The sequence below is a fragment of the Rhodoplanes tepidamans genome (genome assembly GCF_030813915.1).
GTDB lineage: Bacteria > Pseudomonadota > Alphaproteobacteria > Rhizobiales > Xanthobacteraceae > Rhodoplanes > Rhodoplanes tepidamans.
Genome location: NZ_JAUSUJ010000001.1, coordinates 510,713 through 616,660, shown reverse-complemented (window position 1 = coordinate 616,660; position 105,948 = coordinate 510,713). Strand labels below are relative to the sequence as shown.

Genomic DNA, 105,948 nt, shown 5'->3' with positions numbered 1-105,948 from the left:
GCTCGGCTGCGCCCGGCTGACGCCGGTCTTGAACGGGCGATTCGTCATAAGACGAATCTTACATCAGCTCGACCCGCCGATTCTTGCCCAGTCTCAGCGCCAGATCCTCCTCGCTGTCCTGGTCGGCGACGACGCGCTCGGTGGCCGAGAGCAGGCGGTGCAGCTCGACGAGCGGCGGGATCCGGTATCGGCCGGGCACGGCGAGGAACGGGCCCCCCTCCGTTTCGGCGAAGCGAAGCGCGCCCGCCCGCACATCGTCGTCCACCAGCAGCAGGAAGTCCATCTCGAACAGCGTGCGCGGCGCCCGCTTCTCGCGTTCCGCCGCCTTGCGCTCGGCCCGGCGCATCAGGACGCGGCCCCAGCGATCCGGGGCCGAGTCGCCGATGGCCCCGAACATCGGTCGCTCGCCCCCGGTGTGATAGGGGCCGGGGGCCAGGACGAGGGCCGGCTCCAGCGCGAACCGGTCGGGGCGCGACAGCCATCCCGTGTCGTACTCGAAGCTCGCGCTCTCGCGCCCCTTGCGGACGCGCGACCACAGGCGGCCGACGAGAACGGGGCCGCCGGCGAAATCCAGATGGACGAGCGCTTCGCGATCCATCGTCACGGCGTCTCGTCAGGGATGCGCCGTCGCGCGCCCGACAGCCGGATCCGCTGCGGGAGGCGCTCGTCCGCCAGGTCCAGCCCGGTCTGGTCGTGGCGCACATCCGCGAGCTCGGCGAGCCGATGGTTCAGGCCCAGCACGAACAGCACGGTCGCGTAGATGCCGAGCTGGACGCCGGGATCGCCCGTCTCGACCTTGGCCAGTGTCGTGCGGCTGATGGACGCGCGCTCCGCCATGGTGGTCGTCGGAATGCGGCGGCGGCGGCGGGCATCGCGGATGTCCTCGCCCAGCTTGCGCAGGGCGCGCACCACCGGAAGTGGCAGGGCAGGAGCGGATCTGGCCGGCATAAGGTCCACCGGAGTGGTCACTAACGAAGTTAGTGTCCGCTTTAATGGACGTTAGGTCAAGTTTCGCCGATCCGACCGGGAGGCCGGATACGGCCCCTTTCCCCGTCTCCCGGAGCACGACCATCGGGAGGCTGCCGGCGCGGCGCCGCTGCTGTCGCAGCGGCCCGCTCACGCCGCCTCGGTGTGGGGAGTCGGGGCGACCAGCGGGGCGCCGGCCAGGACGATGAGGTCGTCGCCGTAGCCGGCGGCGGCGAGGCGGGCGCGGGCGACGCCGGCGATCGGGTCGGTCGGATCGGGCACCACCAGCACGCCGCCGGGGGCGAGCTCGGCCATCTGGTCGGCGGCCACCGCGTCGAAGGCGCCGGCGTCGACGATCACGTGGTCGTAGGTGCGGGCGAGCGCGTCGATCATGGTGACGAAGCGCAGCGAGGCGAGCAGCGCCACCGTGTCGGCCTCGCCGCGGCCGCGCGGCACGATGTGGGCGCGCGAGACCTTGTCGCGGGCGATGATCTCGCCGAACGTCGCCTCGCCCCGCACCATGTCGGTGACGCCGGGGCCGTCGCCGCCGGTCGCGGTGCCGCCGGCCGGCTCGGCGCCGAGCCGCACCAGCACGACGAGCTCGTCGCGGGCGAGCAGCCGCGCCACCGCCATGGCGGCCTGGGTGGTGCGGCCGTCCGGCGCCGTGCCGAACACCGCCACCTGGCGGCCGATCGTGCCCTCGCGCAGCCGCCCGGCCAGCTCGTCGATCGACGACAGCGTGATGCCCTGCTCGTCGTCGCGGGCCGCGGTCGCGGCGGCGGCCGCCGCCGGAACCGTCGCCGGCGCTTCGGCGACCGGCGGCACGGGCGGCACGGGCGACGCGCCCGGATACGGGCCGGCCTGCAGGCCGCCCTGCTCCGCGTCGCCGCGCGCGTCGTGGTCGCGCGTGTCGTGGTCGTGCTCCGGCCCGTCGCGGCCCGGCGCGTCCGGCCCGGCCGCGTCGTCGGCCTCGTCGCGCGGCGCCTCGGGCGGCAGGGACGGGATGGCGGGCGGCGCCCGCTCGGCCCACAGGGTGCGGCCGAACAGCCGCCGGCCCGGCCGGATCGGCTCCTCGATCTGCGGCGGCATCGGCGTGACCACGGCGGTCTCGCGATAGGACGGCGCCGGCTCCGGCCGCGGCAGGCCGGCGGCGGCCGGCACGGGCGCCGCCGCCCGCATCAGCTCGCCCGCCGTGACGATGCCGGCGAAGACGAAGAAGGTGGCGAAGGTCGCGACCAGGACGATCGGCATCTTCTTCGGGAAGAACGGCGTGTTGGAGACGATGGCGCGGGAGATCACCCGGGCGTCGGCCGGGGCCGAGCCGATGCTCTCGCGGGCGGACGCCTCGCGGAACTTGCCGAGATAGGATTCGAGCAGGTCGCGCTTCGACTTGGCGTCGCGCTCGAAGGCGCGCAGGCGGACGTCGTCCTCGTTGCTGGTCGCCGCCTGGCGCTTGAGTGCGTCGAGCTCGGCGGAGAGCTTCTTGACCCGCTCGTCCGCCTCCTTGGCGTCGTTCTCGAGCGTGCGCACCAGCTTCTCGGCCTCGGAGCGGATCTGCCGGTCGTAGTCGGAGATCTGCGCCTTCAGCTCCTTGATGCGCGGATGGTTGTCGAGCAGGGTCGAGTACTGCTCGGCGAGCTGGGCCCGCAGGGTGACGCGCTGCTCGGACAGCCGCCGGATGAACTCGGAATTGGCGATCTCCGACGCCTCGATGGCGTCGCCGCGCCGGATCATGTCGCGCAGCAGCCGCGCCCGGGTCTCCAGATCCGCCTTGCGGGCACGCGCCGCGCCGAGCTGGGTGTTGAACTCGCCCAGCTGCTGGTTCGACAGGGTGGTGTTGTTGGTGCCGACGAACAGGTTGCTGCGCGCGCGGAAGTCCTCGACCCGCGCCTCCGCCTCGGCGACCTCGCGGCGCAGCCGCTCGATCTCGCCGGAGAGCCAGCGGCTGGCCGCCTGCATCTCCTCCTGCTTGGTGCCCTGCTGCAGCTTGAGATAGCCCTGGGCGACCGCGTTGGCGACGCGCGCGGCGAGCACCGGATCGAACGACTGGAACTCGATGGTGATGACCCGCGACTTGTCGACCGCGTAGGCGGTCAGCCGCTCGTAATAGGCGTCGAGCACCCGCTCCTCCGGCGACATCCGGTAGGGATCGCGGGAGATGCCGAGCGCCACGGTGACGCGCTTGACCGGCGACAGGCCCTCGATCAGCGGGTCGAACTCGGGCTTCTTGGCGAGGTCGAGCTCGGCGATCACCTGGCTCGCCAGCTCGCGCGACAGCACCAGCTGGACCTGGCTCGCCATCGCCTCCTGGTCGGCGGCGGAGCGGTCGATGGTATTGCGGTCCGCCTCCGGCCGCAGGAAGACGTTCTCGCGCCCCTCGTAGAGGACGCGGGCCTCCGACTTGAAGCGCGGGGTGAGGACGTTGACGACCGCGGTCGCGGCCAGCGCCGCGAGCAGCGTCGGGATCAGGATCAGCCACTTGCGCCGCCACAGGGCGCGTCCGATCGACCGCATGTCGAGCTCGCCGACACGCGTGCCCACGGGGTCACGCTCCGATCCGAACGACATCCTGCAACTCCACACCACAGAGGATACGCACGCCGCCCGATTACACTCTATTATGGTTGCTGGCGGGTTAATCGTCACGTCCCCGTCCGGCTCCGCGGCAAGACCGGCTTAACCTTGACAGACGGTTGCCCTTGCCCTGAATTCCCTGCGGGTTCCGTTCCGCCGCCCGGTCCGCTACCGATCTGCGGCTCCCGACCACAAGCCCGAGCCCGCGGAGGATGCGGTTCATGGACGTGCCGGTTCGGCTGAGAATCGTGCACGTCGTGCGCGCCCCGATCGGCGGCATCTTCCGGCACGTCTGCGACCTCGCCACCGCCCAGAGCGCCGCCGGCCACACGGTCGGCATCGTCTGCGATTCGCGCACCGGCGGGGCGTTCGAGGCGGCCGCCGTCGCGGCGGTCGCCGGCAAGCTGGCGCTCGGCGCCACCCGCCTGCCGATGCGGCGCGACGTCTCGCCCGCCGACCTCGCCGCCCTGATGCGGCTGACCCGCCACATCGCCGGCCTCGCCCCCGACGTGATCCACTGCCACGGCGCCAAGGGCGGCGTCTACGGCCGCCTGATCGGCGCCCGGATCGGCCGGACGCGGCCGCTCGCCGTGCTCTACGCGCCGCACGGCGGCAGCCTGCACTACGCCGCGAACTCCCTGGAGGGGCGCTTCTATTTCGCCATCGAGCGGGGCCTGGAGCGGCTCACCGACGCGCTCGTCCACGTCTCCGCCTACGAGGCCGAGACCTACCGGCAGAAGATCGGCCCGCCGCGCTGCCGCGCCGTCGTCATCCACAACGGCCTGCGCGAGGAGGAGTTCGACCCGGTGATCCCGCACGAGGACGCCCGCGACCTCCTGTTCCTCGGCATGTATCGCGACCTCAAGGGCACCGACGTGTTCCTGGAGGCGATCGCCCGGCTGGAGAGCCGCTTCGGCCGCCGCGCCTCGGCCCACCTGTTCGGCCAGTCCGAGGACGAGGGCCGGGCCCGCTACCAGGCACTCGCCGAGCGGCTCGGCATCGCCGCGCGGGTGACGTTCCACGACCCCGCTCCGATCCGCGAGGCCTTCGCCTTCGGCCGCGCCGTGGTGGTGCCGTCGCGGGCCGAGTCGATGCCCTACATCGTGCTGGAGACGATCGCGGCCGGGCTGCCGATCGTCGCCACCCGGGTCGGCGGCATCCCGGAGATCTTCGGCCCGCGCGCCGGCGAGCTGGTGCCGCCCGGCGACCCCGATGCGCTGGCCCTCGCCCTCGACGCCCTGCTCGCCGACCCGGTGCGGGCCCAGCTCGACGCCGCCGCCCGGCTCGACTGGCTGCGGCCGCGCTTTCACATTGACGCGATGCAGCGCCGGGTGGACGAGCTTTACCGCGAGATTCTTGCTAGCAAGACGGCGGCGCACCGGTCGCCGCTCCGCCAGGCGCGGGCGACCGAGAGCCGGGTCGGCGAGCCGACGGCACGCAGCGTGCTCGGCCTCGTGCCGGCCCGCGCGCCGGGACCGGCTCCGGCAGCCTAGCCAGCATTTACCAGTTTACGCGAATGCCGGCGCGGATCCCTCGGAGTTTACGCGTCCGTGGCCATTTTTGAGTAAGGCTGTCGGGAGGTCGTTCCGGAGCGGCGGCACACGCGCCCGGAGTGCCTCCCGCTCCGCAGCCCCCCGGAGAGACCGACATGGCGACTGCCGTTCCGCCGATCAGCAGCCCGCTGCCGGGCCGTCCCGGCAGCCACTCCGCCACCCCGCGCGAGCTCAGCCCGCTCGCCCGCAAGATCGCCGAGGAGCCGATCGCCAAGGCGGTCTCGCCCGTGGTGCTGACCGGCGCCGCGCGCTTCGTCGAATTCGTGCTGATCGTCCTCACCGGCGCCGCCGTGCACGCCGTGTGGATCTCGCCGACCCAGGGCTTCGAGCCGATCTACCTGATGGTCGAGCTCGCCGTCGCGGCGGCGGCGATCATCGCCTTCCAGATGGTCGACATCTACAACGTCCAGGCGTTCCGCTCGCACGTCTACCAGCTCGGCCGGCTCGGCCTCGCCTGGACGGCGGTGTTCCTGCTGGCGCTCGCGGTGTCGTTCTTCGCCAAGTACGAGTACTCCTTCTCGCGCGCCTGGACGGCCGGCTGGTACGTCACCGGCATGGCGGTGCTGTTCGCCTGGCGGCTCGGTCTCGCCTGGCTGGTGCGGCACTGGGCCGACCAGGGCCGGCTGATCCGCCGCGTCGTGGTGGTCGGCGGCGGCCGCGAGGGCGAGGCGCTGGTGCGGGCCATCGGGGCGGAGGCGCATTCCGACCTGCGCATCTGCGGCGTGTTCGACGACCGCAGCGACGACCGCTCGCCCTCCGTGGTGGCCGGCGTGCCCAAGCTCGGCACCGTCGACGACCTCGTCGAGTTCACGCGGCGGACCCGCGTCGACCTGATCCTCGTCTCGCTGCCGCTCACCGCCGAGGAGCGGGTGCTGCAGATGGCGCGAAAACTGTGGGTGCTGCCGGTCGACGTGCGGCTCGCCGCCCACATGAACCGGCTGCGCTTCCGGCCGCGCGCCTACTCCTACATCGGCAACATCCCGGTCCTCGACATCTTCGACAAGCCGATCGCCGACTGGAACCTGGTGATCAAGTCGGTGTTCGACCGCGTCGCGGCGTTCCTGATCCTGCTGGCGATCTCGCCCGTGATGATCGCCACCGCGCTGGCCATCAAGCTCGACAGCCGCGGGCCGGTGTTCTTCAGGCAGCGCCGCCTCGGCTTCAACAACGAGGTGATCGAGGTCTTCAAGTTCCGCTCGCTCTATCACGAGCACTCCGACCCGGACGCCAAGCGGGTGGTGACCAAGGGCGACAACCGCGTCACCAAGGTCGGCCGCTTCATCCGCAAGACCTCGATCGACGAGCTGCCGCAGCTCCTCAACGTGCTGCGCGGCGACCTCTCGCTGGTCGGCCCGCGGCCGCACGCCATCCACGCGCCGCTCGCCTCCAAGCTGTGGGACGACGCCGTGGACGGCTACTTCGCCCGCCACCGGGTGAAGCCCGGCATCACCGGCTGGGCCCAGATCAACGGCTGGCGCGGCGAGCTCGACACGCCCGAGAAGCTGCAGCAGCGCGTCGAGCACGACCTCTACTACATCGAGAACTGGTCGCTGCTGTTCGACCTCTACATCCTGCTGCGCACGCCCTTCGCGCTCTTGAAGACCGAGAACGCCTATTGAGCGCGGCCGACCCGTCGCTGACCGCCCCGCCGGGCTTCGCGGCCCGGCCGCCGGCCCCGGCCGGCGCCGCCCGCGCCGCCGGTCCCGCCGCACCGGTCGCCCCGGCGGTGGCGCGGCTGCAGCGGCGGCTCCTCTGGCTGGTCGGCTTCTCGGGCGGCTTCGTGATGATCGAGCCCGCCCCCTACGAGCTCGTCGTGCTGCTCGCCATGGTGACGTTCGGCCTCACCGGGCTGACGCTGCGGCCGGCGCACCTGCCGCTGGTCGCCCTGATGGTGCTGTTCAACATCGGCATCGCGATCGGCGCCACCCAGGTGATCGGCGAGCCCGGCATCGCGGTCTGGACCTTCGTCTCCTACTTCCTCGGCCTGACCACGCTGTTCGTCGCCGCGGCGCTCGCCGACGACCCGCTGCGCCGCTTCGACGCGCTGATGTCGGGCTGGGTGCTGTGCGCCGTGGTGGTGAGCCTGATCGGCATCCTGGCCTATTTCGGCAAGATGCCGAGCGCCGACTCCTTCCTGCTGTACGGCCGCGCCAAGGCGACCTTCAAGGACCCCAACGTGTTCGGGCCGTTCCTGGTGCTGCCGGCCCTCGTGGCGCTCGGCCGCCTCACCTTCGGCCGGCTGCGCAGCCAGATCGTGGCCGCCGCCGTGCTGCTGATCCTGGCCGGCGGCTTCCTGCTCAGCTTCTCGCGCGGCGCGTGGGGGCATTTCGCCTTCTCGGCGGTGCTGTTCCTCGGCCTCTGCTACGTCACCCGCCCGGCGCTCGGCGACCGGGTGCGCATCCTGGTGTTCGCCGGCCTCGGCGTCGCCGCGGTGGCGCTGCTGGTGGTGGCGCTGCTGTCGATCCCGCAGGTCGCCGACCTGTTCGCCCAGCGCGCCGCCCTGGTGCAGGACTACGACGCCGGCCACACCGGCCGCTTCGGCCGCCACGTGCTCGGCGCCATGCTGATGCTGGAGAACCCGTTCGGCATCGGCCCGCTGCAGTTCGCCAAGTACTTCCCGGAGGACCCGCACAACTCCTTCCTGGCCGCCTTCGCCTCGGGCGGCTGGCTCGGCGGCGTCACCTTCGTCGGCCTGGTGCTGACCACGCTGGCGGTCGGCCTGCGCGGCGTGTTCATCCCCTCCCCGGTCCAGGGCCGGCTGATCGCCGTCTACGCCACCTTCGTCGGCGTGGTCGGCGAGAGCTACATCATCGACGTCCTCCACTGGCGCCACTATTTCCTGCTGATGGGCCTGGTCTGGGGCCTCACCATCGCGGCCCGGAGCTTTGCGCCCGGCCCGGCCCCGGCCGGCGCGGCCGGGGCGTAGCCGACCGGACCGCCGGGGCGACGGCGCGGCGCCGCGGACCAAGCGACCGCCGCAGGCCACCGTTCGGACCGCCGGCCCCGTCCCCCGGATCTCTTCCCCGCCGCCGCGCAGACCGGCCCTGCCGGGGGAAAACCGCCCTCCGGCCCGGTTGCGCGGCCCCGGCCGCCTCTCTATAGTCCCGGCCGCTCGGAGCGTAGCGCAGCCCGGTTAGCGCACCAGTCTGGGGGACTGGGGGTCGCGAGTTCAAATCTCGCCGCTCCGACCATACAAGCTTTTGAAAAAACGGTTTTTTTGAAGTCGGATACCGAGCCGCCCCTTTCCTTGCCGACCGCTAGTAAGCAAATAGTAAGCGGCAGCGGCGAATCGAATCATTCGCGAATGAGCCCCGGCACGGAGGGTGCCGCCGCGACAGACTGGGGCGGCCTCTGGGGCCTCACCGTGCCGCTGTTCGTGTTCGCGTCCTCGACCGGCCCCGTCGTCGCCAACTCCATCGCCGGCGCCCTCAGCGACTTTCCCAGGCAGGCCGGGGCCGCACCGCCTGCTGGACGGCGGCAAGCGCCTTGGCCGCCGGGGTGGCCGGCGCGCTGCCGCCCTGAGCCGGGTTCGGCGCCTGAGCAGCGACCCCGGTGGACGCCGTCACGACGACGGCGGCGACGAACAGCTACTCTTTCCGTGGTCGATAGGGGTCATGGTGCTGTCTTCTGCGATCGGATTCGGCCGGAAAACGCCTGCAGCTTGTCCTGCAGTTCGACCCGCTTGAAGCCGATCAGCGGCTCGTCGGCGAGAACGACGTCGCTGCAGTGGACGTCGTCGTTCCGGTAGGCGACGAGCTTCGCGGTCCCGGGCCCCTGCCCGATCGCACCTGCACGCGCACGAAGCCGAAGGGAGCGCCGTTGTCCACGCCGACGACCAGTCCGTCGCGGCGGTCGCGCCCGCCGTAGATCGCGGCATTCGGCTGCGCCGCCGCTATCCTGATCCACGCCGTCCAGGTGAACGGTGCGCCTTCGGCGAGCACCAGCGACGGCGCCGCCGGGATCGTCAGCGGCGTCCGTCCGTCGAGCCGCAGGCCGGTACCGATGATGGCGCCGTCCGCCCGCTGGCCGGAACTCCGAGCGTGGTTGGTCCACGGCGCGGAATCCCGCGCCGGCGCTCCGCGTTTCGGTGAAATGGCAACGCATCGCCCTGACTGCTTCAGCGACCGATCCGCTGACGCTCGTCCTCGGCGATCAGGCGCCGCAGGGCAGCGTCGCGATCGAGGACGCCGGCCGCCGCGCCGGAGCGGCGGTTCGCCACCAGGGCGGTCTCGTAGAGAATCTGGACACCTGTGACGGTACCGAACGCATCGAGCGCCCGGTCGAGATCCTGCGCGGGAATGTCGAAGGAAAGCTCGGGTCTGGTGCGCGATCCCGTGTCGCTCGCCCCGGCAGGCGTCAGCCCGAGCGACAGCGCCACGATCGCCACGACCGCCGGCCGCCCTGGACCACCGACCACGCGTCCCATCCCGGAGGAGCCGCCCATATCCCCGTCCGACGACTCGTGACAGCTGCCGCCGGGCTCGGGCGTCGTCGCGGCCCCTTATCCACGGGAACGGGGCGCCACGCCAGACCGGACGGTGCCGGCCTGCCCCTCGTCGGCGTTCTGTCGAGATAGACGCCGAACGTCACAGGTTCACGACAGATGGGCCGCGTCCCCCCCCCCTCGCCCGTCCACGCTACCGCGCGACGAACCGCGAGAGCGCCTTTCGCTCCTCGTCCGTCAGGGCCATGAGCTGTTCGTCGGTGAACCGGCCGTGTCCCAAAACCCGGAGCATTCCGTTCGGATCGTAGCTCTGCCGCTCCGGCGGGCGGCGGCGGCGCTCCTCGTCCGCCGGCGTGCTGCCGCCCTCCCCGCCCCCGTAGCCAAGGATCTCGACGATGATCACGGAGGCCCGCTCGCTCGCCGTCGCCTGCTGGGAGGCCGCCGCGACGGCGTCGGCCGCGGCCTTGTCCTTGGTCTCGACCGTCAGGGGGATCGTCGCCGGCGCCTCCACCTGGAGGCCCGTGACGGCGCCGCCGACCTGGATGTTGTCGGCGTTGCGCACCTCGAGCGCGACGACCGAGAGATTGCCGGCGACCCGCAGGCCGGCGTCGCCCGCATCCACGGTCCCGCGGGGGGCGAGCAGATAGACGTCCGGCGCCTCTTCGTCGACCGACGGCTGGAACGCGGCGATGCCGGCGCCCGTCACGCCCGCCTGCTTGTCGACCTCGCCGAACAGGTTCCAGTCGAAGCTCACGACGATCGGCGGGAAGTTGGCCGAGGTCTTGGGCCCCTGCCCGGCATTGAGGTCGCCGTTCGACGACCAGGCGACGATGTCGCCGCCGCCCTGGGTGAACAGGCGGCTCTGGTTGAGCACCAGGCTGCCGTCGGTGAAGCTCCTCACGCTGCCGCCACGCAGCGTGAGGATGCCTTCGAGCCCGGTCGGGATCGAGTCGATCGCGGTCCCGCCCGAGGTGCTGCCCGAGACCACGCTCTCCCAGACAGTCGAGTTGGTCAGGCCCGAATAGACCGGGGCATAGTAATTCCGCCGCGCCGCTTGCGTCGAGGTGCGCACCACCGAGCCGGCGATGATGTCGCCGCCCGGGCCGATGAGATTGATGTCGCCGCCGCGCGTGGTCTGCAGCGTGGCGAGACGCAGGTCGAGGTCGCCGGTGGCGACCAGCGCGGTGTCGACGGCGCCGCCCTCCAGGCTGTTCGCCGTGTAGCCGTTGGCCGCCGGGAACAGCGTGTTCACGGCCTCGTAGCCGCGGCTGTACTTCTGGTAGGAGGCGCTGGTGGTCACCGCCACCTGCTCGAGCTCGTTGTAGTAGACCTCCGACAGCAGGAAGATGCGCTGCTCCAGCATCGGCAGGCTCGTGAAGGCGGCATAGGCCTGCGCCTCGGTGACGGCCGTGGTGCCGTAAGCCGACAGCAGCAGGTCGGGATGGCGCGCCTGCATCCAGGCCACCAGCTCGTCGGCATAGCCCTCCCAGGTCAGGAACGAGACATTGGCCGGGTTGACGTATTTTTCGCGCAGCGCCGCGTAGTCGGGGCCGATCGCGCCGAGCCCGAACATCACGTAGAGGTCGGCGCCACCGCCGGCCTCGGTCACGATGCTCTTCAGCCACGGGTTCCAATCGTACCCGACCGACAGCACGCCGCCGGCGTAGTCGCTGGTCGTGTAGATCGTGCAGGCGCAGTTCTCGCTCCAGACTCCGGTCGTGATCGTCGCCGAGTTGAGGAACGGCCCGATGTCGCCGCCGGCCTCCAGGAACAAGGCGCCGGGGCCGCCGATCACGAAGGTGTTGCCGCCGAGCGTCGCCAGCGCCGTGCCGGCCGCGTTCTTGAGCAGCTTGGTGGTGGCGGTGATGTCGCCCGCCGCGGCGATGCGGGTGATGTCGGTCGCCGAAAGGTTCTGGCCGAAGAACATCATGTTCACGATGTCGCCGCCGGCGACGACGCGGGCCTGCTTGGGCACCGACAGGACGAGGCCGGTGATGTCGCCGCCGGCCGCGACGAACACCGGCTCGGCGTCGTCGAGATGGGTGATGTCCTGGTTGTGATAGAGCCGGAGCTGCGCCTCGGTGGTCGACGAGGTCACGGTGGGGAAGGTCAGGCCGCGCGACGCCGAGGTTCCGGTGTTGCGGAACGGCCCGGGCAGATAGGCCGGATCGGCGTCGTCCATCACGATGGTGGCGGCGCCGATGCCGCCGCCCGCCGTGATCACGAGCTGGCCGTCGGTGTCCGGCACCATGAACAGGTATGGCTGGACGCCGATGGAGGAGCCGTTCCTCAGGAAGGTCAAGTCGCCGGTCAGTGCGGACAGCGTGATCGTTCCGGGCACCACGACACCGTCATAGGAACCGACGCTGGAGTTGACGAAGAGGTCGAGGCCGACGTCGCCACCGGCCGTGACCGTGAGACTGGAGGCCGACGACACCCAGAAGGCCTCGTTGTTGAGCCCGAACGGCAGCGCCCCCGCCCAGGTGACCGTCAGGTCGCGTCCGGCCGACACCGTCGCGACCGCATTGGTGAGCCGCAGCCGGGTGGTGCGAGCGGTCGAGGTGGGACTGCTGATCAAACGGCCGGCCGAGACGATGTCGCGCTCAGCCGACAGGGTCGCGCTGCCGGAGGTGACGTAGACGAGCCCGCCGGCGATGTCGCGGCCGGCGCGCAGCACGACGTCGCTGTCGCCGAGGAACTGGATGCCTTTGCCGGTCGAGCCGTCGGCGAAGGTCAGGCCCACGGTGCGGATGGCGGGCGTGGCGAACGCGGCGACATCGTCGATGTCGCGCCCGGCCGTCACCGTGATGTCGCCGCCGGCGAGCGCGCCGACGCCGGTGTCGAACTCGCCGAGCAGGAGATGCTGGTCGGCCTGGCTGATGGTCGCGCCGCTGGTCGACGTGTTGGCCATCCAGTCGAGACTGGCATTGTTCGATGCCGCATAGCTCGAGACGATGCTGGTGGTGACCCCGATCACGTCCTCGCCGGCCGCGATGGTGATGTCGCCGCCGTTCACCAGATAGAGCCCGCCCGAAACCTGGTTGGCGGTCAGGTCGACCGTCACGGTCTGGCCGGTGGCGACGTCGGTCGCCGTCGCCGTGGTCGTCGTGGCACGCTGGCCGGCCGTGTAGACCGCGACCGCGTCGGCCGTGCTGGAGGCGGACAGGCCGGCGGTGAGGTCGACGCTCCGCGCCGCCGCGATCGCGATGTCGCCGGTGCCGGTGCGGATCATGCCCGACACCGAATGCGTGGTCGATGCGGTCGATGTGGGGAACAGCGGGGTGACGTAATTCTCCAGAATATAGGCCGCCGTCTTCACGCTCACGAGCAGGGCAATGTTGTTGTTGTTCGTCGTCATGTAGGGATTGCTGCTCGTTCCCCCGCTCGTCCCGACGACGGTGAAGAAGTCATCCCCGGTCATGGTGTAGCTGTAGCTCTGACCATTCAGCGTGTAGGTCACGACCTGGCCGGCTGTGGTGACCGTGGTGCTGTCGCTGTAATAGAGCGCGGCAAGGTAGGGATCGGCGCCGCTCTTGACGTAATCGCGAAGACTGAGCGTCGACAGGCTTCCGCTGAGTGTGACGCCCGTCGAGCTGCTGTCCAGATACAGTTTCATATAGACGAGGTCGGACATCGAATCGATGATGTACCCGCTCGAGCTCGTCGTCGGCGCAGTGGCGAACGTCACCCTTCCTGCAGTGGTTCCGTAATGCTCCGCCTGTGTGCCCCAATAGACCGCTGTTCCGGTGAATGTTCTGCCGCTTGTATTCGCCGAGACGAGGTTCAGCCACTCCTCGACCGAGCTTGCACAATAGGCGGAGATGGCGGAACAGTTGTTTCCTGTAAGGCTGGGGGCGAATCCATAATACACCGTGACAGTCGTTCCGCTCGCGGTCGTGTAGGTGTAGCTGCCGTCGACGATCGCCGAGCCGAGCGACAGGGGATTGATGGCGGTGGGATTGGCGGAGGCCGTGATCTGTCCGGCGCTGGTCCGGTCGACCGCCGCGCCGGCGACCAATCGGTAGGACGCGGAGGTCATCTGCCGGCCGTCGGAGGTGGCGAGCGTCGGGAACAGCTCCATGGTGCCGAACAGATCGCTCGACCGCCCCGGAGCGGCGCTGTTCGCTTCGACCGAGTAAGGCACGTAGTCGAGGGGATCGGCGGCGCTCGTCGTCGTCACTTTGTTGGCATTGGACCCAAAGAAGTTCATCAGGATGCCGACGCCGGCCGATGTCGTAACCGCCCCGCTCGGTTTATAATAGGTTCCGAACCCGATCGAATAGACCGAGGTGCCCGAGGCGGCAGCGAGGTAGGTGGCGTCTTCCGAATTCTGGAACGAGAAGAAGCCGTCGTTGACGATTCCATTGATGACGAGGTCGCCGCCGGCCCGCAAGGTGAGGATGGGCGCCTCGCCGGTGACGCTGGCGCCGGTGCGGTAGAGCATCGCCGTGTAGTCGGCGAGCACGGCCGCCTCGCTGCCGGGCACGATGTAGTCGACTGTGGTGCCGTTATAGCTTTCGCTGCCCATCAGCCCCGCGGCCGTGGCGCCGGCGATATCGACCGTGCCGGCGGCGAGATTCCAGTTGCTCGACAGGGTGATGCTGCCTGTGCTGACCAGGTCGACGCCCGGCTGGACGTGGAAGATCGAGGCGCCCGACGAATCCGTCAGCGCCGCGAGGCCGCCGAGCTTCGAATACATCGCCGAAAGGTCGAGATCCTGGATGAAGCTCACGATCGTCTCGTGAGTCCCGGTCGGATCGCGGTCGCCGAGGAAGTTGAGGCCGCGGCCGGCGTCCGTGATGCTCACGGTCTTGGTGGCCGCATCGTAGGCGAGGGTGTCCAGCCCGGCGGACACGTCGAGGGTGATGTCACCGTTGCTCGCCGTGACGCCGGTGTAGCTGCCGCTGGCGGCGACGACGGCGAGGTCCCAGCGGCGGAAGCCTTCGAGGACGACGCTCGCCGCGCCGACCACCGAGGAGGCCGAGGCGACATTGACGTCGACCGTCTGCTTGCCGCTCGCGTCGGTGTAGACGGGCGCGCGCAGGGTCAGCGTGCCGGCGGTGTCGGCCGCCACGTAATAGTAACCGAGCCCGCTGTCGAGGGCGATCACCCGGGCGGTGGTGTTCTTGACCGAGAGGTCGAGCGTCGCCCCCGCCGCGATCGTGATCGTGCCGCTCGTCCCCGACACCACGCCGTCCGGGCTGGTCGCCGTCGTGCGGGTGACGAAGTCGGTGCCGAGCGTGATGTCGCCGGCCGAGGCCTGGTAGGGCTCGCTGTCGGCATAGCCGTCCGCGTGGGCGTCGAGCTTCGCGGTCGACGTCAGCGTGACGCCCTTGTTGCCCCACAGCGCGATGTCGCCGCCGTTGGTCCCCGAGGTGTCGATGGTGCCGGAGATGGTCACGAACCCGCCGTCGGCGGTCAGCACCACCGAGCCGGATTTCAGCGTCTGCCCGGCGGCGAGCACGAGGTCGCCGGCGCGGCTCCTCACCTCGAAGCCGCCGGTGAAGCCCTGGCCACCGACCAGGGTGTTCAGCGCGACGAGATCGACGCTGCCGCCGGTCTCCAGCGCGAACTCGCCGCCCGTGCCGTCGGTTCCCGCGGTGCCGTCGATGGTGCCGCCGAACGTCACGCTGCCGGCGATCGCCGAGAGCTCCAGCCGGCCGGCGTCGCCTTCGTCGCCGGCGACCGAGACGAGCGTCCCGGCGCCGAGCGTGATGTCGCCGGCCGTCGCGGTGAGCCGCACCGTGCCGCCGGCCGACGACGCGGTCGTGGAGTCGGTCGTGTCGCCATAGGTGCCGGTCCAGCCCGGCGCCGCGACCACGCCGCCGTCGGCGAGCGTGATGCCGGTCGCCGACACCACCTCGACCAGGCCGCCGCTGGCCTGCACGGTGGTGCCGCTGATCACCACCGAACCGCCGGTGAGCGCCACCGACGTGCCCGGGATGCCGCCGAGCGAGGCGATGTCGAGCGCCGCCGCGCCGGCATTGTCGATCACGAGCGCGCCCGTGGTGGCGAGCGTCAGGTCCGGCACCACCACGGTGGCGGCGCGCGACCCGCGATCGCCGACATAGGGCGTGTGGACCGTCAGGGCCGCCGCACCGGCATCGAGCCCGGCGCCCTGCCCGGTGACGTAGACGCCGTTCGCCGCCGTCAGCGTCACGCCGCCGGCGAAAAAGTCGGTGCCGGTGAGCGCCACGTCGGCGGCGAGATCGAGCGTCGCGCCGGTCGGGATCGTCACGGTCGGCGTCCGGGTGAAGCTGAGGACCGTACCGGCCGCGACCGTGCTGTTCGGCTGATCGCTCGAATAATAGACCCTCGTCGCCTCGGCCAGAACGTAGCTGCCGGTCGCCATGGTGAAGGCGACGCCCGAGACCGTCACCTCGGTGCCGCTCGCCAGCGTCCCGCTCGACGCGACCGGCGTGATCACCCCGGTACCGACGTCGAGCGTCACCACGGTTCCGGCCGGCAGCAGGACCTTGGTGTCCTCGAGGACGTAGTAGGTCGAGCTGAAATACGTCCCGGCCGGGATGGTGACGGCCGTGTCGGTGGCGAGCGTGGTGGTGACGGTGCTCGCCGTGGTGGTCGCCTTGGTGGCGATGATGCCGCCGGAGAACACCACGGTGTCGGCGACGATCGCGAGGCTGCCGGCATTCGCGGCGCAGGATCCGCAGACGGCGCCCTCGGCGCCGGAGTTGCCGAGCGTCACCGTGCCGGCCGTGACCGTGACGGCGCCGCCCTGCGTGCCGGCGAGCGTCGCGGCGTCGAGCTTGAGCGTGCCGAACGCATAGGTGCCGTCGGCGAAGTCGATCGCGCTCTGCGAGCGCAGCGTCAGCTGCGCGCCGGTCTGGGTCAGCAGCGCCTGCATGGCCGCTGTCAGCACCACGCCGGCGTAGCCCGGATCGGAGATTCCGAGACCGATGCGGCCGGCGCCGAGCGCCACCGTCTCGGCGTTCTGCAGCACCAGCGCGTCGGAGAGCGTCACCGTGCCGGAGGAGTCGACCATGACGGCGGTGCCCGACAGCGTCGCGGCGCCGACCGTGAGCGTCGCGGTGCTCTCGAAGTTGCTCCGGCTGGTGAGGCGCTCGGGCCCGTTGGCGACGCGCAGCAGCGCGCCGGTGCCGGCGGTGGCGCCGTCGCCGATGACGTAGACGCCGTCGCGGGTGTCGGCCATCTCGCCGGTGGCGAGGATCACGGACCCGTCCGCGATGGTGATCGAGCCGGTCGCGGCCAGCACGATCTCGGCCGCCGAGATCGGGTGCGCGGCGTCGTTGGCGACCGTGATGGAGCCGGCCGTGACGGCGAGCGTCGTGGTGCCGTCGTCCTCGTCGGTGCGGGTGGCGCCGATCAGCAGGCTCTCGGCGCCGAGATTGGTCAGGCTCGCCGCCGTGATGGTCAGCGTGTCGGCCGCCGGCGTCGCCGGCAGCGCCGAGACGATCGCGATGGTCGAGCCGCCGATGTCGACCTTGGCGCCGCGGCCGCCCTCGGCCGCCGCCGATCTCACGATGGCGTCGATCACCAGCGTCGTGGTGGCGTCGAGCACCAGCCGGCCGGCGTCGATCGGCAGCGCCGGCACGGTGGTGCCGGCGTCGTCTGCGAGATCGGTGAAATAGGTGTTGCCCGAGGTCAGCGTGATCGAGGAATACTTCTCGTAGACATCCTGGCTCTGCACCGCGAACAGATAGGTCGAGGACTGCGCCGAGCCCGACAGGGCGTTGCCGTAGGAGCCCACCGTCAGCACCGTGCCGTCGGCGCGGGTGACGGAGCTGCCGAGCGTCAGCGACGTCGAGGCGGTCTGCTGCACCACCAGCACGCCGCCCGCGAGCGTCGCGTACTGGGCCGGCAGCAGCGTGTACCACTTCAGCCCGTAGCCGATGTCGATCAGCACCCGCGTGCCGACCCCGGTCACCGACGACAGCGAGGCGTAGTTCGAGGAGTAGATCGGATCGTAGGCCGCGACCGCGTTGTCCGACAGGCCGGGCACGATCGCATAGGCCTGGGCGCAGCCCGCATAGGTGCAGCCGGTGGTGCTGGTATAGGCGTCGTCATTGTAGCTGTTGAGCACGTCGCGCGCGCCGCCGGTGCCGGCCGCAAACTCGTAGGCGGTGACGTCGCCGCCGCCGGCGACGTTGACCACGGCGCCGGACTCGACCTCGATGTTGGCCCCTTTCAGCGTCAGCACCTTCTCGGGGGGCGCCGAGAGCGCGTCGCTGCCGATCGGGGTGAAGTACCACTCGACGCCGTCCGTGGTGGTGCCGTAGGGGATGATCAGGCCGTTGGCCGAGACCTCCGTGTACGAGCCGTCGGTCAGCGTCAGGTCGCCGGTGGCGGCGAGCGTCAGGCTGCCGAGCGGCACCCGGATCACGCCGCCCTGGACGATGGTGGCGGCCGACACCGTGAGGCTGCCGCCGGCCGAGTACGGGGCGTCCGGCAACGTCGCCGTCGAGCGGGCGAAAGTGATGATGCCGTCGGTCTTGGTGGTCGAGATCGTCGCCGTCGTGCCGGTGGTCGGATAGACCTGGGCGGCCGTGATCGCGAGGTCGCCGTTGACGGCGAGCAGCGCCGTCAGGGCGTCGTTCACGACCGTCGAGTTCTGGTAGGTGATTTTGTAGTCCTGGACGCCGGTCAGCCGGACGTCGCCGCCGCTGACCAGATTCGTGGCCGCGATCGACCGGTCGAACAGCACCGCCCCGGCGATGTCGAACGCCGCGGTGGCGGTCAGCGTGACGGTGTGGGACGCCGCCGTTCCGGTGGCGGTGCTCGACAGCACGTCCATGCTGCTGAGGAGCCCGATATAGGGCGCCGTGATCGAGAGGTCGCCGCCGGCGCTGATCGTCACCGCATAAGGGTTGCCGGCGGTCGTCGTGGCACTGCCGTAGGGGCGCGAGGCGACGAACAGGGCGCGCCCGAGCGTCAGGGTCACGTCGCCCTGCGAGCTCAGGGTGCCGAGCGCGGCGAGCGTGCCGAAGCCCGCCGCCATGATCTGGTCCGCGGCGAGCTCGCCCTTGGCGTCGGCGACGCTCTGGGTCAGGATCACGTCGGCGAGCTCGAGCGTGCCGCCCTCGGCCGAGGCGGACCCGCCCTTGGCGCTGATCTCGGCCTCCGACGAGATGGTGAAGCCGCTCGGGGCCGAGATCGCGCCGGCGTCGCTCCACACCTCCGTGATGACGAGCCCGCCCGCCCGCAGGCCGGCGCCGCTCGCCGAGGTCGAGGTCAGCGCCTGCACATAGATGTCGGAGGCGCCGTCGAGGGCGACCGTGGCGCCCGCCCCGATGGTCAGCGTCGCGCCCGAGTTGCCGGCCGTCGTCTCCAGCAGCAACGTGCTCAGCCGCGTCTCGCGATAGAGCGCCGTCGTCGTCGTGCTGGCGCTTGCCAGGACGATCGAGCCGGCATCGTAGACCGTGCCGGTGCGGACGCCGGCCGTGACCGTCCCGCGCGCGCCGGCGGCATAGGGGTCGACCACGCTGACGCCGGACAGATCCGTGACGCTGCCCGCGGCCAGCACGATGCCGTCGGCGGCCCCCAGCTCGCCGAGCAGGTAGACCTCGTAGAGCATCGCGACGTCGGCGTTGGTCTTGCCCGAGATCTTCGAGGCCTTGGTCGCGACGATGGTGCCGTCGGCCTCGATCGTGAAGACCTCGGAGAGCGCGTCGACGCCGTACACCTTGGTGGCCGAGAGGTAGCTCGCCGGCAGCGTCTGGGACTGGACGATGCTGCCGCCGGGCAGCCGGATCGTGCCCTCGTTCAGGAGCTTGGCGACGGTGAGCACGGCCCCCGGCGCCGACACGATGCTGCCGCCCGCCTCCACCTTAAGCTCGATCGCTCCGTCGAGCGTGAGATTCACGGCCTTCTGATCCCACGCCTCCGTCGGCACCGACGCCGTGAGGATGGTGCCGACGTCGCCGCCGGTGGCGAGCGCGCGCAGCGCCGCGGCCTGATCCTCGGTGAGAATGCTCGGCAGCAGCGCCTGCGACAGCGTCAGGGTCTCGCCGGCCTTGATCGTGAAGGTCTGGGTCTCGAGGATCGCGTTGGTGCCGCCGTAGCCGGTGCCGCTCGCGGTGACGAAAGTGTTGTCGAGCAGCGCCGTCTTGTAGGAGGTGATCACGTAGTCGGCGAAGCCGGCCTGGAAGAACGACAGCGGGACCGCGGTGGCCGCGGCGGTGTCGTCCGACGCGCCGCTGCCGAACTTCACGTCCGGCGCCCACAGCGTGAAGGTGCCGCCGCCCGAGAAGCCCGCCGCCTTGATGACGGCGGGATCGAACTGGACCGTCGAGGTGATCTCGGCCGGGTTGATCTGCAGCGCGACCACGACACCCTGCGAATCGAGATAGTAGGTGCGGAAGCCGCTCAATTCGCCGAACAGCGTGCGCGTCTCGCCGAGCCCGTAGTTGGCGAACTCGGTCTGGAAGAACGCCGTCTGGTTGATCAGCGCGAGGTCGCCCCCCTGCCCGGACAGGTCGAGGGTGCCGTCGTAGGTCACCCGGCCGCCGCCCGACAGGTCGATCAGCGTGGCGTTCGCGATCAGGATGCTGCCCGAGACGTCGGTCGCGCTGGCGATCGTGTTGGTGTTGGTCGACACGACCTGGTCGGTCACCGCGGCGGCCGACACCATGACGATGCTGCCGCCGTCCAGATAGGCCGGCCCGGCGATGTCGGTGCCGGTCTTGCCCCAGTCGTTGACCCAGCGCCCGGCGACCGACAGGCTGCCGGTCACCACGATGTCGAACGAGCCGACCGCGAGGATGTCGTCGGCGGTGGTGAAAGCCGAGCCCGACAGGCCGAAATTGGCCGTCTCGAGCTGGATCGTGCCCGACGGCACCGTCACCGAGCCGGCGATGGTGATCGCACGGCCCGCATAGGCGTCGAACACGCCGCCCGCCTCCAGGCTCACGCCGGCGGTCTCGGCCACCGTGATCGTCCCCGAGGTCCACAGCGACACCTGCGCCAGCCCCGAGCCGGACAGCAGCGCGTCCGACAGCACGGTGGTGCCGGCGACCGGGGCGTAATCAGCGGCAGCCACCACCAGGATGTCACCGCCGCCGCCCATGACCGTCCCGCTGCCGTCGGGATCGCCCACCTGCTGGATGAACAGCAGGCCGCCCGCCGGCAGCTGCGAGGTCGCCTCCTGCACGTTGCGCAGGTCGCCGTAGACCGACGACGTCCCGGTGCCGACCTCGCCTTCGGCGAGCTGGCGCTCGCCCGCGTAAGCGTCGGCCGTCAGCGTGCCTTCGTACGAGACCTGCGCCGACTTGATGGTCAGGGTGCCGGCGTCGCGACCCTCGGTGTAGGAGGTCTGGTGATAGGAGCTGGAGCGCAGCTTGTTGGTGTAGACCTCGGTGACGCCCCAGTGCTCGTGACCCACTGACGTGCCGTCCGGCACCACCGCCACATAGGTGTCGGACAGGCTGGCGCTGCCGATGTCGACGATCCGCCCGTCGCTGGTCAGGAGCTTCGTCGTCGTCACCGTGCCGGCCGCGTAGGTCACGAAGCCGCCCGAGACGTCGATCACGGCGCCCGACTTGACGGTCACGCTCGCCGAGCCTCCGACCGTGGCCGAGGAGACGCCGCCATTGGTGCCGAGCGTGACGTTGCCGCCCGTGGTCATCAGCTGCGCCGCGGTGACGCCGACCGCCTCGTAATAGGCCGCCGCCGAGATCAGGGGCGAGCCGATCCAGGCGACGCCGTCCTCGCGCACCCCGGACAGGCGCGCGTCGATCATCACCGTCTCGCCGTTCAGGAAGCTGTCCTGATAGCCGCCGGAATCCGCGAGCTCGTTGCTCTTGAGCAGAATCGACAGGTTGTAGGCCGAGACGTCGACCTGCACGTCCTTCAGGCCGGCGACGTCGATCGTCGCGCCGTCTTCGACGACGATGTGGCCGGCGTTGTAGACCCATTTGCCGGTCGCCGTGTCGTAGATTTTGCTTTGCGACGCGTCGGTCAACGCCGCGCCGGAGGCCGCGCCGATCGTCACGTCGCCGGATGGCGCCCAGATGGTCGCCCCCGACTGCAACGTCACGTCGGAGTTGTAGCTGCCGATGCGCACCTGCGAACTTTTGACCGCGGCCAGCGAATCGGCGTCCTGCGGGATCGTCTCGCCGTTCTCGTCGGCCGCGATCATCAGGATGCTGCCCGGCGCCAGCGTGATGGTCTGGCCATGAAGATCGATGGTGCCGTTGGCCGAAACGCTGGTGGTCGACCGCAGGATGCCGGAATTGGTCACCGTCGTGGCCGCGAGGTCGATGTATCCGCGCTCCGCCTCGATCAGGCCGCTGTTGACCACCGTTCCTTCGTAGTTCGTGATCAAATAGCCGCGCACATAGGGATCCTCGGCCGTGTCGCTGCCGTCCGACGCCGTCAGATACACCGAGCCGGTGAGCGCCTTGGCACCCACCAGGCTCACCTGCCCGTCCGCCGCCGACAGCCAGCCGGCATTGGTCACAGTCGGCGCGATCAGCAGGATCATGCCGCCGCTGTCGCTGGTGACGATCGCGCCCTCTTCCACCGTGACGGCCGCGCTGCTCGGCGCCGTCGCCGAATCGGTGACGCCCGAGAAGGCCGCATAGGTCGACCCGGTGCTGGCATTGGTCTCGGCGTAGCCGGTCAGGCCGTAGTCGAGGAACTCGGTGTTGCGCTGCGCGATGGTGCGCGCCACGCTGTTCTCGGTGCTGCGCCCGATCTCCAGCGTCGAGGCGATCAGCGAATGCACGTTGATCTGCGATCCGGCGCCGAAGATGATGCCGTTCTGGTTGATCACCAGCACGGTGCCGTCGGCCTTGATGGTGCCGAGAATCTGGCTCGGGCTGGTCGACGCCCCGACCACCCGGTTGAGCGCCACCCAGTCCGTATTGCCCTGCTGGTCGAAGGTCAGCGTCGTCGCCGACCCGATGTTGAAGCTCTCCCAGGAGAGGATCGCGCGCGACTGGGTCTGCTCGATCGTCACGCTGTACTTGCCGTCCGACACCGTCTGGGTCGGCAGGTCCGCACCCGTCCAGGTGGTGAGTCCGTCGGTCGTCGAGTTTGGATTGCCCACCGGCTGCAGCGCGCCGGCGCCGAGGCCGTTGAAGCTCGACGTCGCGGCCGCCGCCGAAGCCTTCGCGGCCGCCTGCGCGGCGTTCTGCACCGCCCGCATCGACTTCAAGGAGCTGGTCAGGTTCGAGATCGACGACGCCTGGGCGGCAGCCGCCGCCTGCGCCGCGCTGGTCGCCGCCGCGGTCGCGGTCGCCACGGCGGAGGCCGAGGCGCCGGACCGCATCCCACGCAGGCTGCCGGCGTGAGCCGGAAGCGTCGTCGCGAGCGCCAGCGCCAGCGCGCTCACGCTTCCGAACAGCACCCGGCGCGTGGCGGCGCGATGCCGGTCCGCGACCCGACGAGGGCCAATGGGCGATACTGACGACCGGGCGACCATGAGAAATCCTTCGCGCATCGGCATGCGGCTGGAACGGGACGGCCTCGCGCCTTCCCGGTGACACCGGGAGGTCACGCCCCTAAGACGGATGCTCGCATGAAAACGCGCACGGCGATCGCGCCCGGACCGACACGATCGACCGGCGTTCGCCGTCAGCTCAGCAGCGCGAGCCCGCCGGGCAGCGTCTGGAGGTGCGCCCCGAAGGCCAGCTCCAGGCGGGTCAGGATCTCGTCGAGCCGATCGGTCCGGAAACGGCCGCTGACCAGCCGGCGTCCGAGCTCCGGGTTGACCAGCACGATGCGGCCGGGCCGATACCGGTTGATCTCGTCGACGACATCGACCAGCGGTGTCGCGCGAAACACGACGATCCCGCGCTGCCAAGCGGACGCGACCTCCAGATCGACGGCCTCGACCGACTGAAAGCCGGATTCGTCGTAGCGCACCCGTTGGCCGGCCCGAAGCGTCACCCCGGCGTCGCGCTGGTCGAGGTCGACGACTCCATCGAGGCAGGTGACGCAGACGGAGCGCCCGGCGGAGCCGCCGAGATGACGGACGTCGAACTGCGCGCCGGACCCGATCGTGCTGCCGCCGAGCGCGAGGACCGTCAGGCGCCGGGGCGCCGCGGCCGCCGTGAAGGCCGCCTCCCCGGTGATCAGCTCGATGCGTGCCGTGTCACCGCCCGGCGGTCGCAGGACGATGCTCGTCCGCGTGTTCAGCCGCACCGAGATGTCTTCGCCGAGCGTGAGCTGCCGTTGCTCGCCGACGGCCGTGCGGTGGTCCGCCATGAGCTCGCCCAGCGACGGCCAGAGCTCGAGCGGGGGGTGACGCACGACGCCGGCGGCGACGGCGGTCGCCGCGAGGCCGCCGGCGAGGAACGTCCGCCGTCGGATCGCCTGGTGCCGGCGCACCCCGGCGACGAGCGCGTCGATCGCGTCCGGCCCGGCCACCTGCCGGGCGGCGCCGAGAGCGGTCCAGGCGCCGCGCGCCTCCGCGAAGGCCGCCGCACGAGCGGCATCGCCCGCCAGCCAGTCCCGCAGCGCATCGCCGTCGGCCGCCGTGGCCTGCCCCGACAGCAGGCGCTGAACCCACGTCACCGCGTCACGGCGCAATCGATCGGATACGTCTGGGCGCTCGCTCATCCTGTCCTTCTCGTGCCGCCGGCCGTCGCACCCAGACGCGGAACGACGATCCAGCCTTCTGAAGACATGACGTTCACACGACCGCAGATCCGCACGATGAGGATTGGCATGGCCGTGCTCATGTCTTCGGCGGGCCGGGCCAGCGGGCGGCGCAGTGCGCATGCGCGAGCCGCAGCTCCTTCGACACCAGGCGCAGCGAAACCCCGAGACGGCGGGCGATCTCCTCCCGCGGCAGGGCCTCGACGCGAGCCATCAGCAGCACGGCACGCCGTCGCGGCGGCAGCTCGTCGAGGATGGTCTTCAGGAGGGCGAGATCGGACCGCGCCTCGGCGATCCGCGCCGGGCCCGGAGCGTCGTCGGCGACGTGGAGCAGCGCGTCGACTTCCGCTGCCGACAGGAGCCGTCGATCAGACCGCCTGCGATCCTCGACCGCATTGAGCAAGATTCGGAACAGATAGTTGTCCGGGCTGCGGACCGGACCCACGGCTTCGGCCCGCGCCAACCGGAGCCACGTTTCATGCAGGGCCTCGCCGGCGAGGTCGGCCGACCCGAGCCGCGACGTCAGCCGCGCCTTCAGGTCGTCATAACGATCGAGAAACAGCCGGCGGAGCGCCGCGAGCGTGTCCGTCACGGCGCCCTGCCTCCAGCGCGGGCCGGCGGATCGCAAACCATGGTCATGCCGGGCGCCCGTGGCAGCGCCATGACCAGGACCGGCTGGGCAAATCCGGGCGGCGGCCCGGTTCCGACATCGAGGGTGCGGAGGACCCGATCGACGCTGCGGTCGAGTGCCGGACTGCCGAGGGAGGAGAGCCGCTCGTGGCGCTGCACGGCGCCGGACGGCCCGACCCACAAGAGCGCTGCGATCCGGTGCCAGCCCGGCTCGGTGTCGGCCGCCGCGCACAGCGCCTTGTGCAGGCGATCTTGCAGGCGCCCGTAATATTGTCGCTCGGCGGGGGAGCTTCCCGACCAGGCGGCCGGTGATTGAGGCGCCTCGGGCACGAGCACGAAGGAGCCGTCGGGCAGGAACCGTGCCGTGAGCCCGGTGCCGTCCAACAAGCGGCGTAACGCCTGCTCGGCGGACATGACGCCATGCACGCCGAGCGAGCGGCGTCCCTCCGCCAGTGCGGCGGCATAGAGCACTTCTCGGCCGGAGATGTCACCATAGCGGTCGAGGGCCGTCCCGAGTGGCTGGTCCGCAATCTCGAAGGCGATGGCGGGGGCACCGGTCTCGTCGGCCGGACGCAGCCCGCGCCCCTGCTCCGCCGCCCGTTCTCCGGGCTCCGCCGCCGTTCCCGAGCATATGACCGACACCAAGCCCACCGAGAGCCACGGCAAGACGATGCGCCGTAGCTTCGAAGAAAGTCGAGACCGCACGGACGCGCTCCACCGTACGACGTCGTCGATGGACCTTATGACGGATCGACGAAGGTTTCGTGTCGGCCGATGGGGTGAAATGGACCCCGAGCCGAGGACCACTGGCAAGCAAATGGCAAGCGGCAGCGGCGACTCGAGTGATTTGTGGGCGATCGTCGGCGAGGACGGCGGTCGAGGTCGCCCTGAGAACAAAGTAACCGAGCGGATGCGTCGCGTGGGCGAGCGATGTCGCGATCGGAGACCCCAACGCGGTGCGAGGCATCCGCGCCTGCCGCGCCGCAGCCTCGGTTTTGCTTTCCTCCCGCCCTGCCCGCACCCGGAATCCCAGTGCCGCGCGAAGGCGTGCAGCCGCGGATGCGGCACCACCGTCCGGCTCGCCGCGTCGTGATGCAATAACAGGCCCCGGGCGTCGTCGAGCTGTACCTCTCGGGCCGCCCGCCGAACGCCCGGAACGCGCTCTCCAGCCCGTCGAACCAGTTCTCCTGCCGCTCGTTCCGATAGGCCCGAACGTGCAGCCGCCGCGAAAAGCCGAGCGCCGCCAGGAACAGGGACACCTGCACGGGCGCGCCGCCGGTCGCGACACGCCGCTCGCCGATCGACCTGAGCTCGGCGTGCCCGAGCTGCACCCCGACTTCACCACGACGAGCGTGCGGACGACGAGCTATACCCCCTGTCGTTCGGCTTGCAGCACCTCGAACGGTGGCTTCCCCTCGGCGCCGCGCGAGCCTCTTGGCCGCGCCTGCCGGACGGGATTGCCTCTCGTCGACCCGTCACGCTTCGGCTCGGTCGGCGACGCCGGACTCGGGGGTGGCCGTTTGACCCCACCTGCAAACCGCGCACAGCGCGACGTCCGCCCGTGCGGACAGGGCTGCCGCGCAGCCCGGCACGTCGCCGTCGGCCGCCGCCTCGACACGCCGCGCGGCCTCGGCTGCCGACACGGCGCCGAACTGACCGAACAGCCCGGCCAGGGTGTGAGCCGATCTGCGGATCGCCGTGATGTCGCCCTCGGCCAGACCGCTGTTGATCGTCGTCAGTGATTGCCGCGCATCGTCGGCGAACTGCCGGCACAGGCGCTGGAACCTCTCGTCGCCGACGGCGCCGCGCAGCTCCGCCAGGACGTCGGCCTCGATCTCGGGGCGGCCCTCGGCGTCGGTGTCCGGCTGCGCCGGGGCATCCGGCCGGCCCGCCATCACCCGCTCGATCGCGGCGGCGAGCTCGGCGAACCGGAACGGCTTCGCCAGGTAGTCGTTCATCCCGGTGGCGAGCGCCTTGTCGCGATCGAGGAGCTGCGCGAACGCGGTCAGCGCGACGATCGGAAGCTGCGCCGCGGCGCCGCCGGCCGCCCGCAGCCGACGGGTCGCCTCGTACCCGTCCACGTTCGGCATCTGCACGTCCATCAGCACGAGATCGAACGATCCGGTCGTGGCCGCGGTCACCGCCTCCTCGCCGTCGGCGACGACCTGGACGCGGTGCCCCATCTTCTCGAGCATCGATCGCGCCACGAGCTGGTTGGCCGGCGTGTCCTCGGCGACGAGCACCCGCAGCCGCCGCTGGAGCGGTGGCGGCGGCGCGGCCGCGGCGGCCGGGCGTGCCGTCGCCGCGGCCGGACGGAACGGCAGCTCGAACCAGAAGGTGGAGCCCTTCCCGGGCGTGCTGACGAACCCGATGGTGCCGCCCATCAGATCGACGATGCGCTTGCAGATCGCCAGGCCGAGGCCGCTTCCGCCGGAGCGCCGCGCGAGCTGCTGCGCGCCGCGCTCGAACGGCTCGAACAGGCGGTCCTGGTCCTCCGACGCGACACCGGCCCCGGTGTCGGCGACCTCGAAGCGGATCCGGACATGGTCGGTCGCCCGCTCGGCGACAGCCACGGCCAGCGACACGGTGCCGCGCTCGGTGAACTTCACGGCGTTGCCGAGCAGGTTCAGGAGCACCTGATTGACCCGTCCGGCGTCGCCGACGAGATGCCGCGGGACGTCGTCGGCGACGGCGAACGCCACCTGCTGCCCGGCCGCCGCCGGCTGGCCGCGGGCGATCTCGACCGCGCCGCTCACCAGATCGTGCAGGTCGAACACGCCGCCCTCCACGTTGATCCGACCGGCGTCGAGGCGGGAGAAGTCGAGAATCTCGTTGATGACGCCGAGCAGATGATCGGCGGCGCTGGCGATGATGCCGACCTGCTGGCGCTGCCCCGGGTCCAGCCTGCTGTCGGCCAGCAGGCCGGTCATGCCGATCACCGCGTTCATCGGCGTGCGGATCTCGTGGCTCATCAGCGCCAGGAACTCGGCCTTGACCTGCGCCGCGTGCTCGGCGGCGAGCCGGGCGGAGCGCAGCTCGACCACGTCCGTCTCCTGCCGCATCAGCAGCCGCACGATCCACACCGTCAATCCCAGGAACATCACCGCGAGGACGCCGATCCCCCCGGCCGTGGTCCAGGCGGCCTCGCGCCAGTGCCGGAGCACGATGTCTTCGGTCGCCGTGATGTTGACGACCAGCGGGTAGTCCGGGACGGTTCGCGGCGCCACGATGCGCGGCACGGCGCGACCGCCGTCGGCCAGCCGCGGCCCCGTCGAGATCATCGCGCCGGCCTCGCTGCCGCGGCTGATGATGTCCCGGAACACCGGCTGGTCGTGGAACGACACGCCCATCAGGGCCTCGCGCTCGGGAAAGCGAGCCAGCAGCGGCCCGTCGCGGCGAAACAGCGAGATCGAGCTGCCTTCGCTGACCGTGATGGCCTTGTAGAAGTCCTGGAAGAAGCTGCTCTCCAGGCCGGTCAGGGTCAGGCCGATCATCTTGCCGGACGGGCTGCGGATCTTGCGGGCGAGATAGAACGTCCAGGTGCCGGTGCCGCGGTTGCGGACCGGGACGCTGAGGAAGACCTGGAGATCGGGGTCGGCGACATGGGCCTTGTAGTAGTCGCGGTCCGCCAGATTGATCGGCGGCGCCGGCCAGCTCCGCGTGAAGTTGATCACGTCGCCGTTGGCGCCGACGATGGTCGCGACCGACACCTGCGGAACGCTGCTCGCACGATTGCGGAGGAGATCGAAGACGTGCGCCGTTCCCATCGCCCGCCGGAGGTCGGCGTCGTTGTCGATGCCGGAATCGTTCACATGGTCGGTGATGCTCTTCAGGACGAGGTCCGCCGCCTTCATGCTCTGGCGTGCATGCTCGGCCAGCGTCAGCGCGGTGTTGGAGAGCTCGGCCTTCCGGTGCTCGATCTCGGCGTTGCGCTCCTGCCACAGGCGCAGGACCGCCGTGCCGACGAACAGGACCATGAACAGCATCCCGCCGACCAGGACCGCCAGGGCGCGACCGCTCGGAAGCCGTGACATTCCCGAAAGCGGCGAGGTCGTCGGCATTGTGGATGCTGCAACCCTGGAGGATCGTGGATCCGGCACGCCGTCGCGAGTGAACAGGGAACAGCCGTGGTGAGTCAATGGTCATGCCGGACCGCGGCGACCCGGCGCGCCGCTGGTCGGGCCGGCTCGGCCGGCTCCCGCACGGCGCCGCCGGCCGGGCGCTCCCGTCGGTCACGATCCGATTCTCATTGTTCGGAAGAATCGCCGGCGAGCGGGCCGCAGCGATGCGGCCGGCCATCGCTCTCCGTGCTGGCGGAGCCCTCGGCCATAAACTAGGATTCCGATTGGAGCCGGCCGCCCGGGCCGATGAAATCACGATCGGACACGGCCCTGTCCGGCTGCAGGAGACGCGAGCGATGGCGCCGGAGGTGCCGACGATCTTCGTCGTCGAGGACGTGCCGACCCTCGCCGAGCAGTACAAGCTGTTCGTGCAGAAGGACATCACCTGCACGGTCCGGACCTTCGCGACCGGCGCGACGGCACTGGCCGCGGCGGAGAAGGCCGCGCCGAGCGTCGTCCTGCTCGACGTGCAGCTCCCGGACATGAACGGGCTCGACATCCTCCGGCAGCTCAAGGCGCGCGACATCCCGGTCGAGGTCATCGTCGTCACCGGTCAGGCCTCGATCAGCCTCGCGATCGAGGCGATGCGCGAGAGGGCGTTCGACTTCATCGTGAAGCCGGTCTCGCCGGCGCGTCTGTCGGTCACGGTCCGCAACGCGCTCGAGCGGCACCGGCTGGTCAACCAGGTGGCCGCGCTGGAGGAGGAGTACCTGTGCGACCGGTTCGCCGGGTTCATCGGACGATCGCTCGCGATGCAGGGGGTCTACCGCATCGTCCAGAGCTCCGCCGCATCCAACGCCACCGTGTTCATCACCGGCGAGAGCGGCACCGGCAAGGAGCTGTGCGCGCGTGCGCTGCACACGCTGGGCAAGCGCGCCAAGGGGCCGTTCGTCACGGTCAACTGCGCCGCCATCCCCCGGGATCTCCTGGAGAGCGAGCTGTTCGGCCACGTCAAGGGCGCGTTCACGGGCGCGATCGGCGATCGCAGGGGTGCCGCGCTGCTGGCCGACGGTGGCACCCTGTTCCTCGACGAGATCTGCGAGATCGAGCCGATGCTGCAGGTGAAGCTGCTGCGCTTCCTGCAGGAGCGGACCGTCCAGCGGGTCGGCGAGGAGACGGCGAGGCCGGTCGACATCCGGGTGGTGTGCGCCACCAACCGCGATCCGCGCGCCGAGGTGGCCGCCGGCCGCTTCCGCGAAGACCTGTTCTACCGGCTCTATGTCGTTCCCGTCGAGCTGCCGCCGCTGCGCCAGCGCGACGACGACCTGCTGCTGATCGCCCGGCACCTCCTCAAGCGGTTCGCCAAGGAGGAGGGAAAGCGCTTCACGCGGATGTCGGCCGAGGCCGAGCAGGCCATGCTGTCCTACGCCTGGCCCGGCAACGTGCGCCAGCTCGAGAACGTCGTGCGCGGCGTCGTCGCGTTGAACGACGCCGAGGTGGTGGAGCTCGACATGCTGCCGCCGGAGATGTCGCGGACGGGGGCGCAGCCGCCCGCCGCCGGTCGGGTCGCGGCGAACGGCGACGGACCGCCCGGCCGCCCGGCCGGCGAGCCCGGAGCATCGGCCGGGCGGCCGGCCGGCCGCCCCGTCAGGCCGCTCGACGAGGTGATCCGCACGACGATCGAGGACGCGATCGCCGCCTGCGACGGCAGCATTCCGCGCGCCGCCGCGGCGCTTGAGGTCAGTCCGTCGACGCTCTATCGCCGGATCCAGGCGTGGAACGGGTAGCGGCCCCGACCGGCGCGAGGTCGGCGCGCTCGCGCCGCGGCGTCGCCGCGAAGCAGGTCGTGTTGCCGCCGCTGATCTCGTCGATCAGCGGACGGACGGCTTCGAGCCGCGGCCGCAGCAGGCCGGCCAGCGCGGCACCGTTGGGATGGCTGGGAAACCGCGCCCGGTAGGTCTCGATCCACGCCATGTAGTGCCGGCCGTGGCCGCGCGGGCCCAGGAACCCGAGGTCCTGCACGTCCGGGCGCGAGCCGGGACGCGAGCCCGCCTCGGCGCTCGCATAGCCGGCGACCCGGGCCGGGCTCTCGACCGCCTCGATCAGGAACCGCACGGCGTCGTGCAGCGAGCGGCCGTCGGCGCGGGGCGCCCAGACGTCGTGGCCGAACCTCGCCACGTGCTCGCCGATGTGGACGATCGAGGCGATCGCGTGACGCTGGTACCAGAGGGCACGTGCACCGCGCCTGGTCTCCAGCGGCAGGCTGCCGTCGGCGCGCATGTCGCGCAGCGTCGCCGCCACCATGTCGGCCGCCGCCTGCGCCCGGTCGGCGGCGCCGGTCCGCGCCGCCGTGAGGGCGTCGACCGTGGCGCGCAGGAGAGCGTGGTTGTTGCGGTTGCTGACCGCCTCGCCGTCGGCGCGGCTCCTCGCGGCTCCCGTCGGTGTGTCCTGGATGGCGGCCAGGCGGTCGAGCCAGCCATCGATCGTCGCGCGATCGTGCTCGGCCGCGGCGCTCCGCAGCACGAGCCAGGATCCGAGAAGCCCGATCAGGGCGCGCCGCAGGGAATAGATCGAGTTCGTGTTGCTCTGCTGCGGCCCGGCGTCCTCGACCATCTCCAGGGCGGCGGCGTCGGCCCACCGCCGCAGGGCGCCGACGGCACGCTCGGCGGCCGCACGGTCGCGCAGCCCGTGCCATGCGGCGGCCGACCGCATGACGAGCAGCACGAACGGCTCGGCGCTGCGGTCGGATCCCGGCGACGCCGGCCCGCGCAGGACGCGGACCGGCGGATGCTCCTCGGTCCAGCCGGCCGCCGCGCACCAGTGTGCCGGGTCGGCAACGGCCGTGCTCGCGAGCGAGCAGAGCAGGAGGATCGCGGCGGCGCGCGCTAGAACCACGGGACACCCGTCAGGCTCGCGAAGGTGTAGGCCGAGGGCAGATGGATCACCCCGGAATAGGCGACGATGACGAGCACCAGGGCGGACATTGCGACGACCGTGAGGTAGGCCGCCGCGGCGGTGCGGAGGGTGTCCACAGCCCCGTTGCTGAACCCGGCCTTCTGGTCGCCGCGGTTGGTCCAGCGCTGCTTCGACAGGCGGAACAGGCAGTAGACCTTCACGGCCGCGTTGACGAACTGGTTCACGTAGAGAAGCAGCGGATAGGAGAGGTGCACCTCCCGCGAATGGCACCACAGGACCATGGCCTGCGCCAGCCGGGTGATCAGAATCCAGACCACGTAGGTGACGGCGAAGGCCGGGGTGACGAACACGGCCGCGAGGACCGCCAGGATCGGGCTGACCAGCATGGTCCAGATGGCGATCCGCTGGTCGACGACGCACCACCAGATGAAGAACCCGACCCGGCGCGGGCCGAGTGCGATCGCGCGCGAGCCGTTGCGCAGCATGTTGCCCGACCAGCGGCGCAGGTTCTGCACCATGCGCTCGTACCCCGTGCCCTCGATGTGCTCGATGGTGAGGCTGAGCGCGTCCGGCACGTAGGTCATCTTCGCCCCGTGCCGGAGCATGTAGTACCAGGTGCTCTTGTCGTCGCCCGACAGGAAGCGGAACCGCCCCCACAGCCAGTGCTCGAGATGGTCCTCTTCCAGGATCGTGATGAACTCGGACCGGGTGACGTGGTTGCCGCGGAACATCGACAGCCGGCCCGTCAGGGTCAGCACCTTGCCGGCCAGGGCGTGGCTCTGCATCGCCATACGCCGCTGCGCGAACCGCATGGTGAGCCACAGCGCGACCCAGCGCGGGCCGTGGACGACGACCTCCTCGTCGGTCGTCAGCGCCTGAAGGTCCGGATCCGCCATGAACAGCGGCACGCATTTGGCGAGCATGCCGGGCGCGATGATCGCGTCGCCGTCCATGAACACCACGACGTCGTCGGCGGGGACCCGGGCGCGTCGCATGGCGCGCAGCGCGATGCCGATGGCGTAGCGCTTCCCCGGCCGGTCCTGGCGCGCGATCACCAGGTCGAGATCGAGGTCGGCGGCCTCCCGCGTCACCAGGGCGGCGACGAGATCCTCGTCGGAGGCGTCGCCCGAGCCCAGCCAGATCGTCGCCGGAAGCGCCGTGGCGCGGACCTCGGCGACGATCGAGCGGACCACGTCGGTGGTGATCTCCGGCCGCTCGCGGAAGGTCGTCATCATGAAGTGGACGCGGTTCGGCCGCACGCCGGACGCCCAGACGCGATCGGCCGTGGCCCGCATCATCGGGTAGACGAAGCGGCCGAAGATCCAGGCGCGGACCGCATGGGTGGTCCACCAGCCGAACCGCCACAGGCCGAGACCGCCGATGACGATGACGACGTGGCGGTACACCTCGTCCCAGAGCTGGTTGGGCAGCGACAGCAGCCCGACGACGGCGACGGCACAGTAGACGGCGATGCCGAAGACGGCCTTCGGGTTCCACTTCTCCAGGAACGGGGGCTTGCGGTTCGCTATCGGGGTCATCGGAGGCTCGCGGCTGCGCGTCGGGTCTGCGGGTCAGGGCTGCTTGTCGGGTGGCCTGGACTGGAGCGCCGCGAACGTGGTCGCCTCGCCGCGGCCCCAGCGTCGATCGAACGAGACGATCGCCGGCGTGCCCGCGGTGACGTGACGGCGCGCCGCCGCCTGGTCCGCCTCGGAGAACTCCAGCGTGACGCGGGCCGTGCGGTCGCGGTCGGTGTGGCGCACGCCGGTGTCCCTGGCGAGTTGCCACGTGTAGCGGCTCTCGACGTCGTCGAGATAGCCGCCGTTCCGCTCGACCGCGACGACGGTGGCGCGTGCGCTGATCCGGTGGCCGGGAATGTAGATCTCGGCTTCGTCGCCGATCCCGACGCGGCTGGCCTCGCCCTGCGTCAGGAAGGCGTAGACGATGCCGCGCTCCTGGCGCTCGAGCACCGCGATGGTGTCGCCGGCCTGGACGTTGGCCCCGTCGCGGCGCAGCACGCGCAGCGTCCGGCCGGACGTGTTCGCCAGGACGGTCAGCTCGGCGCGGCGCTGCATCAGCACCCGCAACTCCTCGACGGACAGGGCGATCTCGGTCTCGGCGCGGGTCACGGCGGCATCGGCTTCGGCCAGGCGGCTGATCACCTCGATACCACCGGCCCCGCGTCCGCTCAGCGCCGCGGCCAGGAGCTCGGACTTCTCGCGGCGGATCGTCCTGGACCGGGCCAGCGCGGCCGAGGCCTGCGCCAGGCGATCGGTCGCGTCCTCCAGCCGCGGCCGTGTCGTGTGTCCCTGGGCGAACAGCCCCGAGACCGTCTGCACGCGGTCCTTCGCCGTCTTCTCCAGGTGCTCGAGCGATTCGATCTCGGTGTCGATCCGCTCCAGCTCCGCCCGGGCGGCCAGGACGTGGTCGTCACGGCGCGCCTTCTCGGCGTCGCGCGCCGCCAGCCTGACCCGCAGGTCGTCGCGCGCCCGCTCGACCTTGATCGAGGCGAGGCCGATCATCTGCTCCAGCGCGGGGTCGTGGATCGAGAAGAGCTTCTCGTCCTTCTCGACCGACATGTTCGCCCGCAGCCGCATCCCGGAGAGGACGCCGGTCGCCGGTGACTGCAGCGGCTCGATCTGGCCGCCGACCACGGCGGAATCGACCTCGATCCGCACGACGTTGGCCCACAGCAGGCCGCCGCCGTAGGCGAGGATGCCGGCGCCGGCCAGCAGCCAGAGGGTGGCCGGCATCGCCACCCTGAGCGCCCGTCCGAGCGATCGCGGCGCCGGAGCGGGCGACGCGGCGGGCGGCGGGTCCTGCCGCAACACCGCGGTGTCTTCGCGTCGGACGATCATGTTCGCGACCCCCGGTCCGGGCTGCTGTCACCAGCACACGCCCGCGTAGGCCGCGCGGGAGCGGACCTGGTCGGGCAGGCGCACGAGATCGACGATGGTCTTGCCGGCGGCGGCGTGCTCGACCGCCTCGACGAACTCGCCGGTGCGGTGGCAGACGACGATCACGTCGGCCCAGGCGACCAGCTCCTCGGCGGACCCCTCGAGCACATAGGGCAGGAGGCGAAGCCCGTTGCGCATGTCCGGCTTGGCCGCCTTGGCGTGCGCCGTGGCGAGCGCGAGTCCCTCCGTCGTGACGTTGCTGTCGTAGGCCCGGACCGCGAAGCCACGCACGCTCAGCCGGCCGACCAAGTCGATCTGCGGGCTTTCGCGCAGGTCGTCGGTGCCGTCCTTGAAGGTGAGACCGAGAATCCCGACCCGGCGTGCGCCGCTCTTCTCGATCAGCTCGGCGGCGTGACCGATCTGGCAATCGTTGCTGCTCAGGAGGCTCTCGATCAGCGGGACGCGCACGGCGCGACTCTCGGCGAGGCCCTGCATGGCGCGAACGTCCTTCGGCAGGCACGAGCCACCGAAGGCGAAGCCCGGCTTCATGTAGTAGGCGGACAGGTTGAGCTTCCGGTCCTGCACGAAGATGTTCATCACGTCGTGGCTGTCGACGCCGACGGTCCGGCAGATCCGGCCGACCTCGTTGGCGAACGAGACCTTGACGGCGTGCCAGGTGTTGTCGACGTACTTCACCAGCTCGGCGCTCTCGATGCTGGTGCAGACGAGCGGTGCCTGGATGGCGCCGTAGAGCGCCGCCAGCATCTGGGCGCTGCGGTCGTCGTAGCCGCCGATCACGGTCTTCGGCGGCGCGAAGAAGTCGGCGATCGCCACGCCCTCGCGGAGGAACTCGGGGTGGAAGCAGAGACCGAAGTCCTCGCCGCAGCGCTTGCGCGACTCGGCCTCGAGGATCGGCAGCACGACGTTGCGGGTCGTTCCGATCGGAATGGTGCTGCGGATCACCACGAGATGATAGTCGTTCTTGGCCGCGAGTGCGCGGCCGAGCCCGGCCGCCACGGCCTCGAGCGCCGTGAGATCGACCGAACCGTCCTCGTCGCTCGGCGTGCCGACGCAGACGAAGGTGATGGAGGTCCGCGCCACCGCCTCGGCGATGTCGGTCGTCGCCGTCAGCCGGCCCTCCCGGACGCTCGTCCCGATCAGCGAGTCGAGATCGGTCTCGAGCAGCGGAGCGCGTCCGTCGCGGAGGCTGGACGTCTTGCGGCTGTCGATGTCGACGCCGACGACCTGATGGCGCAGCTCGGCGAAGCAGGCGGCCGACACGGCGCCGACATAGCCGAGGCCGACGACTGACAGCGGCGGATGCGACAGCACGGCGTTCTGCTGACTTGCGGAAAGGCCGACGTTAAAGTCTGACATTGGAAGCTCCTCTTCGCCCGACCATCGGGGACGTTGCGGAGCCGTACTCAAGAGCCGTGCCAGCATGCCCGGACTCGGAATCTCAATGGCTTGGGGGCGGCGCCGGCCGCCGGCCCGGCGCGTCGGAGCGGCGCCGTTGCATCCTGCAACGGAAAGCTTCGCGTTCTGCGAATTCCGTCTCGCCGAATGCGACGAGACTCAGGAGCGCGGGCTGCACAGGGGTCGCCTGTCTCGGCACCGGCCGTGATCGTCTCGTCCGCCCGCGCGCCTGCGCAGCAACGACAAGAGACGTGCGCCGTGACAGTTCGTGAGACGGCGCGCCGGAGGCCGCCGTGCGCGGTCGGATCCGCATGGCGCGGCCGGTCGGCGGCCGGGACGACGCGCGCGTCCGGCCGCTGGCATGCTCCTTGCGCTCGACCTGATCAGGTGAACCCCTCGACGATCAGGAGCCGATTCGATGTCCGACGATCTCACCCACGTGATTCCCGTGATCCTGTGCGGCGGCAACGGGTCCCGCCTGTGGCCGGTCTCGACCGCCGCGCGCCCCAAGCAGTTCCAGACGATGGTCGGGGAGCGCAGCCTGCTCGAGGAGACCGTCGAGCGCATTCGGCGCATCGGAATCGGTCGCGCACCGGTGCTGATAGGAAGCGAGCGGCACGCCGCCGAGCTCGACGCGGTCGCCCGGCGCTACGGCGGCACGGCGCTGTTGGAGCCGGTCGCCCGCAACACCGGACCGGCCGTGGCGCTTGCGACCCATCTCGCCCTGCGCGAGGGCGGCAGCGAGGTCGTCCTGATCCTGCCGGCCGATCACTTCGTGAAGGACGAGGTCGCCTTCGCCGAGGCGCTGCGCAGGGCGGTCGGAGCCGCGGCGGGCGGGCGGATCGTCACCCTCGGCATCGTGCCGGACCGCGCGGCCACCGAATACGGCTGGATCACGCCGGCTGGTCCGCTCGGCGACGGTGCGGCCCAGATCGCCGCCTTCGTCGAGAAGCCCGACGCGGAGACGGCCCGCCGGCTGCTGAGCGACGGGCGGCACTTCTGGAACGCCGGCATGTTCGTGGCCAAGGTCGACACCCTCGCGGCGGAGTTCCTTCGTCACGAGCTCGCGATGTTCAATCTCGCCGGCGACGCCGTGCGTACCGCACGCCGGCGCGGCGCGAGCGTGCGTCTTTCCACCCGATTGTGCTCGCGCTTCCACTCTGTTCCCTTCGACGTGGCGATCATGGAGCGGTCGCGGCGCGGCGCGGTCGTGCCCGCGCCGATCGGCTGGTCGGACATCGGCTCCTGGGACGCGGTGTGGGCGTGCCTCGGCAAGGACGACGGCGGCAATGCCACCGCCGGCGACGTCGTCCTGGTCGACACGCGGGGCGCGCTCGTGCGGTCGCAGTCCAAGCCGATCGCGGTGATCGGCCTGGAGGACGTCGTGGTGGTCGAGAGCGAGGACGGCATCCTGGTCGGCGCTCGCGACGCGGCCCAGACCGTGAAGAGGATCCCGGACCTGGTCGGCGCGTCGCCGCAGGCGGAGCCGGTGACCGGAGCGGCGGTCCGCGACCCGGAGGCTCTCCGCCCGTGGGGCGCCTACCGGGCGCTGGACCGCGGCCGGACCTTCCAGGTCAAGCACATCACGGTCGTGCCCGGCGGCCGGCTGTCGCTCCAGTATCATCATCATCGGGCCGAGCACTGGGTCGTGGTCGCAGGCACGGCGCTGGTGGAGATCGACGGCGTCGAGCGGATCCTCGCGGCGAACGAATCGATCTATATTCCGCAGGGCGCCACGCACCGGCTCACCAATTCCACCGACGCGCCGCTGCACCTGATCGAAGTCCAGTACGGCAGCTACTGCGGCGAGGACGACATCGTGCGGCTGGAGGACGTCTACGGCCGGGCCGAATCGCCCGCCGGCGTATTCCGCCAGGTGACGGAGTCCGCACCCGCGGCGGCCTGACGGTCGCGATTGGACAGACCGCGGTCCGGGCCGCTCCGCAACTGATTCCGACGATTCTCGCATCGTCGGATCGGCACGAGCATGGATCGGCGGCTCGGTGATCGGTTCGAGGTTTCGGCCGTGATCCGGGCCGTTGCGGCATCGAGGTCAGGCCGCCGCGAGGTGGCGAGCAGATCGCGGAAATCGAACTGACGACGCCTGAACCCGTCAGCCATGTCTCCGAACAGCCGTCAGCCATGTCCTCGGACTGACCCACTCGGCCAGGTCGAGCCGCTCGCGGTCCCGCTCCCGACCGACATCCGCAGGTCGATCAGCCCGGCGTCGTCGGCGTGCCGCCGGATTGCGGTGTCGCGGCGAGTCCAGCGGTCCGCGCCGACGTCGCGGTCGAGCGATGCGCACAGGTCCCGCACGGTCTTGGGGCCGAGCTCGATCGTGACGAGGCGCTCGGCGCGCTCCCGCATGCCGCGGGTGATGTAGTCCCGGCTGACGACGACGTCGCGGCCGTCCTCGGCCCGACCTCGCACCAGCAGATGGACGTGGGGGTTGTCGGTGTTCCAGTGCTCGACCGCGACCCGGTCGAGCCTCGTGCCGAGATCGCGCTCCATGTCGGTGAGGAGATCGCGCGTGAACGCCTTCAGGTCGGTCAGGTCGGAGGCCTCTTCCGGACTGACGACGAAGCGGAAGTGGTGGCGGTCGCCGGCGCACCGCTCGACGAAGCTCTTCTCGTCCGCCTCGCCGCCGGCGTCGAACATCCGCGCTTTCGCCGTCCCGGCCGACACCCTCGCGCCGGAGGTCCGCGACATGGGCGGAGAGCGGCGCCGCCCGGACCGCAGCCGCTTCGATCGCCCTGCTCGCCTCGCCCGGGTGCAGCGTCGCGCGTGCGCGGCCGGCGCCGACCGGCGGCCCCGCCGCGGTTCCGCCCTCTCGGCCATGGTCGGCGGCGGGCATTGCATTCCGCCACGCCAAGCGCGCGCCGGTTTCGCAAAACGCAATGCGGTGCGATCGGTCTCCCGCCTGATCTCCTGTGTTTTCAGCGGCCAGTCGGCGTCCGGTCGCTGGCATGTCGGTTGCTGTCACTGCTCCGGGCAACCGGCCGAAGGCGAGACGCCGCGCGACGACCGACCGACACGCCGGCTGCGGCCCCGATCGGGCCGGCGGCGTGTCGGCGACCGGACGTCGCGCGGCTCGGCACCCCTGTCCGGATGGGCCCGATCCCGCCGTGGACTCTCGCTCCACCGTCTCGCCGCGACGCGGTCCGACGGACCGACGAACTGCGGCAACCAGCGCAACGAGGATGATGATGTCTGAGGTGATGCAGAGCCCGGTCGTCGGGACGAGCAAGGACGACACGCTGAAGGGAGGGGCGATCGACGAGCTCTTCCTCGCCCGGCAAGGCGCCGACGTCGTCCAGGCCGCCGCCGGCAACGACCGCGCCTTCGGGGGCCGCGGCAACGACACCCTGTTCGGCCAGGCCGGTAACGACGTGATGTACGGCGGCGGCTCCGGGCCGTCGCTCGCCGAGCTCGATCGGCTGGTCATCGATCAGGACCACCAGGGCTCGGTCGCCTTCCTCGGCGAGACCGCCGGCTACGCCAACTCGCTCGGCTGGTACAAGGTGGTCGACGGCGAGATCGTCGACGTTCAGGTGCTGTGGAGCAACGCCAGCCTGAAGGGCAGCGGCGGCAGCCTCTCGGCCGGCGACAGCAAGACGCTCGACCTGCGGGCGGGCGACCAGATCGGCTTCTTCATCGTGTCCAACGGTGCGGCGCTGAACGACTTCTCGAAGTTCACCGACGGCCGCTACGAGTTCCGCGACGCCGACGGGAAGCCGGCCACGCTGGACACGGCGAACCCGAAGCTGTGGTTCGTCGGCGGCGACGGCAAGGCCGTCCAGGTCAAGGGCGACGGTTACCACACCGCCGCCTACGGCGAGACCCTGCCGCTCAACAACGACGGCATCCTGCACACCGTCGGCCTGGTCGACGCCAGCAAGGGCATCGTGCGCATCGGCTTCGAGGACCTGAAGGGCGGCGGCGACCGCGATTTCGACGACGCGGTGTTCTCGGTCGACATCGGCACGGCGAACGTGAAGGTGCTGAGTGCGCACGGCACCACCGGGGCGGACGCCGGCGACGGCAGGCCGGCGGGCTCCGGCCCGGCGAAGCCCTATGTCGAGGGCACCGAGAACGACACGCTGTACGGCGGCGAAGGCAGCGACAAGCTGTACGGCCGTGCCGGCCACGACAAGCTCTTCGGCGAATCCGGCAGCGACGAGCTCGACGGCGGATCGGGCGACGATGTGCTCGACGGTGGCTCCGGCGACGACGTCCTGCGAGGCGGCGCCGGCAACGACACGCTGGCCGGCGGCGCCGGCAAGGACACGCTGTCCGGCGGCTCCGGCGAGGACCGGCTCGACGGCGGCGACGGCGACGACACGCTCGACGGCGGCTCCGGCGACGACCACCTGCAGGGCGGCACCGGTGCCGACAAGCTGGCAGGCGGGGCCGGCAGGGACACCCTGCTGGGCGGCACCGGCGACGATCGTCTCGACGGCGGAGCGGACGACGATTCGCTCGACGGCGGCACCGGCGACGACGTCCTGATGGGCGGCTCCGGCAACGACAAGCTGGCGGGTGGGTCGGGTCGCGACTCGCTCGACGGCGGCGCCGGTGACGACCATCTCGACGGCGGTGACGGCAACGACACGCTGGCCGGCGGGGCCGGCGGCGACGTCCTCATCGGCGGAAGCGGCACCGACCGTCTCATGGGCGGCAGAGGCGACGACGTCCTGATCGGCGGCCAGGGCAAGGACACGCTGAGCGGCGGCGAGGGCAGCGACACGTTCGTCTTCCGCCCCGCCGACGGCGGTTCCGGCGTCGACGTGATCACCGATTTCGAGATCGGCGCCGATCACATCGACGTCTCGGCCTTCGGTCTCGTGAACGGCGTCGAGGACGTCTCGTTCGCGATGACCGCCGGCGGGCTGGACATCCTGCTCGACACCCACGCCGGCGCGCCGCTCTGCGTGGCGACCGTGAAGGGCCCGCAGGAGATGCTCGCGCGAATGGGGCACGACAGCTTCATCGTCTGATGCGGCAGGCCCGGCGCCGGCGGCGGCTGCCGCCGCCGCCGGGCGCCTTCTCCACCACCCGCGATGGGCACGTCCGGCTGGCGGACGGCGTGTCCCCGCCGCCGGCCGGGAGCCGGCCCTCGACGACCGGTGAACGACCATGTCCAGCTGCTCGCCCGAGACCACGTCCCTCCCGGCCGCCATGATCGGCTGGTGTCGCGGCACCCTGGTCGGCCTGGGAATCATCACCGCCGTCGTCAACCTGCTCGCGCTGACCGGCTCGCTCTACATGCTTCAGGTCTACGACCGGGTGCTGGGCTCGCACTCCACCGCGACTTTGCTGGCGCTCACCCTGCTGATGGCGGGACTGTACGGCTTGTACGGCGTTCTCGACGTGATGCGCAGTCGCGTGCTGGTGCGGCTCGGCGGGCGCGCCGACCGCGGGCTGCGCAAAGGCGTCTTCGACATCGTCCTGGCCTCGCCGCTGCAGGGCCGGCCGATGCTCGGCCTGCAGGCGGTGCGCGACCTCGACCAGGTTCGCGCCGCCGCCACCGGGCCGGGACTGGTCGCCGTTTTCGACGCGCCGTGGCTGCCGGTGTTCCTGGCGATGCTTTTTGTCCTGCATCCGTGGCTCGGATGGCTCGCCGTCGCCGGCGCCGCCGTGATGGTGGCGACCGCCGTGACCGCCGAGCGGCGGGCGTCCGCACCCGCCGAGGCGCTCGAGGCCAGCGCCACCCGACGCATGGCGCTGCTCGACCTCGCGCGGCGCAATGCCGAGGTGGTGCGCGCCCTCGGGCTCGCCCCGGCCCTGCGACGCCGCTGGGAGGCCGCCAGCGAGGACCATCTGGCAGACACCGTGCGGGCCGTCGAGGCGCCGGGCTCGCTCGCCACCTTCGCGCGGGTGTTCCGGATGGCGCTGCAGTCGCTGATGCTGGGTCTGGGCGCCTGGGTGGTGCTTCGCGGTGAGGCCACGGGCGGCATCATGATCGCCGCCTCGGTCATGACCGGCCGCGCCCTGGCGCCGATCGAGACCGTGACGGCGCAGTGGCGCAGCCTGGTCGCCGCCCGCCAGGCCTGGCGGCGGCTCGGCGCCGCGATCGCGCCCACCGCCGCGGCGCCGCGGACCGACCTGCCGGCGCCGCGCGCGACGCTCACGGTCGAGTCCCTCGTCGTCGTGCCGCCGGGCGCCGAGAAGCCGACCCTGCACGGGATCACGTTCGGCCTGAAGGCCGGCGACGGGCTCGGGATCATCGGTCCTTCGGCGTCGGGCAAGTCGACTCTCGCCCGCGCCCTGGTCGGCGTGTTCGCGGCCCGCCAAGGAACGGTGCGCCTCGACGGAGCCACGCTCGACCAGTGGCGGCCGGAGACCATCGGGTCGCACATCGGCTACCTGCCGCAGGACGTCGAGATCTTCGAGGGCACCGTCGCCGAGAACATCGCCCGGCTCGACGACCGGCCGGATTCGGCGGCCGTGATCGCTGCGGCGCGCGCGGCGGGGTGTCACGACATGATCGTGGCGCTGCCGCGCGGCTACGACACACCCGTCGGCCCGGCCGGTGCCGTCCTGTCGGCCGGTCAGCGCCAGCGGCTGGCGCTCGCCCGCGCGCTCTATCGCGACCCGTTCCTGATCGTGCTCGACGAGCCGAACGCCAATCTCGACGCGTCCGGCGAGGCGGCGCTGAGCGCGGCGATCGCCGCCAGCCGCCGCCGCGGCGCCGTCGTCGTCGTCGTCGCCCATCGGCCGGCCGCCATCGCCGAACTGGATCAGCTCCTGGTGCTGAACGAGGGCCGCCTGCGCTCCTTCGGGCCGCGCGACAAGGTGCTGGCCCAGACCACCCACTCCGCATCGCCGACGCTCGCCGTCGTCGGCGGCTCCAGCCGCGACGGATGACCGACATGCGCCTCCCCCTTCGTCCCGCCGACGATGTCGACGGCGTCTTCAGGCCGCTGCGGATCGGCCTGCTCACCTGTGCCGTGGCCGTGGTCGGCCTCGGCGGCGCGGCGACCGTCGTCGAGATCGCCGGTGCCGTGCTGGCCCGGGGCACCGTCGTGGTCGAGGGCTCTCCGAAGAAGGTGCAGCACCCGACCGGCGGGGTCGTCGGGCGGATCCACGTCGCGGAGGGCGCGGCGGTACGCGAGGGCGACGTGGTCCTCACCCTCGACGACACCATGACGCGGGCCAACCTGATGGTGCTGGTGCGCCAGATCGACCAGATGGAGATCCGCCAGGCGCGGCTGACCGCCGAACGCAACGCGCACGCCTCCTTCGACCTGCCCCCGGCCCTCGTTCCGCGCGCCGCCGACAACGAGCTCGACGACCAGTTCGCGGCGGAGCGGCGGCTGTTTGAATCGAGGCGCGAGGCGAGGGCCGGTCAGAAGGCGCAGCTCGGCGAGCGCGTCGCCCAGCTCGAGCAGGAGGTCACCGGGCTGATGCAGCAGAAGGACGCCAAGGACCGCGAGATCGAGTTCGTCGGCCGCGAGCTCGAGGGCGCCCGCGTCCTCTGGGAGAAGAGCCTGCTTCCCGTCACCAAGTTCACAGCGATCCAGCGGGATGCGGCGCGCCTCTCCGGCGAGGCGGGCCTGCTCGTCTCCCAGGCCGCGCAGGCCCGGGGCCGGATCGCCGAGATTCGGCTGCAGATCGAGCAGATCGATCAGGACCTGCGGGCCGAGACCATGCGCGAGCTGAGCGAGCTCCAGGCCAAGCTGGCCGAACTCGCCGAGAAGCGCATCGCGGCCGAGGACCAGCTTCGCCGCGTCGAGCTGCGGGCGCCGCAGGCCGGCATCGTGCATCAGCTCGCGGCGCACACGGTCGGCGGCGTCGTGGCGGCCGGCGAGACCCTGATGGAGATCGTGCCGCAGGACGATGCCCTGGTGGTGGAGGCCCGGCTCGCCGCCGCCGACATCGATTCGGTGCGGCCCGGTCAGCGCGCTTGGGTGCGGTTTCCCGCCTTCAGCCAGGACACCACGCCGGAGATCGAGGGCGTCGTCCAGCGCGTCTCGGCCGATGTCGTCCGCGATCGCGGCGGCGCGCGAAACTCGGCGCCGGCCGCAGCGCCCGGCCAGGATCACTACATCGTCCGCGTCCTACTGCCGGCCGAGATCCGGACTCCAGCGCACCGGGTCGCCCTGCTGCCGGGAATGCCGGCCGACGTCCATCTCGGCACCGGGGACCGGACCATCCTGTCCTATCTGGTGAAGCCCTTGCGGGACCAGCTCGCGACCACGTTCCGGGAACGATGAGCCCGACGGCAGGGCTGTCATGACCGGGACCGACAACCGCTGGGCCCGCGAGCACTGGCAGAAGGTGCAGCTACGGAACCTGCTGACCCACGCGGTGCAGCGCTCGCAGTTCCGCGCGTCCGCATTGCCGCCAAGCCGGGCGAGGCATGGCTCGCCGCCCTGCCCGTGCTGTCGCGCGCCTGCGTGCCGCATCAACTCGTGACCGAGGGCGCACTGCTCGGCCGGCGCGACAGGATCGCGGTGCAGCCTGACCAGTGGCCGAGCTCGTGCCGTGCGGTCCGAGGCGCGGCATCGCCCGCCTGGTCGCCGGGCTCGGCACCGAGCGGCGGCTCGCCGCCATCGACGACATCGAGGACGACGACGTGGCCAAGCCGGTCGTGCGGCGGCCCGGCCTCCCGCGCGCGCAGTCTCGGCGGCCCGCTACCGGTCGAACCGCACCGGGACGGCGAGCGAGATGGTCCGGCCGGCGATCTCGGCCGGCGGCGGCGGCACCGGGCTGACGCGGCGGGCGAGCGCCACCGCCTCCTGGTCGAGCGCCGGATCGCCGGCGCTGCGCACCAGGCGGGCCGAGAGGACCCGGCCCGCGCGGTCGATCGTGAACGCCACCATGGCGGTGCCGTGGCCGCCGCCGGGCGGAAAGCGCTTGTGGCGGTTGAGCAGCGCCGTCAGCAGGCCGCGCCAGGTGGACGGCGCGACCGAGGACGACGTGCCGGCGGTCGGCGCCGCATTGGTGCTCGCGCGCCGCAGGTTCGCGGCCTGCGGCGCCGCGGTGGTGGGCGCGGCGAGCGCGGCGCGGGTGCGGGGCCTGTCGCGCGTCTTTCTCTTCCTTTTCGGCTCGGGCTTCTCGCGGAGGTCCTTCGGCGGATCCGGGTCCGCCTCCCGCTTCGCCTCCGCGGGCAGCACGGCGGCCGCGTTCGGCTTCTCCGGCACGGGCGGCAGCTCGACCTCGGTCTTCACGATCGGGACGGGCTCGGGCTCCGGCTCCGGCTCCTCCGTCTCGACCGGGTCGTCCTCGCGCTGCGACGGCGCGGCGGCCTGCGACGCCACCATGGTGGGCCCCAGCGCGACCTCCTGCTGCGGCGCGTCCGGCGCGACCGCCAGCGGCGAGAGCTCGATCATCACGGCGGCGGGCGGCTCGGCCGCCGCCACGGTCTCGCGCGGCCACTGCAGCGCGGTGCCCACGGCGGCGCCGTGCAGGCCGGCGACGCACGCGGTCGCGAGCGCCCAGCGCCGCAGCAGGCGTCCCGGCGGCTCGCGGTCCGCGTGGTGGATCGGCGCCCTCACGGCGCGGGGACCGGCGGCGGCGCGGCGGCGGGCGCCGCCTCGAGACCGACCAGTCCGATCTTCAGATAGCCGGCGTCGCGCAGGAGGTTCATCACCGCCATCAGGTCGCCGTAGTCGACCGTCTTGTCGGCCCGGACGAACACCCGCTCCTCGACGTCGCCGTCGGTCTTCCCGTCCAGCGCCGCCTTCAGGTTCTCGCGCGGCACCGTGTCGTTGCCGAGTGCCAGCGAGAGATCGCCCTTCACGGTGAGGAACACCGGCTCGCGCGGCCGCGGCTGCGGCGCCGCGTTCGAGGCCGGCAGATCGACCGCCACATCGACGGTGGAGAGCGGCGCCGCCACCATGAAGATGATCAGCAGCACCAGCATCACGTCGATGAACGGCGTGACGTTGATCTCGTGGGTCTCGACGAGGTGGCCGTCGTCGGGCGCGGGTCGCAGGCTGCCGGCCATGGCTCACTCCGCCGCCCGCGGCAGCCGCGAGGCCCTGGGTCGCGGCGGGCAGCGGCGGACGTCGAGCGCGCGGCTGACCAGGCGCTCGATCGCCGCCGACGCGTCGCCGAGCAGGAGACGGTAGCCGGCCGTGGAGCGGGCGAACATGTTGTAGACGATCACGGCCGGGATCGCGGCGACGAGGCCGAGCGCGGTGGCGAGCAGCGCCTCGGCGATGCCGGGCGCCACCACGGCGAGGTTGGTGGTCTGCGACCGGCTGATGCCGATGAAGGCGTTCATGATCCCCCACACGGTGCCGAACAGCCCGACGAACGGCGCCGTCGCCCCGATCGTCGCGAGCAGGCCGGTGCCGATGGTGATGCGCCGGCCGGCCGCCGCCTCGACCCGCGACAGCCGCGACGCGACACGCTCCTTCACGCCGTCGCCGTCGATGTGGTCGAGCAGCGGCTCGGAGACCCGCATCTCGTCGGCCGCCTCGCGCACCAGCACGGCGACGGTGCCGTCGTCGCTCTCGAACGCCGCCGCCGCCGCGGCGAGATCGCCGGCGGACAGCACCCGTGACAGCCCGCGGCGCACGCGGCGTCGCGCCCGGAACAGCTCGATCGTCTTGGCGAGCCAGACGGTCCAGGTGGCGAAGGAGGCGAGCGCGAGGCCGGTCATCACGGCCTGGACGATGCGGTCCGCCGCCTGGAACATCCCCCACGGCGACAGGTCGTGCGGCAGCGTCCCGGTGCGTCCCGGCGCCGGAGCCGGGGGCGCGGGTGCCGCCGGCGCCGGAGCCGCGCCGGTGGCGGGAGACGCCGGTTCCGCGGCCGCCGGCGGGCCGGCCGCGTCCGCCGCGGGCCGGTCCGCCGGTGCGGGCTCGGTGACGACCGTCGGCGGCGGCGACGGCGCCGGGACCACCCCGCCGCCGTCCGGCGTCTGCGCCGTCACGGGCCCCGTCAACGTCGCCACCAGAACCGCCACCCCGACGGCCCGCCCGGCACGCCGGGCGAATGCCGGCCTCGCGCCGCGTGACTGCATCGCTCGTCTCCTTCCACGGCGGCCCGCCGGCCGCAGCCGGCGCCCGGCCGTCATGCGGTCAGAACCGGTAGTTGACGCCGAGCTTGGCGGTGGCGATGTCCACCTCGCTGAGGAGACGCCGGCCGTCCGTCTGCGAATAGGTCACCGGATAGCCCCAGTTGTTCGTCGTCATCACGCCGGCGCGGGCGTTCGGGAACGTCATCTCGGTCTCGCCGAAATGCGCGAGCAGAACCTCGGCATTCACCGACCAGTGGCCGCCGACCTTGTAGTCCAGGCCGGCGCCGAGCACCCAGCCGACGCGGGTCGCCGCGGCCGACTCGGTGAACGCGGCCGCGGTCTGGGTCGCCGAAGTGGAGGTCACGGCGTACTGGGTGCGCTCCTCGGTGTGCCGCATGAACGCCGCGCCGCCGGTGGCGTAGGCCATCAGCCGGTCGTTGACGGCGTATCCCAGCCGGGCCCGGACCGTGGACAGCCAGTCGATCTCGCTCACCCGCACCGCCTCGAACTGTCGCGTCCGGTAGAGATTCTGCGAGTAGGGTCCGGTCGCGCCTTCGCGGGCGTAATCGACCTCCGAGGCGCCGATCTCCGGCTTGGCGAGATCGACCTCGAGGCCGGCGACGATGCGGTTGGCGAACTGATGATCCCAGCCGGCCTGGATGCCGAACAGCGCCCCCTTCGGGCTCGAATCCGGCGTCTCGGCGGCCGTGTGGCCGGTCGTCGTGCCGGCCAGCGTCGTCATGCTCCCGCCCAGGCTGGCGAAGGCGTAGCCGCCGTGCACGCCGACATGGAGGCCGCTCCAGGACCCGGGCGCCTCGGCGATCCGGAACGGCTGCAGGAACGCCGCCGACGTCGGGGCCTCGGTGCCGCCGAACTTGCCGGTCAGGCCGACCCGCACCGTGCGGCCGGGGCCGGGCTGCTGCACCAGGCTCAGCGGATCGACGTAATAACGATCGAGGACGTTCTCGGCGCTGGCCCAGGCGGTGATCTCGGGCGTCAGCTTGTACTCGGCGAAGACGTCGACCAGCCAGTACGGATCCCAGTCGATCAGCGCGATGAGGGTCGAGAGGCCCGACACCGGCGTGCCGTGCCCGGCCGCGCGCGGCCCCGTGTAGGAGGCCCGGCCGCCGACCGTCAGGGTGTCGTCCAGGAACTTCTGCGAGACCGTCAGGCTCGCCGAGTATTCCGGCGGAACCTGGTTGGTGGCGTAATCGGCCGACAGCGTGCTGTTGCCGCAGGTGTTCGCGGTGGGGCAGAACTCCACGTCGAGATAGTAGTTCGCCGCCAGCTCGGCCGTGAAGCCGCGATACTCGTAGCGGCCCTGGAGCTCCAGGCCGGAGAACTTCGCGCGGTCGATGTTGAAGATCTGCAGCGCCGTCGAGGTGCCGCCCCAGGAATTGGTGTAGGTGCCGTACTGGCGCGCGACGTAGTTCTTGATGTCCCAGTCGAACCAGCCGAGCTTGGCCATCGCCTTGTCGCCGGCCGCGAGCACGTCCTGTCGGAGGACGTTGACTCCCGCCTCCCAGTTGCTGGCGCGCTCTGGCTCGATGTTGGCGTTCACCAGCAGCGTGTAGGCCGACACGGTCTCGATCAGGCTCGGCATTCGCAACGCGTTGGAGTAGTTCACGTAGAGCTGCGTGCCCTTCCACGGCTCCACCGTGACGCCGACCGACGGGCTGTAGCCGCCGGCGTCGCGCGACGGCTCCGGGTTCTTCTGATACGAGCTGGTCGGGTTGCCGAGATCGTTCGACCAGAAGTGCGTGTAGCGCAGGCCGCCGTTGAGGGTCAGCCAGTCGAGCGGCTTGTAGGCGAGCTTGCCGAAGCCGGCGACCTCGGTGCGGTTGCCGTTGCGCGACGGAATGTTGTTGAGCTGGTCGCTGGCGACCGTCGGGCTGGTCGACTCGCGCAGATAGGTGGTGCCGGCGGTGACGTCGAGGGAGCCGAACCGGTCGAGGTCCAGGTGCGATCTGTTGGTGACGTCGCCGCCCCACATGCGGGTGTCGTTGCCGGTGCGGTACCCGTAGGGAAGCCCGAGGTCCTCCGGCTTCGTGTTGATCGTCGCCCGCGGCGAGTTCCGCAGCTGCAGCTTGGTCGTCCACAGATTGGCCCGGAGATCGACGAGGCCGTTCTCGTACGGGGTCCAGCGGTAGCGCACCGTGCCGGTGTCGACCGTCGTGCCGGAGGTCTGCACCTGCTGCACGACCTGGCTGCGATCGGTGGCGAACAGCGAGGCGAGAAGGTCGCCGGCCTCGCTGCGGAAGCCGTTGTAGCCGACCTGCACGCTGTGGCCACCGTCGAATCGCGCCGTCGCCTTGGCGATCAGGGACTGCGTCTCGAGCTGGGTGTTCAGCACCTCCTCGCCGGCCCGGTAGCTCGACAGGCCGCCGTTCTTGTACACATGGGCGTAGGAGATGGGGCTGCCGATCGGGTAGCAGAAGCCGCTCGAATAGCAGAGCGGCTGCGGCCCGGTGTCGATCACCTGCGCGCCGGGTCCGTTCTTGCCGGCGAAATAGTTGCCCTGCTTGCGCACCGCGTAACCCCACAGCACGTCGTAGTCGGCCTGCTTGATCGCCGCGACGGTGCTGAAGGAGCCGCTGGTCGGAACCAGCGCTCCCGGCCGGTCGAGGCCGGAGGCCGAGGCGGTCGGCACCGGATAGGGCTGCGGATCGCTGACATAGGGCTGCGGCCACGAATAGCCGCCGAGATCGCCGGGCGTCGGCGTCGTGGTGTTGGTGCCGAAGCCGCTCTTCACCCACACGCCCCAGGTGTCGCCCGGCTTGACGACGTCGGCGGCGCTCAGCGTCCGCATCGCCACGGTGCCGGCGATGCCGCGCGAGCCGGCGTCGGAGCCCTTGGTGATCTCGACGCCGGCGAGCAGATCGGGATCCACGAAGGTGCGGTTGGAGATGCCCTGGTACCCCTGATAGACGGTCAGGCCGTTCTCGGCGCCGTCGATCGTCACGGCGACGCGGCCCATGCCCTGCATGCCGCGGACGTTCACGTCGATCGAGCCGGCGCCGTTCCTCGCCTCGCCCGACATCACGCCGGGCGTGCCGCGGAAGATGTCGGCCGGGCTGGAGCCGCGGAAGCGGTCGATGGTCTCCTGCGAGATGTAGGCGACCGGCGCCGCGGTCTGATACGGCGCCTCCGCCGGTGCGACGCGTCCGCCCGAGACCGTGACGGTATCGAGCTCGATGGCGTCCTCCGGCATCGATCCGACCGCCACGGACGGCCCGCCGATCGTGACGGCGTTCGGACCGGTGAACCGCGCCGAAAGGCCGGTGCCGGCCAGCACGGCCGACAGCGCCGCGCCGGACGTCATGGTGCCGCGCGCGCCGGCCGTCGTCTTGCCGCGGGCGAGCCCGGCGTCGAACAGGATCTGCAGGCCGGTCTGGGTGGCGAGGCGGTTCAGGGCCGGCGTCAGCGCGCCGGCCGGCACGGAGACGGTGCGCGTCGCGGACTGCGTCGCCGGAGCGGTCTGGGCCGCCGCCTGCAGCACCGGTTGCGCGGCGAGCATGGTGGTCGCCATCAGCAGAAGACGAACGCGGATCGCTCGCGGTCCCGTGCTCCTCGCCTCGCCGTTCGTCATCATGCCACCCCTCACCCGTTCGGCGGCTGCGGTGCCGCTCTGCCGCGGCACGTTCGGCCGCTCGATGAGGTGACGAACGGAATTTCCGGTTTGGGACTCGGCCGGCGAAAAATCACGACGATGCGTCGCCGCGTGTCCCGATCGGCGCGGTCGACCAGCCGTGCGGGCCGGTCAGCCGCGCAGGACGACGAGCAGGCCGATCCGGGTGACGATCAGGCCGAGGGAGTCGCGCAGCAGCGCGAGCGCGGCGTCGGTGTCGGTGACCGTGAAGGTGCCGCTGACCCGCCGCGACGCGAGGCCCGCGCCGGCGATCACGATGCGGCCCGGGAAGTGGCGGCCGATCTCGGCGACCACCTCGGAAAGCACCGCATTGTCGACGACGAGCTGGCCGCGTCGCCAGGCCAGCACCGCCTCGGGGTCGGCCGCCCGCACGTCGCGCACCGCGCCGTCGGGGCCGTAGACGGCCTGCTGGCCCTCGCCGAGCCGCACGGCCGCGGCGCCGGCGGGCGCGGTACCGGCGGGCGCGCCCTCGCCCGGGGTGATCGAGACCGCGTGCTCGACCACCGTGACATCGGTCGTCTCCTCGCCCAGCCTCACGTCGAAGGCGGTGCCGAGCGCCGTGGTGCGGCCGCCCTGCGCCTCGACCACGAAGGGACGTGCCGGATCCGCCACGACCCGGAAGAACGCCTGGCCGCGCAGCAGCACCACGGTCCGGGTGTCGCCCGTGAACCGAAAGGCGACCGCCGAGGAGGCGTTGAGCTGGACGGTCGAGCCGTCCGCGAGCGTCGTCTCGGGCATCTCGCCGCTGCCCGACAGGACGTCGGCCCGCAGCCGCATCGGCCCGTCGAGCAGCACGAAGGCGCCGCCTCCGACCGCCGCGGCGAGCAGCAGCGCCGACACGGTCCGGCCGACCGGCCGCCGCGGCGCCACCGAGAAGTCCCGCAGGGTGGAGTCGCCGAGGATCGCCTGCCGCGCCTCGCCCATCAGCCGCTCGGCCGTCTCGTAGGCGACGCGGTTCTGCGGATCGCGCGCCAGCCACGTCTCGAAGCGCCGCCGATCCTCCGCCGTCTGCGCCTCGTCGCGGTTCTTCAGCACCCAGCCGGCCGCCTCGTCGTGGCGCCGTCGCCGCGCGCGGGCGGATTGCTTCGCCGTCATCGCCATTCCTGTCGCTCGTCGTCCTACCTTGGAGACGATCGAAGCTGCCGGTTCGGGACTCTCACTCTGTCCGGAGCAGGCGATCGAGGCAATGCGCCAGCGCGCGGCGCAGGTGGCGGTCGACCATGTTGCGGGAGATGTTCAGCTTTCTCGCGATCGCGTCGGGCTCCAGCCGGTGCAGGCGATGCAGGATGAAGACGGCGCGGCGCCGCGCCGGGAGCTCGGCGATGGCCTCGCGCAGGACCGCGAGCCGCGCCTCGACGTCGAGCGCGTGATCGGGCGCGAAAGCCTCGGAGGGCGCCGCCAGCGCCTCGGCCTCGGTCCCGGAGAACAGCCGCTCCTCGAAGCGGGCGCGCCGCAGCCGATCGATCCCGAGATTGACGGCGGCGCGGCACAGGAAGGCGCACAGCGAGCGCTTGCCGCGCAGCACCTCTGGCTGCTCGGCGAGCTTCAGGTAGAGATCGTGGACGATGTCGGAGGCGGTGCCGTGCGAATGGCCGCGCCGCTGCACCGCGGCCCGAATCTCCGCGTAGTGCTGCGCGATCGCGCGGTTCAGCAGGTCTTCGCTGTCCAGGGACAGATATTGCGTCACGTCTTTGCCCAGCATCGCCGGCGCGCATTTAATTGTCGGGAAGCCCGGAGTGCAACACCGGTGGTCTTGATCGAGGCCGAAGACGAGCTTGTATCTGTTCGAAACCATCTTCGTATACGAGCCGAATCAGGATCCTGCCTCTCGCGCTTCGACGCGTTCTAATTTTTCGGCCGAACGCCGATCGCGCGGTCGCGGCCCGTCGGTTCCGATCGGGACCATGACGGCCGACCCGTAGCTTCGACGACGCCGCAGCTCCCCATGACGGGCGGGCCCAGAGCCCCTCTGTCTCTCGGCCTCCAATCCCGTCACGGCAAACCCGCCGCGCTCCTGCTCCGATGGATCGAGCCGCAGCCCGCGCGCCCCGAGCGGCATCGTCCTGCCGGCGCGGACGCCGCTCTCCTCTTCGGCAGCGAGCACCGGCGACGTCCCGGCGCGATGCGTGGCCGCGCGATGGAATACGTCTATGGAGGCGCTCGGCCGGTGTCGGTCGCCCGCCTCGCCTGCTAGCCTCCTCGCGCGCCGGCGACCGCCGGACGTGCCCGAGAGATCCGGAGCCAGATGGTGCCGCGGCCCGCGCCACATCCGCATCGTCCGATCGCATCCGCGCCGGCGGACGACGCGGTGCGGGTCGATCGTGCGGTGCTGGACCGGTGCCTGCCCCAGCAGGGCGGCTGGCGCGACAACACGCTGGCGCTGGCGACGGGGCGGATCGGATTCCGGACCGGACGCATCGGCCACGGCATCGTGGCGACGGCGAGCGAGATGCACAGCCGCGCCGGCTACCGGTCGCGGATCGAGCACGACGCGGACGTCGCCATCCTGACCTTCGGGCTCGCCGGCACGACGCGCTTCGGCTTCGGCGCCGCGCCCACGCACGACGTCCAGCCGGGCGACGTCTGGCTGTTTCGTGCCCGCACCGCCGAGGTGGAGCGCTGGACGCCCGGGCAGCCGCGCGCCGCCATGGTGGCGATCAAGTTCGACGCGGCCCGCCTCGGCGACACGCTCGACGACACGCCGCACGACGTCCGCGCGGGGACGGCCCGTGCCGGGACCGGGGCGGTCCGGCTCGGCCGCATCGCCGGCGATCCGGCGCTGCACGCGGTGCTCGCCAATCCGCTGCGCTCGGGGCTCGACCGGCTGATGGCGGAGAGCGCGTCCCTCGCGCTGCTGGCCGAGTGGCTCGCCGCGCCGGCGGGCGCGACCGCGCCGTCCCGGCTGGCGCCGGAGGAGCGGCGCGGCCTCGCCCGCGTCGTCGATCTGCTGATGGCCGACCTCTGCCACCCGCCGTCGCTCGACCGGCTCGCCGTCGAGGCGGGCATGAGCCATCCGCGGCTCAACCGCTGCTTCCGCAAGGCCTACGGCACCACGGTGTTCGACTGGCTGCGCGAGCGTCGCCTCGACCAGGCGAGCCGGCTGCTCCGGGCGGACGACCGCAGCGTCACCGAGATCGCCTATGCCTGCGGCTTCAGCAGCCCGAGCCACTTCGCCGCGGCGTTCCGCCAGCGCCACGGCGTCAGCCCGGTGGCGTTCCGCCGCCGGCCCGGCTGAGCGTTCGTCCGCTGCTCGCATGCGTTCGCGGGATGACGGCGCGCCGCGGCCACCGCCCTAGCCTTCCCGATCCCTCGCCCTGCCCGGATCCGGACCGTCCGATGCCCCCTTCGATCGTCTCCCCTGCGCCCCCGCACGACCCCGTGGCCGCCGCGCCCACGGCCGTTCGCCTTCTGCTCGCCGGCCTCGTCGCCAACGCGATGGGGCACGCCTTCGTGCTGATCGTGCTGCCGGTGCTCGGCCGCGAGATGGGGTTCGGCGACATCCGCACCGGGCTCCTGCTCAGCCTCGCGGCCGTGGTGCTCACCGTCGCCGGGCCGGTGTGGGGCCAGGCCAGCGAGCGTCTGGGACGGCGGCGGGTGCTGCTGCTCGGGCTGTCGGCGGCCGCCGCCTTTCCCGCGGCCCTCGCGGCGGTCGTCGAGGCGCGGCTCGACGGGATGCTCGACGCGGTGACGGCGTTCGCCCTGCTGCTCGCGGCACGGCTCGCGCTGTCCGCCGTGGCCGGCGGCGTGATGCCGGCCGCCCAGGCCTTCCTGGCCGACGCGACGACGGCGGAACGGCGCGCCGGCGGCATGGGGCTGATGGGCGCCGCCTTCGGGGTCGGCACCATCGCCGGGGCGGCGCTCGCCTTCGGGGCGGGCGGCGCCCGTCCGGCCATGGCGCTGTGGCTGCTCGCCGGCCTGGTCGCCGCCGCGGCCCTGCTGGTCGGCCGCGGACTGCGGGACATCCGCCCCGCCGGAGCGGCGGTCGGTCGCGGAACGGCGGCCCTTCGGTGGCGGGCGATCGCGCCGTTCCTGCTGATCACGACCTGCGGCCTCTCGGTGTACAGCCTGCTGCAGCAGGTGACGGCGCTGCGCCTGCAGGACGCGTTCGGGATGTCGCCGGCGGAGTCGATCCGCACCAGCGGTGCCGCCATGATGATCACGATGGCGGCGATGATCGTCGTGCAGGGCCTGATCGTGCGCCGGCTCGGCTGGCCGCCCGCCCGCCTGCTCCGCCTCGGCGCCGTCGTCGCCGCGCTCGCCATGCTGGTCGCGGCGCTCGCCCCCGCCGTCCCGGTCCTGATCGCCGGCATGGTCGGGCTCGGCGCCGGCTTCGGGCTGCTGCTGCCCGGCAACCTGGCCGCGCTGAGCCTGCGGGCCGGCCCGGCCGCGCAGGGCAAGGCCGCCGGCGTCAACGCGGTCGCCCAGGGGATCGGCATGGCGATCGGTCCGCTCGCCGGCGCGGCCCTGCATCAGGCGGCGCCGGCGGCGCCGTGGTGGGCGAGCCTCGCGGTGCTGCTGATCGCGGTCGGGCTGGCCTTCCGCCGCCGCACGTTCGCCGATTGACGATTCCCGTTCGCGGTTTTGGCGCCGGCTCCGGCCGGCGCCGCTATCCCGGGACGTCTCCGCCGAGGATCGCTCCGAGGATCGTCCGATGTCCCACCGCCCGATCAGATCCGCCCTCCTGCTCACCCCCTCGCTGCTCGCCCTCGCCGGCGCGGCCCACGCCCAGACCGCCGACGAGGCCGCGTCGGCCACCGCCGGCGTGGTCACGCTGGAGGCGATCGAGGTCGAGGCGCGCCAGTGGCGCGAGGATCTCGCCAAGGTGCCGGGCAGCGTCGAGGTGCTGTCGCGCGAGACGCTCGCCGATCCGCTGTGGAGCACGCTCGGGGCGATCCCGAAGGTCTCGCCCAACGTCCAGGTCGAGCAGTCGTCGGTGCAGTCGCGGGTGGTGATCCGCGGCATCACCAGCGCCAACACGGCCCTGCAGGACCCGGTCGGCTACCTCGTCAACGACGTGGTCCTGCCCTACGGCGCCTCGCAGGCGCCGCAGATCTTCGACCTCGAGCAGATGGAGATCGCCAAGGGTCCGCAGGGCAGCCTCTACGGCCGCAACACCGAGGCCGGCGCCATCAAGGTGACGACCACGGATCCGGACTGGGTGCCGACCGCCTGGACCCGGCTCGACGGCAGCGTGCGCAACGGCGGCACCCACTGGTCCCCCGCCCTGGTCGCGGCGGCGCGGGCCTCCGGGCCGGTGTGGGACCAGATCGCCGCCGGCTCGGTGGCGGTGCGGGCCGAGACCACCGACGGCGTCTACCGCAATCTCTACGACGGCGCCGACACGGGCGGCGAGGTGCGGCGCTGGACCGTGTCCTCCGGCGTCGTCGTCCGCGCCGGCCCCGATACCGACATCACGCTGAAGAGCGTGGTCGAGCGCAACGACCAGGGCAAGCAGCGGATGCGCTATCTCACCGGCCGCTGGGCGACGCCGGCCTTCACCACCAACTACGACACGCCCGCCTGGGACGACGCCACAACGGCCGTGCAGTCGCTGCGCATCGACCACCGCTTCGGCGGCGTCGATCTGGTCAGCGTCACGGGATGGACGCATTACGACCGCGACTTCCAGATGGACCTCGACACCGGCCCGCTGGCGACGCTGCCGACCCTGCTGTCGCACACCGACGACGCCTGGTCGCAGGAGATCCGCCTCGCCTCCGCCGACAAGACCGCGACGGTGCGGTGGCTCGCCGGGCTGCACGGCTTCCGCGACCTCGCCGAGATCGACTATCGGGCCGGCACGCCACGGGTGCGGCGCCTGACCGAGATCGACCAGACCGGCTTCGCCGGCTTCGGCCAGGTCGAGGTGGCGCTGACCGACCGGCTGCGGGCCGGCGCCGGGAGCCGGGTGGAATGGATCCGGCAGGACGGCGACCAGCAGTTCGGCTCGACGACCACGAGCCTGGTCTACGGCGCGCGCCTCGAGCAGACGACGCTGCTGCCGCGCTTCACCCTCGCCTACGACGTCACGCCCGAGGCCATGCTGTACGGCTCCTATGCGCGCGGCTACCTGCCGGGCGGCTTCAACTACGCCATGGCCACCAGCGCCGCCACCTTCGCCTACGACCCCGAATACTCCTGGACGGCCGAGGCCGGCGTGAAGGCGAGGCTGCTCGACGGCCGGCTCGCCGCCCGGCTGGCGCTGTTCCACACCACCACGAAGGACAAGCAGATCATCGATCTGGTCCCGGGCGGCGCCCAGACCATCGCCAACGCCGCGCGGGCCGAGATCCAGGGCGTCGAGCTGAGCCTCGACGGCCGTCTGAGCGAGCGCTGGCGCGCCTATGCGACGCTCGGCCTGCAGCACGCCGAGGCGACCGACTACGTGGCGAACGTGCTCCGCAACGGCGTTCTGGTGACCGTGGATCTGTCCGGCAATCGCCTGCCGATGGCGGCGGACGTCACCTGGTCGGCCGGGCTGCGCTACGACGAGGGCCAGGGCTGGTTCGGCCAGCTCGGGCTGCGCGGATCCGGACCGTTCTGGTTCGACAGCCAGAACACCATCGAGCAGTCGGCCTTCACGCTCGTCGATGCCGAGATCGGCCGCCGCGTCGGCAGCGTCGAGGTCTCGCTGTTCGCCGCCAACATCCTCGGCGAGAGCGTCTACAGCCGCGCGGTGTCCACCACGGCCGGCATCGTCGTCGAGGACGGCAATCCGCGCGAGATCGGCCTGCGGGTCAAGGCGACGTGGTGAGGGAGGCGAGCGTGCACACCATCGTGGACGATCCGGAGGGCCGCGCCGTGGCGGCCGCCCTGTTCGACCTCGTCCAGGCGCCGATCCGCTGGCAGATCGTGTCCGCCGGGCTCGCGCTCGGCCTGTTCGACCGGCTCGGCGGCGACGCGACGCCGGCCGAGCCCGTCGCCGAGGCGCTGGGGCTCGCGCCCCGCGCCACCCGGCTCGTGCTCGACGCGCTCTGCGCCATGCGGCTGGTGGAGAAGCACCAGGATCGCTACCGGCTCGCCGCTGCCGCGGCGCCCTATCTGCGCAGCGACGGGCCCCGGTCCCTCGGGCCGCTGCTGACCAGTCTCGCGGCGCTGCGCCACGGCGACGTCGCCGCGCTGCTGCGCGGCGACGCGCCGGGGCCGGCGCTCGACATGGCCGATCCGGCGTTCTGGGATCGCTCGGCCGCGAGCCTGCGGTCGTTCCACCGGGCGATGGGCGCGGACGCGACCGTCGCGATGCTGGAGGACCTGCCGGAGTGGCCGGCGGTGCGCCGCCTGCTCGATCTCGGCGCCGGGTCCGAGGTCCTGGCGACGACGATCGCGGCGCGCCGGCCGGACGTGTCCGTCGCGGTGCTCGACCTGCCGCAGCCGGCCGCCCGGATCGCGGCCGCCGTGGCGGCGACACCGCAGCGCGACCGCGTCGACGTGATTCCCGGCGACTTCAACACCGTCGACCTCGGCGGCGGCTACGACCTGATCGTCGCCTCGATGACGCTCTACTACGCGGCCGACCTCGTCGCGGTGTTGGCCCGCGCCCGCGCCGCGCTGCGCCCGGGCGGCGTTCTCGTCAGCGTCCACGAGGGGCTGACCGACGCGCGGACGGCGCCGGAGGAGCACGTCGTCGGCCGGCTCGTCCCGGTGCTGCGCGGCCGCGACCTGTCGTTCGACGCCGGCGCCATCGCGGACGCGATGCGCGACGCCGGCTTCGCCCGCGTCGCGCGCGCCGTCGTCGCCACGCCGTTCGGGACCATGGAGAAGACGATCGGCCGATCCGCCTGATCGCGGCGACGAGACGGTGAGCGGAACCGGATCGCCTCGCCGAACGCGCCCAGGATCGCCGTGGTCCCGACCGCGCCGGTCGGACTCTCCGGCTATTCCAGACTCCGGCAAGACGGCTGCCGGGCCATGGAGTTACGCCGAACGCCCGCGGCCGTCGCGGTCGGGCCATCTTGATGCGTCCGGGGCGCCTCTGCATAGTCGCCCCGCCCTTCGACGAACACAGATCAGCATGACCTCAGCCATCGAGACGCCCCCCACGCTCACCGTGGAGGGAGAGGAAGATCTCGTCGCGATCCGCTTCGACGCGGTCGCCGCGTATCACGGCCAGGCCGCGCTCGCCATGCTGGCGGTGACGTTCCAGGCGCTGCGCGTGATGCTGCCGGCGCTCTCGCCGCAGCGTCCGCCGCGACGCGCCGATCTGTCGGTGCTCAGCGGCCATCCCGGCCCCGGCGTGCGCGACGCCTTCGAGTTCGTCACCCGGGCGGTGACGCGCGGCGCCTACACGGTCGACCGCACGCTCCCCGAGGCGCGGCTCTGCCCCGGCCTCGACGTCTCCTACTCCTGGCGCGTGTCGATGGACGGCCGCACGGTCGGCGCGGCGCTGCGGGCCGGCGTGCTGCCGGACCGGTTCTTCGACCTGGTCGCGCGCGGCGCCGGCAAGAACGATGCGGAGCGGTCCGAGTTCTCGGCCCTGAAGCGGCGCATCGCCGGCGACGTGCTGGCGGCCGCGCCCGACACGCTGTTCGAGCGGCTGTGATCCGGCGCCACGCGATGAAGACCATCCTTCGCTTCTCCTGCGGCCACCGGGTCTCGTCGGCCGCCTGGGCCGGGCGCCTCGCCGGGCTCGACTGCACGGTCCGCGACGTCGATCTCTACGCGCTCGACGCCGCGCTGCGCGACGACGCGGCGGCGCTGCTGATCGGCATGCACATGGACCAGCGCTTCCTGCAGGCGAACGCAGCCCTGCTGAACGACTACGTCGCGGCGGGCGGCCGCGTCGCGATCAGCGGCCATGTCGCCCACCCGTTTCTGGACGGACTGACGCCGGTGCGGCCGCTCGACGGCGGCGGCATCGCCGATCTCACGGTCGCCCGCGCCGTGGCGCATCCGATCTGGGAGGGGGTCGCGCTCGAGGATCTCACCTTCCGGCGCGGCGTCGCCGGCTTCTACGGGCACGCCTGGCACGCGCCGCCGGAGGGCGCCACCGTGATCCACACGCTCGGGCCGGCGCGGCGGCCGCTCGATTTCATCTGGCGGCTCGGCCGCGGCGCGGTGCTGTTCCACGGCGGCAACGATCTGTGGAGCTTCGGCGGCGACGACACCACGCGGCGCCTGCTGCCGCAGCTCGTCGCCTGGCTCACGGAGGACCGATCATGACCGTGGCGGTGCTCGACGGCGGCACCTTCTATCATCACGAGACGATCTTCGGGGACCGGTTCCGCGACCGCTTCGACCGCGTGATCTACGCCCCCGCCCTCACGGCGAGCGATCTCACGGACGTGACGCTGCTGATCGTGCCGGACCGGCTGAACCCCGACCTGCTGCGCCGTCACCGGCCGCTGCTGACCGACGTTCTCGCCCGCGGCCGGACCCTGGTGGTGCTCGGCGAATGCGAGGCGGAGACCTGGGCGCCGGGCGTGCGAAGCGCGCCGCGGCCGACCAATTTCTGGTGGTGGCTCGATCCCGCCGAGACGCCGCCGCACCGGTTCGTCGCGCCGGAGCACGAGATGTTCCGCCACGTCGCGCCGGAGTCGACGGTGTGGCACATCCACGGCGTGCTGTTCCCGCCGGACGGCGCGGTGCCGCTCGTCACCGTGCCGGAGGACCGCGACGGCCGCGATCCCGGTGGCGCCCTCCTCTACGACGACCGCGTCACCACGCCGGGCCGGCTGATCGTCTCGACCCTCGACCCGTTCTATCACCACGGCAGCCGCTTCATGCCGGCGACGACGCGCTTCCTCGACGGTTTCCTGACCTGGACCCGCGCGCTCGCGCGATCCTGACGGCCGGAGCTCCGCCGTCGTCGCCGGGCTCGACCCGGCGACCCATCTCTCTGCGAGAGAACGCTTCTGACGAAGGTGATGGATGCGCGGGTCGAGCCCGCGCATGACGCTCCTGTGCGTGGCACGCGATGCATGCATGCCCTGGCGCGGAAGCGCGGATGAGGAGTGCGCGTCGAATTCACCGAAAAGCAGGCAAGGCCGCTCCGTCCCCGCCGAGGCGATGCACCGGCACGGTCGCCTCGATCGTCTCGCCGTCGGCCGCGACCGTGACGCGGCGGACCGGCACGCCGTAGAGCCGGGCGAGATTCGCCTCGTCGAGCGTCGCCGACGCCGGGCCGAACACCGGCGCGCCGGCCATCATCAGCACCGTGTCGGCGACGGCGAGCGCGTGGTCCGGATGATGAGTCGTGAACACGATCGTCATGCCGTCGCGGGCGAGGCGGCGGATCAGCCGCAGCACGACGCCCTGGTTGGCGAGATCGAGCGCCGAGGCGGGCTCGTCGAGCAGCAGCACCCGGCAGTCGCCGGCGAGCGCGCGGGCGAACAGCACGAGCTGGCGCTGCCCGCCGCTCAGCCGGTCGTAGCGGCGCTCGGCGAGGTCGGCGAGGCCGACCGCGGCGAGGCAGTCCTCGGCGCGGGCGAGATCGCCCCGCCCCGGCGCGCCGAAGCGGCCGAGATACCGGCTGCGGCCGAGCAGCACCATGTCGATCACCCGGTAGGCGACGTCGGCGCGCAGCGCCTGCGGCACCACCCCGACGGCGCCGTCGGTCTCGATCCGCCCTTCCTTCAAGGCCAGCGTCGCCCCCATCGCGCGCAGGAGCGTGGTCTTGCCGCAGCCGTTCGGCCCGAGGATCGCCGTCACCTCGCCTTCGCCGACCGCGAAGGAGAGATCGCGGAACAGCCAGTGCTCCGGCCGGAAGCCGTGGCCGGCGCGCTCGATCCGGATCATGCCCCCTGCCCCTTCGCGTGGCGGCGCAGCAGCCAGGCGAACACCGGCGTGCCGACGATCGCCGTGACGATGCCGACCGGGATCTCGGCCGCCGTGAGATCGCGCGCGAGCGTGTCGGCCGCCATCAGGAAGGCAGCGCCCGTCACGGCCGAGACCGGCAGCAGCCGGCGGTGATCGGCGCCGACCACCATGCGGGCGAGATTGGGGATGACGAGGCCGACCCAGCCGATCGCGCCGGAGACCGCCACCTGGGCCGAGATCGCGAGGCAGGCGGCGGCGAGCAGGATCACCCGGTCGCGGCCCGGATCGACGCCGAGCGAGCGCGCCTCCTCGTCGCCGAGCGACAGCACGTTGACGCGCCAGCGCATCGCCAGCATCAGGCCGCCGCCGAACGCCGTGCAGGCGGCGAGCAGCGCGAGATTGGGCCAGCTCGCCGCTGCGAAGCTGCCGAGCAGCCAGAACACGATGCCGGGCAGCTTCACCTCGGGATCGGCGATGAAGGTGACGAAGCCGACCAGCGCGCCGCAGAAGGCGCCGACCACGACGCCGGCGAGCACCAGGGTGAGCACCGGCGAGACGCCGTCGCCGCGATGGACGGCGAGCACCGCGGCGAGCGCCAGCGCGGCCCCCGCGAAGGCGCCGACATGGACCGGCAGGCCGAAGCCGAACAGCAGGATGGCGACGACGCCGCCGAGCGAGGCGCCGGAGGCCGCGCCGATGGTCTGCGGGCCGACCAGCGGGTTGCGGAACATGCCCTGCAGCACGGCGCCGGAGAGTGCCAGCCCCGCCCCGGCGACGCCGGCCGTCAGCACCCGCGGCAGCCGCACCGTGGTGATCACGATCCGCTCGGTCGGGGTCCAGCCGACGGTGCTCCAGCCGGCCGGGATCCAGTCGCCCGGCACCAGCCCGAGACGCCCGACGAGATCGTGCAGCAGGATGCCGAACACATGCGCGGTCGAAACCTGATAACGTCCGGCCGACAGGCACAGCAGCGCCGTCGCGACCGGCAGCAGCGCGAGCGCGGCGACCGCGAGGGTCGCGGCCGCGGGACGGCCGCTGCGGCCCGGGCGGGCGCCGGCGGTGTCGAGCGCGCTCATCGGGCGGTCACGAGGCGGGCATAGCCGGCCGAGCCGCCGTTCTGCCCGGCATACAGGATGCCGTCGATCTCGGCGTCGGCGAGCGCGTGGCCGTAGAGGAAGGCGTACCAGTCGCGCATGTCGGCGCGCAGGTCGATGCCGACGCGGCCGGGATGCAGGAGGCCGGCGAGCCAGGTCCAGGCGAGCGCCGATTCGTGGCTCGGCGGGTCCCAGCGATAGCCGCCGAGCGGCACCCGGTAGACGCGCCGCGTCTTGACGGCGGCGACGTCCTGCAGGCGCGGATCGCCATAGAGATCGGCCGGCATCGCGGTGTCGAAATTGCCGAGCAGGATCACGTCCGGGTTCCACACCAGCACCTGCTCCAGCGTCACGGTGCGGCTGCCGCCGACCTCGGCGGCGGCGTTGCGGCCGCCCGCCGTCCTGATCACGAACTCCGAATAGGAGTCGCGCCCGGCGACGGCGAACGAATCGGACGCGCGCGTCAGATGGAGGACGCGCGGGCGCTCCGATTCGGCGAGACCGGCGAGCGCGGCGGCGAGCGCCTCCCGGCGCTCACGCTGACGATCGACGATGGCGGCGGCGCGCGCCTCCTGGCCGGCGAGCCGCCCCATCATCAGGATGGCGCCGGCGACCTCGTCCTGGCCGCCGTAGCGCAGCCCCAGCACGGTGAGGCCGGCGCGGTCCAGCATGGCGATCGGCTCGTCGCCGGAGGTCGCCCACTGCAGCACGGCGTCGGGATGCAGCGCCATCACGGCCTCGACATTGGGGATCACGCCGGCGCCGCGGGTGATGCCGGTCGGGATGCGCGCGAAGGCCGGGAAGATGCGGCCGAGGATGCCGGACCGCATGGCGCTCGCCGAGGCGGGGTTCATGCCGGCCACATGCGCGGCCGAGCGGTCGATCGCCATGTAGGTGGACGGCGCCGGCATCGGCAGGAAGACGACGCGCTGCGCCGGCGTGGCGACCGCGACGGTGCGGCCGCGCTGGTCGGTGATGTCCGCCGCGGCGCTCGGCCCGGCCGCGGCGACGAGCGCGGCGGCGACGATCGCGGCGGCGCCCGCGCGCCGGCCGTCCGCTCCGAATGCTGTCCCGATCACGCTGTCGTCCCGATCACGGCTTCGTCCTGATCACGTCGTCGCTCCGCGCGTCGGCGGCGGCCGCCGAGGGCGCGGCCGCGACGCTCGCCCACCTTTAGGTCCGCCGGCGCTCCGCATCAAGCGACACTTCTTTGGATCTGGAACAGTTATACTCTGATGCTCTGCCAGACTTCGAACGATTCAAATGTAACGACTCTATAATCATTCCGAACGGAAGCATCGATTGTTGACATTTATTTACCGCGGCGCTGAATCCGCGTCCGTGTTCGTATCGAATACATAAGAAATACAATCAACGGTAACAGAGGCTGGACGATGACCATTCGCGCTTGCGCACCCCTGGCGCACCCCCGTGCTCCGCATTCGCCGACGGTCGCCCGCCTGATGGCCGGTCTGTCGGCCTCGGCGCTGGCGATCGGATGGCTGTCGGGCGGCAGCGCGCTCGCCCAGACCGCGGTCCAGCAGCTGCCCACCGTCGAGGTGGAGGGCGAGGGTCAGTCCCCGGCGGTCGGGCCGATCGGCGGCAAGATGCCGGCGCCGAAGACGCTGCACCAGCCGACCCAGAGCATCACGGTGATCGACCGCAAGGAGATCGAGACCACCAACCCGACCAGCCTGCTCGACATCCTGCAGGACGTGCCCGGCGTGTCGATCGCACGCGCCGGCGGCATCGGCGGCCAGATCTATCTGCGCGGCTTCTCGTCCAACAACTGGCGCTCGCCCATGTATGTGGACGGCGACCGCTTCCGCGGGCGCAACACGCTGCAGCTCAACTATTTCGCGCCGGAGGAGCTGGAGCGCGTCGAGGTGATTCGCGGGCCCGCCTCGGTGATCTACGGCTCGGAGGCGATGACCGGCCTCGTCAACGTGATCACGCGGCGTCCGCCGGTCGATCCGTTCGGACCGTGGCGCATCACCCATGGCGGCTTCTCGGCCGGCTTCTCCTCGGTCGACAAGGGCTTCAGCACCTACGAGTGGGCGCAGGCGGCCGGCCAGGGCTTCGACGTGCTCGGCGGCGTGAGCTATCGCAAGGGCGGCAACTACGACACGCCGTCGGGCCCGGCGCTGAACAGCGACTACGAGAGCGTCGGCGGCAATCTGCGGGTCGGCTGGTCGCCCACCCGCAACCAGCGCTTCGAGCTGGCGCTGCGGTCCTACTGGGAGGAGGACGGCCGCGCCGGCGGCGTCGGCGGCGCCCCCGGCTGGCCCACCCGGACCGTGCGCCAGCAGCCCAACCAGGTGCAGATGGCGAAGCTCTCCTATGCGGGCGACTTCACCGACCAGCTCGTCCAGCACGTCGAGGCGTCGTTCTACGCCAACTATTACGACACCAAGCTCGCCACCGTGAGCACGTCGTCGACCACCATCACCCAGCAGGTCAGCCACGTCTCGGGGCCGCTGGTGATCGGCGGCCGCGCCCAGGGCGTGATCCCGTGGGAGCCCGGCCCGTGGGGCCTGCTGAAGACCACGTTCGGGGTCGACGGCTTCCAGGAGTGGCGGCCGGGCAGCACGGCGTGGTCGTCGACGACGCGCCTCTCCACCGGCGTGGTGACCTACTCGCCGGAGACCCAGTCCGGCCCCGACTCCACCCAGGCCAATGCCGGCGCCTTCATGCTGCACGAGTGGACGCCGCTGAACCTGCTCACGCTGTCGGCCGGCGGCCGCTTCGACTGGTTCAACACGACCTCCGAGCTGTATCCGTTGTCGAGCACCATCAAGCCCGCGGCCGTCGCCGCGCTGCGGGCCAACAGCGACGTCACCGAGACGGCCCCCACCGGGAGCATCGGGGCCACCATCCACGTGACGCCGATCCTCGACCTGCTCGCCACGGTCGGCACCTCGTACCGCTATCCGACCAATTCCGAGCTGTTCGCGATCTCGTCGACCTCGATCCCCAATCCCGAGCTGAAGCCCGAGGAAGGCGTCACCTGGGAGGGCGGGTTCCGGCTGAACTTCGCCAATGCCACGTTCAAGGCCACGGCGTTCGAAAGCCGCTACCGGAACTTCCTGCAGAGCGTCTACGTCACCTACGACGGCTCGACCTTCACCCAGACCCAGAACGTCGCCAACGCCACCGTGCAGGGTGTCGAGGCGGAGTGGCGCTGGCAGGTGACGCCGGCGTTCAATCTCTCCGGCAACGTCGCGCAGCTGCGGGCGACCAACACCGACACCGACGCGCCGCTGCCCTACATCGCGCCGTGGAAGGGCCGCGTCGCCGTGCAGTACGCCCCGCCCGGCGCCGGCTACTCGGTGATGGCGGCGGTGGACTGGGCGGCGGCGAAGACCCGCATCGACGCGTCGCAGGAGTATCCGACCGGGGCCTACGCGGTGCCGAGCCTCTACGCCTCGTTCGACCTCGGCCGGCTGATCTCGCGCGACCTCGGCGACACCAAGCTGCATCTCGGCCTGCAGAACATCTTCGACACCTCGTATGTCAGCGCCTCGACCTATGCGACGCGCAGCTACGCCGAGTCGATGTACAACCCGCTGCTCGAGCCCGGCCGCAACTTCACGGCCCGGCTCGTGCACTCGTTCTGACGTCCGGCCCGACGCCGTTCTCGCCCCGCTGTCGCCCCCCGGCGGGGCGAGGCGGCGTCGGTGCCGTCGCGAGGATCGCGAATGAAGAAGATCGCCATCTACGGCAAGGGCGGCATCGGCAAGTCGACCACCGTCTCCAATCTCTCGGCCGCGCTCGCCCGGCGCGGCCTCAGGGTCGTGCAGATCGGCTGCGACCCGAAGGCCGATTCGACCAAGGGCCTCACCGGCGGCCGGCAGATCACCTCGGTGCTGGAGGTGCTGCGGGCGAAGAAGACCGGCTCGACGCTGGACGACCTCGTCGTCGAAGGCGACCTCGGCGTGCTGTGCGTCGAGGCGGGCGGGCCGACGCCCGGCATCGGCTGCGCCGGCCGCGGCATCATCGCGGCGTTCGACCGGCTGGAGGAGCTCGACGCCTGGGGCCGGCTCGCCCCCGACGTGGTGCTGTTCGACGTACTGGGCGACGTCGTCTGCGGCGGCTTCGCCATGCCGATGCGCAAGGGCTACGCCGACGAGGTGGCGATCGTCTCGTCCGGCGAGATGATGGCGCTCTACGCCGCCCACAACATCGCGAGCGCGCTCGCCAATTTCGCCACCCGCGGCTATGCGCGGCTCGCCGGCATCATCCAGAACTCGCGCAACGTCCCGGACGAGGACGACCTCGTCCGCCGCGCCGCCGCCGAGCTGAACACCGCGGTGATCGGCATCATCCCGCGCTGCGAGCTGGTGCAGAAGGCCGAGGACCAGGGCCGCACCGTGGTGGCCTGCTTTCCCGACTCGGCGCAGGCCGGCGTCTATCTCGCACTCTCCCGCCTGCTGGTGCCCGACGCCGCGACCGAGGTCGCGCATGCCGGCGCGGCACCGGCGACGCCGCCCCTGGCGGCCGCGTCATGAGCGGCGCGGAGAGGCTCGGCGCCGCGCACGGCCGCGTGCGCATCGGCGATATCGGCCCCGACGCCGGACAGCTGTTCGACGAGGGCGCCGGCTGCCTGCACTACTGCGCGCCGACCCATGGCGGCTGGGGCGTGCTGCGCACCGCGCTGCTGGTGCCGGAGCTGTACGTGCTGTTCGTCTGCCCGGCGGCGTGCGGCCGGCACGGCGCCATCGCGGCCTTCGAGCAGGGCCTCAAGCACCGCGTCGGCTATCTGTGCATCGAGGACGAGGAGATCGTCCTCGGCAGCTACGAGGACGAGATCCGCAGGACCGTGCCGCTGCTGATGGAGCGCCTCGCGCCGCGGCCGAAGGCGGTGATGATCGTGGTGTCGTGCATCGACGACCTGCTCGGCACCGACTACGCCCCGATGGTCGCCGACTTCGAGGCGGAGCACGGCATCCCGTTCCGCATCGGCCGGATGAACCCGATCACCATGGGCAGCGGCCTGCCGCCGCAGCGGCGCGTGCAGCGCGACATGTACGACCTCCTCGCGCCGGCCCCGGCGCGCGACGGCAGCATCGGCCTGATCGGGCCGTTCCGCCCGCTCGCCCCGGAGAGCGAGCTGCACGGCATGCTGGCGCGCGCCGGGCTCGGCCCGATCCGCCACGTCGCCGACTGTGCCACCTTCGCGGACTTCCAGGCCATGGCGGCGGCGCGCCTGAACCTGGTGACGCGCCCCGAGGGGCTCGCCGCGGCGGAGCACCTCGAGAAGACGCTCGGCACGCCCTTCGTGGTGGCGCCGGTGGCGTTCAGCGCGGAGACGATCGCGGCCCGCTGGGACGCGATCGCCGCCGCGCTCGGCGTGCCGCTCGACGCCGCGCCGGGCCGCGACGCCGCGGACCGGGCGGCGGCCCGGGCCCATGCGGCCGTCGGCGCACGCACCCTCGCGATCGACGGCACCGCCACCTGCAGCCCGTTCGACCTCGCCCGCGCCCTGATCGAGCGCGGCTTCGCCGTGGTCGAGGTCGTCGCCCATCAGCTCCCCGCCCACGAGCGGCCGGCCTTCGCGTGGCTGGCGGCGCACGCGCCCGATCTCGTCGTCTCCTCGCCGATCCATCCGGCGCGCAGCTGGTCGCGGCCCGACCGGCCCACCGCCGACATCGCGATCGGCTTCTCGGCCGGCTATCTCACGGCCGCGCCCGTGACGGTGCCGATCAGCTTCGACGAGGGCCTGTACGGGTGTCACGGCCTCGCCACCGTGCTGGACGCGCTCGCCGCGTCGGCCTCGGCGGCGCGGCCCGACACGCTGGAGGACATGGTCCGGGCCTACGGCCTGGTGGTGTGAGGGCGCGATGAGCTTTTTGCTGACCCGGCTGCCGCCCTTCGCGGCCGACTATTCGGGCGTCGCCTCGGCCCTGCACGATCTCGGCGGCCTCGTCGTGATCCACGACGCCTCCGGCTGCACCGGCAGCTACACGGGCTACGACGAGCCGCGCTGGTTCGCCGGCCGGGCGAGCGTGTTCTGCTCCGGCCTGCGCGAGCTCGACGCCATCATGGGCAACGACCAGAAGCTGCTCGACAACATCCTCCGCACCACGCGGGAGCGCGACTACGGCTTCGTCGCCGTGGTGGCGAGCCCGGTGCCGATGCTGGTCGGCTTCGACGTCGACGGCTTCGCCAGCCTGGTCGAGCACGAGACCGGCCTGCCGGCGCTCGGCTTCGCCACCACGGGCTTCGGGCTCTACGACAGGGGACTCTCGGCGGCGTTCCTGGCGGTGGCGAAGCGCTTCGTCGCCGAACCCGAGGCGCCGCCCGCCGGCGCCAGCCTTCTCGGCGCCTCGCCGCTCGACGACATCGGCCCGCCGACGCTCGAAACGCTTCGCCGCGTGCTCGACCGCGCCGGCCTGCCGCTCGTCTCGGTGTGGGGACAGGAGTCCGGGCTCGCCGCCATCGAAGGCGCCGCCGGCGCCGCCGTCAACCTGGTGGTCGCCGCCTCCGCGCTGCCGCTCGCCCGCTTCATGAAGCGCCGCTGGGGCATCCCGTTCGTGACCGGCCTGCCGCTCGACGCGGACGGCGAGGCCGGGCTCGCGGCGGCGCTCGCGGCCGCGGCGTCCGGCGATCGATCGCCGGCGGAGCGCACGCCGGCGCGCGGTACCGGACCGGCCGGCGGCGCCGATCACCGGACCGTCGTGCTGATCGGCGAGCAGATCCGCATGACCGCGCTGCGCGCCGCGCTTCGCCGGCGGCAGGACGGGTCGACGATCCGGGTCGCCTCGTTCTTCGCCTGGGACGAAAGTCTGGCGGAGCCCGGCGACTGCCGCCTCGCCGACGAGGATCGTGCGGCGGGCTGGCTCGCCTCCGCGGACGCCGACCTCGTCGCCGGCGACCCTCTGCTCGCCGCCCTCCTGCCCGACCCGGCGCGCGCACGCTTCGTCGCGCTGCCGCACCGGGCCGTGTCGGCGCGGCTCGACCACCCGGCCGGCGGCCGGTGCATGGCCGATCCCGTCGGCGCGGTCCGCGCGGCCCTGGACGACATGCCGGGCCGGACCGGCCGTTGACGTCTCGTCCGTGCCGGCCGCCGCCTGCTCCGGGCCGTGGCCCATAGTGCCGGACCCGCGTCACGACGCATCCTCCGATCGCCGCCGCGCCGGCCGGCGTGCGGCGTGCGGGCGTGCCGGCGTGCCCGCATGCGCCCCTCTCCACGGCCGTGCCTTGACCTGCTCCGGTCGTTAGGCTAGCTTTATGACCTAATTAATCGGGAGGAGCCGGCGGCGCGACCCGATCCCGTCTCGCGCCGGAGAGCGGCCCTCGCACGGGAGCATGGCAGACATGGCGAACGACACCGGGGGCCCGCGCAGGGCCGCAATTCGTGACGGCTTGCTGACCGAGCCGCTGGACGATCTCAGCAAGGTCCGGCTGCAGGGATCGCGCTGCCGCCAGTGCGGCGAGGTCACGCTCGGCCGCAACAGCCTCTGCCCGAACTGCGGCGGCAGCGAGCTGGAGGTCGTCCCGCTCTCCGACCGCGGCGAGCTGTGGACCTACACGGTGGTGCGCCACAAGCCGCCGGGAGACTATCGCGGACCGGAGCCGTTCCGGCCGTTCGGCCTCGGCCTCGTCGAGCTGCCGGACGGGCTGCGGGTGATGTCGCCGATCGAGGGCGACGTCGACAGCCTGACCGTCGGCATGCCGCTGACCCTGAAGGTCGCGGTCCATCACACCGGACCGTCGGGCGAGGACGTCGTCGCCTTCGCGTTCGCACCGGCGCGCTGAGGGGGATCGATCATGTCAGACGTCGTGATTCTGGGAGCCGGCATCCATCCGTTCGGCCGCTTCGACACGAGCTACGAGGAGATCGGTGCCACCGCGGCGGCAGCCGCCCTCGCCGACGCCGGGGTCGCCTGGAAGGACATCCAGGCCGCCTATCTGGCCCGCATGTACCTGCCCGCCACGTCCGGGGCGCGCATCCTGCGCCGCCTGGGCTCGACCGACATCCCGATCGTCGACGTCGAGGCGGCGTGCGCCTCCGGCGGCGTCGCGCTGCGGCAGGCGATCCTGGCGATCCGCTCCGGCGAGGCCGATCTCGTGATGGTGCTCGGCACCGAGAAGATGCCGCGCGGCTTCATGGACCCGCGGATGATCTACGCGCCGTGGCAGATCGAGATGGGCATGTCGCTCAACCCGAGCTACTGGTCGATGCGGGCGCGCCGCCACATGCACGAGTTCGGCACCACCGACCTGCACATCGCCAAGGTCGCCTACAAGAACCACCGGAACAGCGTGCACAATCCGAACGCCATGTACCGGAAGGAGTTCAGCCTGGAGGAGATCGCCAACTCTCCGCTGGTCTGCGACCCGATCCGCCGGCTGGAGATCTGCGCGCCCAACGACGGCGCCGCGGCCGTGATCGTCGCCTCGAAGGAGCGGGCCGCGAAGCTCGGCGGCAATCCGATCACCATCGCGGCCTGCTGCCACAGCATCGCGCGGTTCTCGGCCGACTTCCGCTGCCCGGCCGACAGCATGAGCGCCACCGCGAACAATCCCGGCCCGACCGAGGTGACCGGACACATGGCCTACGAGCGGGCGGGCCTCGGTCCGGACGACATCGACTGCTTCGAGGTGCAGGACACCGACGCGTTCTGCGAGGTCGAGATCTACGAGGAGCTCGGCCTGTGCGGGCTCGGCGAGGCCGGCCGGCTGATCGACGAGGGCACGACCGAGATCGGCGGCGCCAAGCCGGTGAACATGAGCGGCGGCCTGATCAGCAAGGGCGAGCCGGTCGGCGCGTCGCATCTCGGCCAGGTGGTGGAGATCGTGTCCCAGCTCCGCGGCCAGTCCGGCAAGCGCCAGGTCGAAGGCGCCAAGGTCGGGCTCGCGCACGTGCTCGGCGCCGGCGGCAACTGCGCCGTGACGATCCTGAAGCGCTGACGTCGCACGCTTCGAGGAGACGGACCGGCGGGCGCGAGCCCGCCGGTCCTTTGCATATCGACCGCCCGCGAAGGGCGGCGGCCGGTCAGCCGTCGCGCGGCTCGGTCGCGACGGCCGACGGGCGTCGCGAAAAGTCGGCCAGCCAGGCCGCGGTCTTCGGATGGCTCGGACGCCACTGCAGGTCGGGGAAGCGGAAGTCCGTGTAGGAGAGCGCGCAGCCGATCGCGATGTGCCCGATGCCGAACGGCGCCGCCGTCAGCGCGTCGGCCTCGTTCTCCAGCGTGGCGAGGCTCGCCTCGAACTTCGCCTCGAAGGCGGACAGATAGTCCGGATCGGGGTTCTTGCGCTCACGCTCGTTGCGCCACAGGATCAGAAGATCGAGCAGCCCGTCGCCGAGCGCGCAGCGGCGCATCGCCGTGAAATACGCCTTCTGCTCCTCCGGGAACAGCTTCGGGCCGCCATGCAGGCCGTCGAGATACTCGCAGATCACGACCGAATCGTAGAGCGGCGCGCCGTCGTCGAGGATCAGGGTCGGGATCTTGTTCAGCGGATTGTCGGGAAGCAGATCCGGATTCGGCTTCGTCATGGCGACGACGGTCCGCCGCAGCTCCAGCCTGTCCACGAGGCCGGCCTCGTGGGCGAACAGCATCACCTTGCGGACGAACGGAGATCGGGGAGACCAGTGAAGTTTCATCGGGAGCCTCTTTTCTCGATCGTGGGCGTGTGCGTGGAGCCGGGGTGCCGACGGCCTCCCGTCGGGTCGAATCCGTCGGCGGTGGCCCGCTCTTCGACGCCGCGCGACCGGCCGGCAACCGCGCCGCCGGGGCCGTCGTGGAGGAGCGTGCCGGGGACGCTACATCCCGCCGTTCCGGCGCCCCATCCGTATCGACCACGTGTTGACACATATCTGCCGTTGGGCTAGAAATATGTCCTAATAAAGTCACGTATGTGACCTATAACACCGATCCCGTCCACCGCCTCCGCGGTGCGACGTTCCCCCGAGAGACCGCCCCCGACCGACCGCCCCCGACAGAGAGCCGTACCCCCGAAAGAGAACCAGCAGCGTCTTGCATCAGGAGGTAGGCATGGCTGTCACAGCCGCCGGTCCCGTTCCCCATGTCGTCAGCGACGCCGACGTCGCCTATCGGAAGATCTTCCTCCGAATCCTTCCCTTCCTGATGTTCTGCTATCTGCTGGCGTTCGTCGACCGGTCGAACATCGGCTTCGCCAAGCTGCACTTCATGCGGGACCTCGGCTTCTCCGAGGCCGTGTACGGCTTCGCCGCGGGCGTCTTCTATCTCGGCTACATCCTGTGCGAGGTGCCAAGCAACCTGATCCTCGAGCGGATCGGCGTGCGCAAGACCCTGATGCGCATCATGGTGGTCTGGGGCCTGTGCGCCGCCGCGACCGCCGCCATCACGGCGGACTGGCATCTCTACGTCCTGCGCTTCCTGCTCGGCGCCGGCGAGGCGGGCTTCTTTCCCGGCATGCTGTTCTACCTCACCCTGTGGACCCCGGCCAAACGGCGGGCCCGCCTCACCGCGGTGTTCATGGCGTCGATCGGCGTGTCCGGCATCATCGGCGGCCCGCTCTCCGGCTGGATCATGACCTCCATGGCCGGCGTGCACGGCCTGGCCGGATGGCAGTGGCTGTTCATCGTCGAAGGGCTGCCGACGGTCGCCTGCGGCATCGTCGCCTTCTTCTATCTCCAGGACTCGCCGCGCGACGCGACCTGGCTGACCGATCGCGAGAAGGCCCTGGTGCTGGCCGATCTCGAGGCGGAGAGCGCGGCCCAGAAGGAGCGGTCGCATCACTCCTTCGGCGCGGCGCTGCGCGCCCCGAAGTTCTACGTTCTGGTCGGCCTCGCGCTCGGCCTGCTCGCCGGCACCGGCGGCATCTTCTTCTGGCTGCCGACCATCATCCGCAACGCCGGCGTCAAGGACGTGCTCACCGTCGGGCTCCTGTCGGCGATCCCGTTCATCGTCGGCGTCGCGGTGCAGCAGATCGTCGCCTGGCACTCCGACAAGACGCTGGAGCGGCGCTGGCACGCCGCCGGTCCCGCCCTGATCGCGGGCCTCGGCTGGGTGGTGCTGCCCGCCGTGTCGAGCAGCCCGGCGCTGTCGCTCGCCGCGCTGACGCTGACGACCGCCGGCACGCTCGGCGCCATGGGCCCGTTCTGGACGCTGCCGGCATCGTTCCTCACCGGCCCGGCCCGAGCCGGCGGCATCGCCCTGATCACGACGCTCGGCGGCGTCGGCAGCTTCTTCAGCCCGTGGCTGGTCGGCTGGATCACCAGCCACACGGGCACGCTGACCGCCGGCCAGTACTATTACGGCGCCCTGATGGTGGTCGGCGCGGTCGTGCTGCTCCTCGGCATCGAGGACACGCGCCAGCCGGCCGGCATCGGGCGGGGCATCGGAACCAGCCGGCCGTAGAGCGCCGGACCGCGGCCGGCCGCCGGCCGGTCGACACGCCTTGCGAGACACCTGCCCCGGGCCTCCGCCCGGGGCCCCCGCGCCCGGGGATCCGGGCGCGAAGAGGACAGTGCCCGAAGAGGACAGTGCCCGTGCCAGTCACCTACGAGCAGGTCAAGGCGGTCGCCGCGCAGCTCTACGGCAGCGCCCTGAAGAAGGTGCCCGAGGACACCAAGGCGGCGCTGGTCCGCGCCCATGCGGCGGAGACCAGCCCGGTCGCCCGGAGCGTGCTGTCGATGATGATCGCCAGCGCCCGCCGGGCCGAGGAGGCCGATCGCCATCTCTGCTCCGACGCCGGCATTCCGACCTACTTCGTCAAGATCGGCACCGCCGTCACGTTGCAGGGCAACATCCGCCAGGCCATCTCCGACGGCTTCGACCATCTGGTCGCGACGATCCAGCCGCCCATCCTCAAGCACGTCACCAATCCACTGACGCTGGAGCGCGGCCACAAGGGCCGGAGCATGCCGCTGGTGAGCTTCGATCTCGTCGACGGCGCCGACTATCTGGAGATCGTCTGCTCGCCGAAGGGTCTCGGCGCCGGCCGGTGGGCGGCGCTCGAGATCTTCAGCTTCCCGACGCTCGACGTGATCGAGCGCTACGTGATGGACTGCGTCCTCAAGGCGGGATCGCAGCACTGCCCGCCCGTGGTGATCGGCGTCGGCATCGGCGGCACCTTCGACGTCTGCGCCAAGCTCGCCAAGCAGGCGTCGTTGCGGCCGTTCGGCCTGATCAATCCGGAGCCGATCCTCGCCGACATGGAGGCGCGGCTGCTCGACGCCGTCAACAAGACCGGCTTCGGCCCGATGGGGACCGGCGGCGACACCACCGCCCTCGCCGTCCATGTCGACTACGCCGCGTCGCACGGCTTCGTCCCGGTCGCCGTGTGCTTCAACTGCTGGATCAACCGCCGGGCCGGCGCGCGCCTCTACGACGACGGCCGCATCGAGACGTTCGAATAGGGGCACGCCATGCCGGACATCAAGCCTCTCGTGCTGCCGTTGACGGAAGCGAGCGTCCGGACCCTGCGGGCCGGCGACCTGGTGACGCTGAACGGCGACATCACCATCACGGCGGGCCTGCCGACCCATCGCCGCATCGTCGAATACATGGAGGCCGGGCGGCCGCTCCCGATCGACATCACCGGGGACACCCTCTTCCACCTCGGCAGCTACAGCCGGGAGACGGAGGGCCGCTTCGAGGTCCTCTACATGAACCCGACCACCAGCACCCGCTTCGACAGCCTGATGCCGGGACTCATCCGCCACTATCGGCTGCGGATGGTCGGCGGCAAGGGCGGCCTCGCCATGGCGTCGACCGAGGCGATGAAGGAGGTCGGCTGCGTGTACCTGTCCTTCCTGGGCGGCGGCTGCGCCCTGCTGAGCGACGCGATCGTGTCCGTGGTCGCCGTCGCCTGGGACGACCTCATCTCGCATTACCGGCTGGTCAGGCTGCGGGTCGCGGATCTCGGGCCGCTCGTCGTCGGCATCGACAGTCACGGCGACAGCATCTTCGAGCAGTGCTCGCGCACCGCCGAGGCCCGCCTGCCCGAGATCGCGAGAGCGCTCGACGCGGAACGGGGGCGCCGGATGGGCTGACCCGGCCCGCGCCCGACCGGCGGCCCCTCGCCGCCGGTCCGCGATCGACCGACCGAACCGTCAACGAGGGCTCGCGCCATGCAGGCGAGCCCGACAAGGAGAGGAGCCCGACCGATGAAGCACCTGGTTCTGACTTTGGGGACGCTGACCGTCGCCCTGGCCGTGCTGGTCACGGCCGCGACGGCCGCCGACCGCCGCCGCGAGATCGTCCGCCACGGCGACGTCGAGATCGACGTGATCGTCGACGGCAACGGCCCCGCCGTGGTGCTGCTGCCGTCGCTCGCCCGCGACTCGGAGGATTACGACGCCGTGGCCGAGGGGCTCGCCGCGAAGGGCTTCCGGGTGCTGCGGCCGCAGCCGCGCGGCATCGGCCGCAGCAAGGGGCCGATGACCGGCGTCTCGCTGCACGACTTCGCCCGCGACGTCGCGACCGTGATCGAGACGCTGGGCGGCGGCCGTGCCGTCGTGGTCGGTCACGCCTACGGCAACTGGGTCGCGCGGATGACCGCCGTCGACCACCCTGCCCTGGTCCGCGGTGTCGTCATCGCCGCGGCGGCCGCCAAGCAGTACGCGCCGGAGCTCTCGGTCGCGGTGACCAAGGCGGGCAATCCGTCGCTGCCGGAGGAGGAGCGGCTCGCCGCGCTGCGGTTCGGCTTCTTCGCCCCCGGCAACGACCCGCGCGTCTGGCTCGACGGCTGGCACCCGCAGGTGCGCGACGCCCAGCGCGCCGCCGCCGCCGCGGTCAAGCAGAGCGAGTGGTGGTCGGGCGGCACGGCGCCGCTGCTCGACCTGCAGGCCGAGCAGGACCCGTTCAAGCCGGCGGCCAAGCGCAACGAGATGAAGGACGAGTTCGGGGCCCGCGTCACCGTCGCCGTGATCCCGAACGCCAGTCACGCGCTCATTCCCGAGCAGCCGCAGGCGGTGGTCGACGCGCTCGCGGCCTGGATCGCCACGCTGCCGTGATCCGGGCGGCCGCGCGCCCCGCGGCCGCGTCCGCCGTGCGCCGCCCGGGCCGACGCCACGCGTCGGTCCGGCGGGGCGCCGATCCTCACAGGAGCTGATCATGCGAACAGGATGGAACAGCCTGGCTCTCGCCGCCGTGGCGGCGTGCGTCCTCGGCACGGCATGGCCCGGCGGCGCCGCGGCGGCGGCGTGGCCGGAGTCGCCGGTGCGCATCGTGGTTCCCTACGCGGCGGGCGGATCGACCGACGTGGTCGCCCGCCTGGTCGCGGCACGCCTCCAGGTCCGGCTCGGCCAGCCGGTGGTCGTCGAGAACACGGCCGGCAGCGCCGGCAATCTCGGCGCCGCGGCGGTCGCCCGCGCCCAGCCCGACGGCTACACGCTGCTGATGGCGACCCCCGGCCCCGCGGTGATGAACCAGTTCATGTACCGCAAGATGCCGTTCGACACCGCGAAGGCGTTCACGCCGGTGGTCTCGATCGCCTACTTCCCGAGCGTGCTGGTGGTGGGCCCGAAGGTGAAGGCGACGACCGTGAAGGCGTTCGTCGCCGAGATGAAGGCGGCGCCGCACGGCGCCACCTTCGGCAGCGCGGGCGTCGGCTCGACCGGTCATCTCGGCGGCACCGTCTTCGTGTCGAGCACCGGCATCGCCGGGACGCACGTGCCGTATCGCGGCAGTGCGCCGATGCTCCAGGATCTGCTCGCCGGCAACCTCGACTTCACCATCGACACGGTGCCGGGCCTGATGAGCTTCATCACCTCGGGAACCGTGCGGGCGCTCGCCGTCACCGGCAGGGGCCGGGCGGCGTCGATCCCGAACGTCCCCGACAACGCCGAGGCCGGCATTCCCGACATCGAGATGGGGAGCTGGCTCGCCTTCCTGGCACCGGCCGGCACGCCGCGGGCGATCGTCGCCCGCATCAATGCCGAGGTCGACGCCGCCCTGAAGGAGCCGGAGCTGGCGCAGCGCATCCGCGACCTCGGCGCGGTGCCGACCGGCGGCACGCCGGAGAGCCTCGCCGCCTTCATGGCCGGCGAGACCGCCAAGTGGAAGGCCGTGATCGAGACGGCCGGCATCCGGATCGAGTGAGTCCGCCATGGGCGGAGGCGCACGCCGAGCGACGAAGCGGCGCCCCCGTCCCTCGGCCACGTGCCCCGGACGAGGCGCAGCAGGTCGGAGACCCGATGCGCCGCAGAGCCGGGGCCCAGGGGCGGCACGGCGAGGCATCCTCGACCGCCTCGCCGGCCGCCCTGGGTCCCGGGTCGCGGCACGCCGCGCCCGGGACACGAGGCCCGTCCCGGGGCGCGGCAGCGATGCCGACACCGTCCTGAACAGGATTCGAAGATCGACCACCCGAAGGGCAGACGCCCTCTCAACCACAACGAGACCAAGGGAGAACACCATGACGAGGACCGGGCTGCTCGCCGGGCTGCTCACCGCCGCGACCCTGATCGGCACGGCGCAGGCACAGGAGTTTCCGCGGACCACCATCCAGCTGATCAATCCCTACGCGGCCGGCGGCTCGGCCGATCTGCTCGCCCGGACGGTCGCCGCCGCGATGGCCGAGCGGCTCGGCAAGGAGGTCATCGTCGTCAACAAGCCGGGGGCCGGCACGACCATCGGGGCGAGCTTCGTCGCCCATGCGGAGCCGGACGGCCACACGCTCTATCTCTCGACCGCGACCGCCCACGCGATCATGCCGCGCCTCTCCAAGACGGCGTATGACGGCCTCGCCGACTTCGCGCCGATCGCCATGCTGGCCAACGTGCCGAACGTGCTGGTGGTGCGGTCCTCGCTGCCGGTGAAGAGCGTGCCGGAGCTGATCGCCTGGGCCAAGGCGCACCCGAACGCGCTGAACTTCGCCTCGGTGGGCATCGGCAGCCAGCCGCATCTCGCCGCGGAGCTGTTCATGCAGACGACCGGGACCCGCATGGTCCACGTCCCCTACACGGGCGTCGCGCCGGCGACCACGGATCTGGTCTCCGGCCAGATGGATCTCGGCTTCCTCAACGCACCGCCGCTGCTCCAGCACATCCAGTCCGGCGCCCTGCGGGCGCTGGCGGTGACGATCCCGAAGCGGGCCGACCTGCTGCCGAACGTGCCGACCCTGGACGAGCTCGGCCTCGCCGGCTTCGACATCGGCACCTGGTACGGCCTCTCGGCGCCGGCGAAGACGCCCGGGCCGGTGCTCGACAAGCTCCGCCGCACGCTCGCCGCCGTCATGGCCGACCCGGCGGTGCGCGGCAGGATCGTCAGCCAGGGGAGCGAGGTGTTCTACCTGGACGGCGACGCCTTCGCGGCCTACCTGAGGCGCGACGCCGAGCGGATGGCCCGCCTGATCGACACGGCCGGCATCAAGACGCGCTGACCCGAACCCCCTGATTCGCGACACCCCGACCCGACACACGCCGACCCGACACACGCCGGCCAACGCCGCCGGCCGGAGCACCCGACATGTCCGACGACTTCGTCACCATCGACAGCCAGAGCCTCGACACCGAGGCGGCGTACCGGCTCATCGTCGGCTGCGTCGTGCCCCGGCCGGTCGCCTGGATCACCAGCGTGGATCGGAACGGCCTCGTCAACGCGGCGCCGTTCAGCTCCTACAACTACGTCGCCACCACGCCGCCGATGCTCGCCGTGAACATCGCGCTGCGTCCCGGCACGCCGGTCGGGACGATCAAGGACACGGCCCGCAACATCACGGAGAGCCGCGAGTTCGTCGTCAACGTCGCGACCGAGGCGACCATGGAGCTGATGCATCGCACCGGGCAGAACTTCCCGCCCGAGATCAGCGAGGTGGAGGCGCTCGGCATCCCGCTGCTGCCGAGCAGCAAGGTCGCGCCGCCGCGCATCGCGCTGTCGCCCGTGCAGATGGAATGCCGGCTCGACCAGGTGGTGGTGCTCGGGCGCGGCATCAACACGCTCTACATCGGCGAGGTGGTCGCCTTCCACCTGTCGCCGGACATCTACGACGGGCGGCGGGTGGACGGCGTCGCGATGCGGCCGATCGCGCGGCTCGGCGGACCGTTCTACGCGGCGCTCGGCGAGATCTTCGAGCGCCCGATGCTGCAGCGTCCCCCGGGCGGCGAAGGCTGGGCCGGAGGGGAGAAGGAGCCCCGCAAGGACGGGTGACGACAACCGCCGCTGACCTTGCCTCTCGCCGTCACCCTGAGGTGGGGGGGGGGGGGGGGGGCCCCCCCCGGCGGGGGGGGGGGGGGCGGCGCCCGCGCCCCCGCAGACACCCCCCCCCCGCCCCGCGAAGGGGCCCCCCCCGCGCGGCGGGGGGCGGGGGGGGGGGGGGGGGGGCGCCGCCCCCCCCCCCGGCGGGGCCCCCCCCCCCGCCGCGCCCGCCCCCCCCCCCCCCCCCCGGGCGGGCCCGGCCCCCCCCGCCCACCTCAGGATGACGGGTCGAGCACCAGGGCGCCAGTATCATCCCTCCGCCCGAGCCGCGTCGAAGAACGGGCGCCCCGTCCGGTAGGCGTCGATGTCGTGGATCACGCGGGCGATGATCGCGGCGCGCGTCTCGCGGGTGATCGAGGCCGAGTGCGGCGACAGGACGACGTTGTCGAGCGCGAGGAAGCGCGGGTCGATCGCCGGCTCGGTCGCGAAGACGTCGAGCGCCGCGCCGTAGATGCGGCCGGCGTCCAGCGCCTCCAGCAGCGCCGGCTCGTCGACGACGGAGCCACGCGCGACGTTGACCAGCACGCCGTCCGGCCCCAGCGCGTCGAGCACGGCCGCGTCGACCAGATGCCGGGTCTCCTCGCCGCCCGGGCAGGCGAGAACGAGCACGTCGCTGCGCGCCGCCAGCGTGACGACGTCCGCCACGTGCTCGTACGGCGCGTCCTTGCGGCTGCGCGCGTGATAGAGCACGCGCATGCCGATCGCCTGCGCCCGGTCGGCGACGTGGCGTCCGATGCGGCCGAGGCCGACGACGCCGACCGTCCGGCCGGCGACGCGGCGCGTCGCGGCGATGCGCTCCCCACCCCAGCGGCCCTGGCGCACGAAGGCGTCGGCGCGCAGCGTGCCGCGCAGCACGGCGTAGATCATCGCGATGGCGGCGTCGCCGACGTCCTCGGCGATCTCGTCCGGCGTGTGGGCGACCGCGATGCCGCGCCGCCGCGCCTCGGCGAGATCGATGGTCTCCAGCCCGATGCCCTGGCTGACCACGAGCCGCAGATCCGGGCAGGCGTCGAACTCGCGCGCACCGGCGCCGACGATTCCGGTGGTGACGGCGATGTCGAACCCGGTCCACGGCTCCGCCCGCGAGCGGTCGAGCTCGACCAGCGCGAACCGCTCCGTCAGCGCGGCCCGCAGGTCGGGCGGAATGTAACCGAGAACCAGGAGCTGGTGATCAGGCAAGGCAACCTCCGATGGCGCTCCGCGGGCGGACGGCCGGCGGGCCGCGCCGCGGACTCATCGCCCGCGGATTCACCGGCCCTGGTACACCGGCTTGCGCTTCTCCAGGAAGGCCGTCATGCCTTCGGTCTGGTCTGCGCTGTCGAACAGCATCACGAAAGCCTTGCGCTCCAGCGCCAGCGCCGTCTCCAGCGGCACGTCCTGGCCGAGCCCGACGACCTCCTTGACGGCGCGCACGGCGAGCGGCGGCATCGTGGTGACGGTCCGGGCGAGCGCGAGCGCGCGGTCGAGCGCCCCGCCCTTCGCCACCACCTCGGTGATCATGCCCATGGCGAGCGCCTCTGGCGCCTTCACGGCCTCGCCGGTCAGCATCAGCTTCATGGCCCGGTACTTCCCGATGGCGCGGATCAGCCGCTGCGAGCCGCCGGCGCCCGGCATGATGCCGACCCGGATCTCCGGCTGGCCGAACGCCGCATCCTCGCCGGCGACGATCATGTCGCAGCACAGCGCGAGCTCGCAGCCGCCGCCGAGCGCATAGCCCTCGACCGCGGCGATCAGGATCTTCGGGCAGTGGCGCAGCACGTCGAACACGTGCCCGGTCCGCTGCGCGACATGCGTCTGCGGCGTCATCGCGACCATCTCGGCGATGTCGGTCCCGGCGACGAAGCAGCCGCCCGCTCCGGTGAGCACGATCACCTGCACCGAGTCGTCGGCCGCGAGCGTCTCGATCGCGCCGGCGATCAGCCCCTTCACCTCGAGGTTGAGGGCGTTGCGGCGCTCGGGCCGGTCGATGGTGACGATCGCGACGCGGTCTTCGCGCCGCGTGATCGTCACCGGCGGCTTGGCGGCCGAGGAGTTCGTCATGGCATCGTGTCCGGATCAGTTCGACGGATGGAAGGGACGCCCGGTGAGGGCGTGGCGGCGCAGCAGCGGCGCCGTGCGATAGCGGTCCTCGCCGTAGGCCGCGGCGAGCGCGTCGATGACGGCGGTGATCCGGGCGGCGCCGAGCGTGTCGCACCAGGCGAGCGGCCCGCGCGGATAATTGACGCCCTTGAGCATGGACAGGTCGATGTCGGCGACGCTGCCGACCCGCTGATGCGCGGCGTCGGCCGCCTCGTTGACCAGCATGGCGACGGTGCGCATCACGGCGAGGCCGGGCGCGTCGTCGAGCACCGACACGGTCTTGCCGAGCGCCTGGAAGAAGCCCGCCGCCGTGGCGCACGCGCCGGCCGGCGCCTGGTCGGCCGCGGCGATCGCGATGCGCCCGGCCGTCGCGTAGTCGAGCGCGAGGTCGAACAGGATCTCCGGGCCGCCGTCGGCGGCGAAGCGCGCCGTGGCGCTGCGCCCGTCGGTGAGCGCGAGCGCGACGCCGTCGATGCGAAGCAGGCCCGGCCCGTCGCGCCGCGTCACCGTCAGCCCGGCCGCCTCGGCGAGGGCCGGGAGCGCCGCGGCCGGACCGAGGTCGCCCTCGATCACGACGCTGGTCGGCCGCGGCCCCGCCGGCGCGTCGTCCGGCGCGGGCGGCGGCGCGCCCTTGGCGTAGTCGTAGAAGCCGCGGCCGGTCTTGCGGCCGAGCTGGCCGGCCTCGACCAGCTCCTTCTGGACCAGCGACGGCTTGTAGCGCGGATCCTGGAACAGCAGCTCCCACACGGTGCGGGTCACGGCGTAGTTCACGTCGTGGCCGATCAGGTCCATCAGCTCGCACGGTCCCATGCGGAAGCCGCCGGCCTCGCGCAGGATGGCGTCGAGCGTCGCCGGCGTCGCGGCCCCTTCGGCGATCAGCCGCAGCGTCTCGCCGTAGAACGGCCGCGCCACGCGGTTGACGATGAAGCCGGGCGTCGAGCGGCAATGCACCGGCGTCTTGCCCCAGGCCCGGCAGGTCGCGAAGGCGGTGGCGGCGACGGCCGGCGCCGTGACGTGCCCGCTGACGATCTCGACCAGCGGCAGGATCGGGGCCGGGTTGAAGAAGTGCACGCCGAGAAAGCGCTCCGGCCGGTCGAGCACGGCGGCGAGCGCCGTCACCGACAGCGACGAGGTGTTGGTCGAGAGGATCGCGTCGGGCGCCACCGCGGCCTCGACGCGCCGGAACAGGTCGCGCTTGACCGAGAAGTCCTCGACGATCGCCTCGATGACGAGGCCGGCCGGGCCGATGTCGTCGAGGCGCGGCATCGCCGTGATGCGGCCGAGCTGGGCGTCGCGCTCGGCGGCCGCGAGCCTGCCCTTGTCGACGAGGCGGTCGAGGTCGCGGCGCAGACCGTCGAGGCCGCGCTGGATCGCGCCGGGCGCGGCGTCGTGGAGCAGCACCGGATGCCCGGCCCGGGCGGCGACGAGCGCGATGCCGCTGCCCATGGTCCCGGCGCCGATCACGGCGACCGGGACGGTGGCCGGCAGGGCCGGTGCGGCGTCAGTCATTGCGTTTCTCCGAAAAGCAGGGCTCAGGCCGGGATGCCATTGCCGAACCCGTAGAGCTCGGCCGGGTTGTCGGCGAGAATCTGGCGGCGCAGGTCGTCGTCGCCGAGCCAGGTGGTGAACAGATCGAGCAGCCGGCCGGCGTCCGGGGCGGGGTCGAGCCGGACATAGGGCCAGTCGGATCCCCAGACGAGCCGGTCCGGCGCGACGGCGACGAGGGCGTCGTGCAGCGGGCGGACGTCGGGATAGCCGGGCGCGGTGCGCGACACGCGGCACACCGAGAGCTTCACCCACACATGGCCGGTCTTCATCGCGTCCAGGATCGCCCGGAAGCCGGGGTCGTGCGGGCCGCGGGCCGGGTCCGGGCAGCCCATGTGGTCGAGGACGAGCGGCACGCCGAGCGTCAGCAGATCGGGCAGCAGCGCGGCGTAGTCGCCCGCCTTGGCCCACAGCTGCGCGTGCAGGCCGAGCGCCCGCATGCGCGGCGCCAGCGCGGCGAGGTGCTCGACGCCGACGCTGCCCGGATAGCGGCCGCCGCCCGGCGCCCGCATCTCGACGAAGCGCAGGCCGCAGATGCCGCCGGCGCGCCACGCCGCGAGCGTCGCGTCGTCGATCGCGCTGTCGGTGGCCGCCACGCCCTTCAGGGCGCCGCCGGACCCGCGGATCGCGGCCAGCATGGCGGCCGGGTCGTCGGCATAGGGGGCCGGCTGGGTGAGCACGCCGTAGCGGACCCCGAGCGTTTGGCGGGCGGCGGCGTGAACCCGGGGCGAGGCGTCGGGCAGCGCGTAGACGGAGGCCTGCTTCGGCGGGAACGCGTCGAACGGCCCGAAGACATGGCTGTGCGCGTCGCACGCGTCCGGCGGCAGCGCGATCGCCGGCTCCGACACCGGCGGAGCGGGAACGACGTCGAGGTCGGGCATGATGATCCTCGTCAGATGCGACGGGCCGGCGGCAGCGGGGTGATCAGCCCGTCCGACTGCGGCAGCGGGGCGATCGGCTCGTCGACGCCGTCCGGCAGCGGGACGGCGTGGACGTTGAGGGTCATCGACACCATCGTGTAGTAGCCCACGACGCCGGCGAGCTCGACGGCGCCGCGCGCGCCGAAGCGCGCCACGACCGCCGCGTAGACGGCGTCCTCCACCTGTCCGGCCTGCACGAGCTGGCGGGCGAACTCGTAGACGTCCGCCTCGTCCGGATCGGCGAAGACCGGCGCCTCGCCGCGGCGGATCGCCTCGATGATCGCGGCGGCGAGCCCGGCCTTGGCGGCGGCGGCGGAATGCGCCCACCATTCGACCTGGCTGGTGTAGCGCCGGCCGACCACGATGATGGCGAGCTCGCTGAGGCGCGGCGGCAGGCAGGTGTCGTAGCGCAGGAACTCGCCGAAGGCGGACCAGCGGCGGGCGAGCTCGGGGCTGTGGATGACGGCGCGCAGCGGGCCGATCATCTTGCCGCGCTTGCCGGTCACCACGCTCGCGTGGACGGCGCGCTGCGCGTCCGTCATCTCGTCCGGCTCGGGAAGCGGAATGCGGGCCATGGCGGTCTCTCGTGTCGCTCAGGTCACGCCGCGGGCGGCGATGTCGCTCAGCGCCGCGTCGTCCAGCCCGAGCTCGGCGAGGACCTCGCGGGTGTGCTGGCCCAGCACCGGCGGGGCGCGGTCGAAGCGCAGCGGCGCCTCGGCGAAGCGCAGCGGGCTCACCACCTGGGGCACCGTCCCGGCGACCGGGTGCGGCAGGTCCCGCTTCATCTGCCGGTGGCGGATCTGCGGGTCGTCGAACACCTGCGGGATCGTGTTGATCGGCGCGCAGGGCACGCCGACGGCGTCGAGCGCGGCGATCAGCGCGTCGCGCTCGAAGCTGCGGAACCGTTCGGTCAGCCGCGCGGTCAGGACCGCGTTGTTGCGGACCCGCCCCGCATTGGTGGCGAAGCGCTCGTCGCTCGCCCATTCGGCGCGGTCGAGAACCTGGCACAGCCGGGCGAACTGCCCGTCGTTGCCGACCGCCAGCACGAGATGGCCGTCGGCGCACGGGAACACGTCCTGCGGCTGGATGTTGGGATGCCGGTTGCCGCCGCGCTGCGGCACCCGGCCGGAGAGCATCCAGTTCATCGCCTGGTTGGCCAGCACGGCGGCCTGGACGTCCAGCATGGCGAGGTCGATCGTCTCGCCCTGCCCGGTCTCGGCGCGCCGCGCCAGCGCCGCCAGCACGGCGACGGCCGCGTACATGCCGGTCATCAGGTCGACGATCGGCAGCCCGACCTTCTGCGGGCCGCCGCCCGGCAGGTCGTCGCGCTCGCCCGTCACGCTCATCAGCCCGCCCATCGCCTGTATGGCGAAGTCGTAGGCCGCCTGGTCCTTGCGCGGGCCGTCCTGGCCGAAGCCGGTGACCGAGCAGTAGATCAGCCGGGGATTGACGGCGCGCAGCGAGGCGGCGTCGAGCCGGTAGCGCTCCAGCGTGCCGGCCTTGAAGTTCTCGATCGCGACGTCGGCCGTGGCGGCGAGGCGGTGGAGGATCTCCTGCCCTTCCGGCTTGGTGATGTCGATCGTCACCGAGCGCTTGCCGCGGTTGACGGCCAGGAAGTAGCCGGCGTCGCGGGTCGGCTCGCCGCCGGCGCTCTTCAGGAACGGCGGCCCCCAGCCGCGCGTGTCGTCGCCGGCGCCGGGGCGCTCGATCTTGATGACGTCGGCGCCGAGATCGGCGAAGATCTGGGTCGCCCAGGGGGCGGCCAGGATGCGCCCCATGTCGAGCACCCGGACATGGGCCAGCGGGCCGACCCGCGGCGGCTGCGATCCGGTCGCGGTGTCGTCGGTCGCCGCTTCGGCGGGCCGGGTCGCCCGTTCGGCGGGACGAGGTGATGGCGGTACGGGCATGGCGGCTCCGGCTGTTCGTGCGTCCGGCGTGGTCGCGTCTCGATCGTCCGGCCCGTCGATGCTCGCTCGAGCCGGGCCGGTACCGGCGTCGACCCGGGCTGCCGGGCCGGCCTGCCGGCCGGCCTGCGGGCCGGGCGCCGGCCCGGCCAGGAGTCGACGCGAAGCACCTCCGGGGGAGGAGCAAAGTGCCGTTGAGCTAGTTATATGACCTTTTCGGCCTTGCTTGTCCAGCGCATTTTCCCTGACCCGTCTGTACGATCCACCGGCGGACATCCCGTCACGGCGCGCCACTCGACGCCTGTCTCCGCCCCGCCCCGGGAGCGCTCGACCGTTCGTTCGCGCCGTTCCGGGCACCGTCCGCCGGCCGGGGCCGGCCGCATGCCGCGGTCGGCGAGCTCCGGCGCAACTCGCGCGCGGCGCGAGAGTTGCGCCGCAGCAAATCCGGCTTAGTTGCATTGACTAGGAGAATGGGTTATGGAGTCGTCGACACCGCGACGCACGGGTGACTCGTGCCCTCCTCGGCAGCCCGGCCGACACGTTTCGCGGCCCTCGCGACGGTCCGTCGTCGTGCCTGTCCGGGGCCTGCCGCCGCGTCGGCGCGTGGCACCCCGGAGCGCGCGGCCGCGCGCCGCCGTCCGCAACTGCGCCGACATGAAGCGATCGGCCCGGCCTGACCCATGAGCTCACCCAAGACCGACATCGCGCCCGATCTCAGCCGCAGCGCCGTCGCGCGCTACATCCAGCTGGCCAGCCTGTTCCGGCGGCGGATCGAATCCGGCCAGTGGCCGGTCGGGCAGCAGATCCCGACCGTCGACGAGCTGGCCGAGGAGGTCGGCGTCGCCCGGGCCACCATCCGGCAGGCCCTCGACGAGCTCGCCAAGGACCAGCTGATCGAGCGGTTCCGCGCCAAGGGCACGTTCGTGCGCAAGCGCCCCGAGGTGCAGGCGTGGTGCGAGGTCGCCACCGACTGGTCGGGGCTGCTGATGCCGCGCGAGAACGCCGTCATCGAGACGCTGTCGGAGGAGCGCGGGATCCAGCCGGCGCACGTGATGCACCCGATCGGCAAGCTCGCGCCGTCCTACCAGCGCATGCGCCGCCTGCATTCGCGCAACGGCACGCCCTATTACCTCAGCAATCTCTGCATCGACGAGCGCCTGGCCGGGAAGATCTCGAAGAAGGACTTCCAGACCAAGCCGGCCCTGAAGCTGATCGCCGACGTCCCCGGCCTGAAGATCAAGGACGCGCGGCAGACGCTGACCATCGCCACCGCCGACGTGGAGACCGCGAAGCTCCTCGACATCTCGCTGAACGCGCCGGTCGCCATCGTCCATCGCACCGTGGTCGACCGCGACGGCTGCCTGGTGTTCATCGGCGAAGGCCAGTATCGCGGCGACACCTTCCGGGTCGACATGAAGCTGAAGTGAACCGGTCCGGGCGTCCGCCGCTCAGCCCGGCGCGCGCCGTTCAGGCCGTCGGCCCGCCCGGCGCGCCCGCGAGACCGCGCCGCACGACCGGCAGCACGCCGCCGCCGGCGAGATCCGCCGCCTCCTCCTCGGTGTCGATCCGGCACCGCACCGGCGCCTCGACGACGCTCCCGTCCGCACGATGGAAGCGCGCCGTCGCCGTGCCGCCGGGGCGCAGCGCCGCGAGCCCCGCCAGGTCGACCGTCTCGAAGCCGTCCAGGCCCAGCGACGCCGGGCCCTGCCCGGCCGCGAGTTGCAGCGGCAGCACGCCGAGCGCGACCAGGTTGGCGCGGTGGATGCGCTCGAAGCTCTCGGCCAGCACGGCCGCGACGCCGAGGATGCGGGTGCCCTTGGCGGCCCAGTCGCGCGCCGACCCGGCGCCGTAGTTGCGCCCCGCGACCACGACCATCGGCGTGCCCGCGTCGCGATACTGTCGCGCAGCGGCGTGGATGGTGGTGATCGCGCCGCCCGGCGTCAGGCGGGTGAAGCCCCCTTCCCGCTCCGGCACCAGCCGGTTGCGCAGCCGCAGATTGGCGAAGGCGCCGCGCGCCATCACCTCGTGATTGACGCGCCGCGCGCTGTAGGACTGCAGCCCGGCCGCCGTCTCGCCATGGGCGATCAGCCAGGCGGCGGCCTCGGAGTCGGGCGGAATGCGCGACACCGGCGAGATGTGGTCGGTCGTCACGTCGTCGCCGAGCAGCGCCAGGATGCGGGCGCCGCGGATGTCGCCGGTGACGGCGGGGGCCGCGAGGCGGCCGGCCGCGAAGGGCGGCGGCCGCATGAACTGGCTGCCCGGCTCCCAGGCGAAGCGCGGGCCCTCCGGGGCGGCGATCGCGGTCCAGGCCGGCGGGCCGTCGAAGGCGGTCGCGGCGCGCGCCGCATAGCCCTCCGGCGTCACCACGGCGGCCGCGGCGGCGACCGTCGCGTCGTCGGGCCACAGATCCGCCAGCATCACGGGCCGCCCGTCCTTGCCGACACCGACGGGATCGCGTGACAGATCGCGGCGCATGTCGCCGGCGAGCGCATAGGCGACGACCAGCGGCGGCGACGCCAGATAGGCGGCGCGGACCAGCGGATGGATGCGGCCCTCGAAGTTGCGGTTGCCCGACAGCACCGCGGCGACGGCGAGGTTCTCGCTCCGGATCGCCGCCTCGACCTCGGGCGCGAGCGGGCCGGAATTGCCCATGCAGGTCATGCAGCCGTGGCCGACCAGGGCGAAGCCGAGCGCGGCGAGGTCGTCGAGCAGCCCGGCCGCCGCCAGAACGTGGGTGACGACGCGCGAGCCCGGCGACAGCGACGCCTTCACCCAGGGCTTCGCCGTCAGGCCGCGGGCCCGCGCGGCGCGCGCCAGCAGGCCGGCCCGGAGCATCGCGTCGGTGTTGGCCGTGTTGGTGCAGCTGGTGATCGCCGCGATGGCGACGTCGCCGTCGCGGATCGGGCCGGCCGCGGGCCGGCAGCGGTTGGTCGGCGGCAGCGAGTCCGGCACGGCGGACAGGCCGAGCCGCTGGGCCGGCCGTGACGGCCCGGCGACGCTCGGCGCGATCTCCGCGAGGTCGAACTCCAGCGTCTCGTCGAAGCGGCGGCCCTCCGCCGCGTGCCACAGGCCCTGCGCCTTGGCATAGGCCTCGACCAGCGCCACATGGGCGGCGTCGCGGCCGGTGAGGCGGAGATAGTCGAGCGTCTCGCCGTCGACCGGGAAGAACCCCATGGTGGCGCCGTACTCGGGCGCCATGTTGGCGACGGTGGCGCGATCCGGCAGGCGCAGCGCGGCGAGCCCCGGGCCGAAGAACTCGACCACCGTCTCGACGACGCCGTGGCGGCGCAGCAGCGCGGTCAGCGTGAGCGCGAGATCCGTCGCGGTCGCGCCCGGCGGCATCCGGTTCAGAAGCCGCACGCCGAGCACGGGCGGCAGGCGCATCACGACGGCGCGGCCCAGCATGGCGGACAGCGCCTCGATGCCGCCGACGCCCCAGCCGAGCACGCCGAGCGCGTTGACCATGGTGCTGTGGCTGTCGGTGCCGAGCATCGTGTCGGGCCGGGCGATGCCGTCCCGCACCGTCACGACCTGCGCCAGCACCTCGAGATTCATCTGGTGGCAGATGCCGCGGCCGGGCGGCACCACGCGCAGCGCGGAGAAGGCGCGCTCGGCCCAGCGCAGGAAGCGGTAGCGCTCGGCGTTGCGGGCGAACTCGAGGGCGAGGTTCTCGTCCTGCGCGTCCGGCGTGCCGTGGCGGTCGACCTCGACCGAATGATCGACGACGAGGTCGACCGGGATCAGCGGCTCGACCGGCACGCCCGCCGGCGCCTCGTCGCGCAGCGCCGCGAGGTCGGCCAGCACCGGAATGCCGGAGGAGTCCTGCATGAGGATGCGGCCCGGCCGCAGCCGCACCGCGACGTCGCGGCGCCGTGCCGCGATCGCCGCGGCCGCCTCGGTCTCGCCGTGGCGCAGCGCGTCCTCGGCGAGGATCTTCAGGCTCACCGGCAGGTCGTCGAACCGCGCGATTCCGGCCGCCTCCGCCCGCGCCAGCGACACGAAGCCGGGTCCGCCGCCGGGAAGCGTGTCGCGCAGCGTCTCGGGCACGCGGCCGGCGCCGGGGAACGGGGCGCCGCGAAGGTCGGCACGCGGGCGGTCGGGCCCGGCCGCAGCGCGGGCCGGGACCGGGGCGTCGGTGGTGGTGGGCATGGCGGGAACGATCCGGCGGGACTGTGGTCCGGGGGCCCGCCATGGTTCGCCGAACCCGGCCGCAGGTCCAGTTCGTAATTCTCATGGCGGACCGCGCGCCGGACGACGGCGACCGCGCACACGTGCCGCCGGAGGGCGGCGGCGAGCACGCCCGCGAAGGGAGCCGCCGTCAGGGGCCGCCGCCGCCCCCCACGGCGCCGAAGATCTGGCCGGTGGAGTAGCTCGACTCCGACGAGGCGAGCAGGACGTAGAGCGGCGCGAGCTCGGCCGGCTGGCCGGGGCGCTCCAGCGGCGTGCCGGCGCCGAACTGCGGGATGCGGTCGGGCGGCTGGCCGCCCGTCACCTGCAGCGGCGTCCAGATCGGGCCCGGTGCGACGCCGTTGACGCGGATGCCCTTCCCGGCGAGCTGCTTCGCCAGCGCCTTGGTGAACACCATGATGGCGCCCTTGGTGGTGGCGTAGTCCAGCAGGTTCTCCGGCGGCTGGTAGGCCACCACGGACGTGGTGTTGATGATCGCCGCGCCTGGCGGCAGGTGCGGCACCGCCGCCCGGGTGATCCAGACCATCGCGTAGATGTTCGTCTTCATCGTCCAGTCGAGCAGCTCGGTCGTCAGCTCGGTGATCGACTCCAGCGCGTGCTGGCGGGCCGCGTTGTTGACCAGGATGTCGAGGCCGCCGAGCTCCCGCACGGCGTCGGAGACGAGCCGGTCGCAGAAGGCCTCCTCGCGGATGTCGCCGGGCAGCAGGACCGCCTTCCGCCCGGCCTCGCGGACGATCCGCGCCACGTCCTCGGCGTCCGGCTGCTCGGCCGGCAGATAGCTGATCGCGACGTCGGCGCCCTCGCGGGCGAAGGCGATCACGGCCGCCCGGCCGATCCCAGAGTCGCCGCCGGTGACGAGCGCCCGCCGGCCCTGCAGACGGCCGGAGCCCCGATACGAGCCCTCGCCGGTGTCGGGCTGGGGCTGCATCCGGCGGCCGAGACCGGGCCACTCCTGCTGCTGGCGCGGGAACGGCGGCTGCGGATAGGCGGTCTGTGGGTTCTCGAGCGACGACGCTGCGCCGCCCGATCCGCCGGACTGGGCCGACGCCGGCCCGTCGATCGCGGCCAGAAGGCCGCCGGCGAGACCGCCGACCACGGCTCGACGCGACGCGTCGTGAAACCTCTCGCTCATCGCGCTGCTCCGCTCCCTCGATCGTTCGTGCGCCGATCGTTCACGCGCCGCTCTCCACGCCGAGCTCGCGCGCCTTCTTCTCGACCTCGTCGCGGATGTCCGCGATGGTCGGCAGGTCGAGCGACCTGAGGTCGGCGTGAACCTTTCGGGCGGCATCGGAGTGCAGGTCGCGCTTGAAGTTCGTGACCAGCGCCTCGGCCGACCCGTAGCCGCGGTAGCGCTCGATCTCGGCCCCGGTCTTGCGCTTCACCTCCGCGAGCTTCGCCTTGTCGGCGTCCGACCGGCCGTCCGGCCCGGCCCGCATCACCGGATCGAACGCCTTGCGCTCCACGAGGTGCAGAAGCGTGCTGAACTTGTCGCTGGCCATCGCAGGTCTCCCGCAACACACACGACGTCAACCCCCGGGGACGGACGAGGTTCGACGACCGGCGCGCAGATCGACCGGGACCGGGGCGACACGGACCGAAGCGGCACGGTCCTCAGTGACACGGATCGCGCCGCGGCCGGAACGTGATGACCCGATAGACGTACCACGCGGCCGCGGCGCCGATGACGACGTTGCCGATCGGCCCCAGCCAGCCGGCGATCCGCTCGAACTCCGCGCCGAGGAGGAAGCCGCCCGCGGCGAGACCGGCCGACCACAGCCCGGTTCCGATCGCCGAGCAGACCAGGAACCGCCACGGCGGCATGGCGACGATCCCGGCCGGAACCGAGACGACGGTGCGCACGCCCGGCACCAGCCGGCCGAGCAGAACCGCGGCGCCGCAGGACCGGCGGAAGAACGCCTGCGCGCCGTCGAGGTCGCGCGGCTCCAGCGTCAGCCAGCGGCCGTGCCGGGCGGCGAGCCGCCGCAGCCTCTCGCCGCCGAGCCAGCGGCCGAGGCCATACCAGAGCGAGGCGCCGGCCAGCGAGCCGGCCGAGCCGGCGAGGATCACCGGCACGAGGGCGAGCTCGCCGCGCGCCGCGGCGAATCCCGCGAGCGGCATGATCAGCTCCGACGGAATCGGCGGAAACACCGTCTCGACGAGCATCAGGAGCGCGATGCCGAGATAGCCGCTGCGCTCGACGAAGCCGCTGATCCAGCCGAACATGCCGTCCCGTCCCGTCGGTTGGGGCCGGCACGTCGCGGCCCGCGCGCCGCCCCGGCGCCCGCCTCCGGACAAGGGCGCCCCCGCGCGGGAGTTCCGCGGCGGGCGGCGGCCCGCAGGGCGGCTCAGATCCGGTCCACCCGTTCGGTCGTCGCGTCGCTCTCGCACGCGGCGCGCCGCCCCGTCGCGACCACGTCCCGGGCGCGCGCGCGGTCGGCCCGCTCCGGCGCGAGCGCCGGATGGCGGTCGGCGGCCTCCGGGCAGTGGCACACGGCGACCAGGAGAGGCAGGTGATCCGACCCGATCGACGGCAGCACGCGCAGCGCCCGCAGCCGGAACGCCGGGGCGAGGAAGACGTGGTCGAGCGGCCAGCGCAGCAGGCGCCAGTCGGCGTGGAAGGTCGGATAGAGGCCGCGGCCGATGCGCGGATCGAGCAGGCCGCTGACGTCCTGGAACAGGCCGTTGGTGCGCGACCAGGCGACGTCGTTGAGGTCGCCCGCGACGATCGCCGGCGCCTCGCCGCGCCGCACCTCCTGCGCCACCAGCACCAGCTCCGCGTCGCGCTGCGCCGTGTCGGCGCGCGGCGGCGGCCGCGGATGAACCCCGTACAGCACGATCGACTCGCCGGAGCGCAGCCGCACGCCGGTCCTGATCGACGGGATCTGGTCGCTCACCAGATGCCGGATCTCGGCGTCGTGGAGCTCCAGCCGGGAGAAGAGATGCATGCCGTAGGTGTTGTCGCGCGGGCACCGGATCGCGTGCGGGTGCGACGCGGCGAGCGGCCGGAGCGCGGCATCCCACCAGGCGTCCGTCTCGACCAGGAGCACGAGGTCCGGGTCGATGTCGCGGATCAGGGCGAGCAGGCGGCCGCTCCGCCGGTTGCCCTGCCGCACGTTCGAGACCACCAGGACGATCTGCGCGCCGTCCGGGCACGACCGGGCCGCCCCGACCTGGACCCGGTGCAGGGTCGTGTAGGGCCAGATCCGCCACGCCTGCCAGGCCAGCGCCGCGCCCATCAGGCCCATCAGGGCGATGCCGGGCGGCTCGCCCACCGGCAGGAGCAGCGCCGCGGCCAGCATCACGGCGGCGAGCAGGACGGCGATCTGGGCGCGCGGGAAATCCCACACGCGGATCCAGCGCTCCTGGCTCGGCAGTGCCGACAGGACCGTCACCGCGACCAGCGGCAGGCCGAGTCCGAGAATGCCGTAGAAGCCGATCTGCAAGCGATCTCCAGCCGGCGCGTCTGACGATGGGCGGGCATCCGGGGTCGCGTCCCGGCCGCCCTGCCGGAGGCGCCCGTCTCCCCGGACCGTCAGGTCCCGTCGCGGCCGGCCGCCGGCGCGCTCGCCGGTGCGCCCGGCGGCGAGTCCGGCGCCGACATGGTCCTCGCGGCGATCACATAGGTCGCGACGATCAGCAGCAGGGCGAACAGCACCGTGGCGATGCCGGTCTTGTTGAACAGGCTGAACATCGCTCCTCCATCGCCATCGCGCCGCCGTCCCGGCCGGGAGTCGTCACGGCCCGGAGTCGAGACGGCCCGGATTCGGCCGGCCGGCATTCGGCCCGGCCCGCGGTCGACGGGCCCGCGGTCGACCGCGTCACGCCTTCAACCGGCGCGCCGGACGACTGTTCCCTCCGGCACGGCACCGCACCGTCCCCGCGCCGCGCGCCCTGCCCCGCCGGCGTCGCGTCGCGATCCGGCACCGCCGCGCCGCGACCGTACCGACTCCGTCGCCGGAGGGCCGCCGACAGCGCCGGCGACGCGCCGCCCCGCCCGCCGCACGCCGGTCGGCCCCTCCTCCGCCGTGCGCCGCGATGGAGCGCCCGGAACCCGCGCGCCATGTCGTCGCGAGCCATCGACACCGGGGAGCCCGCGCCCCACGCCGGAGCGAGGCGATGGACGTGTCGAGGGTCGCCGCCGGTGCCGAACGGTTCTATAAGGCTCACACACGCAGTGATTGCTGTTTACATTTGTCAACACATCGTCCATTGTCGGAGAGCCGATGGCCAGACCGCGCCATCCGAGCAAGGAGGTCGAGGCCGCGGTGGCCTGGGCCGAGGCGCGGGGATGGACGTGGCGGCCGATGGGCCACTGGGGCCGGCTGTTCTGTCCGCAGGCCGACCGGTCGGGCTGCAAGATCGCCCTGCCGACTCGGCGTGTTCGGCACACCGCGGGACGCCGAGCGGCACGCCCGCCAGATCCGGCGCGCGATCGCGCGCTGCCCGCACGGCGGCGCCGGGGCGAGGGAGTCCGAGGATGGCGACCTTTGAGTTCTGCATCGTGGCAGCGGGGCTCGACCCGCTGGCGGACGACTTCGAGACGCGCTTCCTCGACGCCGGCTGCGACGATGCCACGGTGGCGTTCCAGAAGGGCCGCATCGTGGTGGACTTCTCCCGCGACGCGCCCGGGATCGACACGGCGGTCGCGTCGGCCGTCGCCGATGTCGTGCGGGCCGGCGCCACCGTCGTACGCATCGAGCCGGACCCGCTCGTCACCCTCGCCGACATGGCGGCGCGCAGCGGCCTGACCCGCGCCGCCGTGAGCCACTACTTCCGGGGCCAGCGCGGCGAGAACTTTCCGCCGCCCGTCGCCCGGGTGACGTCGGAGAGCCCGCTGTGGGACTGGGCGACGGTCGCGCGCTGGCTCTTCGCCCAGAACCGGACGGACCGCGCCACCGTCGTGGCGGCCGCCGTCCTGAAGGCCGCCAATGCGGCCGTCGCGGCCGGCGAGCAGCCCCTCGCCGAGACCCTGGCCGAGTGCCGCAGCCGCTGCGAGGCCGCCCTCGGCCGAAGGGCCGCGTAGCGGGCCGACACGCCGATGGGCGCGCCACGACCGTCGCCGCCCGTGCGGCGACATTGCATGCGATGGCCCCGCCTACCCACAACTGCCGTGTCGTGGGACGTTCGTATTCAATACACTGTCACCGAAATGCACCGACATCACCCTTGTGTGAAGTACGCAGTTCCACCGGCGGTCGTTGTCGGCTAAAGTAAATAGGAACGCCTGCGAGCGAGCGGCGGGCCCCAGCGGTGGAATCAGTGACCCCAAACGCATCTCAGCTGTCGGCGATGACGCGGCTATTTTCCGCCTCCGTCTTTCGGGAAATGGCGAAAAAGGGCCGCTCCCCGCAGTTTCGCCGCCTTTTTGACGAAGCTGCGTTGCGCGGAAGTTGCGCAACTGGGGCTACTGTTGGAAGCGCGTTCGAGACTGCCTTTTCTATCCTGAAAATTGCTGGTCGCCGCCACGAATACATTTATAGAACTGCTGTCACCCAGAAGATTTTATTGGGTAGACACACTCTGCATACAGCGGCAATGCTCAACGAGTTTCGGGCAGGCACTTGCAAGGCAGATCTTGTGATCCTGAACGGCACGGCAACGGTTTACGAGATCAAAAGCGAACGAGATTCGCTCACTCGTCTTGCCAGGCAGGTCGACAACTACAAGCGAGTGTTCGCTGCAGTAAATGTAATCGCAAGCGAGGATCACGTAGAGGGCGTGTTAGCGGCGGTCCCCGAGGATATCGGAGTTATGTGCCTTTCGAAACGCTACCGTATATCAGTAATCCAGGATGCCGTGAACCAACCCGAGCGGGTTTCTCCGCAAACTGTTTTCGATTCACTGAGATCCGATGAGGCTGAGCTGATTCTCAACGGCTTAGGCGTCTGTGTTCCCAAGGTGCCAAATACGCAGAGACACGCCGTCATGCGCGACCTGTTTGCAGAACTAAACTCGGCCGACGTGCATAGTCAAATGGTCCAAGTCTTGAAGCGCAGTCGAAATCTGACGCCGCTTAGTGACCTTATCGATCAGCTCCCAAGATCGCTGCACGCTGCAGCTCTTTCGATTCCTATTCGCCGCGCAGATCACAGGCGCTTAACAGACGTTGTTGCCATGCCGCTCGGGGTGGCAATGACCTGGGAATAAGAAAGATGTACTTCCCCTATTTCCGCGGAAAGCAGTTTGAACTCATCACCATTCGCGAAACAGCGAAGCTGCTCGCTAGAAGCCGTTTCATACCGATCATTGAGCCGGTGCGAGAGTCGCTCAGCAGCCTCGAACGAACGCTTGATGCGATCTGTGATGCAGGCGGAAAAGCTGTCGTCATTGTCAATCCATACCACGGCGATCTTCGCGAGAGCAGGGCTGAGATTTCAAAACTTTTAAAGCATGGATATTTGGATAGTAAGGCGATCTCCGCAGGCATTCTTCTGCGTAGCGATACGAAAGTCAAAGAAGCAGCCGATTGCTACACCGCGCATGTAGAGCACGATCCGACTATCGTGCATGCCGGATTTGCTGCACCAAAAGCATTTTCTGAGTTAATTTCCGACAATCTCGGCGTTGCGCGAAATGTTTTCGTGGAACCGTACGCAACTTCTCTCTATCAGCGGCATTTCGAAGGCACAGCCGCCGCCGACGTCCTTGTACGGGACGGGTTTAACCGGCAGCGCAACGCTGACTATCCAGACATGGAGCGCTTTTCCGAATTGCACCTCACCTACAAAGATTTGGGAATGCAGGGATTCGGAGACTTCCTGATCGTTGGCGATAGCTATTCTGAGGGTGGCGGACCGGCGTATGCAGTCGCGATCCACCTCACGTTCATCAATCCTGACGAAGAGAATGTTATGTACATATACCACTTCGTCTCCAACACGAAGGATACTCCGACTGACCCAGCCGGAAAATTCGCCCAAGCACTTAAGAAACTAGTTAAGCGACTCGATTCAGGAGACTCCAATATTTTAGAAACCGAAGCCGTTAAAGAATTCCGGACACTTCATGAGAAAAGGCATTTTCCTGGCCTTGGATATGTGAAGAAGCTTTCTATGAAGCATCACATCGAAACGCTTTCCGCCTACCTTGGCTGAGGCCGAGAATGAAGAAACGGCTCTGCTGCCCGGAGTGCTTCGACGACCATTATCTGCGAAATGAAATTTTTCGTGCGCACAAGTCCGATACGGGAACTTGCGATTTTTGCGGAACGTCGAGCGTCGACCTAATTGATCCTACCGCACTCCATACTTATTTTGAACTTCTAGCGAATGCTTATGAATTGAATGACGCCGGCAAATCGCTTGTCGAGTGGATGAAGGAGGACTGGCTACTCTTCTCTCATCCTAACATGGATGCCGCACACGCAAAAGACCTGCTTGGCGACATCTTTGATGATGGCGACATCGCGCGGAATCCGTTCGCCCCCTTAGCAGGATACAAGAGCGACGGCCTAGTGCAATGGGAGACACTGCGCGACGAGATGATGTATAAAAATCGTTGGTTCATTGATGTGGACATTGATACCGCGCGACTTGAGCAACTTCTGGATCTTTTGGTTTGGGAAAGCAGGCCATCGCTTTGGTACCGCGCCCGTATTAGTCCTGACGGTCACGAATATCCCGCCGATAAAATGGGGGCGCCTCCGAAGCGCCAAGCGTCTCATGGGCGCGCAAATCCAGCGGGCATTCCATACCTTTACCTTGGATCTAAGCCTGAGACTGCTATTTCCGAGGTTCGACCGCATACTGGAGAGACCGCTTGCGTTGCCGAGTACAAAGTCCCCAAGATTCGGACTGTGGATTTACGCAGCCCGCGGAAGACGGTATCGCCATTCATGTTGTCGGACGCGACCGAGATCGGGCAATTGCGCGCCGATTTGCCACTTCTTGAGCAACTAGGCGAGGAACTTACCCGGCCGGTTCTGCCGCAAGGCGCAGCGATTGACTACATTCCGAGCCAGTACCTATGTGAGTTCATTAAAAAGCGACGATTCGACGGGGTTATCTATCGAAGCTCAGTCAGCGACGGTATCAATCTCGCTCTTTTTGATCCTGATGTGGCCGCCTGCGGCAAGATAGAGATGTACAGCGTCACAAAGGTGATGGTGAGTGTATCGCGGGGATAGCGCTACACCCGGAATTACGGTGACCTGCACTAAATCTCGCTTTGCCTGACGACGGCCGGCCGCGGGACATCCTAGTCGAGTGCTCTCTCGCTGTAATCGCCGCAGCCGCCCGGCCCCCGCGGAACACCCGCCGCCCCGCGACGTTGGCGCGGAGAGCGGGGCTGCGGCGGGCGGCGCCGCAGCCGAGCGGAGATGTCCATGCGCGCCATCCAGCCCCTGTCCCGCGGCCTGTCCGGGCCGGGCGCCGCGGCGGGCCGCCTCGGCGGCCGGCTCGCGCAAGTCTCGGGACTCGCGCCCGTCTCGGGGCCGGTGTCGGTCCGCGCCGCCGGCGGCGTGCAGCGGCTGGCGATCGGCCTCGGCGCGACCGGCCTGGGCGCGGTCGGGGCGCTCGCCCTCGGCGCCGTGGCCATCGGCGCGCTGGCGGTCGGCGCCTTCGCGATCGGCCGCCTGTCGGTCCGCAGGGCCCGCTTCGACGCGGTCGAGATCGGCGACCTGACGGTGCGCCGCCTGCACCTCCCCGAGACGCGCCCGTCGCGGCGCCCCGCGATGCCGGCCCCCGAGGTCACCGGCAGCACCGCCCCTCGCGCGACCGGCTCCCCCGCCGGCCGCTGAGCCCGGCCGGCCGGCGCCGCTTCGGCGTCCGCCCGGAGCCCGCCGGCGCGAAGCGAGATCCCGGGGCCGTCTCCGGCAAGGCACCTCGAACGCGTGCGCCGTCGCCGTCAGACGAGCGCCGCCGGAGCCTCGGTTCCGACAGCGGCCGCCTCGCCCTGGACCCGCTTCTTGAAGACCTGGAGAAGTGGAGCGTCGATGACGGTGCCGGACAGGCGATCGGTGGCGACCTCTTCTGCGATGTCCGCGAACGCGAACCTGTACTTCGCGCCGCGATTTCCGCCCTCCCAGAAATCGAACAGGCGACCGCGCCGCTCCCGCTCGTAGAAGACGACGAATTTCCCCTTGTAGTCGCTGTAGGCGATCTTCTGGATCGCCTCGAAGAGCGTCTCGTCGTTCACCAGGAATGCGAGTCGGTGCTTCACGAAGGCGAGCACCTCGAGTTCCGTGTCGCTGGGCAGCACCGGCGAGTCCTTGGCCGGCTCGAGCGCCGCGACCGGCTCCATCGGCGCGGGTGCAGCGGGTATCGAGCCCCGGGTGAGCTCCAGCCGCTGCAGGATCTTCACGTTGACGAACTCGCGGAACGCCGCCCCGACCAGCTCCTGAAAGTCGGGCAGCGCCTTGTCACGGACGTTCTGGATTCCGACCGTCTTGAGCAGCATCCGGGTGAACGTCTCGTTCGGCTTCTCGGCGAGCTGCGTGATCTCCTGCAGAAACTTCTGGAAGATGAGCTTGCGCTTGGCCTCTGCGCCGATGTTCTCGGGATCGAACTGCCCCTTCTGCAGCGACTTGAGCCCGTCGGCGACGCTCTCGTCGAGACGGCCGTTGGCGATGTCGCGGAGGTTGAAGCTGAGGAACGCCTTCTCGTCCATCATGTTCGGCTCGTCCGAGTCGGCGTAGAACTCGAACACGAGGCCGTCCGTCAGCACCCCCATCTTCACGGTCGGAGCCGCGTTGAAATAGCTCCGGAGCTGCCCGCGCTCGTCCTTGAGGGCGGCGCCGCAGCACTTGCACTCGATCGCGATGATCGGCTGATCGTTCTCCAGGATCGCGAAGTCGACCCGGTTCTTGTACTTCTCGGAGAAGTCGGCGTGGTGCTCGGGGCAGACCTCGAGGGGATTACGGTCGTCGAACCCCAGGAAGCTCACGAAAGGAAGGACGAGAAACATCTTCGTCGATTCCTCGTTCGTGCAGCGATCGGACAATCCGACGTTTCGCTTGGCGAAGGCGATCAGTCTCTCTCCGAATTCGTCCGGCATCGCGCAATCCTCTCGTCGAAACCGCTTTCCGGTTGAGTCGCAAGATTTACGCACTACAATCCATGAGCGCAGTTTTGTCGAGATGCCCCCGTCGTAACCGCACCCGACCCGCGGATCGACAGCACCACGGTCGCGGCCGCCTCCCGGGACATCACGGTGCAGTGCACTCGATCTCGCCGCCTCCATGACAACCGTATGGGAACGAACCTGCCGAACCGGGGCCGGCGACGAGGTTGGACGAATCATCAGCGTGCGGAAGGCGACGGCGCACGAGAGGAGAGCCTATGAAGAAGAAAGCCTCTGACCTCACGCCGGACCAAATGGCCGAGCTGGAGGCGCTGGCCGCGCAGCCCGAAGCCCGGATCGATACGACGGACGTCCCCGAGCAACGGGACTGGAGCGGCGCGCGGCGCGGATTGTTCTTCCGGCCGGTCAAGCAGCAGATCACGCTGCGGCTGGGCGCCGACGTGATCGACTGGTTCCGCAAGAATCCCTTCCCCGACGAGGGCTGGCAGACCAGCATCAACAGGGTGCTGCGGGACTATGTCGGGAAGCACGAACGCGAAAGGACGTAGCCGCGGCCCGCCTACGCCGCGGCGGAGGTCTCGGGCGGGGGCGGCGCGGCCTCGTCGGCGGCCGGCTTGGCGAGCACCCTGGCGATCGCCGCCTGGACCTTGCCGGTGGCGCGGACGACGTCGTCGATGAGCTGCCGCAGATCGGTCTCGGCGTCGTGGAACTTGTTATCCTGTGCGTCCATGTCGTGCTCTCGTGGGCCGGGCCCGGGCGGGATCGACGCGCAGGGTGGCGCGCGACGGTTAACGGTTTCCGAACGGCCCCGCCCGGCCGGCGGCACCGCGGCGGCCGCGCCGCGCCGCGCGGTGCGACGCCCGGCCCCGCCGGCCCCGGGAGCCCCCCGCGGACCCAGGTGACGGCGGGAACGGCGCGTGATGTGATGCGGCGTCACCGGCCCCGGCGCGCGTCGCCGGCGGGCGGCGGCGCCGCGGGGCGTCCGGCCCCGCTCCCCCGAACCGAACCGAGCGGAGGATCGAGCCATGGCACGTGCGGGCACCGTCCTGCGGATCGCGCTCACGGCCGCGGCCGTGAGCGCCGCGCTGGCGACCGGGGCGGAGGCGGGACGGCGCGGCGTCGTGCCGGAGGGCCGCCCCGTGGTCCTGGTGCGGCCCCTGGTCCCGCCGCCCCACTGGTACGGACAGTGGGGCGACGGCTGGGCCGTGACGGCGCGCTACGGGCGGGCGCGCCCCACCACCGTCTACCCGTACGGGTCCCTGGGCAGCGGCGTGCGGGGCTGGTGGTATCCGGGCCTGATCAACGGACCGTGGGGCGTCGCCCCGTACGGCCGGCTCCGCCCCTGCTGCTGAGCGGCGCCCGGCGGCTCGGGCCGCCGCCGCGTCCGGCTCCGTGCATGGAGGCCGCGGCGTGTCTGGCCTATCCTGCGCGCCCGGGCGCGACTCGCCGCCCGCGCCGCAACCTCGTGAGACGCCCATGCCGTCCGCCCTGCTTCGCCGCGTCCGCTCCGCCCTGCCCGCCGCGCTCCTCGCCGCCCTCGTGAGCGCCCTCCTCGGCGCCGTCCTCGCGCCGCTGCCGGCGCGGGCCGAGCAGGCCGTGATGATCCTGCCGGACGCGACCGCGCCGGTGCCGGCCGGTGCCCCGGCCGTGCAGGGCCGGACCCTGGTGCCGCTGCACTCCACCGTGATCGCCGGCGGCGGGCGCACGCGGCTCAACTTCTCCGGCCTGCTGTCGATCCACAACGGCGCGGCCGAGGCCGTGCTGGTGATCGAGGCCATCGCCTATCGCGACCAGGCCGGCCGGCTGGTCGAGCGCGTGCTGGACAAGCCCGTCGCGCTGAAGCCCTACGCCTCCATGCAGGTGGTGATCGCCCAGGAGGACGTGCGCGGCGGCATCGGCGCGAGCTTCGTGGTCGACTGGTCGTCGCCGGCCGCCACGGGCGAGCCGGTGATCGAGGCCGTGATGGTCGGCGTGCAGGGCACCCAGGGCTACAGCTTCGTCTCCGCCGGCCGCCGCGTGCCGCGGCCGTGAGCCGGCGCGGCCCAGTCAGGTCGCCGTCAGGCGTCCCGGCGTAGGCTCTCTCCAGGGTCCGCAGCCGGCCGGGGGGACCGGGCCGGACCGCGCGGCAGGCGGCGTCCGTCGCACGCCTGCGCCGCGCCACGCGTGGGGGAAGCCGGAGAAGGAGACCTGCGATGAGACACCGTCACGTCTGCACCGGCGTCGCCGTGCTGGCCGCCGCCCTGATCGGCGGGACCGCCTGGGCCCAGAAGGGAACCGGCGAGGCGTCCGGGATGGGGCGGCGCGCCGACAAGCCGCCGATCGTCTCCCTGTCGGGAACCGTGAAGGAGACGAAGGTCGGGCCGTGCAAGCTGACCACCGGGCGGTCCTCCGAGGGCGCCCATCTGATCGTCCAGACCCGGGACCGGACGATCAATCTCCATCTCGGGCCGTCGGCCGCGGTGGCCGACGTGCTGAAGGCGGCGCCGGCCGGGCAGGCGCTCGCCGTCCAGGGCTTCCGCACCGACCGCATGCCGGCCGACGCCTACGTGGCCAAGACCGTGACGGTCGGCGACCGGACCTTCACGCTGCGCGACGACCGCCTGCGGCCGCGCTGGGCGGCCGGCCGCGGCGGCGGCCGCGGCCAGGGCTTCGGCCGCGGACCGGGCTGGCGCCGCGGCTACGGCGGCTGCTTCTGAGCCCGCCGCCCGCCGCGCGTCCCGGCCGCAGCGCGCGGCCGGGACGTCGAGCCTGTCGCGGCGCCCGACGTCCGGCGCCCGGCGTCAGGCCGGCCGCCCCGCCTCGGCAGGACCGGGCTCCGCCGGGGCCGCGCCGTCCGCCGCCGCCTTGCGCCGGCGGGTGCGCCAGTCGCCGAGGAACAGCAGGATCGGCGCGGCGATGAACACCGAGGAGCTCGCCGCCACCAGGATGCCGAACACCATCGGGACGGCGAAGCTCGCCACCGCGGCGCCGCCGTACAGCGCCATCGGCAGCATCGCCAGGAACGCCGTCACCGAGGTGTAGAGGCTGCGGCCGAGCGTCTCGTTGATCGACCGGTCGATCACGTCGCGCAGCGGCATCGCCTTGAAGCGCCGCATGTTCTCGCGCATGCGGTCGTACACCACCACCTTGTCGTTGACCGAGTAGCCGATCAGCGTCAGCAGCGCCGCGATGGCGGTGAGGTTGAAGTCGAGCCCGGTCAGCGCGAAGAAGCCGACCGTCTTGGTCACGTCCAGCACCAGCGTCGCGATGGCGCCGACCGCGAACGGCCATTCGAACCGCACCCAGATGTAGGCCATCATGGCGAGGCTCGCGAGCACCACGGCGAGCACGCCCGCGGTGGCGAGCTCGCCGCTCACCTTCGGCCCCACCACCTCGGTGCGCTCGACCTTCGAGCCCGGCGCGATCTCGGCGAGCTTGCCGCGGATCAGCTGCACGGCCGCCGTCTGGGCGGCCTCGTCGCCCGGCTGCCGCTCGGCCCGCACCAGCACGGTCGAGGCGTCGCCGAACTCCTGCAGCGCGATCTCGCCGAGCCCGAGCCTGTCCAGGCCGCCGCGCAGCGCGGCGAGGTCGGCCGGCCCTTTCGTCACCACCTCCATCTGGATGCCGCCGCGGAAGTCGACGCCGTAGTTCAGCCCCGGCGCGACGAACAGGCCGATCGAGGCGAGCGACAGCACGGCCGACACCGCGATGCCGGCGAAGCGGCCGCGCATGAACGGGATCGCGGTGCCCTCCGGGATCAGCCTGATCCCGAACAGCGGCTCGATGCGCAGCACCTTCAGGCGCCGCCGCCGCACGATCGCCGTCATGATCACGCGGACGATCGACACCGCCGTGAACATCGAGATGGCGATGCCGAGCCCCATGGTGACGGCGAAGCCGCGCACCGCGCCGGAGCCGAACAGGAACAGGAGCGCCGTGGCGATCAGCGCCGTCACGTTGGAGTCGACGATGGTCGCGTAGGCGCGGTCGAAGCCGGCCTGCAGCGCCGCGCCGGCGCCGAGCCCCTTGCGGGTCTCCTCGCGGATGCGCTCGTTGACCAGCACGTTGGCGTCGACCGCGAGCCCGATGCCGAGCACGATGCCGGCGATGCCGGGCAGCGTCAGGGTGGCCCCGAGCACGCTCAGCGCGCCGAGCGTCAGCACCACGTTGAGGGCGAGCGCCGCGTTGGCGACCAGGCCCCACGGCCCGTACAGCACCAGCATGAAGGCGAACACCAGGCCGAAGCCGACCAGCCCGCTCTCCAGCCCGCGCGCGATGGCGTCGCCGCCGAGATCGGCGCCGACGGTGCGCTCCTCGATCACGGTGAGGGGCGCCGGCAGCGCGCCGGCGCGCAGCAGCGCCGCGAGGTCGGTCGCCTGCGCCACCGTGAAGCGGCCGCTGATCTGGCCGGAGCCGCCGGTGATCGGCTCGCGGATCACCGGCGCGCTCAGCACCTTGCCGTCGAGCACGATGGCGAAGGGCCGACCGACATTCGCGGTGGTGATGTCGGCGAACTGGCGCCCGCCCACCCCGTCGAAGCGGAACGAGACGATCGGCTCGCCGGTGCGCTGGTCGAAGCCGGCGCGCGCGTCGGCGAGCCGGTCGCCGGCGACCGAGACGCGGTCCTCGACGGCATAGCGCTCGCCCGCCGCGGTGCCGGGCAGCACCCGCACGCCCGCCGGCAGCGGTCCGGAGGGGTCCGCCGTCGACAGCATGTGGAAGGTCAGCTTGGCGGTGCTGCCGAGCAGCGCGCGGATGCGGCTCGGGTCCTGCACGCCGGGGAGCTGCACCAGGATGCGGTCGGCGCCGGCGCGCTGGATGGTCGGCTCGGCGACGCCGACCTGATCGATCCGCTGGCGGATGATCTCGATGCTCTGCTCCACGGCGGCGTTGGTCCGGTCGCGGATGCCGTCCTCTCCGAGCGCCATGCGGATGCGGCCGGCCGGGCCGGTCGGACCGGCCGGGCCGGTCGTCACCGTGATGTCGGTCGTGGTCGGGCTGCCGAAGGCGAGCGACGCCACCGGCTGGGCGAGCCTGCGCAGGAGCGTCGCGGCGTCGGCCTCGCGGGCCGGATCGCGCAGGTCGACCACCACGGCATTGTCCTGCCGGCGCACCGACGCGGTCTCGATGCCGGCCTGGCGCAGCTCGCGCCGCGCCTCGCCGACGAGCCCCTGCAGGCGCTCCTTGACGAGCTCGCGGATGTCGACCTCGAGCACGAGGTGCGATCCGCCGCGCAGATCGAGGCCGAGGGTGATCTGCTTCTTGGGCAGCCAGTCCGGCAGGGCGGCGAGCTGCGACGACGTGAGGAGATTGGGGAGTGCGGCGAGCATGCCCAGCAGAATCACGAGGGCATAGGTCGCCAGCACCCGGGGCGAGGTCCGCATGGGTGTGGTCCGGGGCGAGCGATCGCGCGCCGGCGCGGCATCGCCGCCCGGCGGGATCGTGATGAGATCGAAAGCGAGGGATCGCCCGCGCGAAAAACGGGCGCGGGTCGGCTCAGGCCCGGACGGTCGGCGGGCCGCGCGCGTCGAAGGCGCGGCGGAAGGACGTGAGCCGGGTGTCGCGCGGCGCCCGCGCGACACGCGTCGCGGTCGTGATCGGATCCACCGCGGCGACGCCGGGGAGCACGGCCGCCTGATCGCCGGACGATCCGGCGGCGCCGCGGGCGGCGGGATCGTGG

The 105,948-nt window shown here is 71.7% G+C and carries 78 protein-coding genes and 1 tRNA gene (1 of these 79 running past the window's edge); 39 read left to right on the top strand and 40 right to left on the bottom strand.

What is annotated here, in order from left to right; genetic code table 11:
- Positions 1-58: 58 nt before the first annotated feature.
- The 3 genes from J2S22_RS02705 to J2S22_RS02695 form a co-directional block, all read right to left on the bottom strand.
- The gene (locus J2S22_RS02705; RefSeq protein WP_272780278.1) at positions 59-598 is read right to left on the bottom strand and encodes a HipA N-terminal domain-containing protein; all 540 of its coding nucleotides are present in this window, start codon (positions 596-598) and stop codon (positions 59-61) included.
- Positions 599-600: 2 nt separating this feature from the next.
- Positions 601-948 carry a hypothetical protein gene (locus tag J2S22_RS02700; protein ID WP_272780277.1) on the bottom strand — a complete coding sequence of 116 codons (348 nt, stop codon included), beginning with the start codon at positions 946-948 and terminating at the stop codon, positions 601-603.
- Positions 949-1,116: 168 nt separating this feature from the next.
- The gene (locus J2S22_RS02695) at positions 1,117-3,507 is read right to left on the bottom strand and encodes an exopolysaccharide transport family protein (RefSeq protein WP_370878164.1); all 2,391 of its coding nucleotides are present in this window, start codon (positions 3,505-3,507) and stop codon (positions 1,117-1,119) included.
- A gap of 254 nt (positions 3,508-3,761) precedes the next feature.
- Here J2S22_RS02695 and J2S22_RS02690 point away from each other — a divergent pair, with 254 nt between their 5' ends.
- From J2S22_RS02690 to J2S22_RS02675, 4 genes are all read left to right on the top strand, one after another.
- A complete protein-coding gene (locus J2S22_RS02690) occupies positions 3,762-5,033 on the top strand; it encodes a glycosyltransferase family 4 protein (RefSeq protein ID WP_272780276.1) in 1,272 nt (423 codons plus the stop codon).
- A 155-nt stretch (positions 5,034-5,188) separates the two neighbouring features.
- On the top strand, positions 5,189-6,712 hold the full coding sequence (locus tag J2S22_RS02685; protein ID WP_272780275.1) for an undecaprenyl-phosphate glucose phosphotransferase: 1,524 nt from the start codon (positions 5,189-5,191) through the stop codon (positions 6,710-6,712).
- Positions 6,709-8,019 (top strand): O-antigen ligase family protein, encoded by a 1,311-nt coding sequence (locus J2S22_RS02680; RefSeq protein ID WP_272780274.1) that lies wholly within the window; start codon positions 6,709-6,711, stop codon positions 8,017-8,019. Before J2S22_RS02685 ends, J2S22_RS02680 begins: the two co-directional genes overlap by 4 nt.
- A gap of 187 nt (positions 8,020-8,206) precedes the next feature.
- Positions 8,207-8,284 (top strand) — tRNA-Pro (locus J2S22_RS02675).
- Between the two features lie 926 nt (positions 8,285-9,210).
- Here the strand turns inward: J2S22_RS02675 and J2S22_RS02670 are convergent.
- From J2S22_RS02670 to J2S22_RS02645, 6 genes are all read right to left on the bottom strand, one after another.
- Complete coding sequence (locus J2S22_RS02670) at positions 9,211-9,471, bottom strand: hypothetical protein (protein ID WP_272780273.1); 261 nt, start codon at positions 9,469-9,471, stop codon at positions 9,211-9,213.
- A gap of 259 nt (positions 9,472-9,730) precedes the next feature.
- Entirely contained in the window at positions 9,731-22,849 is a 13,119-nt protein-coding gene (locus tag J2S22_RS02665) for a filamentous hemagglutinin family protein (protein WP_272780272.1), read from the bottom strand.
- 242 nt (positions 22,850-23,091) lie between these two features.
- Positions 23,092-24,240, bottom strand: a complete 1,149-nt coding sequence (locus J2S22_RS02660; protein ID WP_272780271.1) for a FecR family protein — start codon at positions 24,238-24,240, stop codon at positions 23,092-23,094.
- Positions 24,197-24,709: an RNA polymerase sigma factor gene (locus J2S22_RS02655; protein WP_272780270.1), complete on the bottom strand. Its 513-nt coding sequence runs from the start codon at positions 24,707-24,709 to the stop codon at positions 24,197-24,199. Before J2S22_RS02655 ends, J2S22_RS02660 begins: the two co-directional genes overlap by 44 nt.
- Entirely contained in the window at positions 24,706-25,452 is a 747-nt protein-coding gene (locus J2S22_RS02650; protein WP_272780269.1) for an STN domain-containing protein, read from the bottom strand. The genes J2S22_RS02655 and J2S22_RS02650 overlap by 4 nt, the downstream gene beginning before the upstream one ends.
- A gap of 770 nt (positions 25,453-26,222) precedes the next feature.
- Positions 26,223-28,781, bottom strand: coding sequence for a hybrid sensor histidine kinase/response regulator (locus tag J2S22_RS02645; protein ID WP_272840429.1), 2,559 nt, complete (start codon positions 28,779-28,781; stop codon positions 26,223-26,225).
- Between the two features lie 383 nt (positions 28,782-29,164).
- Here J2S22_RS02645 and J2S22_RS02640 point away from each other — a divergent pair, with 383 nt between their 5' ends.
- Positions 29,165-30,595, top strand: a complete 1,431-nt coding sequence (locus J2S22_RS02640) for a sigma-54-dependent transcriptional regulator (protein ID WP_272840430.1) — start codon at positions 29,165-29,167, stop codon at positions 30,593-30,595.
- On the opposite strand, the gene J2S22_RS02635 is transcribed toward J2S22_RS02640, so the two are convergent.
- From J2S22_RS02635 to J2S22_RS02620, 4 genes are all read right to left on the bottom strand, one after another.
- Positions 30,549-31,703 (bottom strand): alginate lyase family protein, encoded by a 1,155-nt coding sequence (locus tag J2S22_RS02635; RefSeq protein WP_272780266.1) that lies wholly within the window; start codon positions 31,701-31,703, stop codon positions 30,549-30,551. The genes J2S22_RS02640 and J2S22_RS02635 overlap by 47 nt on opposite strands.
- Complete coding sequence (locus J2S22_RS02630; protein ID WP_272780265.1) at positions 31,694-33,262, bottom strand: glycosyltransferase; 1,569 nt, start codon at positions 33,260-33,262, stop codon at positions 31,694-31,696. Before J2S22_RS02630 ends, J2S22_RS02635 begins: the two co-directional genes overlap by 10 nt.
- Positions 33,263-33,295: 33 nt before the next feature.
- Positions 33,296-34,474: an HlyD family secretion protein gene (locus J2S22_RS02625; RefSeq protein WP_272780264.1), complete on the bottom strand. Its 1,179-nt coding sequence runs from the start codon at positions 34,472-34,474 to the stop codon at positions 33,296-33,298.
- Positions 34,475-34,606: 132 nt separating this feature from the next.
- On the bottom strand, positions 34,607-35,995 hold the full coding sequence (locus J2S22_RS02620; RefSeq protein ID WP_272780263.1) for a nucleotide sugar dehydrogenase: 1,389 nt from the start codon (positions 35,993-35,995) through the stop codon (positions 34,607-34,609).
- Between the two features lie 457 nt (positions 35,996-36,452).
- On the opposite strand from J2S22_RS02620, the gene J2S22_RS02615 reads away from it, so the two are divergent.
- The gene (locus J2S22_RS02615; protein WP_272780262.1) at positions 36,453-37,940 is read left to right on the top strand and encodes a mannose-1-phosphate guanylyltransferase/mannose-6-phosphate isomerase; all 1,488 of its coding nucleotides are present in this window, start codon (positions 36,453-36,455) and stop codon (positions 37,938-37,940) included.
- Positions 37,941-38,170: 230 nt separating this feature from the next.
- Here J2S22_RS02615 and J2S22_RS02610 read toward each other — a convergent pair whose 3' ends face one another.
- Positions 38,171-38,692, bottom strand: a complete 522-nt coding sequence (locus tag J2S22_RS02610) for a hypothetical protein (RefSeq protein ID WP_370878163.1) — start codon at positions 38,690-38,692, stop codon at positions 38,171-38,173.
- Between the two features lie 548 nt (positions 38,693-39,240).
- On the opposite strand from J2S22_RS02610, the gene J2S22_RS02605 reads away from it, so the two are divergent.
- From J2S22_RS02605 to J2S22_RS02595, 3 genes are all read left to right on the top strand, one after another.
- Positions 39,241-41,031 (top strand): DUF4114 domain-containing protein, encoded by a 1,791-nt coding sequence (locus J2S22_RS02605; protein WP_272780261.1) that lies wholly within the window; start codon positions 39,241-39,243, stop codon positions 41,029-41,031.
- Between the two features lie 139 nt (positions 41,032-41,170).
- Positions 41,171-42,901, top strand: coding sequence for a type I secretion system permease/ATPase (locus J2S22_RS02600; RefSeq protein WP_272780260.1), 1,731 nt, complete (start codon positions 41,171-41,173; stop codon positions 42,899-42,901).
- A 5-nt stretch (positions 42,902-42,906) separates the two neighbouring features.
- The gene (locus J2S22_RS02595; protein ID WP_272780259.1) at positions 42,907-44,250 is read left to right on the top strand and encodes an HlyD family type I secretion periplasmic adaptor subunit; all 1,344 of its coding nucleotides are present in this window, start codon (positions 42,907-42,909) and stop codon (positions 44,248-44,250) included.
- Between the two features lie 420 nt (positions 44,251-44,670).
- Here the strand turns inward: J2S22_RS02595 and J2S22_RS02590 are convergent, their stop codons facing one another.
- The 6 genes from J2S22_RS02590 to J2S22_RS02565 all read right to left on the bottom strand — a co-directional run bounded on the left by J2S22_RS02590 (position 44,671) and on the right by J2S22_RS02565 (position 52,357).
- Positions 44,671-45,534 carry an energy transducer TonB family protein gene (locus J2S22_RS02590; protein WP_272780258.1) on the bottom strand — a complete coding sequence of 288 codons (864 nt, stop codon included), beginning with the start codon at positions 45,532-45,534 and terminating at the stop codon, positions 44,671-44,673.
- On the bottom strand, positions 45,531-45,986 hold the full coding sequence (gene exbD / locus J2S22_RS02585; protein ID WP_272780257.1) for a TonB system transport protein ExbD: 456 nt from the start codon (positions 45,984-45,986) through the stop codon (positions 45,531-45,533). The genes J2S22_RS02590 and exbD overlap by 4 nt, the downstream gene beginning before the upstream one ends.
- A 3-nt stretch (positions 45,987-45,989) precedes the next feature.
- On the bottom strand, positions 45,990-47,009 hold the full coding sequence (gene exbB, locus J2S22_RS02580) for a tonB-system energizer ExbB (protein WP_307155784.1): 1,020 nt from the start codon (positions 47,007-47,009) through the stop codon (positions 45,990-45,992).
- Positions 47,010-47,067: 58 nt separating this feature from the next.
- Positions 47,068-50,535: a TonB-dependent receptor domain-containing protein gene (locus J2S22_RS02575; RefSeq protein WP_272780255.1), complete on the bottom strand. Its 3,468-nt coding sequence runs from the start codon at positions 50,533-50,535 to the stop codon at positions 47,068-47,070.
- Between the two features lie 231 nt (positions 50,536-50,766).
- Positions 50,767-51,750 (bottom strand): FecR family protein, encoded by a 984-nt coding sequence (locus J2S22_RS02570; RefSeq protein ID WP_272780254.1) that lies wholly within the window; start codon positions 51,748-51,750, stop codon positions 50,767-50,769.
- 61 nt (positions 51,751-51,811) lie between these two features.
- Entirely contained in the window at positions 51,812-52,357 is a 546-nt protein-coding gene (locus J2S22_RS02565; RefSeq protein ID WP_272780253.1) for an RNA polymerase sigma factor, read from the bottom strand.
- A 606-nt stretch (positions 52,358-52,963) separates the two neighbouring features.
- Here J2S22_RS02565 and J2S22_RS02560 point away from each other — a divergent pair.
- From J2S22_RS02560 to J2S22_RS02530, 7 genes are all read left to right on the top strand, one after another.
- The gene (locus J2S22_RS02560; RefSeq protein WP_272780252.1) at positions 52,964-53,890 is read left to right on the top strand and encodes a helix-turn-helix transcriptional regulator; all 927 of its coding nucleotides are present in this window, start codon (positions 52,964-52,966) and stop codon (positions 53,888-53,890) included.
- A 101-nt stretch (positions 53,891-53,991) separates the two neighbouring features.
- Positions 53,992-55,218, top strand: coding sequence for an MFS transporter (locus tag J2S22_RS02555; protein ID WP_272780251.1), 1,227 nt, complete (start codon positions 53,992-53,994; stop codon positions 55,216-55,218).
- An 88-nt stretch (positions 55,219-55,306) separates the two neighbouring features.
- Positions 55,307-57,409 (top strand): TonB-dependent receptor, encoded by a 2,103-nt coding sequence (locus tag J2S22_RS02550; RefSeq protein WP_272780250.1) that lies wholly within the window; start codon positions 55,307-55,309, stop codon positions 57,407-57,409.
- 11 nt (positions 57,410-57,420) lie between these two features.
- Positions 57,421-58,437: a methyltransferase gene (locus J2S22_RS02545; RefSeq protein ID WP_272840562.1), complete on the top strand. Its 1,017-nt coding sequence runs from the start codon at positions 57,421-57,423 to the stop codon at positions 58,435-58,437.
- A gap of 229 nt (positions 58,438-58,666) precedes the next feature.
- A complete protein-coding gene (locus tag J2S22_RS02540; protein WP_272780482.1) occupies positions 58,667-59,194 on the top strand; it encodes a hypothetical protein in 528 nt (175 codons plus the stop codon).
- Positions 59,195-59,208: 14 nt separating this feature from the next.
- Positions 59,209-59,814, top strand: a complete 606-nt coding sequence (locus J2S22_RS02535) for a hypothetical protein (RefSeq protein ID WP_272780481.1) — start codon at positions 59,209-59,211, stop codon at positions 59,812-59,814.
- Complete coding sequence (locus J2S22_RS02530) at positions 59,811-60,440, top strand: hypothetical protein (RefSeq protein WP_272780480.1); 630 nt, start codon at positions 59,811-59,813, stop codon at positions 60,438-60,440. Before J2S22_RS02535 ends, J2S22_RS02530 begins: the two co-directional genes overlap by 4 nt.
- Before the next feature lie 178 nt (positions 60,441-60,618).
- Here J2S22_RS02530 and J2S22_RS02525 read toward each other — a convergent pair whose 3' ends face one another.
- From J2S22_RS02525 to J2S22_RS02515, 3 genes are read right to left on the bottom strand one after another with little or no spacing between them, the layout of a single operon-like run.
- Positions 60,619-61,389 carry an ABC transporter ATP-binding protein gene (locus tag J2S22_RS02525; RefSeq protein ID WP_272780479.1) on the bottom strand — a complete coding sequence of 257 codons (771 nt, stop codon included), beginning with the start codon at positions 61,387-61,389 and terminating at the stop codon, positions 60,619-60,621.
- Complete coding sequence (locus J2S22_RS02520) at positions 61,386-62,486, bottom strand: FecCD family ABC transporter permease (RefSeq protein WP_272780478.1); 1,101 nt, start codon at positions 62,484-62,486, stop codon at positions 61,386-61,388. The genes J2S22_RS02525 and J2S22_RS02520 overlap by 4 nt, the downstream gene beginning before the upstream one ends.
- A complete protein-coding gene (locus J2S22_RS02515) occupies positions 62,483-63,583 on the bottom strand; it encodes an ABC transporter substrate-binding protein (protein ID WP_272780477.1) in 1,101 nt (366 codons plus the stop codon). Before J2S22_RS02515 ends, J2S22_RS02520 begins: the two co-directional genes overlap by 4 nt.
- A gap of 384 nt (positions 63,584-63,967) precedes the next feature.
- Here J2S22_RS02515 and J2S22_RS02510 point away from each other — a divergent pair, with 384 nt between their 5' ends.
- The 6 genes from J2S22_RS02510 (at position 63,968) to J2S22_RS02485 (ending at position 71,417) form a co-directional block, all read left to right on the top strand.
- Positions 63,968-66,121 (top strand): TonB-dependent receptor, encoded by a 2,154-nt coding sequence (locus tag J2S22_RS02510; RefSeq protein WP_272780476.1) that lies wholly within the window; start codon positions 63,968-63,970, stop codon positions 66,119-66,121.
- 81 nt (positions 66,122-66,202) lie between these two features.
- A complete protein-coding gene (locus tag J2S22_RS02505) occupies positions 66,203-67,012 on the top strand; it encodes a nucleotide-binding protein (protein WP_272780475.1) in 810 nt (269 codons plus the stop codon).
- Positions 67,009-68,337, top strand: coding sequence for a nitrogenase component 1 (locus J2S22_RS02500; RefSeq protein WP_272780474.1), 1,329 nt, complete (start codon positions 67,009-67,011; stop codon positions 68,335-68,337). The genes J2S22_RS02505 and J2S22_RS02500 overlap by 4 nt, the downstream gene beginning before the upstream one ends.
- 7 nt (positions 68,338-68,344) lie before the next feature.
- The gene (locus J2S22_RS02495) at positions 68,345-69,550 is read left to right on the top strand and encodes a nitrogenase component 1 (protein WP_272780473.1); all 1,206 of its coding nucleotides are present in this window, start codon (positions 68,345-68,347) and stop codon (positions 69,548-69,550) included.
- Positions 69,551-69,821: 271 nt separating this feature from the next.
- Positions 69,822-70,262, top strand: a complete 441-nt coding sequence (locus tag J2S22_RS02490) for a Zn-ribbon domain-containing OB-fold protein (RefSeq protein ID WP_272780472.1) — start codon at positions 69,822-69,824, stop codon at positions 70,260-70,262.
- Between the two features lie 12 nt (positions 70,263-70,274).
- A complete protein-coding gene (locus tag J2S22_RS02485; protein ID WP_272780471.1) occupies positions 70,275-71,417 on the top strand; it encodes a thiolase family protein in 1,143 nt (380 codons plus the stop codon).
- Positions 71,418-71,502: 85 nt separating this feature from the next.
- Here the strand turns inward: J2S22_RS02485 and J2S22_RS02480 are convergent, their stop codons facing one another.
- Positions 71,503-72,111 (bottom strand): glutathione S-transferase family protein, encoded by a 609-nt coding sequence (locus J2S22_RS02480; RefSeq protein WP_272780470.1) that lies wholly within the window; start codon positions 72,109-72,111, stop codon positions 71,503-71,505.
- Between the two features lie 391 nt (positions 72,112-72,502).
- On the opposite strand from J2S22_RS02480, the gene J2S22_RS02475 reads away from it, so the two are divergent.
- From J2S22_RS02475 to J2S22_RS02445, 7 genes are all read left to right on the top strand, one after another.
- A complete protein-coding gene (locus J2S22_RS02475; RefSeq protein WP_272780469.1) occupies positions 72,503-73,852 on the top strand; it encodes an MFS transporter in 1,350 nt (449 codons plus the stop codon).
- 131 nt (positions 73,853-73,983) lie between these two features.
- Positions 73,984-74,853 (top strand): fumarate hydratase, encoded by an 870-nt coding sequence (locus tag J2S22_RS02470; protein WP_272780468.1) that lies wholly within the window; start codon positions 73,984-73,986, stop codon positions 74,851-74,853.
- Positions 74,854-74,862: 9 nt separating this feature from the next.
- A complete protein-coding gene (locus J2S22_RS02465; RefSeq protein WP_272780467.1) occupies positions 74,863-75,489 on the top strand; it encodes a fumarate hydratase C-terminal domain-containing protein in 627 nt (208 codons plus the stop codon).
- Between the two features lie 114 nt (positions 75,490-75,603).
- Complete coding sequence (locus tag J2S22_RS02460) at positions 75,604-76,452, top strand: alpha/beta fold hydrolase (RefSeq protein ID WP_272780466.1); 849 nt, start codon at positions 75,604-75,606, stop codon at positions 76,450-76,452.
- Positions 76,453-76,552: 100 nt separating this feature from the next.
- The gene (locus tag J2S22_RS02455; RefSeq protein WP_272780465.1) at positions 76,553-77,539 is read left to right on the top strand and encodes a Bug family tripartite tricarboxylate transporter substrate binding protein; all 987 of its coding nucleotides are present in this window, start codon (positions 76,553-76,555) and stop codon (positions 77,537-77,539) included.
- Between the two features lie 313 nt (positions 77,540-77,852).
- Entirely contained in the window at positions 77,853-78,818 is a 966-nt protein-coding gene (locus J2S22_RS02450) for a Bug family tripartite tricarboxylate transporter substrate binding protein (RefSeq protein WP_272780464.1), read from the top strand.
- 86 nt (positions 78,819-78,904) lie between these two features.
- Positions 78,905-79,585: a flavin reductase family protein gene (locus J2S22_RS02445; RefSeq protein WP_272780463.1), complete on the top strand. Its 681-nt coding sequence runs from the start codon at positions 78,905-78,907 to the stop codon at positions 79,583-79,585.
- 297 nt (positions 79,586-79,882) lie between these two features.
- Here the strand turns inward: J2S22_RS02445 and J2S22_RS02440 are convergent, their stop codons facing one another.
- The 6 genes from J2S22_RS02440 to J2S22_RS02415 form a co-directional block, all read right to left on the bottom strand.
- The gene (locus J2S22_RS02440) at positions 79,883-80,812 is read right to left on the bottom strand and encodes a 2-hydroxyacid dehydrogenase (RefSeq protein WP_272776160.1); all 930 of its coding nucleotides are present in this window, start codon (positions 80,810-80,812) and stop codon (positions 79,883-79,885) included.
- A 69-nt stretch (positions 80,813-80,881) separates the two neighbouring features.
- Positions 80,882-81,673 carry an enoyl-CoA hydratase-related protein gene (locus J2S22_RS02435; protein ID WP_272776159.1) on the bottom strand — a complete coding sequence of 264 codons (792 nt, stop codon included), beginning with the start codon at positions 81,671-81,673 and terminating at the stop codon, positions 80,882-80,884.
- Between the two features lie 15 nt (positions 81,674-81,688).
- Complete coding sequence (gene paaH / locus J2S22_RS02430; RefSeq protein WP_272776158.1) at positions 81,689-83,221, bottom strand: 3-hydroxyacyl-CoA dehydrogenase PaaH; 1,533 nt, start codon at positions 83,219-83,221, stop codon at positions 81,689-81,691.
- 23 nt (positions 83,222-83,244) lie between these two features.
- Positions 83,245-84,138, bottom strand: a complete 894-nt coding sequence (locus tag J2S22_RS02425; RefSeq protein ID WP_272776157.1) for an amidohydrolase family protein — start codon at positions 84,136-84,138, stop codon at positions 83,245-83,247.
- Between the two features lie 11 nt (positions 84,139-84,149).
- Positions 84,150-84,752, bottom strand: coding sequence for a carboxymuconolactone decarboxylase family protein (locus J2S22_RS02420; protein WP_272776156.1), 603 nt, complete (start codon positions 84,750-84,752; stop codon positions 84,150-84,152).
- Positions 84,753-84,770: 18 nt separating this feature from the next.
- The gene (locus tag J2S22_RS02415; RefSeq protein WP_272776155.1) at positions 84,771-86,084 is read right to left on the bottom strand and encodes a CaiB/BaiF CoA transferase family protein; all 1,314 of its coding nucleotides are present in this window, start codon (positions 86,082-86,084) and stop codon (positions 84,771-84,773) included.
- A 677-nt stretch (positions 86,085-86,761) separates the two neighbouring features.
- Between J2S22_RS02415 and J2S22_RS02410 the strand changes: the two genes are divergently transcribed.
- Positions 86,762-87,508: a GntR family transcriptional regulator gene (locus J2S22_RS02410; protein ID WP_272776154.1), complete on the top strand. Its 747-nt coding sequence runs from the start codon at positions 86,762-86,764 to the stop codon at positions 87,506-87,508.
- 40 nt (positions 87,509-87,548) lie between these two features.
- Here J2S22_RS02410 and acnA read toward each other — a convergent pair whose 3' ends face one another.
- The 6 genes from acnA to J2S22_RS02380 all read right to left on the bottom strand — a co-directional run bounded on the left by acnA (position 87,549) and on the right by J2S22_RS02380 (position 93,960).
- Positions 87,549-90,230: an aconitate hydratase AcnA gene (acnA, locus tag J2S22_RS02405; protein ID WP_272776153.1), complete on the bottom strand. Its 2,682-nt coding sequence runs from the start codon at positions 90,228-90,230 to the stop codon at positions 87,549-87,551.
- 169 nt (positions 90,231-90,399) lie between these two features.
- Complete coding sequence (locus J2S22_RS02400) at positions 90,400-91,401, bottom strand: SDR family oxidoreductase (protein ID WP_272776152.1); 1,002 nt, start codon at positions 91,399-91,401, stop codon at positions 90,400-90,402.
- A 40-nt stretch (positions 91,402-91,441) separates the two neighbouring features.
- Positions 91,442-91,768 carry a hypothetical protein gene (locus tag J2S22_RS02395; RefSeq protein WP_272776151.1) on the bottom strand — a complete coding sequence of 109 codons (327 nt, stop codon included), beginning with the start codon at positions 91,766-91,768 and terminating at the stop codon, positions 91,442-91,444.
- 112 nt (positions 91,769-91,880) lie between these two features.
- A complete protein-coding gene (locus J2S22_RS02390; RefSeq protein WP_272776150.1) occupies positions 91,881-92,492 on the bottom strand; it encodes a DedA family protein in 612 nt (203 codons plus the stop codon).
- Positions 92,493-92,614: 122 nt separating this feature from the next.
- Positions 92,615-93,712, bottom strand: a complete 1,098-nt coding sequence (locus J2S22_RS02385; protein ID WP_272776149.1) for an endonuclease/exonuclease/phosphatase family protein — start codon at positions 93,710-93,712, stop codon at positions 92,615-92,617.
- Between the two features lie 89 nt (positions 93,713-93,801).
- Complete coding sequence (locus J2S22_RS02380) at positions 93,802-93,960, bottom strand: hypothetical protein (RefSeq protein WP_272776148.1); 159 nt, start codon at positions 93,958-93,960, stop codon at positions 93,802-93,804.
- Between the two features lie 786 nt (positions 93,961-94,746).
- Between J2S22_RS02380 and J2S22_RS02375 the strand changes: the two genes are divergently transcribed.
- The 5 genes from J2S22_RS02375 (at position 94,747) to J2S22_RS02355 (ending at position 99,006) form a co-directional block, all read left to right on the top strand.
- Positions 94,747-95,292: a hypothetical protein gene (locus J2S22_RS02375; protein ID WP_272776147.1), complete on the top strand. Its 546-nt coding sequence runs from the start codon at positions 94,747-94,749 to the stop codon at positions 95,290-95,292.
- 227 nt (positions 95,293-95,519) lie between these two features.
- On the top strand, positions 95,520-96,416 hold the full coding sequence (locus J2S22_RS02370; RefSeq protein WP_272776146.1) for a sce7726 family protein: 897 nt from the start codon (positions 95,520-95,522) through the stop codon (positions 96,414-96,416).
- Between the two features lie 5 nt (positions 96,417-96,421).
- Entirely contained in the window at positions 96,422-97,363 is a 942-nt protein-coding gene (locus tag J2S22_RS02365; RefSeq protein WP_272776145.1) for a sce7725 family protein, read from the top strand.
- Between the two features lie 8 nt (positions 97,364-97,371).
- Positions 97,372-98,394, top strand: coding sequence for an RES family NAD+ phosphorylase (locus J2S22_RS02360; protein ID WP_272776144.1), 1,023 nt, complete (start codon positions 97,372-97,374; stop codon positions 98,392-98,394).
- Positions 98,395-98,592: 198 nt separating this feature from the next.
- On the top strand, positions 98,593-99,006 hold the full coding sequence (locus J2S22_RS02355; RefSeq protein ID WP_272776143.1) for a hypothetical protein: 414 nt from the start codon (positions 98,593-98,595) through the stop codon (positions 99,004-99,006).
- 107 nt (positions 99,007-99,113) lie between these two features.
- Here J2S22_RS02355 and J2S22_RS02350 read toward each other — a convergent pair whose 3' ends face one another.
- Positions 99,114-100,172 (bottom strand): type I restriction endonuclease, encoded by a 1,059-nt coding sequence (locus tag J2S22_RS02350; protein ID WP_272776142.1) that lies wholly within the window; start codon positions 100,170-100,172, stop codon positions 99,114-99,116.
- 374 nt (positions 100,173-100,546) lie between these two features.
- On the opposite strand from J2S22_RS02350, the gene J2S22_RS02345 reads away from it, so the two are divergent.
- Complete coding sequence (locus J2S22_RS02345) at positions 100,547-100,837, top strand: BrnA antitoxin family protein (RefSeq protein WP_272776141.1); 291 nt, start codon at positions 100,547-100,549, stop codon at positions 100,835-100,837.
- An 11-nt stretch (positions 100,838-100,848) separates the two neighbouring features.
- Here J2S22_RS02345 and J2S22_RS02340 read toward each other — a convergent pair whose 3' ends face one another.
- Positions 100,849-101,019, bottom strand: coding sequence for a hypothetical protein (locus J2S22_RS02340; RefSeq protein WP_272776140.1), 171 nt, complete (start codon positions 101,017-101,019; stop codon positions 100,849-100,851).
- 295 nt (positions 101,020-101,314) lie between these two features.
- Here J2S22_RS02340 and J2S22_RS02335 point away from each other — a divergent pair, with 295 nt between their 5' ends.
- The 3 genes from J2S22_RS02335 to J2S22_RS02325 all read left to right on the top strand — a co-directional run bounded on the left by J2S22_RS02335 (position 101,315) and on the right by J2S22_RS02325 (position 102,985).
- Positions 101,315-101,641 (top strand): hypothetical protein, encoded by a 327-nt coding sequence (locus tag J2S22_RS02335; protein WP_272776139.1) that lies wholly within the window; start codon positions 101,315-101,317, stop codon positions 101,639-101,641.
- A gap of 124 nt (positions 101,642-101,765) precedes the next feature.
- Positions 101,766-102,320: a DUF3124 domain-containing protein gene (locus J2S22_RS02330; RefSeq protein ID WP_272776138.1), complete on the top strand. Its 555-nt coding sequence runs from the start codon at positions 101,766-101,768 to the stop codon at positions 102,318-102,320.
- A gap of 161 nt (positions 102,321-102,481) precedes the next feature.
- Positions 102,482-102,985: a MamS/MamX family magnetosome protein gene (locus tag J2S22_RS02325; RefSeq protein WP_272776137.1), complete on the top strand. Its 504-nt coding sequence runs from the start codon at positions 102,482-102,484 to the stop codon at positions 102,983-102,985.
- A gap of 84 nt (positions 102,986-103,069) precedes the next feature.
- On the opposite strand, the gene secD is transcribed toward J2S22_RS02325, so the two are convergent.
- Positions 103,070-105,652, bottom strand: coding sequence for a protein translocase subunit SecD (gene secD, locus J2S22_RS02320; RefSeq protein WP_272776136.1), 2,583 nt, complete (start codon positions 105,650-105,652; stop codon positions 103,070-103,072).
- 112 nt (positions 105,653-105,764) lie between these two features.
- A protein-coding gene (locus J2S22_RS02315; protein WP_272776135.1) for a hypothetical protein crosses the window boundary here: on the bottom strand, positions 105,765-105,948 show its end. It continues 197 nt past the right edge of the window; the window shows 184 of its 381 coding nt (coding positions 198-381); its start codon lies off the right edge, out of view; the stop codon is at positions 105,765-105,767.

Excerpts from the sequence above, each read along its gene's own strand:
- J2S22_RS02480 (WP_272780470.1), bottom strand. The coding sequence starts at position 72,111 with ATGAAACTTCACTGGTCTCCCCGATCTCCGTTCGTCCGCAAGGTGATG.
- J2S22_RS02425 (WP_272776157.1), bottom strand. The coding sequence starts at position 84,138 with ATGCCCGACCTCGACGTCGTTCCCGCTCCGCCGGTGTCGGAGCCGGCG.
- J2S22_RS02360 (WP_272776144.1), top strand. The coding sequence starts at position 97,372 with ATGAAGAAACGGCTCTGCTGCCCGGAGTGCTTCGACGACCATTATCTG.
- J2S22_RS02610 (WP_370878163.1), bottom strand. The coding sequence starts at position 38,692 with ATGTTCGACGCCGGCGGCGAGGCGGACGAGAAGAGCTTCGTCGAGCGG.
- J2S22_RS02555 (WP_272780251.1), top strand. The coding sequence starts at position 53,992 with ATGCCCCCTTCGATCGTCTCCCCTGCGCCCCCGCACGACCCCGTGGCC.
- J2S22_RS02705 (WP_272780278.1), bottom strand. The coding sequence starts at position 598 with ATGGATCGCGAAGCGCTCGTCCATCTGGATTTCGCCGGCGGCCCCGTT.
- J2S22_RS02565 (WP_272780253.1), bottom strand. The coding sequence starts at position 52,357 with ATGCTGGGCAAAGACGTGACGCAATATCTGTCCCTGGACAGCGAAGAC.
- J2S22_RS02455 (WP_272780465.1), top strand. The coding sequence starts at position 76,553 with ATGCGAACAGGATGGAACAGCCTGGCTCTCGCCGCCGTGGCGGCGTGC.
- J2S22_RS02395 (WP_272776151.1), bottom strand. The coding sequence starts at position 91,768 with ATGGCCAGCGACAAGTTCAGCACGCTTCTGCACCTCGTGGAGCGCAAG.
- J2S22_RS02685 (WP_272780275.1), top strand. The coding sequence starts at position 5,189 with ATGGCGACTGCCGTTCCGCCGATCAGCAGCCCGCTGCCGGGCCGTCCC.
- J2S22_RS02490 (WP_272780472.1), top strand. The coding sequence starts at position 69,822 with ATGGCGAACGACACCGGGGGCCCGCGCAGGGCCGCAATTCGTGACGGC.
- J2S22_RS02520 (WP_272780478.1), bottom strand. The coding sequence starts at position 62,486 with ATGAGCGCGCTCGACACCGCCGGCGCCCGCCCGGGCCGCAGCGGCCGT.
- J2S22_RS02400 (WP_272776152.1), bottom strand. The coding sequence starts at position 91,401 with ATGAGCGAGAGGTTTCACGACGCGTCGCGTCGAGCCGTGGTCGGCGGT.
- J2S22_RS02530 (WP_272780480.1), top strand. The coding sequence starts at position 59,811 with ATGACCGTGGCGGTGCTCGACGGCGGCACCTTCTATCATCACGAGACG.
- J2S22_RS02535 (WP_272780481.1), top strand. The coding sequence starts at position 59,209 with ATGAAGACCATCCTTCGCTTCTCCTGCGGCCACCGGGTCTCGTCGGCC.
- J2S22_RS02410 (WP_272776154.1), top strand. The coding sequence starts at position 86,762 with ATGAGCTCACCCAAGACCGACATCGCGCCCGATCTCAGCCGCAGCGCC.
- J2S22_RS02660 (WP_272780271.1), bottom strand. The coding sequence starts at position 24,240 with ATGCGCACTGCGCCGCCCGCTGGCCCGGCCCGCCGAAGACATGAGCAC.
- J2S22_RS02445 (WP_272780463.1), top strand. The coding sequence starts at position 78,905 with ATGTCCGACGACTTCGTCACCATCGACAGCCAGAGCCTCGACACCGAG.
- J2S22_RS02330 (WP_272776138.1), top strand. The coding sequence starts at position 101,766 with ATGCCGTCCGCCCTGCTTCGCCGCGTCCGCTCCGCCCTGCCCGCCGCG.
- J2S22_RS02345 (WP_272776141.1), top strand. The coding sequence starts at position 100,547 with ATGAAGAAGAAAGCCTCTGACCTCACGCCGGACCAAATGGCCGAGCTG.
- J2S22_RS02460 (WP_272780466.1), top strand. The coding sequence starts at position 75,604 with ATGAAGCACCTGGTTCTGACTTTGGGGACGCTGACCGTCGCCCTGGCC.
- exbB (WP_307155784.1), bottom strand. The coding sequence starts at position 47,009 with ATGCAGTCACGCGGCGCGAGGCCGGCATTCGCCCGGCGTGCCGGGCGG.
- J2S22_RS02420 (WP_272776156.1), bottom strand. The coding sequence starts at position 84,752 with ATGGCCCGCATTCCGCTTCCCGAGCCGGACGAGATGACGGACGCGCAG.
- J2S22_RS02340 (WP_272776140.1), bottom strand. The coding sequence starts at position 101,019 with ATGGACGCACAGGATAACAAGTTCCACGACGCCGAGACCGATCTGCGG.
- secD (WP_272776136.1), bottom strand. The coding sequence starts at position 105,652 with ATGCGGACCTCGCCCCGGGTGCTGGCGACCTATGCCCTCGTGATTCTG.
- J2S22_RS02435 (WP_272776159.1), bottom strand. The coding sequence starts at position 81,673 with ATGACGAACTCCTCGGCCGCCAAGCCGCCGGTGACGATCACGCGGCGC.
- J2S22_RS02625 (WP_272780264.1), bottom strand. The coding sequence starts at position 34,474 with ATGCCGGCCACCCTCTGGCTGCTGGCCGGCGCCGGCATCCTCGCCTAC.
- J2S22_RS02390 (WP_272776150.1), bottom strand. The coding sequence starts at position 92,492 with ATGTTCGGCTGGATCAGCGGCTTCGTCGAGCGCAGCGGCTATCTCGGC.
- J2S22_RS02630 (WP_272780265.1), bottom strand. The coding sequence starts at position 33,262 with ATGACCCCGATAGCGAACCGCAAGCCCCCGTTCCTGGAGAAGTGGAAC.
- J2S22_RS02325 (WP_272776137.1), top strand. The coding sequence starts at position 102,482 with ATGAGACACCGTCACGTCTGCACCGGCGTCGCCGTGCTGGCCGCCGCC.
- J2S22_RS02350 (WP_272776142.1), bottom strand. The coding sequence starts at position 100,172 with ATGTTTCTCGTCCTTCCTTTCGTGAGCTTCCTGGGGTTCGACGACCGT.
- J2S22_RS02365 (WP_272776145.1), top strand. The coding sequence starts at position 96,422 with ATGTACTTCCCCTATTTCCGCGGAAAGCAGTTTGAACTCATCACCATT.
- acnA (WP_272776153.1), bottom strand. The coding sequence starts at position 90,230 with ATGCCCACCACCACCGACGCCCCGGTCCCGGCCCGCGCTGCGGCCGGG.
- J2S22_RS02500 (WP_272780474.1), top strand. The coding sequence starts at position 67,009 with ATGAGCGGCGCGGAGAGGCTCGGCGCCGCGCACGGCCGCGTGCGCATC.
- J2S22_RS02645 (WP_272840429.1), bottom strand. The coding sequence starts at position 28,781 with ATGTCACGGCTTCCGAGCGGTCGCGCCCTGGCGGTCCTGGTCGGCGGG.
- J2S22_RS02605 (WP_272780261.1), top strand. The coding sequence starts at position 39,241 with ATGTCTGAGGTGATGCAGAGCCCGGTCGTCGGGACGAGCAAGGACGAC.
- J2S22_RS02475 (WP_272780469.1), top strand. The coding sequence starts at position 72,503 with ATGGCTGTCACAGCCGCCGGTCCCGTTCCCCATGTCGTCAGCGACGCC.
- J2S22_RS02615 (WP_272780262.1), top strand. The coding sequence starts at position 36,453 with ATGTCCGACGATCTCACCCACGTGATTCCCGTGATCCTGTGCGGCGGC.
- J2S22_RS02355 (WP_272776143.1), top strand. The coding sequence starts at position 98,593 with ATGCGCGCCATCCAGCCCCTGTCCCGCGGCCTGTCCGGGCCGGGCGCC.
- J2S22_RS02620 (WP_272780263.1), bottom strand. The coding sequence starts at position 35,995 with ATGTCAGACTTTAACGTCGGCCTTTCCGCAAGTCAGCAGAACGCCGTG.
- J2S22_RS02485 (WP_272780471.1), top strand. The coding sequence starts at position 70,275 with ATGTCAGACGTCGTGATTCTGGGAGCCGGCATCCATCCGTTCGGCCGC.
- paaH (WP_272776158.1), bottom strand. The coding sequence starts at position 83,221 with ATGACTGACGCCGCACCGGCCCTGCCGGCCACCGTCCCGGTCGCCGTG.
- J2S22_RS02335 (WP_272776139.1), top strand. The coding sequence starts at position 101,315 with ATGGCACGTGCGGGCACCGTCCTGCGGATCGCGCTCACGGCCGCGGCC.
- J2S22_RS02575 (WP_272780255.1), bottom strand. The coding sequence starts at position 50,535 with ATGGCGACCACCATGCTCGCCGCGCAACCGGTGCTGCAGGCGGCGGCC.
- J2S22_RS02600 (WP_272780260.1), top strand. The coding sequence starts at position 41,171 with ATGTCCAGCTGCTCGCCCGAGACCACGTCCCTCCCGGCCGCCATGATC.
- J2S22_RS02375 (WP_272776147.1), top strand. The coding sequence starts at position 94,747 with ATGGCGACCTTTGAGTTCTGCATCGTGGCAGCGGGGCTCGACCCGCTG.
- J2S22_RS02525 (WP_272780479.1), bottom strand. The coding sequence starts at position 61,389 with ATGATCCGGATCGAGCGCGCCGGCCACGGCTTCCGGCCGGAGCACTGG.
- J2S22_RS02640 (WP_272840430.1), top strand. The coding sequence starts at position 29,165 with ATGGCGCCGGAGGTGCCGACGATCTTCGTCGTCGAGGACGTGCCGACC.
- J2S22_RS02465 (WP_272780467.1), top strand. The coding sequence starts at position 74,863 with ATGCCGGACATCAAGCCTCTCGTGCTGCCGTTGACGGAAGCGAGCGTC.
- J2S22_RS02690 (WP_272780276.1), top strand. The coding sequence starts at position 3,762 with ATGGACGTGCCGGTTCGGCTGAGAATCGTGCACGTCGTGCGCGCCCCG.
- J2S22_RS02415 (WP_272776155.1), bottom strand. The coding sequence starts at position 86,084 with ATGCCCGTACCGCCATCACCTCGTCCCGCCGAACGGGCGACCCGGCCC.
- J2S22_RS02505 (WP_272780475.1), top strand. The coding sequence starts at position 66,203 with ATGAAGAAGATCGCCATCTACGGCAAGGGCGGCATCGGCAAGTCGACC.
- J2S22_RS02380 (WP_272776148.1), bottom strand. The coding sequence starts at position 93,960 with ATGTTCAGCCTGTTCAACAAGACCGGCATCGCCACGGTGCTGTTCGCC.
- J2S22_RS02495 (WP_272780473.1), top strand. The coding sequence starts at position 68,345 with ATGAGCTTTTTGCTGACCCGGCTGCCGCCCTTCGCGGCCGACTATTCG.
- J2S22_RS02570 (WP_272780254.1), bottom strand. The coding sequence starts at position 51,750 with ATGACGGCGAAGCAATCCGCCCGCGCGCGGCGACGGCGCCACGACGAG.
- J2S22_RS02510 (WP_272780476.1), top strand. The coding sequence starts at position 63,968 with ATGGCCGGTCTGTCGGCCTCGGCGCTGGCGATCGGATGGCTGTCGGGC.
- exbD (WP_272780257.1), bottom strand. The coding sequence starts at position 45,986 with ATGGCCGGCAGCCTGCGACCCGCGCCCGACGACGGCCACCTCGTCGAG.
- J2S22_RS02550 (WP_272780250.1), top strand. The coding sequence starts at position 55,307 with ATGTCCCACCGCCCGATCAGATCCGCCCTCCTGCTCACCCCCTCGCTG.
- J2S22_RS02540 (WP_272780482.1), top strand. The coding sequence starts at position 58,667 with ATGACCTCAGCCATCGAGACGCCCCCCACGCTCACCGTGGAGGGAGAG.
- J2S22_RS02595 (WP_272780259.1), top strand. The coding sequence starts at position 42,907 with ATGCGCCTCCCCCTTCGTCCCGCCGACGATGTCGACGGCGTCTTCAGG.
- J2S22_RS02450 (WP_272780464.1), top strand. The coding sequence starts at position 77,853 with ATGACGAGGACCGGGCTGCTCGCCGGGCTGCTCACCGCCGCGACCCTG.
- J2S22_RS02700 (WP_272780277.1), bottom strand. The coding sequence starts at position 948 with ATGCCGGCCAGATCCGCTCCTGCCCTGCCACTTCCGGTGGTGCGCGCC.